The 115,343-nt window shown below is 47.5% G+C and carries 68 protein-coding genes and 1 tRNA gene (2 of these 69 running past the window's edge); 45 read left to right on the forward strand and 24 right to left on the reverse strand.

The features are described from left to right. Both ACMXI2_RS10200 and ACMXI2_RS10205 read left to right on the forward strand, forming a co-directional pair. Nucleotides 1–243 carry the 3' end of a PorP/SprF family type IX secretion system membrane protein gene (locus ACMXI2_RS10200; RefSeq protein WP_483781491.1) on the forward strand. Its footprint begins 684 nt before the window's first position, so 243 of the gene's 927 nt are visible here — the last part of the coding sequence; the start codon falls outside the window, past its left edge; its stop codon occupies nucleotides 241–243. An 11-nt stretch (nucleotides 244–254) separates the two neighbouring features. Further along, entirely contained in the window at nucleotides 255–1,712 is a 1,458-nt protein-coding gene (locus ACMXI2_RS10205; RefSeq protein WP_483781492.1) for a tetratricopeptide repeat protein, read from the forward strand. Here the strand turns inward: ACMXI2_RS10205 and ACMXI2_RS10210 are convergent. Beyond that, nucleotides 1,648–2,733 (reverse strand): AI-2E family transporter, encoded by a 1,086-nt coding sequence (locus ACMXI2_RS10210; RefSeq protein ID WP_483781493.1) that lies wholly within the window; start codon nucleotides 2,731–2,733, stop codon nucleotides 1,648–1,650. The two genes, ACMXI2_RS10205 and ACMXI2_RS10210, sit on opposite strands and share 65 nt — an antisense overlap. Nucleotides 2,734–2,874: 141 nt before the next feature. Between ACMXI2_RS10210 and ACMXI2_RS10215 the strand changes: the two genes are divergently transcribed. Further along, on the forward strand, nucleotides 2,875–3,960 hold the full coding sequence (locus ACMXI2_RS10215) for a family 20 glycosylhydrolase (protein WP_483781494.1): 1,086 nt from the start codon (nucleotides 2,875–2,877) through the stop codon (nucleotides 3,958–3,960). 45 nt (nucleotides 3,961–4,005) lie between these two features. On the opposite strand, the gene ACMXI2_RS10220 is transcribed toward ACMXI2_RS10215, so the two are convergent. Continuing rightward, nucleotides 4,006–4,926 (reverse strand): helix-turn-helix transcriptional regulator, encoded by a 921-nt coding sequence (locus tag ACMXI2_RS10220; RefSeq protein WP_483781495.1) that lies wholly within the window; start codon nucleotides 4,924–4,926, stop codon nucleotides 4,006–4,008. Between the two features lie 456 nt (nucleotides 4,927–5,382). Between ACMXI2_RS10220 and ACMXI2_RS10225 the strand changes: the two genes are divergently transcribed. The 3 genes from ACMXI2_RS10225 (at nucleotide 5,383) to porG (ending at nucleotide 7,071) form a co-directional block, all read left to right on the forward strand. Then, nucleotides 5,383–5,619 (forward strand): hypothetical protein, encoded by a 237-nt coding sequence (locus tag ACMXI2_RS10225; protein WP_483781496.1) that lies wholly within the window; start codon nucleotides 5,383–5,385, stop codon nucleotides 5,617–5,619. A 68-nt stretch (nucleotides 5,620–5,687) separates the two neighbouring features. Next, complete coding sequence (locus ACMXI2_RS10230) at nucleotides 5,688–6,035, forward strand: DsrE family protein (protein WP_483781497.1); 348 nt, start codon at nucleotides 5,688–5,690, stop codon at nucleotides 6,033–6,035. A 208-nt stretch (nucleotides 6,036–6,243) separates the two neighbouring features. Further along, complete coding sequence (gene porG, locus ACMXI2_RS10235) at nucleotides 6,244–7,071, forward strand: type IX secretion system protein PorG (protein ID WP_483781498.1); 828 nt, start codon at nucleotides 6,244–6,246, stop codon at nucleotides 7,069–7,071. A gap of 211 nt (nucleotides 7,072–7,282) precedes the next feature. Here the strand turns inward: porG and ACMXI2_RS10240 are convergent, their stop codons facing one another. Then, complete coding sequence (locus ACMXI2_RS10240) at nucleotides 7,283–7,498, reverse strand: hypothetical protein (RefSeq protein ID WP_483781499.1); 216 nt, start codon at nucleotides 7,496–7,498, stop codon at nucleotides 7,283–7,285. Nucleotides 7,499–7,545: 47 nt separating this feature from the next. On the opposite strand from ACMXI2_RS10240, the gene ACMXI2_RS10245 reads away from it, so the two are divergent. The 3 genes from ACMXI2_RS10245 to ACMXI2_RS10255 all read left to right on the forward strand — a co-directional run bounded on the left by ACMXI2_RS10245 (nucleotide 7,546) and on the right by ACMXI2_RS10255 (nucleotide 10,374). Continuing rightward, nucleotides 7,546–7,878 carry a hypothetical protein gene (locus tag ACMXI2_RS10245; RefSeq protein WP_483781500.1) on the forward strand — a complete coding sequence of 111 codons (333 nt, stop codon included), beginning with the start codon at nucleotides 7,546–7,548 and terminating at the stop codon, nucleotides 7,876–7,878. A 104-nt stretch (nucleotides 7,879–7,982) separates the two neighbouring features. Continuing rightward, on the forward strand, nucleotides 7,983–9,905 hold the full coding sequence (locus tag ACMXI2_RS10250; RefSeq protein ID WP_483781501.1) for a menaquinone biosynthesis decarboxylase: 1,923 nt from the start codon (nucleotides 7,983–7,985) through the stop codon (nucleotides 9,903–9,905). Next, a complete protein-coding gene (locus ACMXI2_RS10255) occupies nucleotides 9,877–10,374 on the forward strand; it encodes a DUF6265 family protein (protein WP_483781502.1) in 498 nt (165 codons plus the stop codon). The genes ACMXI2_RS10250 and ACMXI2_RS10255 overlap by 29 nt, the downstream gene beginning before the upstream one ends. Before the next feature lie 218 nt (nucleotides 10,375–10,592). Here ACMXI2_RS10255 and ACMXI2_RS10260 read toward each other — a convergent pair whose 3' ends face one another. Further along, the gene (locus ACMXI2_RS10260) at nucleotides 10,593–12,176 is read right to left on the reverse strand and encodes a peptide chain release factor 3 (RefSeq protein ID WP_483781503.1); all 1,584 of its coding nucleotides are present in this window, start codon (nucleotides 12,174–12,176) and stop codon (nucleotides 10,593–10,595) included. Between the two features lie 102 nt (nucleotides 12,177–12,278). Between ACMXI2_RS10260 and ACMXI2_RS10265 the strand changes: the two genes are divergently transcribed. From ACMXI2_RS10265 to ACMXI2_RS10285, 5 genes are all read left to right on the forward strand, one after another. Next, entirely contained in the window at nucleotides 12,279–13,532 is a 1,254-nt protein-coding gene (locus tag ACMXI2_RS10265; protein WP_483781504.1) for an ABC transporter permease, read from the forward strand. A gap of 80 nt (nucleotides 13,533–13,612) precedes the next feature. Then, entirely contained in the window at nucleotides 13,613–14,617 is a 1,005-nt protein-coding gene (gene tsaD, locus ACMXI2_RS10270; protein ID WP_483781505.1) for a tRNA (adenosine(37)-N6)-threonylcarbamoyltransferase complex transferase subunit TsaD, read from the forward strand. 108 nt (nucleotides 14,618–14,725) lie between these two features. Then, on the forward strand, nucleotides 14,726–16,861 hold the full coding sequence (locus ACMXI2_RS10275; RefSeq protein WP_483781506.1) for an alpha-L-fucosidase: 2,136 nt from the start codon (nucleotides 14,726–14,728) through the stop codon (nucleotides 16,859–16,861). Between the two features lie 2 nt (nucleotides 16,862–16,863). Next, nucleotides 16,864–17,586: a tRNA1(Val) (adenine(37)-N6)-methyltransferase gene (locus ACMXI2_RS10280; RefSeq protein ID WP_483781507.1), complete on the forward strand. Its 723-nt coding sequence runs from the start codon at nucleotides 16,864–16,866 to the stop codon at nucleotides 17,584–17,586. A gap of 35 nt (nucleotides 17,587–17,621) precedes the next feature. Further along, nucleotides 17,622–20,420 (forward strand): T9SS type B sorting domain-containing protein, encoded by a 2,799-nt coding sequence (locus ACMXI2_RS10285; protein ID WP_483781508.1) that lies wholly within the window; start codon nucleotides 17,622–17,624, stop codon nucleotides 20,418–20,420. Here the strand turns inward: ACMXI2_RS10285 and ACMXI2_RS10290 are convergent. Next, nucleotides 20,412–21,629, reverse strand: a complete 1,218-nt coding sequence (locus ACMXI2_RS10290; protein ID WP_483781509.1) for an NAD(P)-dependent oxidoreductase — start codon at nucleotides 21,627–21,629, stop codon at nucleotides 20,412–20,414. The genes ACMXI2_RS10285 and ACMXI2_RS10290 overlap by 9 nt on opposite strands. 164 nt (nucleotides 21,630–21,793) lie before the next feature. On the opposite strand from ACMXI2_RS10290, the gene ACMXI2_RS10295 reads away from it, so the two are divergent. Then, nucleotides 21,794–21,877 (forward strand) — tRNA-Leu (locus ACMXI2_RS10295). A 109-nt stretch (nucleotides 21,878–21,986) separates the two neighbouring features. Here the strand turns inward: ACMXI2_RS10295 and ACMXI2_RS10300 are convergent. Next, nucleotides 21,987–22,706, reverse strand: coding sequence for an ISAon1 family transposase (locus tag ACMXI2_RS10300; protein ID WP_483782395.1), 720 nt, complete (start codon nucleotides 22,704–22,706; stop codon nucleotides 21,987–21,989). Nucleotides 22,707–22,936: 230 nt separating this feature from the next. Here ACMXI2_RS10300 and istA point away from each other — a divergent pair, with 230 nt between their 5' ends. Together istA and istB are read left to right on the forward strand one after the other, a co-directional pair. Beyond that, on the forward strand, nucleotides 22,937–24,484 hold the full coding sequence (istA, locus tag ACMXI2_RS10305) for an IS21 family transposase (protein WP_483777378.1): 1,548 nt from the start codon (nucleotides 22,937–22,939) through the stop codon (nucleotides 24,482–24,484). 32 nt (nucleotides 24,485–24,516) lie between these two features. After that, complete coding sequence (gene istB / locus ACMXI2_RS10310; protein ID WP_483777917.1) at nucleotides 24,517–25,248, forward strand: IS21-like element helper ATPase IstB; 732 nt, start codon at nucleotides 24,517–24,519, stop codon at nucleotides 25,246–25,248. Between the two features lie 348 nt (nucleotides 25,249–25,596). Here istB and ACMXI2_RS10315 read toward each other — a convergent pair whose 3' ends face one another. From ACMXI2_RS10315 to ACMXI2_RS10335, 5 genes are all read right to left on the reverse strand, one after another. After that, a complete protein-coding gene (locus ACMXI2_RS10315; RefSeq protein ID WP_483777571.1) occupies nucleotides 25,597–25,920 on the reverse strand; it encodes an ISAon1 family transposase N-terminal region protein in 324 nt (107 codons plus the stop codon). Nucleotides 25,921–26,541: 621 nt separating this feature from the next. After that, nucleotides 26,542–27,378 carry a hypothetical protein gene (locus ACMXI2_RS10320; RefSeq protein ID WP_483781510.1) on the reverse strand — a complete coding sequence of 279 codons (837 nt, stop codon included), beginning with the start codon at nucleotides 27,376–27,378 and terminating at the stop codon, nucleotides 26,542–26,544. A 310-nt stretch (nucleotides 27,379–27,688) separates the two neighbouring features. Continuing rightward, nucleotides 27,689–28,156 carry a MarR family winged helix-turn-helix transcriptional regulator gene (locus tag ACMXI2_RS10325; protein WP_483781511.1) on the reverse strand — a complete coding sequence of 156 codons (468 nt, stop codon included), beginning with the start codon at nucleotides 28,154–28,156 and terminating at the stop codon, nucleotides 27,689–27,691. Between the two features lie 166 nt (nucleotides 28,157–28,322). Continuing rightward, nucleotides 28,323–28,685, reverse strand: a complete 363-nt coding sequence (locus tag ACMXI2_RS10330; protein WP_483781512.1) for a VOC family protein — start codon at nucleotides 28,683–28,685, stop codon at nucleotides 28,323–28,325. Nucleotides 28,686–28,895: 210 nt separating this feature from the next. Continuing rightward, complete coding sequence (locus ACMXI2_RS10335) at nucleotides 28,896–29,249, reverse strand: hypothetical protein (RefSeq protein ID WP_483781513.1); 354 nt, start codon at nucleotides 29,247–29,249, stop codon at nucleotides 28,896–28,898. Nucleotides 29,250–29,459: 210 nt separating this feature from the next. Here ACMXI2_RS10335 and ACMXI2_RS10340 point away from each other — a divergent pair, with 210 nt between their 5' ends. The 3 genes from ACMXI2_RS10340 (at nucleotide 29,460) to ACMXI2_RS10350 (ending at nucleotide 33,843) form a co-directional block, all read left to right on the forward strand. Next, entirely contained in the window at nucleotides 29,460–29,957 is a 498-nt protein-coding gene (locus ACMXI2_RS10340) for a hypothetical protein (RefSeq protein WP_483781514.1), read from the forward strand. A gap of 47 nt (nucleotides 29,958–30,004) precedes the next feature. Beyond that, entirely contained in the window at nucleotides 30,005–30,610 is a 606-nt protein-coding gene (locus tag ACMXI2_RS10345) for a Crp/Fnr family transcriptional regulator (RefSeq protein ID WP_483781515.1), read from the forward strand. A 179-nt stretch (nucleotides 30,611–30,789) separates the two neighbouring features. Next, entirely contained in the window at nucleotides 30,790–33,843 is a 3,054-nt protein-coding gene (locus tag ACMXI2_RS10350; protein ID WP_483781516.1) for a sensor histidine kinase, read from the forward strand. Here the strand turns inward: ACMXI2_RS10350 and ACMXI2_RS10355 are convergent. Further along, the gene (locus ACMXI2_RS10355) at nucleotides 33,833–34,474 is read right to left on the reverse strand and encodes a response regulator (RefSeq protein WP_483781517.1); all 642 of its coding nucleotides are present in this window, start codon (nucleotides 34,472–34,474) and stop codon (nucleotides 33,833–33,835) included. The genes ACMXI2_RS10350 and ACMXI2_RS10355 overlap by 11 nt on opposite strands. 856 nt (nucleotides 34,475–35,330) lie before the next feature. Between ACMXI2_RS10355 and ACMXI2_RS10360 the strand changes: the two genes are divergently transcribed. The 4 genes from ACMXI2_RS10360 (at nucleotide 35,331) to ACMXI2_RS10375 (ending at nucleotide 65,524) form a co-directional block, all read left to right on the forward strand. Further along, the gene (locus ACMXI2_RS10360) at nucleotides 35,331–61,448 is read left to right on the forward strand and encodes a DUF8202 domain-containing protein (protein WP_483781518.1); all 26,118 of its coding nucleotides are present in this window, start codon (nucleotides 35,331–35,333) and stop codon (nucleotides 61,446–61,448) included. Between the two features lie 37 nt (nucleotides 61,449–61,485). After that, nucleotides 61,486–62,487, forward strand: a complete 1,002-nt coding sequence (locus ACMXI2_RS10365; protein ID WP_483781519.1) for a PorP/SprF family type IX secretion system membrane protein — start codon at nucleotides 61,486–61,488, stop codon at nucleotides 62,485–62,487. A gap of 18 nt (nucleotides 62,488–62,505) precedes the next feature. After that, nucleotides 62,506–64,323 carry an OmpA family protein gene (locus ACMXI2_RS10370; protein WP_483781520.1) on the forward strand — a complete coding sequence of 606 codons (1,818 nt, stop codon included), beginning with the start codon at nucleotides 62,506–62,508 and terminating at the stop codon, nucleotides 64,321–64,323. Nucleotides 64,324–64,762: 439 nt separating this feature from the next. Next, on the forward strand, nucleotides 64,763–65,524 hold the full coding sequence (locus tag ACMXI2_RS10375; protein ID WP_483781521.1) for a hypothetical protein: 762 nt from the start codon (nucleotides 64,763–64,765) through the stop codon (nucleotides 65,522–65,524). Here the strand turns inward: ACMXI2_RS10375 and ACMXI2_RS10380 are convergent. After that, nucleotides 65,510–70,390 (reverse strand): PKD domain-containing protein, encoded by a 4,881-nt coding sequence (locus ACMXI2_RS10380; RefSeq protein ID WP_483781522.1) that lies wholly within the window; start codon nucleotides 70,388–70,390, stop codon nucleotides 65,510–65,512. The two genes, ACMXI2_RS10375 and ACMXI2_RS10380, sit on opposite strands and share 15 nt — an antisense overlap. Nucleotides 70,391–70,464: 74 nt before the next feature. Here ACMXI2_RS10380 and pxpB point away from each other — a divergent pair, with 74 nt between their 5' ends. The 6 genes from pxpB to ACMXI2_RS10410 all read left to right on the forward strand — a co-directional run bounded on the left by pxpB (nucleotide 70,465) and on the right by ACMXI2_RS10410 (nucleotide 75,976). Further along, entirely contained in the window at nucleotides 70,465–71,175 is a 711-nt protein-coding gene (pxpB, locus tag ACMXI2_RS10385; protein WP_483781523.1) for a 5-oxoprolinase subunit PxpB, read from the forward strand. 20 nt (nucleotides 71,176–71,195) lie between these two features. Beyond that, nucleotides 71,196–72,191 carry a 5-oxoprolinase subunit C family protein gene (locus ACMXI2_RS10390; RefSeq protein WP_483781524.1) on the forward strand — a complete coding sequence of 332 codons (996 nt, stop codon included), beginning with the start codon at nucleotides 71,196–71,198 and terminating at the stop codon, nucleotides 72,189–72,191. Next, on the forward strand, nucleotides 72,167–72,943 hold the full coding sequence (gene pxpA / locus ACMXI2_RS10395; protein WP_483781525.1) for a 5-oxoprolinase subunit PxpA: 777 nt from the start codon (nucleotides 72,167–72,169) through the stop codon (nucleotides 72,941–72,943). The genes ACMXI2_RS10390 and pxpA overlap by 25 nt, the downstream gene beginning before the upstream one ends. After that, entirely contained in the window at nucleotides 72,940–74,115 is a 1,176-nt protein-coding gene (locus ACMXI2_RS10400) for an NRAMP family divalent metal transporter (protein WP_483781526.1), read from the forward strand. Before pxpA ends, ACMXI2_RS10400 begins: the two co-directional genes overlap by 4 nt. Before the next feature lie 266 nt (nucleotides 74,116–74,381). Beyond that, a complete protein-coding gene (locus ACMXI2_RS10405) occupies nucleotides 74,382–75,398 on the forward strand; it encodes a hypothetical protein (RefSeq protein ID WP_483781527.1) in 1,017 nt (338 codons plus the stop codon). Nucleotides 75,399–75,559: 161 nt separating this feature from the next. Then, on the forward strand, nucleotides 75,560–75,976 hold the full coding sequence (locus tag ACMXI2_RS10410; protein WP_483781528.1) for a DoxX family protein: 417 nt from the start codon (nucleotides 75,560–75,562) through the stop codon (nucleotides 75,974–75,976). 80 nt (nucleotides 75,977–76,056) lie between these two features. Here ACMXI2_RS10410 and ACMXI2_RS10415 read toward each other — a convergent pair whose 3' ends face one another. Continuing rightward, on the reverse strand, nucleotides 76,057–76,626 hold the full coding sequence (locus tag ACMXI2_RS10415) for an RNA polymerase sigma factor (protein WP_483781529.1): 570 nt from the start codon (nucleotides 76,624–76,626) through the stop codon (nucleotides 76,057–76,059). A 174-nt stretch (nucleotides 76,627–76,800) separates the two neighbouring features. On the opposite strand from ACMXI2_RS10415, the gene ACMXI2_RS10420 reads away from it, so the two are divergent. The 5 genes from ACMXI2_RS10420 (at nucleotide 76,801) to ACMXI2_RS10440 (ending at nucleotide 88,536) form a co-directional block, all read left to right on the forward strand. Next, nucleotides 76,801–77,943 (forward strand): FecR family protein, encoded by a 1,143-nt coding sequence (locus ACMXI2_RS10420; protein ID WP_483781530.1) that lies wholly within the window; start codon nucleotides 76,801–76,803, stop codon nucleotides 77,941–77,943. A gap of 68 nt (nucleotides 77,944–78,011) precedes the next feature. Continuing rightward, nucleotides 78,012–81,566 (forward strand): SusC/RagA family TonB-linked outer membrane protein, encoded by a 3,555-nt coding sequence (locus ACMXI2_RS10425; RefSeq protein WP_483781531.1) that lies wholly within the window; start codon nucleotides 78,012–78,014, stop codon nucleotides 81,564–81,566. Nucleotides 81,567–81,583: 17 nt separating this feature from the next. Further along, nucleotides 81,584–83,131, forward strand: a complete 1,548-nt coding sequence (locus ACMXI2_RS10430; protein WP_483781532.1) for a RagB/SusD family nutrient uptake outer membrane protein — start codon at nucleotides 81,584–81,586, stop codon at nucleotides 83,129–83,131. Nucleotides 83,132–83,174: 43 nt separating this feature from the next. Continuing rightward, nucleotides 83,175–85,586 (forward strand): redoxin domain-containing protein, encoded by a 2,412-nt coding sequence (locus ACMXI2_RS10435; RefSeq protein ID WP_483781533.1) that lies wholly within the window; start codon nucleotides 83,175–83,177, stop codon nucleotides 85,584–85,586. A 13-nt stretch (nucleotides 85,587–85,599) separates the two neighbouring features. Continuing rightward, nucleotides 85,600–88,536 (forward strand): M16 family metallopeptidase, encoded by a 2,937-nt coding sequence (locus ACMXI2_RS10440; RefSeq protein WP_483781534.1) that lies wholly within the window; start codon nucleotides 85,600–85,602, stop codon nucleotides 88,534–88,536. A 99-nt stretch (nucleotides 88,537–88,635) separates the two neighbouring features. On the opposite strand, the gene ACMXI2_RS10445 is transcribed toward ACMXI2_RS10440, so the two are convergent. From ACMXI2_RS10445 to ACMXI2_RS10465, 5 genes are all read right to left on the reverse strand, one after another. Further along, the gene (locus ACMXI2_RS10445; protein WP_483781535.1) at nucleotides 88,636–89,400 is read right to left on the reverse strand and encodes a DUF1223 domain-containing protein; all 765 of its coding nucleotides are present in this window, start codon (nucleotides 89,398–89,400) and stop codon (nucleotides 88,636–88,638) included. A 104-nt stretch (nucleotides 89,401–89,504) separates the two neighbouring features. Next, a complete protein-coding gene (locus ACMXI2_RS10450; RefSeq protein ID WP_483781536.1) occupies nucleotides 89,505–90,266 on the reverse strand; it encodes a LytR/AlgR family response regulator transcription factor in 762 nt (253 codons plus the stop codon). Next, the gene (locus ACMXI2_RS10455; protein ID WP_483781537.1) at nucleotides 90,247–91,266 is read right to left on the reverse strand and encodes a sensor histidine kinase; all 1,020 of its coding nucleotides are present in this window, start codon (nucleotides 91,264–91,266) and stop codon (nucleotides 90,247–90,249) included. Before ACMXI2_RS10455 ends, ACMXI2_RS10450 begins: the two co-directional genes overlap by 20 nt. A 69-nt stretch (nucleotides 91,267–91,335) precedes the next feature. Beyond that, entirely contained in the window at nucleotides 91,336–92,673 is a 1,338-nt protein-coding gene (locus ACMXI2_RS10460) for a heme-binding domain-containing protein (protein WP_483781538.1), read from the reverse strand. 21 nt (nucleotides 92,674–92,694) lie between these two features. Continuing rightward, complete coding sequence (locus ACMXI2_RS10465) at nucleotides 92,695–93,447, reverse strand: alpha/beta fold hydrolase (protein ID WP_483781539.1); 753 nt, start codon at nucleotides 93,445–93,447, stop codon at nucleotides 92,695–92,697. Between the two features lie 197 nt (nucleotides 93,448–93,644). Between ACMXI2_RS10465 and ACMXI2_RS10470 the strand changes: the two genes are divergently transcribed. From ACMXI2_RS10470 to ACMXI2_RS10485, 4 genes are all read left to right on the forward strand, one after another. Beyond that, on the forward strand, nucleotides 93,645–94,241 hold the full coding sequence (locus ACMXI2_RS10470; protein WP_483781540.1) for a Crp/Fnr family transcriptional regulator: 597 nt from the start codon (nucleotides 93,645–93,647) through the stop codon (nucleotides 94,239–94,241). A gap of 90 nt (nucleotides 94,242–94,331) precedes the next feature. Continuing rightward, nucleotides 94,332–95,117 carry a sterol desaturase family protein gene (locus tag ACMXI2_RS10475; RefSeq protein WP_483781541.1) on the forward strand — a complete coding sequence of 262 codons (786 nt, stop codon included), beginning with the start codon at nucleotides 94,332–94,334 and terminating at the stop codon, nucleotides 95,115–95,117. Nucleotides 95,118–95,343: 226 nt separating this feature from the next. Next, nucleotides 95,344–98,451 (forward strand): non-ribosomal peptide synthetase family protein, encoded by a 3,108-nt coding sequence (locus tag ACMXI2_RS10480; RefSeq protein ID WP_483781542.1) that lies wholly within the window; start codon nucleotides 95,344–95,346, stop codon nucleotides 98,449–98,451. A gap of 21 nt (nucleotides 98,452–98,472) precedes the next feature. Beyond that, nucleotides 98,473–98,625: a DUF3995 domain-containing protein gene (locus ACMXI2_RS10485; RefSeq protein WP_483781543.1), complete on the forward strand. Its 153-nt coding sequence runs from the start codon at nucleotides 98,473–98,475 to the stop codon at nucleotides 98,623–98,625. Nucleotides 98,626–98,680: 55 nt separating this feature from the next. Here the strand turns inward: ACMXI2_RS10485 and ACMXI2_RS10490 are convergent, their stop codons facing one another. The 5 genes from ACMXI2_RS10490 to ACMXI2_RS10510 all read right to left on the reverse strand — a co-directional run bounded on the left by ACMXI2_RS10490 (nucleotide 98,681) and on the right by ACMXI2_RS10510 (nucleotide 105,640). Continuing rightward, nucleotides 98,681–99,763, reverse strand: a complete 1,083-nt coding sequence (locus ACMXI2_RS10490) for an efflux RND transporter periplasmic adaptor subunit (protein ID WP_483781544.1) — start codon at nucleotides 99,761–99,763, stop codon at nucleotides 98,681–98,683. Nucleotides 99,764–99,782: 19 nt separating this feature from the next. Beyond that, nucleotides 99,783–102,920, reverse strand: coding sequence for an efflux RND transporter permease subunit (locus tag ACMXI2_RS10495; protein WP_483781545.1), 3,138 nt, complete (start codon nucleotides 102,918–102,920; stop codon nucleotides 99,783–99,785). A 13-nt stretch (nucleotides 102,921–102,933) separates the two neighbouring features. Then, complete coding sequence (locus ACMXI2_RS10500; RefSeq protein WP_483781546.1) at nucleotides 102,934–104,310, reverse strand: TolC family protein; 1,377 nt, start codon at nucleotides 104,308–104,310, stop codon at nucleotides 102,934–102,936. Between the two features lie 80 nt (nucleotides 104,311–104,390). Next, the gene (locus tag ACMXI2_RS10505; protein ID WP_483781547.1) at nucleotides 104,391–104,780 is read right to left on the reverse strand and encodes a chromate transporter; all 390 of its coding nucleotides are present in this window, start codon (nucleotides 104,778–104,780) and stop codon (nucleotides 104,391–104,393) included. Between the two features lie 215 nt (nucleotides 104,781–104,995). Further along, nucleotides 104,996–105,640, reverse strand: coding sequence for a hypothetical protein (locus ACMXI2_RS10510; RefSeq protein WP_483781548.1), 645 nt, complete (start codon nucleotides 105,638–105,640; stop codon nucleotides 104,996–104,998). A 991-nt stretch (nucleotides 105,641–106,631) separates the two neighbouring features. On the opposite strand from ACMXI2_RS10510, the gene ACMXI2_RS10515 reads away from it, so the two are divergent. The 6 genes from ACMXI2_RS10515 to ACMXI2_RS10540 form a co-directional block, all read left to right on the forward strand. Beyond that, on the forward strand, nucleotides 106,632–107,213 hold the full coding sequence (locus tag ACMXI2_RS10515; protein WP_483781549.1) for an RNA polymerase sigma factor: 582 nt from the start codon (nucleotides 106,632–106,634) through the stop codon (nucleotides 107,211–107,213). Between the two features lie 129 nt (nucleotides 107,214–107,342). Next, nucleotides 107,343–108,350 carry a FecR family protein gene (locus tag ACMXI2_RS10520; RefSeq protein WP_483781550.1) on the forward strand — a complete coding sequence of 336 codons (1,008 nt, stop codon included), beginning with the start codon at nucleotides 107,343–107,345 and terminating at the stop codon, nucleotides 108,348–108,350. A 407-nt stretch (nucleotides 108,351–108,757) separates the two neighbouring features. Beyond that, the gene (locus tag ACMXI2_RS10525; RefSeq protein ID WP_483781551.1) at nucleotides 108,758–112,399 is read left to right on the forward strand and encodes a SusC/RagA family TonB-linked outer membrane protein; all 3,642 of its coding nucleotides are present in this window, start codon (nucleotides 108,758–108,760) and stop codon (nucleotides 112,397–112,399) included. 11 nt (nucleotides 112,400–112,410) lie between these two features. Then, entirely contained in the window at nucleotides 112,411–113,898 is a 1,488-nt protein-coding gene (locus ACMXI2_RS10530; protein ID WP_483781552.1) for a RagB/SusD family nutrient uptake outer membrane protein, read from the forward strand. A gap of 37 nt (nucleotides 113,899–113,935) precedes the next feature. Continuing rightward, the gene (locus ACMXI2_RS10535; RefSeq protein ID WP_483781553.1) at nucleotides 113,936–114,835 is read left to right on the forward strand and encodes a zinc-binding metallopeptidase; all 900 of its coding nucleotides are present in this window, start codon (nucleotides 113,936–113,938) and stop codon (nucleotides 114,833–114,835) included. A 33-nt stretch (nucleotides 114,836–114,868) separates the two neighbouring features. Further along, nucleotides 114,869–115,343: the start of a DUF4302 domain-containing protein gene (locus tag ACMXI2_RS10540; protein ID WP_483781554.1), read on the forward strand. 827 nt of this gene lie beyond the right edge of the window; only the first 475 of its 1,302 coding nucleotides appear in the window; its start codon is at nucleotides 114,869–114,871; the stop codon falls past the right edge of the window.

Genomic DNA, 115,343 nt, shown 5'->3' on the forward strand with positions numbered 1-115,343 from the left:
CAGGTAGATATCAATGCCAATCTCTGGATAAAGGATCTTGTTTCCTTTGGTGCTTCCTATCGCACAGGAGATGCGGTGGCAGGGATGTTTGAAGTACAGGTAACAAATCAGCTGCGTATTGGCTATGCCTATGATTACTCTATTTCCAACCTGGTTAAGTATAACCAGGGAACACACGAAGTGATGCTGAGATATGAATTCGGATGGGAGAAAGGCAGGATTTTATCTCCCCGTTATTTTTAAACTCTACGATGATGATGAAGTGTTTTTACTATCTCTGTATATTATTTTTACTGCCGGTTATTACGTATAGCCAGCAGCGTTACCCTTTGAGTGCCGCCGGAAAATCCTATGCAGCGATGAAGTATGCGGATGCTATTTTCTATTATAAGAAAGCGCTTAAAAAAGACTCATTGAATGCGGAGGCAATAGTGCATCTGGCAGAAAGTTACTATAAAACCCAGCAGTATACGGCTGCCCTGAAATGGTATGAAAAGGCGCTGCAATTGCCTGCTGCTGATACGCTCAGTTATTACCGCTATGCGCAGTTACTGGCTATGGACGGGCGTTACCCGGAAGCTGCCGCTGCTTACCGTAAATGCAGGGATAAAGGTTTGGGAGATGAAAACCTGTCTGCCACCATCGCTTTATACGAACAGGGCGCCACTGCATTGTACAGGGATACTGCTTCAGTGAAAATAGGATTGCTGAATATTAACAGCGGGTATGCCGATTGCTGCCCCGTATTTCACCGGTATGGATTATTGTTTCTTTCTGACCGCCCGGTAACAAAGACATTTAAAACTGTTTCGGCGTGGAACGGCAGCAGTTTTCTCACTTTGTACCAGGTAACAGATACGGCTTCTGTAAGGGATGCAGGGTTGCATACACCGGAGCTGGCAGCAAGATTGAGTTATGCTCCCGGCGATGTACACAATACCGACAACAGCCGGAACAGCAGCAACGATAGCCGGAAGATCGCGGTGAATCCGCAGTTTAACTTTGTACCCGTTCCGCACCAATTATCTGTAAAAGTGGTGACCCGTTATGACCGCCGGCTTGGGAACCGTTATCATACCGGCCCGGTGGCATTTAACGCGAAACAGGATACGTTGTTTCTTACGCGTAACCAGCAGAAGGGAAGTGGTTCCACGGTTAACCGGCTGCGGTTGGATGTGTTGGTGGCGCGGCATGATCACTGGGAATTGTTGCCGTCATTTCCGTTTAACAGTGCGGACTATAGTACTGGTCAGCCTGCGCTGCACCCGGATGGACATGTGTTGTTTTTTACTTCCGATATGCCGGGAGGTTTCGGTGGGAAAGATATTTATTACGTGATGAGAACCGATAGTGGCTGGAGCATGCCCGTAAATGCAGGTCCACATGTAAACACCGCCGGTGATGAAATGTTCCCTTATGTGGCGGCTACGGGGCATTTATACTTTTCATCCGACCGCTGGCCGGGTTTAGGCGGACTGGATATTTTCAGCGTACAACTGGATGAACAGTATAAGGCTGTTGGAACGCCGGAAAACGCAGGTGCGCCGGTGAACAGTTCTCGCAACGACTTTGGCATTTTATTGTATGACCAGGGTCGTAAAGGGTTTATCAGTTCTGACCGGCGCGGCAATGATGATATTTATGGATTTAGTCTTTCTTCACCACTTTCACCTTCTTTACTTTCGGTTTGGCTTCATCGCCAAGCAAAATAGCCCAGGGGGTCATCTCTTCTATATTCTGACAAATAATTTTAATAATAGCGATGGTCGGAATAGCGAGGAACATACCAGGGATGCCCCATAACATATTCCCGAGCACCACACCGATGATGGTGACCAATGCATTGATCTTTACTTTGGCACCCACAATGCTGGGGAAAAGCACGTTACTGTCGAGTACGTGGATGAGGAACAGGGCAACACCTGCCTGTAATGCCTGTATAGGCGTGCCCGTAGCCAGTGTTACCAGGATGATGAGAATAGCTGCCGTTAAGATCCCTACATAAGGAATGATATTGAATATGGCCGCCATTACGCCCAGCAGGATAGCATATTTAATTCCCAGGATAAAGAACAGCACGGTATTGAGAATAGCTACAATTACCATTTCTATCATCAGTCCGCCTACATAGCTTTTAATAATGGTGCGTGTGCTGGTGATTACGGTGAGTAATTTCTCGCGGTGTTGTTCCTGGAAGATCTTTATCAGGAAAGATACCAGTAACCTGCGGTAGAAGAGGATAAAGAAAGCATACAGGAATACAAATACCACGAACACCAGCAAGGAGGAAAGCGACAGGAATGTTTGGCTGATAAAGCTGGTGGCAGTTCCGAGAGTGCCCATCATGGTTTTTTCCACGTAGCTCATTTGTGTGCTGGAGTTGATATGAAATTTGGTGTTGATCCAATCCTGGGTGGAATCGATCACCAGCATGAGTTTTTGTTGCAGTTGCGGGAAGTCGGAGATGAAGGCTTCCATTTGTTTGGCGAGGAGGAGCATCAGTAACAGTATCCCGATGATAAACAGGAGCACCGCTATGATGGCCGCGAGCCCGCGCGGGATGCGCCATTTTTCCAGCTGGTGAACAACGGGCAGCAGCATGATGGCGATAAGCATGGCAAACATCAACGGAACAATGATACCGCTGCCAACATGGGCTATATATATGATGAGAATAATCGAAAACAGGGTAAAAGTGAGACGGGCAGTAAACGGTAGTTTGATCTCGTTCATAGAGGTAATGCTTTTATCAAAGATATTAAAAATCAAAGTGTATAACATTAGAATGCTCATTATACATTTGTTCCGGCGAAAAGGTTGCAGTTGCGCACTGCTTTTATTATTTTACGGCATGCCTGTAAAAAATTAAGTGTTATGAAAAAACTGTTTGCCCTTTTACTGCTTGTTTGCGGCAGTAGATCTATTTCCTTTGCCAAACCCCTGCCGGTTGATACCTTACCTGTTCGTGGTTTTTGTATAGCTGCGCCCAGAGCGGAAGGACTGGCCCCATTCCTGAAATTTATTGACACAGAACTGGCGCCGCGGCATATCAACACATTGGTGCTGCGTGTTGATTTTAATTACCAGTTTAAGTCGCACCCGGAATTGCGCGATGCCGGCGGATTAACCGAACAACAGGTAAAGCAGCTGGTGCAAACCTGCCGTAAGCATAACATCCGGCTGATTCCGCAGATCAACCTGCTGGGGCATCAGTCGTGGGCGGGTACTACCAGCAATTTACTGAAGGTATATCCGGATTTTGATGAAACGCCCTGGGTGAAAATGCCCGCGAAATATGTATGGCCAAATGCAGATGGGTTGTATTGCAAGAGTTATTGCCCGTTGCATCCGGGTGTACATAAAATAGTATTTGAGTTAGTGGATGAGATCTGTGAGGTATTTGAGAGTACCGCCTTTCATGCAGGTATGGATGAAGTGTTTTATATCGGGGAAGACGAATGCCCGCGTTGCGGTGGCCGTGACAAAGCCGAATTATTTGCCGGGGAGGTATGGACAATCCGGAATCACCTGGCGCAGAAGGGGCGTGAGTTGTGGATGTGGGGCGACAGGCTGCTGGATGGCAAGCTAACGGGTTTAGGCGCCTGGGAGGCGAGCATGAACAATACGCACCGTGCGGTGGACCTGGTTCCAAAAGATGTGGTGATCTGCGACTGGCATTACGAGCGTCCGGATAAAACGCCGGTATACCTGGCAATGAAAGGATTGTCGGTGATCACCTGTCCGTGGAGGATGCCGGCCAATGCAAAGCTGCAGCTGAAAGATATGTATGATTACCGGGCAAGTGCCACTAAGGAGATGAAGCCGCGTTTCCAGGGAATGATGCAAACGGTTTGGTCGGATGCAGCGGGGTTCCTGGATGAGTTTTACGGAACGGGCAAGCCGCAGAAGGATACGGTGAATACGAGCGCCAATTGCTTCCGGACTGTATTTACCAAATAAATAAAGGAACAAACGGAATGATCAGGAGATCATTCCGTTTTCTTTTTAATAGTGTTTTTTGAGCAGCGGGATAAATATTTCAGAGTATGTTGGTCCGTCCAGCGAGATGAAGAAGTGGTTCCCGCTCATTTTGAATACGCCTTCCTTACAGTTCATGCTGATAAAATTATACATCGGCATACCAGCAGTGGCAAAGTCCATTGGCACCGGCAGTTTGAGGTAGTTGCCGCCTGCTATCCGTTTTGTGGCGAGATAGGAGTGGTTTTTCTGCAACTGGATATGTGCAGTTATGGCGGAAGCCGGAATCAGCAATCCCGCGAACATGGATAGTTTTTCATAGTTGGTTACCGGCACGGCATCGAGGGTACCCGTAATGATCCTGCTTTGTGGCAGATCGTATAATATCTGCATCTTTTTAAACAGGTTGTGATGGGTGTTCATGCGGGCGATCATTTCTGCGACCGGGTCCTGGCCGCGTGAGATGAAGGAGTAGTACAAAATACTATCCGGCATTCTGAGTTTTTCACAGCGGTCGTAATTGAACAGTTCCTGGAATGCTTCACTGCCTAACGCTGCCGTGATGGTTTTAGTGATCTGCAGCGTCCTGTTTTCATTGGGTAGGATAATGATGCGGCGGAAATCTTTCGGACTTTCTTTAAAATGTAGTTTAAATGCTTTGCTGAAAGCAGCGGTAGTGGCGTATCCGCAATACTCGCTTATTTCGCCGATATTATAGCCACTGTGCCGGAGCAGGCCAGCGCCAAGTTCCAGGCGGTGACGTTTAACATAGTGCCAGAATGGTTCTCCCATGTAATTCACAAAGTTGTGATAGAAGTAGGAGTAGGAGATGCCGAGGCGTTCTGCCACATCTCTGATATTAAAGGGATCACTGACATGATCATCTGCATAAGATAACCCCTGTAAAGCAAAATTTTCAAGTTGTTCTTTAGTCAGAAGGGCGGCCATACAATATGAGGGATTTAGTTGATTTTCATTGGATCCGGTACATGCTGATTTACGTCCTGATTAAGAAGATAAGTACATGAACATTATCCCTAATTTAATTTTTTTTATGATCACCGGAGACGTAAATTTCTGGATCATTTTATATGGTTGACTTTCAATATGATATATTTTTTATTCAGTATAAATATTTATAATATATAGAAAATTTGTTGCCGGAGAAGAGATTCCCGGGAGAAATAAAACTGAAAAAAGCTAAAATGGACAAAGTGTTAATGACGGGAATCAATATCTTTAGCTGTCGTGTCGTGTTTACATCGTCAGCCGAGCTATTCATACAGTTTTTATAGCCTGAATTATTTTGTCCTATCGATCCTGTTATGGAGTTGCGGCCTTCGCAACACCATTTCCCGGTGGTTTAGCATAGTTGATTGATATGATCGTATAACCTTTTATCTTATGGTAGCCGTCATCATTGTTTTATCATTATTGTTGTTACTGGGGTGGGCAATCCTGTACCACCATTTCAGGGCTTTGCGGGTAGCCAATGTTAATCTTGTAAAACAGGCGCAAAAAGAGGCCTCATTACAGTACCAGCTGCGTGAGGCCAGGGAAAAACACAGCAAGCTGGAAGAGAAGCTGAGAAAGATACAGTATGAGTTACATCATGAAAAACGAAAAGAGAATCATCTCTGAAAATAACATCCACCTTATGTTGATGCCATGACTTCCGGATTTGCCAATATTTAGTTAGGTTTGTCAGCATGCAGGTAGTTTTTCAAATCACATCCGGTGAGCGGGATGCCCAGCTGTCTATGCTCGGGCAGCTTAATAATCTTCTTAATTACACCAACGAACGTAAAGCACGTATAGCCATAGAGGTGGTAGTACATGGTCATGCCTGGAATTTATTGCTGCCCGACGGTCATCCTTTCCCTGAAAAAGTATCGGGCTTGCATGGGCAGGCCGTCCGTTTCCTCATCTGCCAAAATACCCTGAACAGCCGTCAGCTGGCAACAGACCGGCTGTTTCCCTTTGCAGAGGTGGTGCCTGCGGCAATAGCACACCTGGTGGAAAGGCAACAAGCCGGATGGGCTTATATAAGATGCTAGTTTAATTGTTTATTAGTTAATTGGTTTATTAGTTTATTTTTACATTTTTAAAGTAATGTGCCGGGAAATGGCGGTAGAAAGTTTGGGAGGGGGCACCAAATAAAAATTGTGATAATAACGTTAAATGGTTGCACGAATAATAAGGACTAACCTCTTAAACTTAAATACATTGAAATTCTCCAAATCTACCGGAATACTGTTGTTATTCATGGCAGTTCCCTTTTTCACCTTTGCGCAGGACTGGCATGTCGGCGCTTTTGCAGGTATCAGCAATTACAGCGGGGATCTTACCCAGCAACGGGTGGATATGAAATATACCAGGCCTGCACTCGGGCTGCTGGTGAGAAAGGATATTAACCGTTACCTCACTATCCGCGGATCCTTTACCTGGGGTATTGCTGCCGGTGCCGACAGCACCAATGCGGCCAAAGAGCTGGTGGCCCGTAACCTTAGCTTCCGGACCAATATTTTTGAAGGTAGCCTGATTGGCGAAATCAACTTTTTCGACCTTGATGAAAAAGGGTTTACGCCTTATGTGTTCGTTGGTGTGGGCGGTTTTGGTTTTGATCCTACGGCCAAAGACCAGTCGGGTAACCGGGTGCGGCTTCGTCCCCTGGGTACGGAAGGGCAGGGATTACCGCAGTATCCTACCCGTCAGCCTTACGACCTGTTTTCCTTCTCTTTTCCGTTTGGAGCGGGTGTAAAAGCGATTATTAATGATAACTGGACACTTGGATTTGAAATAGGGCTTCGTGCCACTACTACGGATTATATGGATGATGTGAGCACCAACTATGTAGACCAGAATACATTGCTGACGTATCGTGGTCAGAAGGCCGTGGACATGGCTTACCGGGGCGATGAGGTAACCGGGAAAGTGACGCCGGGAACGTATCCGGCAGATGGCGCTATACGTGGTTCTGATAAGCATAACGACTGGTATGCGTTTTCCGGGTTTACCATTACTTACCGCTTAGGTGGTGGTAGTGGCTGGGGCAAACAAAAAGCTACCCGTTGCCCGATACTCAGACCGTAATATATTGATAACCAAACTGTTTAATACTTTATTTATCTTTTCAATCCCGGCATGCCGCCGGGATTTTTTTATTGGCATAGTTGTTGAATTTATGAGTTCAAACAGGTACTAATGCAGCCACCAGCTTATGGCGGATCGCAGAATCAGAAATCGCGGAGAGAGTAATGAAACAACAGCCGCTAAAAAATAAGTTGGTGTGCAACTGCCTGTTTTAACTAACGAAAAAGAAGTGCCATGAGGAAGTTTTTAAATATAGCTTCAGTGATGTTGATAACAGGTTCAATGAGCCTTTCCGCACAGCAAAGGCCGCCTGCACCACCATTACCGCCAGGATTGCCCCGGCCACCAGCTCCGCCAACACCACCGCATCATCATAAAAAACCGTATAAAAAGCATTCCCGTATGCGGGTTGAGAAGAATAACACACCACAATTTTTATTTGCCAACCGATCTTGAACTAAACACCAAAGAAACATGAAAAAAGTACTGCTGTTGATGCTGCTTATTGGCGGCACTGTGCTCACCACTTATGCACAAAGGGGATATGACAGGGGACATGGACGTGGTCACGGATACGGACATGGACGCGGACATGACCGTTATGATGATGACCGATGGGAAAGACGCGAGCGTCCCAGAAGAGTGTATGTACGCGACAGGTATGACTGCTACCGCCCTGAAAGAGTGGTATACGCCAGACCGGCTTACTACCCGGCCGTAATACCTGTTCCGGTACCAGCTCCGGTACGCTATTACCCGTCAAGGCCAAGAGCCGTATTCCACGCGGGTGTTACCATCGTGAACTGATAACTGAAAATGGAATAAATGAGATGCCTCCCATATTTAATGGGGGGCATTTTTTATTGCGGTGCGGGATGGTTACTTTTGTTGATTGGTAATAAGATTCAAACATGGCATATAAAAATCTCAGACACTTTATAGACACGCTGGAACAGGCAGGAGAACTGGTGCGCATAAAGACTTATGTGGACCCTAAACTGGAAATCGCTGAAATAACAGACAGGGTCAGCAAATCGCCGGATGGCGGCAAAGCCCTGTTGTTTGAAAATACCGGTACTGACTTCCCCGTGCTGATCAACTCTATGGGTAGTTACAAGCGTATGTGCCTGGCGCTGGGCGTGAGTGAACTGGACGATGTAGCCGGTGAAATTGAAAATCTCTTTAAATTATTATCCAAACCAAAGGAAAGTATACTTGATAAACTGGCCCTGCTGCCAAAGCTCGGACAGTTTGCTTCCTGGATGCCAAAGGTAGTGAGCGGAAAAGGCAGCTGCCAGGAAGTAGTAATGACTAACCCGGATCTCAGCAAGCTGCCGGTGCTTACGTGCTGGCCTAAAGACGGCGGCCCTTTTATCACCCTGCCCGTGATCCATACCAAAGACCCGCTTACCGGCACCCGCAACGTTGGGATGTACCGCATGCAGGTATTTGAAAAAGATATGACCGGCATGCATTGGCATAAACACAAAGTATCCGCAAAACACTTCATGGAATACAAGAAGCTGAATAAGCGTATGCCCGTTGCCGTAGTATTGGGCGGAGATCCTGTTTATACTTACTCCGCTACCGCCCCGCTTCCGGAAAACGTGGATGAATATATGCTGGCCGGCTTTCTCCGTAAGAAGAAAGTGGAGCTGGTGAAGTGTATCACCCAACCGGAAATAGAAGTACCCGCCGATGCTGATTTTGTGATTGAAGGTTATGTAGAACCTTCTGAAGACCTCATCTGGGAAGGCCCTTTCGGGGATCATACCGGGTATTATTCATTGGCCGACTGGTATCCTAAATTTCATGTAACGGCTATTACGCATCGCAAAGATGCCGTATATCCGTCAACGATAGTAGGCATTCCACCGCAGGAAGATGCCTGGATAGGTAAAGCCACCGAACGTATTTTCCTGGCGCCTATCAAAATGACGCTGGTGCCTGAAATCATTAATATGGAAATGCCTGTGGAAGGCGTGTTTCATAACCTGGTGATTGCGCAGATCAAAAAAGACTATGCCGGGCAGGCGCAGAAGGTGATGAATGCCATGTGGGGCGCAGGCCAGATGATGTTTAACAAGATCCTGGTGGTAACAGACGACGGCACAAAGATCACCGATTATAAGCAACTGGCCCGGTATGTCTTCCAACATCTGAACCCCGCTGCCGACATATACCTGAGCCAGGGACCGATGGATGTACTGGACCACTCCTGCTCCAAAATGGGCTTTGGCGGTAAAATGTGTATCGATGGTACCCGTAAATATGAGGAAGAGCAGGATACTACTTTTATATCTGTTCCGGCTCCACGCCAACTGGATACTGCTGCTATCATGCAGCAGTTCCCGGAAATCAAAGGCATCAACGCTTCGTTGCTGCCGCTGGATATTTCGGGTATCCTGGTAGCGGTGGAAAAGGCGCGTCCTTCGCATATCCGGGAGCTGAATGAACAGCTGTATACCCTGCCTGCGCTGGCAGGCGTTAAGATGATCCTCTTTGTGGAGCACACCGTAGATGTAAGTGATCTGGCATCTGCATTATGGCGTTTCTGCAATAACCTGGACCCTAAGCGCGACAGCTTTATTGTCCGGGTACCTTCCGGCGAACCCGGTAAATATATTGGCGGCATTGGTATGGACGGTACGCTGAAAACCAGACTGCTGGACAATTTTGAGCGCGACTGGCCTAATATCATTGTAGCGGACGACGCTACTATCCGGAAAGTGGATACCAAATGGCCTGAGCTGGGTATCGGGCCTTTACTGACTTCTCCTTCTCTCAAATACAAACAACAGATCTATGGCGAAGAAGCGGTGGTACAGCAGTAGTTACCTGTTGCTGATCCTGTTACTGGCTGGCAGCCTGCGGGCAGCCGGCCAGGTAAGTCCTGCCGATTTCCGTTTCCTGGACAAGCTGGAGGGTACCTGGAAGATGAACACCCGCAAAAGTACCATCGTGGAAACCTGGAGCCGGATCAACGATTCTACCTGGAAGGGGAAAACCTGGCGGGTAGTGGGGGCGGACAGCGCCTTACAACAGTCCATGCAACTGGTGAGAAGAGGAGCCGATATCTTTTATATTCCTGCCTATGAAGGGCAGGACAAGCCGCCTGCCATACACCTGAAACTGCGGGTTTTGAAAGCCATTGGCTTTGTGGCGGAAGACCTGAACAACGATTTTCCAAGGAAAATTACTTACCGTTTTAAAGATGCCAGGCACCTGGATGCCCGCGTAGAAGGCGTGCGGGACGGTACTACAGAGGAATACATTTTCCAGTATTCTATCTCTCCCGAATAAAGATTCCCGATTGCGTAAATCATTTTCCCACTTCGAGAAAGCGGAGTGCATGGCTGTGCCTATTTTTGTATAACACAAACGATACACAGCACCTAAATCAAAATATTCTCAATAAAGCAATAATTTGAGTTGGTCGTACAAGTAATGCCGCGCCTGTTCACAGGAAGCGGCTTTTTTGCCGTTAGCTTCTGAGGAAGCCAACGGCAAAAGCAGTATGCCTATTTATGAATTTCTGATGTAAAGTTGAACTGGATATCCGGGTTGTTGGTGCGTTCGGTATTCAGGTACCATTCCGACTGGGCCAGGTACACGATATGACCGTCTTTATCCTCCACCACGTTGGAAGATTTAAAGCGGATGAATTCTTCGATCTTATCTTTCGGACCGGTGAGCCAGCAGGCCTTGTAGAAAGGCAGGGTATTGAACTGACAGGCGGCGCCATACTCCTGGAGCAGGCGGTACTGGATTACTTCAAACTGCAGGTCGCCCACGCAGCCAATGATTTTGCGGTTGCCGCCGTGCTGGGTGAACAGCTGTGCCACGCCTTCATCTGTAAGCTGGCGGATACCTTTTTCCAGCTGCTTTGTTTTCAGCGGATCTTTGTTCACCAGTTCCTTAAACAGTTCAGGAGAGAAGCTTGGGATGCCGGTGATATAAAAGTTTTCCCCTTCCGTGAGGGTATCGCCGATCTTGAAGTTACCGGTATCGAACAAACCTACCACGTCGCCGGGATAGGCGTCGTCTACCACGTTCTTTTCGCGGGCGAGGAAGCTGTAAGGGTTGCTGAACCTAACGTCTTTGTCTAAACGAACATGGTGATAGAATTTATTTCTTTCAAACTTACCGGAGCAAACGCGGAGGAAGGCGATACGGTCGCGGTGGCGCGGATCGAGGTTGGCATGGATCTTAAAAATGAATCCACTGAATTTATCCTCGTTTACGTCTACTTCGCGGGTGGTGGCGGTGCGGTTACGCGGAATGGGCGCGATGTCTACAAACGTGTCCAGCAGGTCTTTCACCCCGAAGTTGTTTACGGCGCTGCCAAAGAAAACGGGCGCCAGTTTACCGGCGAGGTACTCTTCCCTGTTGAAGGCATCGTACACGCCTTCGATCAGTTCCACATCGCCACGGAGTTGTGCGGCGTCTTTTGCATTAAAGTGTTCGTCGACGTAGCTGCTGCTGAGATCAGTGAGCGGCACCACGTCTTCATCAGTGGCTTTCTTATTGGGGAGGAAAGCTACGAGGCTTTTATCGTACAGGTTGTAAACGCCTTTAAAGTCGCTGCCCATATTAATGGGCCAGCTGAGGGGGCGTACGCGGATGTTGAGTTTTTCTTCCAGTTCATCCAGGAGGTCGAACGGATATTTACCATCACGGTCCATTTTATTTACGAAGATGATCACGGGCGTATCGCGCATGCGACATACTTCCATGAGTCTTTCCGTTTGTTCTTCCACCCCTTTTACGCAGTCGATCACCAGTACCACGCTGTCTACGGCAGTCAGCGTACGGTAGGTATCTTCCGCAAAGTCCTTGTGACCGGGAGTATCCAGGAGGTTAACGAGGATATCGCGGTATTCGAAGGTCATAACGGAAGTGGCTACGGAGATACCTCTCTGCCTTTCAATTTCCATGAAATCCGAAGTGGTATGCTTCTTTATTTTATTGGACTTCACCGCACCGGCTGTTTGAATAGCGCCGCCAAACAGGAGGAATTTCTCTGTCAGCGTAGTTTTACCGGCATCCGGGTGAGCGATGATAGCAAAGGATTTTCTTTTACTGATTTCGTTAGCGTACTTCATAAATATCCGAAAAATGGCAGCAAAGGTAACTAAATTTTTTGTCCGGCTATATTTCGTGTTTATTGGCGCTGCCCGTGCCGATAAATCCGCTAAATTTGGAATATGATAGCAACCCTTAAAATATTATGGAATAGTTTCAAAATGGCGATGCAGGAGCTGCGGGTGAATAAGCTGCGCACTTTTTTATCGTTGTTTGGAATTACCATTGGCATCTTCTGTATCATCGCGGTATTTACGCTCACTGGTAGCCTGGAACACAATATCAGAAAGGATCTGGCCGATTTGGGCGATGATGTGGTATATATGCAGAAGTGGCCCTGGGGCGGCAACGGGGAATATCCGTGGTGGAAATATATGAACCGCCCGGAGCCGGAATATAAGGATCTCAAACCCATACAGGATAAGGTGCAGAGTGCCAGTTTTGCTTCTTTCAATTTTGAATCGGGCAATAAGAAGGTGGAATATGGAGATGATTATATGGATGGGGTGACGATGATGGCGGTGACGAACGACTTTGACCAGATACAAACCTTACAGATCCTCGACGGCCGTTTCTTTGCCAACAGTGAAAGTAACAGCGGCGCCAACGTGGCGATCATGGGTTTTACCATCTGGGACGGGCTTTTCCCTTCGCCGGAAGCGGCTATGGGCAAGGTGGTGAAAGTGGCAGGCAGGGATGTAAAGATCATTGGGGTGCTGAAGAAGAAGGGAGAGAGCATGATTGGCGGCATCGGCTACGACAATGCCATTATACTGCCTTACCGGTTTGCCCGTACGGTAGTGGATGAGCGCCGTTTTGCGGACCCGTATATCCTGATAAAGGCCAAACCCAATGTGAGTATGGCTCAACTGAAAGATGAGCTGAGAGGAGTAGTGCGTGCGTCTCACCGGTTAAGGCCGAAAGAAGAGGATGATTTTTCCCTGAATGAAATCAGTACGGCGAACGACAGTCTGAATGCGATGTTTGCGGCGATCAATATGGGTGGAGGAATGATTGCCATCTTTGCGTTGATAGTAGGGGCTTTTGGTATTGCGAATATTATGTTTGTAACGGTAAAGGAGCGGACCAATATCATTGGTTTGAAAAAGGCCATAGGAGCGCGCCGGGGCATTATCCTGATGGAGTTTTTGCTGGAGGCGGTGAGCTTGTGTTTACTGGGAGGAACTTTTGGTTTGCTGCTGGTTTATCTTCTTACATTAATTATTAATCTGTCTGGTACATTTGAGATGGTGCTGTCTGCGGGTTCTGTGATATTCGGGTTGGGCATATCTGCCCTGGTAGGGCTGCTGGCGGGCTTTATCCCGGCCTATACAGCCAGTAAGCTGGATCCGGTGGTGGCCATCCGTAGTAACTAAGAGGTGTAATACATAACGGGCAACAGCGTGACTGTTGTACAGGCGGGGTTTTCCCGCCTTTTTTATTAATTTTGCGCCTTATGTCGGTTAAAATATTAGCTATAGAGTCGTCCTGTGATGATACAGGAGCAGCGGTAATCGTAGACGGGCAGGTGTTATCCAATCATATTGCCGGTCAGAAGGTACATGAGCAATACGGCGGCGTGGTGCCGGAGCTGGCTTCCCGCGCGCACCAGGAGAATATAGTGCCGGTGGTGGACATAGCGCTGAAAACGGCGGGGGTAAAGCGGGAAGAGCTGAGTGCGATTGCCTTTACCCAATCGCCAGGATTGATCGGTTCCCTGCTGGTGGGCAGTTGCTTCGCCAAATCGATGGCGATGGCGCTGGATATCCCCCTGATAGGCGTGCATCATATGCAGGCGCATGTACTGGCTAACTTTATTGATGATCCCAAACCCGACTTCCCCTTTTTATGCTTAACCGTGTCTGGTGGTCATACCCAGATCGTTTTGTGTGAAAGTCCGCTTAGCATGCGGGTGATTGGTGAAACGCTGGATGATGCTGCCGGAGAAGCTTTTGATAAAAGTGCCAAGATATTGGGTTTGCCATATCCCGGCGGCCCGTTGATAGATAAATACGCCCAAACCGGTAATCCTGCGCGGTTTAAATTCCCCGAGCCGCGGATCCCCGACCTGAATTTCAGTTTCAGCGGATTGAAAACGGCGATCCTTTATTTCCTCCAGGAGAACCAGCAGAAAGATCCTGCATTTATTGCGCAAAACCTGCCTGATATCTGTGCGTCTATCCAGCACCGTATTGTAAGTATATTGCTGAATAAGGTGGTAAAGGCATCTGAGGAAACAGGTATCCGTGATATTGCCATTGCCGGCGGCGTGAGTGCCAACAGCGGATTGCGGACTGCTTTAATGGAATATGGCCGGAAGCACCACTGGCGTACGTTTATTCCTAAGTTCGAGTACTGTACTGATAATGCGGGTATGATTGCTATTACCGCCTATTATAAATACCTGGCGGGTGATTTTGCGTCGCTGGATGTAGTGCCTACAGCGAGAGCTGCTTTTTAATTTCATTAACAAGCCAGGCTAAAAACGAACTGCTAATTGCTAAAATCCTATTCTAAACCAACAGTATAACGATTTAGCTTTATGTTGGCATATAACCGCTTATTATCTATGAAGAAAATCTTTGTCGTTTTACTGGGGCTTATTATCACAGGTCAGTTTGTGCAGGCGCAGGAGCCTGTGGCACAAACGGAGTGGAAGAATCAGAAGTATTCCATGTTTATACACTGGGGCGCTATTTATTCCACGCTGGGAGGCGTTTGGGAAGGCAAGCCCGTTACAAAGGGATACAGTGAGCAGATACAGGCGCACGCCGGTATTTACAGCGATACCTATGGCGATATTGCCAAACAGTTTCACCCGGAATACTGGAATGCCGACTCTATTGTACTGCTGGCAAAGGCTGCGGGCATGAAATCGGTAGTGATGACCTCCAAGCATCATGATGGTTTTTGCATGTTTCATACTGCTTACACCGATTACAATGTGGTAGATGCAACGCCTTTCAAAAGGGATGTGCTGAAAGAATTATCGGATGCATGCCGCAGGCATGGGTTGAAGTTTGGGATGTACTTTTCTTTGATCGACTGGCACTTTCCGCAGGCATATCCTATTTCCAGCAGTAACAGTGATCCTATTACGCCGGAGCATCATGAATTTAACAAGAAGCAGGTAACGGAGCTGATGACCAACTACGGCCCGGTATCCGAGATATGGTTTGATATGGGATCGCTAACCGCGCAGCAGAGCAGGGACCTGGCGGATATTGTGCATCGTTTGCAGCCAGGTTGTATGGTGAGTGGCCGTTTGGGTAATGACGCCGGTGATTTTTGTGTAATGGGAGATAACCAGTATCCTGATTATAAGATTGCTTCCGCATGGCAAACGCCTGCTTCAGTGTATGATGAAACCTGGGGCTATCGCAGCTGGCAGGAGCATGGCAAGGCGGAAGACAAAGCGCATGAAAAACTGGAAGGGCTGATTAAAGTGGTAAGTCGTGGCGGAAACTACCTGTTGAATATTGGTCCGCGTGGCGATGGTTCGGTGGTAGACTTTGAAAAAGAAGTGCTGCTGTTAAACGGCGCCTGGCTGAAACTCAACGGTGAAGCCATTTATAGCGCATCTGCCAATCCCTTTGATACAACCTTTGCCTGGGGGGAAGTAACAACAAAGCCAGGAAAATTATACCTGCATTTATTGCAGCATCCGGAACACGGCACTATCATTTTACCGGGACTGAACAGTAAGATCAGCCAGGTAACCTTATTGAGCAATGGAAAGAAAGTACCCGTTAAAATATCTTCCAAAGAGGGTAACACACAACTTCAGTTACCCGCAGATTTTAAGCTGGCAGATAAAGACATTGCCGTGCTGGCAGTTGCCTGCAAAGGTGCGATAGATATTACACCGGTTCACTTATTGCGCCATGCTACCCGTTTGAGCAGGGATAATACCACGCCGTTATTCAGCTTCTCCGGCATTGATTATGAAAGTTATTACCGAAGTGAAGTAGGCGAGTCGTGGACATTTACTACGCAGCACCCCGCCGCATTGCAACTGGTATACAGTGATGCAGAGAAAGGCAGACGCATTTTGCTCACACTGAATGGCAGCACCAAAGAAGTATTGCTGGATGGTGGCGTTACCAGTTTGCTGAAAAATGACCCGGCTTCCCTGCAGTGGGGACCGATGTATAGTGCAGGTCCTTTCTGGTCCGGTATTGATGGTACGCATGGAAGCGTAAAAGATATTGATCCTTCCAAATCCTGGCCCAATAAGGATAATGCCGCATGGACACTACACAGCGACTGGAAGAATGATGCCCCCATTACGTTAACTGCGGATAAAAGCGTGGCCAGTTATATTTTACAGGAGATCACGGCGCTGAAGGCAGGTGATTACCTGGTAGGGTTTAATAGTGGAGATGGTATTGCGGTATACCTGAACGGAGAAGAGCAACTATTGCACAATAACCCGGAGAGGGGAGGTACACAATCGGAAGTATTATTGTTATCTCTGAAAGAAGGAAAAAATCAGCTGGTAGCCAAATTCTACAGTCGCTTTGCGAAGCAGGCAGTAGTGGGCATCAACCGCAATGTACCGCAGGTATTATATGTACAGCAGTTGCCGGAACGTGTAAGTGGCAGTGGTAAGGCAGCGCACTGTGTAATCAGGCAGGCCAACCCGGTATCTGTACACCGTAACCTACGGATGCCTAACCTCGCCGTGGTGTTAGATTCAAAATAAAGATGGCAAATACATTTTTTAAATTCAAGCAGTTTACCGTTCACCAGGAGCACTGCGCCATGAAAGTTTGTACAGACGCCTGTATACAAGGAGCTTTCACGGCGCAGTACCTGGCGGACAACGAGATAACGGCGCCGGCTATACTGGATTTAGGCGCCGGTACCGGGTTGCTGAGCCTTATGCTGGCGCAACAGGTAGACGCCGTTATTACAGCGGTAGAACTGGACGCCGGCGCCGCCCACCAGGCCATACAAAACTTTGATGAATCGCCCTGGGCGCACCGTTTAACCCTAACGCGCCAGGATATACGAAAAATGGATGGCGCCGTGAAGTATGATTTTATTATCAGCAATCCACCGTTCTACGAGCGTGCGTTGAAAAGTGGTCAGGCAGCGAAGGACCAGGCCATGCACGCCACCAACCTGAGCTACCAGGAGTTGCTGACGGCGGTTGACCAGCAGCTGGCCGTGTCTGGAGAGTTGTCGGTGTTACTGCCTTATTCCGCCTTTGAAGGTTTCCGGGTATTGGCGCTGGCAGCGGGGCTTCATTTGAAGCAGGTGTTGTATATCCGGCAGAGCGTGAAGCACGGCTTTTTCCGGACGGTGGGTATTTTTTCGCGGAAGCCGGTGAATACGGTGATCAGCGAACTTTCCGTGTATGATGAGGAGCGGGTGTATACGCCTGGATTTGTAGAATTATTGCGGCCATATTATTTATACCTGTAGATTTTTTGTATTTTTGGCGCTCTATTTATCCTGATATGCTTCGAGTAGCCAGAATTTGTTTGTTGCTTTTATTGTTGCCCGTTATCGTGCATGCCCAGAAAGAGATCAATATCTGGTATTTCGGATATAATGCAGGGCTTGATTTTAACACCACCCCAGCCACAGTTCTTACGGATGGACAAACATACACCCGCGAAGGGGTAGCCACTATTTGTGATGGCGCCACCGGCAAATTGCTTTTTTATACTGAAGGATCTACGGTCTGGAATGCCCAACATGGTATCATGCCTAATGGAACGGCTCTTATGGGCGATCCATCCAGTGTACAGTCGGGTATTGCAGTGCCTTTTCCAGGGCATCCGGGGCAGTATTACCTGTTTACCACGATGACCGGTAAGGGATTCCGTTATAATATACTGGATATGGCACTGGATAACGGGAACGGTGATATTATTCCTTCGACAAAGAATACATTGTTACTGAGTAATAATCAGAGCACGGAAAAAATGGCGGCTACCCGGCACTGTAACGGAAGGGATTATTGGATAGTGACGCATTCGGCCAATAGCGCTACCTTTCACGTATACCTGCTTTCTCCCGCTGGATTATCTGCTGCCACTACTTATACAACAGGCGCCGTTATTCATCCGGGAGGATGGGAGGAAACCGGTTACATCAAGTTTTCACCTGATGGCGCAACACTGGTGCATTCCCTGGGATCTATAAGTCAGGGTGCAATGAGTGTGGTAGACCTGCTGAAGTTTAATAACAGCACGGGCGTGATCAGTCCTCCTTTTGCCTCGCTGAGTGTTATTTTCCCACTTGGCATTGAGTTCACCATCAGCGGCAAACTGTTGTATGTAGTGAGCATGAATTATCTGCATTGGGGTAAATTATTTCAGTATGATTTGACCGCAGCCAACATCAATGCTTCCCAGCAAACGATTGTAACCAATACCGATGATATCCAGATGGGTGGGCTTCAGATGGGGCCCGACGGACACATTTATATGGGATATGAGCAGGTGTATAATGGGGGCTACCGGTATGTAGGTATGATTCATAATCCCGAGGTGCGAGGACCAGGTTGTAATTTTGAGCGGGATGCAATAGATATGGACCCTACCGGTATAGGGTGGCACAGAACATCCTTGTCTTTCCCCACATTTGTGAATAGCTTTCTTTATTTTCCTGCCGACTTTATCGTTTCGGATATATGCGGTGGCAGCCCTGTTTTTAAGTTGAATAATGAAGTGGGCGTAACCAGTATATTATGGGATTTTGGAGATGGAACTACTTCCACTGATCTGTCGCCGCGACATACATACGCTACCGAAAAAAAATATACGGTGAAAGTAAAAGTGACGCGTCAATGCAGCACAGATGAAAAAACGCAGGATATCATTATTGGTAGCAATAGTGAAGAAAGTGTTACAAAGAGTATTTGCAGCAAGGATACCTACACTTTGCCGGATGGCACGAAAGTAAATACAGCCGGCGTTTACACCAGTACCCTGAAGAGATTAAGCAACAGTTGCGATAGTATTATTACCACTACCTTAAAAATATTGCCGGTGTATCAGCTCACCGAAAACGTAACTATCTGCAGCGGGCAGGAGTACCAGTTGCCGGATGGAAGAAAGGTAAACAGTTCCGGTAGCTATACATCTTCCCTAAAAACTTACGAGGGCTGCGATAGTATTATTACCACCGAGTTGCACGTACCGGAGAGGGATTATCCGCAGGAGGCAGTTATTTGCCAGGGAGATAATTATCAGTTGCCGGATGGGAGGATAGTGACCGATGCAGGTACCTACAACAGTACGCTTATTTCCTCGGTGGGCTGCGACAGTATTATCATTACAACGTTGGTGGTGTATCCTGTTTATGCTACACGGGAATCTGTTAATATTTGCGACGGCAATACTTACCGTTTGCCGGATGGCCACGTAGTAAATGTTACCGGGCGGTATACTTCCCGTTTCAAGAGCAGTAAGGGATGCGACAGTATTATTGTTACGGATCTGCAGATGCAGCCCCGTTATAACATTGCAAAGACCGCCATTACCTGCGACGGGGAGCCTTATATATTGCCGGATGGCCGGTCTGTGAAGGTTTCCGGTACGTATGTGTCTTCTTTTACTTCTTATTATGGTTGCGATAGTATTATTACCACGCGGCTTACCGTGATGCCTGTTTACAGCCTGGAAAAATATGATACCATTTGCAATGGAGAACGCTATACGCTGCCTGACGGCAGAAGTGTGACCACCGCTGCGCGTTATGTGAGCACGCTGTTTACCACAAGTGGCTGCGATAGTACCATTATTGTGCATCTGGCTTTAAAAGAGAAGCCGCAGGTAAGTATTGTCCCTGAAGTATGCTTATTTTCCGGTCGGCCAACCACCATAACATTAGCTCCAGGTTACGACAGGTATGAGTGGCAGAGCGGTTTTACCGGGAGCGTTTATGCCATCCGCTACCCGGGTATTTACCGCGTGGCTGTTTCCAATGAATGTGGTACGGTTACCCTGCAAACAGTGGCAAAGGAATGTGCGGTGGATATGTATGTACCTAATGCATTTACTCCCAATGGTGATGGACTGAATGACGTGTTCCGGCTCCGGCAGCCGAATGGGCAGGTATTGCTGGAGTTCAGCGTCTTTGACCGTTGGGGGATGGAAATATTTTCTACCACCAATGTGATGCAGGGATGGGATGGTACTTACAAAGGGCAGTTACAACCCGTGGGAGCTTACGTATATTTCATCCGTTACAGGAACATCGATGGAATAGAAAAGCAACTGAAAGGGGCTGTTAACCTGCTACGATAGTTTACCCTTTGCATAATCTTCCAGATACGCATACCTTTCTGTTAGCTGGCCATTCGCAACGATTGTTGCATTGCTGATCATTTCGCTGTTTGTTTTCAGCAATTCATCAAATACATATTTCATCAGCTGGTCTCCGAAGTACTGGGAAGCATCCCGTGGCAGTTCGTTCGGGAGATTGCTTACGCACATCATGTCTACCGTTCCGGGAAGATAGGGTGCTGTTTGTTCCATCGTATCTTTTGTAACGCCGTACACAGGGTCTTCAATGGTGCTGTCGCCCAGGTTGCAGGGGATAGAGCCGTTGGTATCGTCTGTGATATCGGCGATGACCTGTATGCGGAAGTTTTCTTTTTTGAGGTCATCCGCCTGGAAGAGTGGTGGGATTTTTTCGTCCCAGTAGATACCGTTCATGAGGATATCGCTTACGGTAACATAGGGGAGGAAGCGGCATTCGTATGCTTCCGGATGCGCGTGGAAGTCGGCCCGGCTGTATGTTTTATCTTCTTTCCGCAGGTAGAGTTCACCTGCTTTCAGCTGGGTATATACCGGGTAGGAATAGGTGTTGATGAGGTATTCTTCCGGTGGAAGATATTTGATGCCGAGCAGGCCCATTATTTCCAGTGCGCCGGCTGCCACGCGTCCGGAGCCGGTGATCACTATTTTCAGCGGAGGCAGTTTGATTCCGAAGTAATGATTGATCAGTTCCTGGAAGTCGTGACAGGTATGTACCCTTTTAAAATGAAAGGACCGTGTTTTTTCTCCGTATGCCATGAGGCCGTTATGTGCACCTACGATGCCTGCAAAGAAGCCGAAGCCCAGGATGCGCTGTCCGTCGGGGTGCACGAGGCATTCATAATCGATGAGCGTGATATTTTTTTCCAGGATGGTTTGCAGCATGTGTTGGTTATGCGGCTGTTTCTTTTTGGTGTGGCTGAAGAAGAGGTATGTTTTTCCTGCGATCAGTTTATCGGTGGGTACTTCTTTGATGCCCAGCAGGATGGTGCAGTGGGAGAGGTCTTCCTGTAGTGGAACGCCTGCTTTTTCATATTCATCGTTTTTGAAGCATCGTAACGGAGATGGCTGTACGTAAATTTGTACCTGTGGAAAATGCTGCATGATCCATTGGCATTGTTTAGGTGTAAAGGCTACCCTGTTATCATGCGGGTGTTTTTCTTCCCTGATAAGTCCGATGTGTATCTTGTTTTCCATCTTTGAATTTAGGGTATTTTGGTCATTTGTGAACTCCTGAAACGCCCTGTTTATGCGGGGGATGGAAATTTTTTATACAAAATTGTAAAATTTATTTGCAGATTAAATAAGAGTTTCTATATTTGCATCCCGCAATTGACGCGGCGAAGTTCATTAGTAAGATTGCCCAGATGGCGGAATTGGTAGACGCGCTAGACTCAAAATCTTGTTTTCGAAAGGGAGTGCAGGTTCGATTCCTGTTCTGGGCACCTGGTTATCAGTTATTTATAAAGGTTCACGAAAGTGGACCTTTTTTATTTGCACAAAATCCCAATGTGGTAAGGGATCAAGTTGAAAAGTTGGGGGATAGTGTAAATTTTAAGCATACAGTTTAGTTAATCTATAAAGAAAGAATTCCACATCCCGTACCCCTCTTAGGGCGTTTCTAAAGGACTTTATTTTTGCATTAAAAGATTCGGCAGCGGCGTTAGTAGCCCTGTTATTGAAGAAGTTGAGGATGCCCAGATAATGAGTTCTGATAGTCCTGGCAACGGTTTTGAAGGATAATATCCCCGCTTCCTCTACGTCATTATACCACAAAGCCAGTTTCTTAAATGCTTCTTCTTTACACTTGCAGTGCTTATAAACCTCACCCAATCGAAGGGATAGCTGGTAAGATTTATGAATAAGAGGATAGTTACTAAACAAGAGCTCCGCTCTCTGCCGCTGCTCCCTGGTCCATAGCCTGGGATGTTTAAATAGCAAATATCTGCTTCTGGCTAACAGCTGCTTAGCGGTGTCGCCATTGGGTAGCTTGACAGGCTCATATTTTACTGCTGTTCGTTTTGCCTGTTCATATTCCAGGTTCTCCTGTTCCAGAGCCTCCCAACGATGTTTTATTCTTATTTCCTGTACCGCTTCAAAAGCCAGGTGTTGTACGTGGAAACGATCTATTACCCGGTGAGCATTAGGGAAACAGGCTTTTACTGCCTTATTCAAACTGCCGGACATATCAACAGTGACTTCGTGTACTTTCCCGCGAAGACGCTTAGGAATTTTAAATAGAATTTCTTTCAGAAATTCAGACTGAGTGGATATTACGGCCTATAGTGTACCACTCGTTTCAGTCCAAAGTTTACCAGCGATTTCAGTGCAAAGTGTACCAGTTTTAACTGTTCTAATTATGGTATTTCAGTGCAAAGTGTACCACTCGACTAGGGAATAAACTGACATTACGGCGCAAAGTGTACCACTTCTCAAAGACTTGTTGATAGCATTTTTTCACGGCCTTTCTTTGTAATAAAAGCATGGCCAATAAAGTGATTCAAATGCAACATATTCGTGCGCTCATGCAGTTGATTGAGAAGGGATACTCTTTAAGGTCTATCACTGCTCAATTAAAATTATCCCGACAGGCTGTAACCCTATATAGTATCAGGCTTAAGAATGCCACCACTGCCTTTGAATCTCTTCGACAGTTGCCGGATGCGGAGTTGGCCAAAATTGTTTACCCGGTAGAGGGACCAGCTGACTTTGACGATAATGTTCGAAGGCTGGAGTTCAATAAACAGATACCTTATTTTCAAGCGGAACTTAAGCGCACGGGAGTTACCCGCTTATTGCTGTGGGAAGAATACAGTAAGGAATTTGCATCCCATTATCGGTATACCCAATTTTGTATTCTGCTGAAAGAATCCAGTAAGATCTCGCAGGCTACTATGCACCTGGTGCATAAACCCGGAGAGATGGTGATGGTTGATTTTGCCGGAGACAAAATGAGCTATATTGATAAATCTACCGGTGAGATTGTTGATTGCCCAGTCCTGGTAGCTGTGCTACCGTTTAGTAATTATTCATTTGCTATGGCATTGCCTAATGCAACCATTCCCCAGGTAATCAAAGCTTTGAATGCCTGTCTTCAATATTATGATGGGGTTCCGTTAAGCCTGAAAACAGATAACATGAAACAGGTGGTCACCAAGCCATCCCGATATGAACCCCTTTTTAGTGAGGCCTTGCAACAATGGGCACTTCATTACAACATCACGTTGTTGGCAACCAGGCCCGTGAAGCCCAAAGACAAAGCGGCGGTAGAGAACCTTGTAAAGATTGCCTACCAGCGCATCTATGCACCCCTAAGAGATCAAACATTCTTCCATATCAATGAGATGAATACCGCCATTGCAGTGCAGTTGGAGATCCATAACCAGAAGCTATTCCAGTTAAAAGATCACAGCCGGGTTCAATTATACGCCAGCCAGGAAAAAGATTTGCTGCAGCAGCTACCAACAGATGTCTTTGTAATAAAGCACCGGGTGCTGGCTAAGGTCCAGAAGAACTATCATATTACCCTGGGGGAGAACTATCATCATTACAGCGTTCCATATCAGTTCATTGGAAAGAAAGTGAGTGCCGTTTACGACACTGATGTGGTAGAGATCTATTATCAGCATCAGCGCATTGCCATGCACATCCGGAGTTATAAGAAACATGGGTTCACGACAACAGGAATACATATGCCAGCTGGCCATCAGAACTATGCACAGCAACAAGGATGGACGCCCTCGTACTTTTTAAAACAGGCAATAGCCATCGGCCCCTCAGTCCAGTCTTACGTGGATGAGGTATTAAAAAGCAAGGCCTATACAGAACAAACCTATAACGCCTGTCGGGGCATCCTGCGGTTAAACCATGAATATGGACCGATAAGGTTACAAGCAGCTTGCAGCCGTGCTTTGAACGGCATCACTTTTAATTACAGAACCTTGCAAAATATCCTGATCAACAACCTGGATCAGTTAGATATCACAGAACCTCCGGATCTGTTCAAGCTTCCGGACCATGAAAACCTCCGTGGGGCAGGAACCTATCAATAAATATCTTCAATAATTAACTAAATAATCACCACATGAATCAGCAAAGCACACTAGATCAATTACAGGAACTCAAACTATCAGGTATGGCAAAAAGGTATGCAGCCATTTTAATGCAGCCCGTGCATCAACAACCAGAACCACATATGTTGATCGCTTCGCTGGCAGAAGCGGAAGCTGGTTACCGGGTACATCAGAGAACCCAACTTTACCTACGGCTTGCCAAACTCCGTTACAATGCAACACCTGAAGAAATTAATTGCACCCCGGCAAGGGGAATAACCAAAGAAGTGCTGATCACGTTATCTGATGGCATGTTCATTGAAAAATCAGAAAATCTATTGATCACAGGGGCGACCGGATGTGGTAAAAGTTATCTGGCCTGCGCTATGGGAAGGAATGCTTGTCTACTTGGCCATAGAACTTTGTATTACTCGATGAACAGGTTCGTTGAAGCACTGGCGGCTGCAAGGCTTGATGGAACTTACATACGGTGGCTAAATATGATTGCTAAAACACCATTGTTAATAATCGATGACTTTGGGTTGATGCCATTGAGTAATGATATGAAATTAACCCTACTCCAAATCCTGGAAGATCGCTTCGCTAAAGGCGCGACCATTATTACCTCTCAATTACCTGTCAATAAGTGGTATGAATATATCAATGAACCTACACTGGCTGATGCAATCTGTGACAGGCTGACAGCAAACGCCCATAAAGTGGAACTGAAAGGTGAATCCTTAAGAAAGAAGAAAAACAACTAAATTACATCAGCTACCACGAGTCTTTAAATGTGGTACACTTTGCGGTGAAATACTGGTACACTTTAACCGTAATATCCAGACTGAGTACCCTTGATCATAGCCACTATTGAGCCTTTACGTCCTTTAGCTAGCTTATTAGTAACGATGGTATACAGTTCTCCACTTGAAAAGGCTGTTTCGTCTATGCTTAAAGTGGTGCCGATATTTTGCTCGAATAGCATCCATTCACAAGCGTGTTCCTTTTGATCCCAGGTTGTAAAATCACTAAGATGATGCTTGTATTGCTGGCCTAACTGTTTTCCGTCTATCTGATAGAAATGGCCTAATTGTACTGGGCTTACAGGATATTTATCTAAGTAATCCTTTTAAAAAAGCACCGAACTCTGGAGTCATTCGCGTGCCTTTTTTTACTATTTCCCAATCTCTTGTTATTATTTCTCCATCCTCTAAAACCTCCCACCGCCGCCGCTTGGCATGTAGGGTGACCCTTTGACCACGTATAGGAAAATCTTGAATTGCAATTTCTGAGAAGAAGCCTTTGGAGTGTGCTTTTTTATGCTGATGTTCTACTGGAATCTTATTCTTTTCCTCCAGATATATATTTATACCCTCTTGGTCCTGGCTTGAATCTATTAAGTCAAAATACTCTAAAACCCCTGCGGGTAATAGCATCTCTACAAGTTTACGAAAGTTCTGATCCATGTGCGTCGTTGGCTAATCTGCTGCAAAACAACTATTTTCTACGCTATCCCCCAACTTTTCAACTTGATCCGTGGTAAGGCGTTAAAGAACTTTGATTACAAAAATACTAAAAATTCCTGCAACCATTGCTAGTAAAGGATTTCCCTTTTTTACCATTATTTACTCTATACTTTAAAGTAGGTATAATAAATTTCATCTGATTTAAGAAACCGTTCGGAAACTGCAAGTGCCAATGATCCAGTAGAGAAAGAGCTATTTGATTTAGGCGACCTGATAGCTGTAAGAGGAGATATAGTTGTTGAGTATATTGAAATAACCGTCACATTTCAAAAAGAATATTCTGCAACATAGGGACTTACAAATTCAAAGTCGATAAACCAGTTATAGTTAAGCAGGAAAATCAGGACAAATAATGAAAGCTTGTTGACAATCATAGCTAACACAGTTTGATTTGACTGGGCCAAATGTATGTTCTCCTGGAGAAATACCTGTTAGTATTTCGCGTTTAAATATGAGCCTCAATCTTAAGTTGGAGGTTAGGTCAATTGAGGGCTATAGTTTATCCATAGCCCGCAATTGCTATTACACGTACTAGTTACAGCTATACCTTATGCGGATAAACTGATAGGTACCAAGTTCAATGAAATCTGCAAGGGAACCACCGGGATCCAGCATCCGGCCATTTTTGAGTGAGGTGCTTACACCGAAGGCAAGGGGAAGTCCATACCTGTTGTAGCTTTCTGCTTTTATAGGATTATTTACGCTGTACATCCTGTCGAGAAATTGCCAAACAGGGTGTGTCTGATGCATATTGACTTTATTGTCATAGCCGGTGATGATGATACTATCTTTTATTCCGGGATAGTTGCCCGGTACAAACACCACCTTTACAAGATTACCTTCCGGATTATAAGTATAATATTTAGTAAGCCTGCCATAGATCCAGCCTATTGAATCTACACTTTTGTTAATCCTTCCCATTTCGTCATATTCGAAACTTGCAAAACCACGAATAAAAAGACCAGGCACAATTGGAGAAGGTGTTGGGGTTTCCCCCAGCAGGCCAAACTGGAAAATGCTGTCGAACACAATTTTATTGCCACGATAATAATACCTGTGCCAGGTTTCAAACTCATTGCTGTTTGGGTATAACGTGATGTAGTCCGTAAGCCGGTTGGCCTTATCATACCTGAACTGGTAATTAGGGGAACCGGTGCTGGTATGGGTCCTTGTGACACTCACAGGGTTTCCTGCAGCATTATAGGCAAACAATATACTATCGCTGGGATACACATGGAAATTTCCGGTGATACTTAAAATATCGCAATGTGATACCGGAAAGTTACCGTGGTCTTTTTTGCAGCCCGCATTGATGGAAAGGATGATAGCTAAACATGAAAACAGTTGTTGGGGAGAGATTTTTTTCATAAAATGAAATTTAATTTTGAGGTTATTAAATTAACATGACGTTGCCGGAGCGGCTAGCCCCGGCATCCGTAAACTACCAAAACGGTTATAACACAATAGGCCATAGACAGTTCGGCATCCTGTGTGATTCACAGGAATTCATTCTCCCAATAAAATTATAATAGTATACACAGCTAATGCATGATAATGGTCATACCTGTTCTTGATTGAGGTCATAGCCCAGCGGGATAGACGACTTGCCCCCCAAACAACTATCATCTCCAAAAAAAATTATGGTGAGCCAGCGGTCTCAAAGTTTATTCCCAATATTCTATCTGAATTCTGTTTTGTTATCTTTAATCAGATTGGCCATATTAGCATTGAATGCTACCAGATCATTACCCAATTTTGTAAAAAATTCTATGTCGGCATTTTCTACCCTGATAATAGCTTTTTGTAAAACCTTTTCTCCTGCAGCCGTAAGCCTGATCGTTTTGGCCCTCGTATCCGTCGGATGCTCGTGACGGGTAATAAAATTTTTATCTTCCAGTGTTCTTAACACCTTCGATACCATCATCCTGTCCGCATTCCCCTGATTTGCAATATCAACCTGTGTTACGGCATCGCTCTCCCTGGAAAGCCAGGCTAATGCGCAGAGCAGTATGAACTGGGTATGCGTCAGGTCCAAAGGATCCAGGACGCGCTTTTGTTTTCTCTGCCATAACATGGTCAGCTGTCCCAGAAGATAACCCGGACTGTCTTCGGGCTTTTTAAAATGAAATTCAATTTTCCTGGGCATAGTCTTTTTGTAGCATCTGTGAAGAAATCAGTTCAAACGCATCCTTTTCAACGGCAAGGACTTTCCATGACAGGCTGGGTCAATCCCTTCTGCGATTCCGGTTTTGACATGGTCCTCCGATGCCACGATAATCCGGTATTTTGTATCCCCGTTCATATCGATATGGTTAGTTTGACTTTAGAAAGGTGATGTTGTATCCGTCAGGGTCTTTAGCAACAAGGATTTTCCCGAAAGGCGTTACCTGGATCGGTCCCAATAGTGTCACATTCTTTGCTAATAACCGGGCCTGCAGGTCCTCTATTTCCTCATCGATGGCGAACCAGAGTGAGGCGCCGATGCCCAGCTCCTTTCCATCCAGGTTACCGATGGGAGTTCTAATGGCAAAACTTGCCTCACCCTTGTTATATCTAAAAATACAGGCCCCTGGATTGGTTATTCCTGCTTCCTCAAACCCCAGGTTGGTGGTGTAAAATTCTTTCGAGGTTTCAAGATCCCTAACTTGAAGGGATACAAATTCTAATTTTCTCATCGAGTATGTTTTTTGTAGTCGCAAATATAGTATATGCGACTACAATAAGCAAATCTTTTTATTGCACCGCAGTGAAGGCTCCGTTAATTTGGTTATCCGGGAAAGCTATCAGATCTTTTTGCTTAAGGCTTCAGATTGCCCCGATTATGCTACCCCGGCATTTGCGAAAAAACTGTCTCATAAATAAATGAGCCAGTTTTTTCTTTTTAATCAGTATTCCTGGAAATCATAGTACGAAGGGCTACCGCTGCCATTTACAGCAACCTCTACATAGGTGTTTGCATTGTCCGCAGCATTACAGTAAACGGGAGTAGATGGTGTAAGGAATCCGTATCCGTTCGCGGAGTATACCACGTAATTGCCGGAAGAAACATACAAATAATTGCCTGACCAGCTTAAGCCAGGTATGGGGCCATTGCCGAAGGCATAGATAAAATTCCAGGCGAAAGCTGGTGCGTGCAGGCCAGATAGGGAACCTGGCTGTTTGAATGCAGAAGTCGCTTTCATGCTAAAACCGCAGCTAAGCATGATGGCAGCGGCCAAAAGTAGCGTCCTTTTTGTCATAAAATAACTTTTAGAAGGTTAATGTGATGAAACTTTCCAGAAGTTAATGAGACTTTTTTTAATCGGTTCATCAATTTGTATCATATTGTTGCCAATTTGTATCATTATAGCTACTGCAATCAGGTTGTATCGGAATTATTTTTCTGAAATTAACTTAAGTGAAAAAAAACGTGCTGATATTACTTCAGCTTTGCCTAAAAATATTCAATTATGGGAATATCACCTTTAGGCATCTTTCATACCATTATTGGTGTCATAGCCATTGTCGCAGGACTGACGTCCTTTTTTAAATTTGGAAAAATCAATCTGGCTCACCAGTCAGGCAAGGTTTACTTTCTCGGAACACTGGTTACGTCCCTGACCGCGCTGGGTATCTCCAGGCATGGAGGATTCAATCCCGGACATGGACTTAGTTTGTTAGTTATAGTATTGATTGGCGTTTCTTTTTTCCTGTTTAAAAGAAAACAAGAAAGCAAAAAAGCACGCTATTGGGAGAACTTTTGTTTTTCATTCAGCTTTTTCCTTTCTATGATCCCAACTGTCAACGAAACTTTAACAAGAATTCCGCTGCATCACCCATTGGCAAGCGGGCCAGGAGACCCTGTGGTGGGCAGAACCTTGTCGGTGGTATTGATATTATTTATTGCCGGTGCTGTTTATCAATTTATCAAACAAAGAAAAATCAACAAATCTACAGGGATACTGTAACTTATTAAACAGGCTTTCTTACATTAGTATGAAATTGATGCAGATAAATGATTGCTACCGATGAGACTTATTACTTATTAAGACAGGTAATAAAAGAATTTTCAGGACTGACAGATGAGGATCTCTCTGTTAGTCTTTCTTTTTGGCATAAACGGAAAATATCAAAAGGAGATTTCTATAACAAACAGAATGTTGTTTGTAAAGATTTAGGAATTGTAGTCAAAGGTATGTTCAGAGTCTATTATTATGATCATAAAACTGATGAGGAAAGAAATATTTTTTTCTTTTCTGAGCATCAATTTATCGTTTCTTTCAGAAGTTTTATTTTTCAATATCCTTGTGTCTACTATATAGAGGCATTGGAAGACGCAGAGATCTTATACCTGAATTACCAGGATCTCCAGGATTTATATGCATCCTATAAAGGATGGGAGAAATTTGGGAGAATTCTTGCGGAGCATTTTTTTAATCATTCTCAGGGAAGGACAGAGGAACTGCTTTTTTTAACACATGAACAAAGGTATTTGAATTTACTAAAAGAACATCCAAGCATTGTACAGCGTGTACCTTCGTTTCACATTGCTTCTTATTTGGGTGTCAAAAATCAATCTCTGAGCCGCATAAAGAAGAGGATTTCAGAAAAAAAGAATTAAGACATCTTCTGGTCAGGCATAAAATTATAAATAAAATAAATGTATTCCCCGGCAGGCTTCCGGGGCAACAACTAAATATTTTATATCTTTATCGGGCTATAAATAAAGAAAAATATTAAGGATGTTGTTGTATTGTTGTGATATCGTATTGTCGTGTTGATAGTGTTTTTATTTCCAAGATGAACCTTATTTTTTGTCTCAACCTGTTTTTATTGAACTTCATGCCAGCGGAGCCCGTTGTTTTAATGGACACATCTGTGCATTATTTTGTCAGGCGCCTTACTGACGAAGATGGGCTGCCGCAAAACAGCGTCAAATTTATTGTGCCCGACAAGAATGGTTTTTTGTGGCTGGCCACGGAAAATGGGTTTACAAGGTTTGATGGCAACTACTTTCTCAATTTTAACAGCGATAATGTACCTGGTTTGAAAAGCAGCAGGATGGCCAGGGTTCATCCCAATGATACTGCTATAACGGTAGAAACAGACCTGGGGGAAGTATTAACAGTTACGGAGAGTAAGGCAAAGCACATCGGAAAGGAGCTGCCTGGATATAAATATCAGCGGTATGCCGCAGCCAATAACGACTATTATCCCATCAGGGGATGGCCCGATGACTATGCCGCGCATTTTGCAAAAGAGCGTCCGGTTGTGATGCCGTTGAATACAGAAAGTTATTTTGCAGTGTATCATGATACCATTTCGCTTATAAAGCAGGGGAAGATAGCGCACCGCATCATACAACCTCAGCTCGACCTGTTGCGTTTGTTTGTTTGCAGCGGGAGGCTTTTCTACCTTAACAGGGACGGACACATCACGGGGTGGGAGAAGGGAGAGGCCGTAAAAGTACCGCTTATAGGAGATGTATTGTCTGACCCTGCTTTTACTAAATGTAAGATGGAATTGTTCTGGAACCTGGCGGCGCACCAGGTTTTTATTTATACCGATAAAAATTGTTACCAGTTACAGATAGAACCGGGCGTGGGTATACGTAGTTCGGTTGTGCTGCGTGATTTCGATTTACACCGGAACTACGTTTCTTCGATTTATTATGATCAGCTTAACAGCCGGGTTTTCCTGGGGAGTTCCACAAAGGGCCTCTATATTGCTACCAGGCAACAATTTATAGTGCGTAAATCCGAGACTTCAGAAGCGGAAGTATTTTACGCACAGGCGCCTTTCCCAGGCAATGCGGTGGTAACATCTTCCGGGCTCGTATTTAATCAAAAAGGAAAATATAGCTGGCTGCCGTCGTCGTTCAACAGGGAAAAGACGATGGAGAAATATACACTGATCCGTGATAGCCAGGGAAGATACTGGGGGAGAGGTGGAATAACGTTAGTGGCGTTATCACCGGAATTCAGCCAGGTGTTGCACAAAATTGAATTGCCATACCTCATTGGCCAGATCTGCGTCGACCAGGATGAAAATTTATGGGTGGGCGGGAAATATCCAGGGTTGTACTATATAAAAACGGCTGATCCAAACCAGAAATTATATTTTCTTCCTGCTGCCGTTGATGACGTTACCTACCTGACAGAAGGAAAACCAGGAACAGGAATCTTATGGGTCGGTACGGGTAAGGGGCTATACAGGGTACATTTGCCATCAGGACGTACGGATACTATCAGGGGGCTGGAACAGGCGCATGTACGGAGTATCTATGTTCCCAAACGAGGAGAAGTTTGGATCACTACATATAACCGGGGCGTTTTTCTTTACCAGAATGAACGGCTGGTGGCCCTGCCGCAGGACCGGCAGCGGTATATGTCTACCACCCACTGCATTACGGAAGACGACCAGGGCTATTTCTGGCTCACTACAAATAAAGGATTATTCAGGATCAGGAGGCAGGATGCACTTGATTTTGCAGGCGGAAGGCAGCGTGATATATACTATTATTATTTCGGGAAAGACCAGGGCTTTAATACAAACGAGTTTAACGGTGGCTGTGAACCCTGTGCCTTAAAATACGACGACGGCGATATTTCTTTACCGTCGCTGGATGGACTGGTGCAGTTTACGCCGTCTGCTATCCGGATGGAGATGCCGGATAAAGGAATATATGTAGACTGGGTGGAGCATAACCTGAAAGTAACAGAAGCCTCAACGCAATTTGATCTGCCCAATAATTTTCAAACTTTCCGGCTACACATCAGCTCTCCCTATTTTGGCGACCCCAGGAACCTGCAGTTTTATTATTCCCTGGAGAAAGAGGACCGGCGGGAAGAACAGATATGGTTACCTGTGAACAGCGATAAAACCATTACTTTCTCTTCTCTGTCATCAGGGGATTATCGTATCCGTATCCGGAAGCTGAAGGGATTTGGGAGAGATCAGTATATCGAAAAGGTATTCGTCATCAGTGTACAGAAAGCTTTTTATGAAAGACTATGGTTCGGACTGGCAGTATTAGTCACGCTGATCTGCCTGATCATCTTGCTATACAAAATATATATCAGGAGTATCCGGCGGAAGAACCGGCTATTGGAGCTAAAGGTAACAAGTCGCACGAGGGAACTGGAAAAAACAATGACCATACTCCAGGACTCCGATGAACAGCTGCGCAAACAGAGTTTTATGCATAAGCGGCTTCTCGCTGCTATCACTCATGATATTAAAACGCCGCTGAGGTTCTTGCTCAGGGTTAATAAAGATGAACCATCATCCGGTGTATTAAAAGAGAAGGAAATAAAAACGGTTACTTACGACAGTCTTTATCGCATGCATCACCTGGTGGATAACCTGATCCATTACATGCGGATCTCTTTCCTGACAGGCGAATTTGCTGAAGATACCGTAGATATCTGCCAGCTAATAGAAGAGAAGATAGAGATCTTCAGACCGGTATCCGGCTCAAAAGGGATACAGGTCGTCAATCATATTCCGCCGGGAGTCACGGTTGTGGTAAACAAGCTGTTACTGGCGGTTGTTTTACATAACCTGTTGGATAATGCCATAAAATATACCGCCAGAGGGGTGGTGGAATTAATCGCTGAAAGGGGTGAGCATGTTTTAACCATACATTTATCCGATACCGGCTATGGTATGTCGCCGGTAATAAGAGACTGGATCAATCACGTAGAGAAGGACGGCAACGGGCATTATGACAGCGCCGGAATAGGGCTGATCCTTGTAAAGGAGTTGCTTACAATGATCAACGGCAGAATGTTTGCCTATCCGGGTGTTAACGGAGGCACTAAAGTATCCCTGCAGCTCCACGTTAATGGGTAGCTACCTGGTACATCTGCGCTTTTTCGATTAAAGCAATCACATTTTTTACGCCTACTTTTTCAAAGATACGTGTCTTGTAGGTGCTGACGGTGGTTAGCTGCAAGTGGAGTATTTCCGCAATTTTTATCAGGGGGAGTCCTTTTGTAAGCAGGTTCATTACTTCGATTTCCCGTGGAGAAAGTACCGTGAAAGGGTTATTGTGATGCTCCTGTTGCCCCGTAAATTTGCCAATCAGCAACTCCCTGACTGCCCTGCTGATATACTTTTCCCCCATAAGAACGGCGTTGATGGCTATTCTGAATTCTTCATCCGGAGAATTTTTTTCGATATAACCATCTGCGCCTGCCTGGATATAGTTAAGGGCATATAGTATCTCATCATACGCAGAGAAAACCAGTATCCTGATACCCGGTTGCCGTAGTTTTACGGCATCGATCATTTGGCGGTTGTTTCCACCGGGCATATTAATATCCAGTATCAGCAGGTCGAAGTTTTGGGCTTCCATAAGGAAAATGGCTTCATCAAATGTTCTGGCTTCAGTAACAAGCATGGCGCCGGGCAAGGAGCAGATAATTTGTTTCATACCAAGTCTTACTATCGAGTGGTCATCTGCTATCAGTATATTTATCATTTTAGATTCAGGTTAGGGAGCACAGGTAGCATAGTGGTTTGTCGGCCACTAAATTAACATTTTTTTCTTCGTATATATATTACAGTATTGTAATTTTTTTACTATATACTATTAAAAGAACTACTACCTCAAAACCGCCAGGCATCCGTTACTTTTATAAAGTTGAACTAAGCCGGCAACAGATAAGAATGCAATCATATTTTCATGTCGATATGACACTAAAATGTTACGCTCAGCAACCATCTTGTTTCTACGGAACTCCGGCAGCCCTGGAAGAATAACGGTAAAATCACTTTGTATTGTTCAACAAATTTTCATAGGATAGGGATGAATAAAATGAGTGCAATACACTCTAATGGACAGTCGGTTACCCCAGGGACGCAATAGGACAGCGTTCCTGGGATTTTTTTTTAGAAATGTTCAGATAGATTTGAAAGAAATGTAGTGTAAATACTACACGCGCATTGAATGATAACGACAACCGGGCAGATATAGTTTATCTACTTTCGCCTAGTAGATTTGTTCCGTTGAGTCATGTGAGCAATTCTGAGATTTTTTTAGGACGAATGAATGATACCCGTATCCTTTTTTGTAATCTTAATATTTTCCTATGGAAAGCTTTACACAATCGCCGCAACATGCGGCATTTACAGTGCTGTACCGTTACAAATCCCGTCAATTATGAAGCCTGTAATGCTACCTGTGTTGGATCGTTACCGGATGAAAAGAGCAGTTTACCGGTTTTAACAAGCAACCATATCTGAATACAAGCATATAAAGGTTCCTTAAAGAATCTTTCCCGTTTGCTATGTCCAACATAGCTGACCGGGCCCTCATTACCCAAAGTTATTGCATTATGTCCCTCTTTAATGTTATGAATCCTGATTCAAGATTTTTCAGCAAAGGCTGCAAGCATTTGTTGCTGGCGCTGTTTGGCCTGATGACAACTGTTGCCGCAACGGCCAACAGTTTTCCCGTCACCAACACCAATGACGCGGGGCCTGGTTCATTCAGACAGGCAATCCTGGACGCAAACGCAGCGGGCGCGGGGCCGCACGACATCGTGTTCAATGTGCACGGGCAGATTACGCTGGCCTCTTCCATGCCTACTATTACGGCAAAGAAGCTGACTATCGACGGGCAGAACAGGATCACGCTGTATTCCACGGGTACCAATTCTATCATCAATCCTTTTGTGATTAATGCAGATAGTGTAACCATCCGGAATTTTGCGATACAGAATAACGGGGACATTAATGTGGACATTTTTCCGAACAGGACAGGTGTTACGATTGAAAATATACGGTCTTCCAGTACGGTAGGCAATTTCCTGAATTCGTTTATGCGGGTCCAGGGAGCATCCACCAATCTGACGGTGAGAAATATTTATTCCACGGACGTAGAACCTGCAGGTTCCTCATCCCTGCCGCCACATATCGGGCGGGCTTTTTATTTTACCAACGGTATGCAAACCAACCTGGTGATGGATAATATCCAACTCAGCACGGCAGGGAATGTGCGCGGTGGTGAAGGGCTTGTGTTCAGGGATGCAGCGGTGAACGGCCTTACGATCACCAATAGTAATATCAGCGGCTTTCAGAATGCGATTATACTCGATAATACTGCCGGCGCTGTGGAAACAGCGAATAATGTGCTGTTCAGAAATGTAACCATAGATAGTTTGTGGAGTGGGGTATCGCTGGGCATCTATTGTGATTATGCCGCCACCAATTTTGAAATTAACAGGACTACAATAGATATGGACGTGATAGGAGCGGATGATGATGGGGACTATGCCATCCGCTTCGATAATACTGCAAGCAACATCACGCTGGACACTATCGATATAAATGAAAACGACATTTATAATGTATGGTTCAATGGCGCTGCCAGCAATGTTACGATCAATAAGGCCGGGATGGAAAACCGGGTCCCCGGACTTTACCCGACGAATGCCTTTATCAGGTTTGAAAGCACCGTAAACGGCTTTAATTTTAGTAATTCTGTGCTGAATGGGGATAAACTTGCCAATACAGTTCATTCCACTTTGGGCGTTTTACTGATGGCTGCTGCTACCGGAGTAGTGGTGGACAATGTCACTTTTGATAAATTTGAGTCGGACGGTATTAGTGTAAACGGGGCAGCCACCAATTTCCAGGTGAATAATTCAAAATTCACCAATAACAATGATGGAATTGAGTTTTACTATGATGTTGCAAGAAGTAATGTAGATATCGTTAATTCATCTTTCTATAATCAGCGCCGGTCGGGCATAGTGGTAAACGGCGCCAATGCGGTAACGGATGTGGACCTGAAGGGTGATACCGTGGTGAACAACATCAGTCATGGCATCTGGTTTTATGGCGGAGCAGGCATAACGGATGCACAGGTGACCGGTTGCGTGGTACATGATAACGGTGGCGCAGGTATTATGAATGCTGCGCCAAACAAGGTTGTCATCACCGATAACTCCATTTATAATAATACCGGTTTGGGTATCGCGTTGCCCGCCGGTAACTGTACTTATACGGCCGCAGCCGGCAAAACGCCGGTACTGGTTTCATCCACCGCGCAAGGAGGGGGGCAGTACCAGTTACAGCTCACTATACCGAATATAACAGCCGGTGCGCAATACACGGTAGATATTTATGCCAATGATCCCGCTACGAACAAAACGAGCGGGCAATATTATGTTACCACCTTAACAGGACTGGCGGCCGGCGCCTCTACACAAACGATCACTTACAACGCCGGCCCCGGCGCCACGGGCCTCGGTTTCTGGACAGCCACCCTTCGTATACCCGCCAATAATTGCGGTACATCTGAGTTTGGCAACAGCATCCCTATGACCTTCCAGGGACCTGCCTGTGTAAACAGCGGTATCCTGGCATGGTACCGGGCAGACCAGGCAGTGAACGGCACTAACTGGGGCGATATTTCCGGGAATGCCAACCACATGATTGTGACAGGCGATCCCGACAATACCACCGGTATGGTGAACTTCAACCCCGCTATTTATTACGACGGCAACGATGCGCATTTGGTACCCGCTTCGGCAGGTGTAACGGGCGCATATACCATGATGGGTATGGGGCTGCCGGAAGGTTCACAAACTGGTCGCGTATTCACCAGTTCCACCGGCAATAAATTATTCGGCTGGCACGCTTCGATGGAAAACCGCCTGTACGTGGAAGCCTGGTTGAATACCGGTAACGCGGTCACTGCAAAGGGCAAGCTCTATTCCTTTGAAAGGGGAGCAACCGGCGCCTATGAATTTAAAGGCAACGGGGCCCTGCTGAAAAACGGGGCTACTTCCGATGCCACTGTATGGACATTGGATGTGGGCGGCGCTACGTATGGAGAGTTCTCAAAAGTGCTGATCCCTGAAGTATTTATCTACAACCGCGATCTTACCCCAGCGGAAATTCAGCGCATCGAATCATATATGTCGCTGAAATATGGCATCACGCTTAATGCAGGTGCAACGGATTATATTACCAGCGACGGCGCGGTGCAAATATGGACCGCAGCTTCCAACACAGGTTACGGCACGCGCATCACGGGTATTGGCCGCGATGATTGCAGTATGTTGAATCAGAAACAATCGCTGAGTCAGGATACCGGTATTGTGACCATTGCATTGGGAAATGCCCTGGCCGTTTCCAATGCTGCCAATACAAATACTTTTACACAGGACAAATCATTCCTGGTGTTCAGCGATAACAATGGCACTACCAATTACTTTACTGCGGTAACCAGCACAAACGCAACACAGCGTATGGGCCGCGTTTGGAAAGTGCAGAAAACTGCCAGCTGGGGTAACAGTCAGCAGGTAACCCTGAAACTGGACGGCGGTACAGAAAATAATTACCTCCTCATTAGTTCAGATGCAGCTTTCGGTACCATTACCCGTGAATTGAAACTGAGCAGCACGGGAACGGTAACACTTTCCAGCGCCGACCTGGCCAACGGTGCTTTCTTTACTTTTGGTCAGCAGCAGCGTTCTCCCGGTGGAGTAGCCACTAACCTGCAAACATGGGTGAAAGCAGATGCCGGCGCTACGGTTGTTGATGGCAACATCATCAAATGGGCCGATCAGGCGGTACAGCGTGAATGGACTTTAGCCCTTACCGCGCCCATTAACTGGCAAAAGAATACTATTAACTATAACCCCGGTATCAATTTCCTGGCGAATAATTATTTCAGCGTCCCGAAATTCACCGAAAGCTATACAGCAGGAGAAATATTTTCTGTACAGCTGTCTAACCTGCCAGCTACTTCTACAGCCGCCAGCTTCCCGTTTGAATTTGGCGGCGACCCTACCGCGGCGGGTAGCTATCCGCACTACGTGTATAACGGGAGCCACTATACGCACTTCGGTACTTCCACCCGCCCCGGTTACGCGTTAACAGGCATCAATATACAGCAGCCCCATTTATTAAATAACTGGAGCGCTCCCGGCAGCTGGTCGCTGAATTTTGATGGCAAAACGATAGGCAGCAGCACAACCTTCCCGGTTAACTTCTCAAGGGGAACTGCGTTGAATACGGCCATCGGTGCAGGGCATTTCGCCAATTTCAATGGCCGCATTTCTGAAGTGATTTTCTACAACAGGCAGCTGAGCGCCACCGAGCGCGCGCAGGTAAACAGTTACCTGGCCCTGAAATACGGACTCACCTTGAAAACCGCTGCCGGCGCCATGACCGATTACCTCGGCAGTAATGGCACTACCCGGATGTGGACCGCTTCCAAAAATACCGGCTATGGCGAACGTATCACCGGCATAGGCAGGGATGATAACGGCACTTTGCTTCAGAAGCAAAGCTTGTCGCAGCTCGACGGAGCCAATGTAACCATCGCCGCAGGCAGTGATCTGACAGCCTCCAATGCAGAGAATGTTACTAATATCGCCAACGATCTTTCCTTCTTTACTTTCAGCGATAACGGTCAGGCAGCTACGTATACCCAGGCTGTTAATGGTTTGGGCAATATCACCCTGCGCATGGCACGGATCTATAAAACAGATCGTACCAACTGGGCAAAGAGTCCCATCACGCTGTCGCTGGCAGGCGCTAACAACAGCAACTACCTGCTGGTAAGTAACGATGAAACTTTCGGAGCAGGAGATAACGCATACGTACTGGATGCAAACGGGAACGTAACGCTCGACAGCGATCTGCTGCCGGACGGCGCGTATTTCACCTTCGCTAATACACAGGTTGCTCCGGCAGGTATTGGCGCCGGCCTGGTTGTATGGGCCAGGGCTGATAGCGGTATCGTTGGTGGAACCAACGTTACACAATGGAAAGAACTAAGCCCGTCCGGACGTATATGGCCTAAAGTAAATGGAAATGCGGCGACATGGCGTCCTGCATCTTTCAACTTTAACCCTGGCGTAGGTTTCGCCGGCGCTACTTATTTCTCAGTGCCGCAATTTGCAAATGCTTTTACCGCAGGTGAAATATTCTCTGTACAGACATCAAATCTCGATAACATTACTGCTACTACACAATATCCTTTTGAGTTTGGAGGCACTTATGCCAGCAACCAGGCCCTGTATACCTGGACTAATAATAGTCACAATACTTATTTTGGTTCTGCCACCGCACGCAGGGGCTTTTTCTACCCGGCGTCCGTAAATGTGCGTAATGCACATATGGTGAATATATGGAGTGCCACTAATGACTGGGCCGCCGGTATGGACGGCAAAGTGTTGTTGACAGCCAATGTTAACGCAGTGAGTTTTGCTTCAGTGCCTCTCACGGATTATATAGGAGCCGGTCACAATTCCGTCTTTAATGGCGATATCCCTGAAGTGATCATGTATTCCCGCAAGCTGAGCGCTGTGGAACGTCAGCAGGTGCAGTCCTATATGGCGCTGCGATACGGCCTGACGCTGGGAATAGATACACCGGTGGATTACCTGGCCAGTGATGGCGCCACTAAAATGTGGCAAGCCTCCGCAGGCAGCGGCTTCACCAAACATATCACGGGTATAGGCCGCGACGACAGGGGCATGCTGTATCAGAAACAATCTGTGAGTGCAGACACCGGTATCGTTACCATTGCTGCCGGCGCCACCATTGCGGCTTCCAATAAAGATAATGCAACGGCTATCACCAACGATCTTTCCTTCTTCACCTTTGGCGACAACGCCGGCGCTACCACTTACCTGACACCGGTTACCGGTATCAGCAGTGTTAACAACCGCATGGCCCGCATCTTCAAAGTCCAGAAAAATAACTGGTCCGATCAGAACATTACCTTCAGATTATCCGGCGGTAATGCGCGGACTTACTTACTCATAAGCACCGATGCTACTTTTGGTGCAGGTGATGCTACCTACGCATTGGATGCCGACGGCGCCGCTACTGTTAACAGTAATGTGCTGCCTGATGGCGCATACTTTACCTTCGCCAGGATGATCACCGGGCCGAATGGTGTAACGGATGGTATCAGTTTCTGGTTACGTGCAGATGATGGCATGTCCGGTGGCAACCAATGGAATGACTACAGCAACTACGGCAATGATGCTTTACAAAGCGTAGTGGGTAGTCAGCCTATTACAGATGCGAAGGCGCTCAACTTCAACTACGGCCTTACGTTTGATGGTACGGACGACTTTTTGGATATCACCACTACACGTATAAATCCGGCTACTGCCACTGTTTTTGCGGTTGCCAGCGGTTCTGCGGGAGATGTTTTTAGTAGTGGAGCAGTAGGCGCAGCTCATGGAATGGAATTCCGGCTGGTGAGTGGAAACAAATTACAGTACCTGGAGAACGCCTCAGCAGTTGTAGCGGTAACTGGTGTTAACACAATCCAGCTTAATAAGCCTCATATTTTCAGCGCCACCCAGATAAACAATACCCCCAACGGTGTACGCGTGTTTGAAAACTACACGCTGGATAACCAGGGTACCATCAATTTAACGCCGCTCACAGCCAATCTTATTTCAATAGGTGCCCGTAGTATGGCCGCCAGGGCCCTTTACTGGAATGGCAATATGGGAGAGGTGATCGCTTATAACCGCGTATTATCAGATGTTGAGCGCCAGTCGGTAGAATCTTACCTCGGTATTAAATACGGTATTACAATAGGTAAAGGCGCCACTGATTACCTGGCCACCGATGGCTCGAAATACTGGACAGCCGATGCCATTTATAAATCCCGCATTACCGGTATAGGAAGAGATAATGGTACAGCGCTGAATACCAAACAATCGCTCAGTGTAGACACTGGTTTTGTAACGCTCTCCCTGGGCAACAGCATTGCTATTACCAATGAACAGAATACCAACACCATTACCAACGATAAATCTTTCTTTGTTTTTGGAGATAACGGGCAGTCTGCTGCTTCTTATGGAAATATTGTAAGCGGTTCAAACGTTACCCGCCGCCTGCCACGCATATGGAAAGTGGATAAAACCAACTGGGCAGATCAGCCGATCACCCTGAAAGCTAATGCGCCCGGCACGAAAGTATACCTGTTGATCAGTACTGATCCTACTTTTGCTACGATTAACCAGGAACTGCCGCTGAATGCAGATAAAACAATTACGCTTAACTCCAGCCTGATGACCGACGGTGTTTACTTCACCTTCGGCGCCGCGGTAAAATATCCGGGCGGTGTAAACAGTGGTAACCTCATTTGGCTGCGGGCGGATTTGGGTACTTCTGCTGCGGCAGACAGTACGCCGATCAGCAGCTGGAACGACTATAGCCCTAACGGGAATAACCTGTCACAGGCAACGCCTGCCAGTCGGCCATTGTATTTCAACAATGCTGCCAGCAACATGAACTTTAACCCCGTGGTGAGGTTTAATGGCGCTCCTCATTCAATGACAGGTAACTCGTTCCTGAAGACAGGCAGCTATACCGCTGCTAACGCCTTCTTTGCAGCCAGTCAGACAACTGCTGTTAACACCGTTATTTTTACGGAACAAGTTGGCACAGGTACACAATTTACACTGCATGCCACCTGGGGCGATAATATTGTTTACTGGGATGCTCCTTATATCAGTAACCGTCTTACCTACAACGCAGGAGATATCAGCAACCAGGTTATTCTCTGGACTGCTACCGACGATATCAGTCTTGCAGCCAACAAGCAGGCCATTTACAGAAATGGCTTAAGTGTGGCTACCGGTAACAACACAAGTACCTTTACCGGTAACAACAGCATCTTCCAGTTGGGCGCTAACACCAACTCTTACAACGGCCGCATGGGCGACCTGATCGTTTATTCAAATGCGCTCACGCCAACAGAGCAGCAGCGTGTCAATACCTATATGGCCATCAAGTACGGTATTACATTGAATAATGGCAACTCCAATTACCTGGCCACCAATGCCAGTACAATATGGGATGCTACAGTAAACAGCGCATATAAAAATTATATCACCGGTATTGGCCGCGACGACGCGGAAGATCTTAATCAGAAACAATCCCGGAATACAGCAGACGGCATACAGCTGGCAATCGGCTTAAACAGCCTGTCTGAAACGAACCTGGAAAATGCCAACGCATTTGCAGCGGACAAATCCTATATGGTATGGGGCGACAATGCCGGCAGCAGCCTCTTTAAAACTCCGCTCACAGGTCACCCTGTGGCTAACTACCGCATGGCGAGGGTGTGGAGAGTGCAGGAAACCGGTACTGTTGGAAGTGTGCAGGTGGCGGTGCCATACAATGCGCTGCCCAATGCCGCACAAACTTATCTCATCATTAGTAATGATGCTACCTTCGACGGAACAGACCAATTTATCCCTGTTACCGCAACAACCCTCAACGGTGTGAAACAGTATGCAGCTAATGTGGACCTGACCAATGGCCAGTACTTCACCTACGGCGCATCTATCAAAACGCCGGGCGGCGTGGTAGGTACCAGCTTATGGCTGCGCGCCGATGCGGGTACTTCCAGCACCACAGACAACACTGCTATCAATGGCTGGACGGATTACGCATCAGAGCTGAACAACGCTACACAAACAACTGCAGCCAACCAGCCGCTGTATCTGAATAACACGGCAAACAATGCAAACTTTAACCCGGTAGTGAAATTTGATGGTGCAGATTTACTGAACCTGGATATCACCAAGTTGCCGTTAGGCGCCAGCCCCAGAACATTCTTTGGTACCGGTAGCTTATCTTCCATTGCCGGTAACGGATATATGCTCGGGTACGGCGCTGCGGGTACCAGCACGGCAATCGGTATTGCAACGATAGGCGGAAACGGTACAGCCGATTTTGTAGGATATTCTAACGACGTGGTAAGCCCTGCCGGCAACTGGCAGCAAGGCGTGTTTAATGAAATGGTGGGCGTATGGGCAGGTAACGGCGGCAATGCCACCCTGTACAGCAAGATGAAGGTAATAGGCGGACCACTGGCAAAAGCATGGAATACCGGCACTGGCGCGGCCCAGATAGGTAGCGCTCCGTGGGATATTGCCCAGTCGTGGAAAGGTACTTTGGGAGATATTATCGTATATCCCACCGCGTTATCCGCCAATGAACGGCAACGTGTATCCACTTACCTGGCTATCAAGTACGGCTATACGATAGATCAGACTGCAGCTACTGATTACCTGGCTACCGACGGCACCACCAAAGTATGGGATGCCACCGCGAACGCCACTTATAAAAATAACATCGCCGGTATCAGCCGCGATGATGTGGAAGGATTGGTGCAGAAGCAGAGCAGGAGCATCAATGCAGGCTTCCAGCCCATAGTGGGCCTGGGCAGCATTGCTACCGACAATCTTTCCAATACCAATACCTTCACAACAGATAAATCATACCTGGTTTGGGGCGATGATGGCGCCAGTACTTCATTCACTACCGCCATCACCGGCAACCCTGCTGTAAGCACCCGCATGGCGAGGATATGGAAAGTGCAGGAAACCGGTACCGTTGGTTCGGTTGCGCTTTCGATTCCGAAAGATCAATTGCCGTTAAGCGCCAACAGGCCTTACCTGGTAATAAGCAGTGATGCTACTTTTGACGGAGCGGATCAGTTTATCCAGCTGTCTCAGGCTGATGTGAATGGTGTTCCGAGCTATTCAACTACTATCGACCTTACTAATAATCAATACTTCACTTTCGCCAGTTTCGTCACTTCACCGGGCGGCGTGCCGGGTGAAATGCTGTGGGTAAAAGCAGATAAGGATGTGCAGGTGAACGGAGGCAACCAGGTGGAACAATGGCTCAACCAGAGCGGTTCTATGGTGACCGAGTTGCGTGCTGCACAGCCTTCACATACAGGCGCTATTACTCCGTCTGCAGATATCGCCCATGTTCCTAACGGTATTAACTTCAACCCGGCGATCGACTTCAGTGGTGCAGTGGGTAAGTCCCTTAAAGGAAATGCCGGCATTAACTGGAATACAACGGCTAATCTATCTATCTTCTCTGTAAATAAACCTGAAGGCGCTATCGCGGCCGGTTTGGCTGGCGTTTTCTCTACCAACGGAAGCTGGGTTACAACAGGATTTACAGGAAGGGGGCTTCTTCTGCAAGCCGCCGGTACTTATGGACTTGACGGCGCAGGATGCATTGTCGCACAATCCACTCCTTCTTATACCGGGCCGATCATTGCCAGGGGCATTTATGTAAATGCTGCCAATGCGCTGAATGGAAGTACCTGGCTGAACGGCAAACAGGGCGCCCTCGGCACAAACTGTGCACCGCAGGCAGACGGTTCTTTCTTTGAATTAGGCGGCCGTACAGGAGATGACAACTCATATGATGGCCGGATCTTCAACGGTAAGATCCCCGAAGTGATCGTATACAAATCCGCACTCACGCCAACACAGTCGCAGCAGGTGGAATCCTACCTCGGTGTCAAATATGGTATCACGCTCGACCAATCAGCGGCGCAGAATTACCTGGCCACCGATGGCTCCGTGATCTGGAATGCTACTGCCAACAGCACTTATAAAAACAACATCTTTGGTATTGGTCGTGATGACGCGGAAGCGCTTGTACAGAAACAGTCCCGCAGCATACATACCGGCTCCATTCTCACTGCCGGTATCCGCTCCATTGCCGCTACCAATGCAGATAATACCAATACTTTTGGTGCAGATAAAAGCTATCTCCTGCTCGGCAGCAACAGCCAGGCCCTTACCGTAACAGGTACCGACCTGCCGGTGGGAAGCTGTATTGCTGAACGCCTCACCCAGGAATGGAAAACGCAGTTCACCAATTACGATATCAGCACGCAACCGCTCAGTTTGCAGTTCGATCTTAACGGCATTACCGTAGGAGGTACAGCGGCAGATGATTTCACCATCATGATTGATCAGGATGGCGATGGTAACTTTGCTACCGGTACGGTTACTGAAATACCCGCCACCGCCTTTAACGGAGGTGTTGTGAGTTTTGAGAATGTAAGCGCACTCACAGATGGGGTGGTGTTTACGCTCATTACCAGTCACCCTGAACGCACTGCCAACCTGGTGCCGGATGCTACCGTGAGAACAGTAGCAGCCACCTGTATTAACAACGGCACACTTTATTTCATTGATCCTTCTGATCCGAACAAATACATTGCCTCCATTGCCCTGAACGGCAACACTATGGACGTTACCAAACTGTCTGCTGTTGTTGATGTAAACAGGGATATGAACACAGCGCTGGGCAAAAACAGCGGAACCGACTACGGTACGCAGTTAATGCGCAGGCTGGTACATATTAATTACACCGGCGCCAACCTCACACAGAACGGTGGTATTACACTCCGTCTCTTCTGGAATCCTGCGGAAAGAACCAATGCAGAAAATATGCTCTCTGGTACCCGCGGCGTAACAGGTACGCAACGGTGGACATGGTTTAAGCATACCGGTGATATTACCGCCACCCTGGCCGACCTGGCTCCTCAGGGATTGGCTAATATTACAGAGATTACCCCATCCGGTACCGGTCAGCAGGATGGTGTGGAATACGTTGAATTCAGCGGTATTCAGAACTTCTCCACCTTTGGCGGTTTAACTGCTGTCAAAGAGGTGCTGGCCATCACCAAAGTACAGGACGGCACAGAAGGAACACAGAACGGTTCCTTTAGTATCAGCCTGCCTGCATCTATAATGGCCACGGAAGATATTACCGTGAACTATACCGTAACAGGAACTGCTGCTAACGGTACCGACTATACGGCACTGAACGGCACTGTTACCTTCCCCGCAGGAAGTAGTAGTGTAGCCCTGCCCGTAGTAGTTACCGATGATAACATACTCGAAATAACAGAAGGGGTGACTGTTACGCTGAACGCCGCCACCGGCGCTACCAGCGGCAGCGCTTATAATATCAGCAGCACACAGGCGGCTGCTTCTCTGAATATTGCCGATAATGATAGTAATAATCCTGCTAAAACAACGGTAGGCGTAACCTGGAGCAGCGATGCCAAAGAGCCGGCTACCAATGGCGCCTTCAACGTAAACCTGCCGGCCGGTGTTACCGCATCGGAAGATATAACCGTAAGTTACAGCACTGGTGGTACTGCCACACCCGGCGCGGATTATGGCGCATTGGGCGGATCAGTCATCATCCCTGCAGGCCAGAACGGTGTAGCCGTGCCGGTTACCGTAAGTGATGACCAGCTCGTGGAAAGCGCGGAAACGGTATTGTTGACCGTAACAGGTGGCGCTTCTACCAACTTCACACTCACGCCAAATACTTCTGCCGGCAGTGCCACGGTGAATGTAATAGACGATGAAAACATACCGGCCAACCTGGTACTGAGTATCGCCAAAACGGCCGACGCATCAGAACCGGCAGCAAATGGCGGCTTTACCATCAGTTTGCCGGCAGGTATTATCCCAACTGAAGACATTACCGTCAGCTACAACATCGGCGGTACAGCCACAGGTGGGTCTGATTACATCACCCTTACAGGTACGGCTACTATACCAGCTGGTCAACCCGGTGTAGCCCTGCCCGTTAGTGTAACTGATGACCAGGTAATTGAGAATGCAGAAACTGTGCTTGTAACGCTTACCGGCGGTGCCAGCACCAGCTTTACCTACGCAGCCAGCACTACCAACGGCAGCGCTGCTGTTACTATCGCTGATAATGATAACATCGCCATCAACCGTGTACTGAGCATTGCTAAAACAACGGATGCCGCCGAACCGGCTACCAATGGCGCTTTCACTATCAGTCTGCCTGCAGGTATCACCGCATCAGAAGATATTACCATAGCCTATATACCTTCCGGTACTGCCGCCAGTGGCACAGATTACACCGCCCTGGGAACGACTGTTCTGCTGCCTGCAGGACAGAATAGTGTGCCCTTACCGCTCACCGTTGCAGACGACCAGATCATAGAAAATATAGAAACCGTTATTGCAACGGTGACCGGCGGTACCAGCACCAGCTTTACCTTTACTGTCAGCAGCACCAACGGCAACGCTTCGGCAAACATCGCTGATGATGACAATACCGCGGCTAACCGCGTTTTAGGCGTACGCAATGCAGGCAATGCTTCCGAGCCAGCCACCAATGGCGCCTTTAAGATTGGCCTGCCAACAGGCGTTACTTCTTCAGAACCTATTACCGTAACTTATACTGTAAGCGGTACCGCTACTAACGGTACCGACTATACTACGATCACCAATACGGTGGTATTACCCGCCGGTCAGGATAGCGTATCTGTGCCTGTAACTGTTATTGATGATCAGCTGATGGAAAGTGCCGAAACGGTTATTATGACGCTTTCCGGCGGTACCAGCACCAGCTTTACTTTCACCGCCAGCGCTACCAACGGTAATGCTACAGTGAATATTAACGACGACGATAACACACCGGCCAATCGTGTACTGAGCATCACTAAAACAACTGATGCGGCTGAACCGGCTACCAACGGCGGCTTTAACATCAGCCTGCCTGCGGGCATTTTGCCTTCGGAAGATATTACTGTGAATTATACCATAGGCGGTACTGCTACCAGCGGTACGGACTATACTGCATTAAGCAGTACGGTAACCATCCCGGCAGGGCAGAACAGTGTTGCACTGCCTGTAAATGTGATTAACGACCAGGAGATAGAAAGTACCGAAACAGTGGTAGTAACGCTCACCGGTGGTACTTCTGCCAACTTTAACTATACCGCCAGCACCACAAATGGCAATGCTTCTGCAAATATCACCGATGATGATAACACCGCAGCTAACCGTGTGCTGAGCATCAGCAATAATGGCAATGCAGCAGAACCAGCCACAGCCGGCAGCTTTACAGTAAGCCTGCCTGCGGGATTCACTTCTTCCGTGCCTGTTACGGTGAGTTATTCTGTAGCAGGAACGGCTACAGCCGGCACCGATTATAACACGCTTGCCACTGTAACCATACCAGCTGGCCAGAATAGCGTGGCCGTACCGGTTACCGTTATCGATGATAATATCATTGAACCGGCCGAAACAGTAATCATGACTATCAACGGTGGAACCGGCGGCGGCTCCAGCTATACGGTATCCGCAACGGCTAAAACGGCTACAGTAAATATTGCAGATGATGACAATACGGCGACCAACCGAGTAATAAGAGTAACAACACAACGTGACGGGGCAGAAGGTGGTTCTACTTTCAGGTTTAACTTCCAGCTTCCAACAGGAATCAGCTCTTCGGAAACAATTACCGTAAATTATACAATAGGTGGTACCGCAGTATTTAATACCGATTATACAAATAGCGTAGCCGGACCAAAATTCACGGGAACAATAACACTTTCACCTGGATCAAGTGCTGCTATCATTGGTACTGTGGTGGATGACCAGATTATAGAAGGTACGGAAAATGTAGTGCTCTCCATCACCAGTGCCTCTTCCGCCAGCTATACCTTTGCACCTGATCCTGTTGAAGGCAGTGCTACTGCAAACATTATTGATAACGATGATACTCCGGCCAACCGTGTGCTCAGCATCACCAAAGCCGGCGACGCAGGTGAACCGTCAACAAACAACGTTTTCAATATTAAACTGCCAACGGGAGTGACGATCGCCCAGCCTGTTACCGTGAATTATACAGTGGGCGGCACGGCCACGGGGGGGACAGACTACGCTAACCTTAGTGGTACTGCTATCATTCCTGCCGGTGCAACCGGTGTAACATTGCCTGTAAATGTGATCGATGATAAACTCATTGAGAACGCGGAAACAGTTGTAGTAACCATTACAGGGGGCACTGCCGGCAGTCTTGTTTTCACTGCCAGCCCTACCAATGGCCAGGAAACGATGAATATCGCAGATGACGAAAACACTGCAACCAACCGTGTGCTCAGCATTGTGAAACAGTCAGATCTTGAAGAACCTTCTACAAACGGCGGCTTCAAGGTTAGTCTGCCTTCAACTATACTTTCATCAGAACCGGTAACGGTTAGCTATACGGTTACCGGTACCGGTACTAACGGTACGGACTATACGACCTTGAGTGGCAGCGTAACCCTGCCTGCCGGTCAGAACAGTGTGGTGATTCCCGCAAACGTATCAGATGACCAGATTATAGAAGGGACAGAAACGATCATAGCTACCATTACCAGTGGCGCAAGTACCAGCTTCGCCTTTACCGCCAGCACTACCAACGGCAGTGCTACGGCTAATATCCTGGACGACGATAACATAGCCGCGAACCAGGTATTGAGTGTGGTGAACGACGGCGATGCGTCAGAACCCGGCACCAACGGCGCCTTTATGATCAGTTTGCCTACAGGTTATACATCAGCGTTACCAATTACCGTAAGCTATACAGTAGGAGGTACCGCTGGAAGTGGTGCGGACTATACCGCGCTTACCGGCACGGTAATCCTGCCTGCGGGACAAAACAGTGTGTCCGTACCAGTTAGTGTGATCAACGACCAGCTCGTGGAAAACACCGAAACAGTGATACTCACGCTGACCGGCGGCGCCAGCACCGGCTTCACGTATACCGCCAGCACTACCAATGGTAATGCTACTGTAAATATTACCGATGATGAAAACTCAGCGGCTAACCGTGTACTGAGTGTTACCAATACCGGCAACGCGGCAGAACCAGGTACCAATGGTGAGTTTACTATTAGTTTGCCTGCCGGTATTTTGCCATCAGAAGATATCAACATCACCTATACAATTGGTGGTACAGCCACAGGTGGCACCGATTACACTGCCCTTACAGGTACCGCTGTGATCCCTGCCGGCCAGAATAGTGTAGCCGTTCCCGTAACCGTTACCAACGATCAGATCATAGAAGGTACAGAAACCGTGATCCTTACTGTTAGCGGTGGCACAAGCGGCGGTTTCGCATATACAGCCAGCACTACCAATGGCAACGCAACGGTGAATGTAACAGACGATGATAATATCGCTGCCAACCAGGTACTGGCTGTTACGAAAACAACCGATGCGGCAGAACCATCTACTAACGGTAGCTTTAAAGTGAGCCTGCCAACAGGTATCACTGCGGCTAACGATATCCAGGTAACTTATACCATTGCCGGCGGTACCGCAACCCCTGGCACAGATTACCAGGCGATTACCGGCACCATTACAATACCTGCCGGCCAGAACGGGGTATCCGTTCCCGTGAATGTGATAGACAATACTGTGATTGAGCCGGATGAAACCGTGATCATGAATATCACAGGAGGTAGCGACGCACTGTTTACTTACACCGTTGCAGGTGGCGGCGGTTCCGCTACGGTGAATATCACCGACAATGATCATGCTGCCAACAGCAACATCGTGCTGCTCACCAAAGTATCCGACGCCATAGAAGGCGGTACTAACGGTCAGTACAGGATTTCCCTGCCACCGGGTGTTACCAGCTCTGAAGATGTGGTGGTGACCTTTGCTAATAGCCCGATAGGAGGAACAGCCGATAATACAATTGACTACAATTTGTTGGGACTGTCGGGTGGTAATATTGTGATCCCGGCAGGAGCCAATGAAGTGTTCATAGATGTTGACGCCGGTAATGACGGCGCCGTTGAAGGACCGGAAACCGTGGTACTGACGCTCATCAGCGCAGCCTCCAGCAGTTATCCGTTTACCATAGACCCTTCAGGTAATGGAGCGGTAGTAAATATCATAGATGCCAATGCTGCCAGCACCACGCCGGTGCAGGTAATTTCCGGCGCCAATGCCTCAGAACCAGCCACCAACGGAAGCTTCACCGTGAAACTGGCAGGTGTGGCTACCTCTGCATGGCCTGTTACGGTAGGGTACCGCGTATCCGGCACCGGCGTATCCGGTGTGGACTACCAGGCACTGGGCACTATTGTGATCCCGGCTAATACCAACAACGTAACAGTAGATCTTAATGTATTGGACGACCAGATCATTGAGCCTACCGAAACAATGGTATTTACGCTCTTGTCAGGTAGCGCTACAGATGGTGGTGGTAACGCCTTTATCTTCCCGCCTGATCCGGCCAATGATGATGTTACTGTGAACATCGCAGATAATGACGCCACTGCTGTGAACCAGGTGTTGAAAGTGGTGAAGACCAACGACGCCGCAGAACCATCTACCGGTGGCGCCTATACGATAAGCCTGCCTACCGGTTATACTTCCGCTGCCAATATCACGCTGAACTATAACATGACTGGTACCGCCATAAGTAACACCGATTACTCGGTTAGTACCATTACCCTGCCGGCTAACAGCAACAGCGTTACCATCCCGCTGGCGGTAGTAGATGACAAGATTATTGAGAATACGGAAACGGCTATACTAAACCTTACAGGTGGTACAGACGGCAACTCATTCACCTACAGCGCAGATGCCGCCGGCAACACTGCCAGCCTGAATATCGCTGATGATGATAATACCAACGCGAATAAAGTATTGCTGGTAACCAACAGCGCAGATGGTGCAGAGCCGTCAACAGATGGGGAATTCACTATCAGCCTGCCTGCAGGTTACACCTCATCGGAAGACATTGACGTAAGCTATACCGTAGCCGGTACAGCCACAGGTGGCGACGACTACACCAGCCTGTCCGGCACCGTAAAGATACTTGCCGGTCAGAACGAGGTTAAAATACCTGTTGATGTAAAAGATGACGATATCATAGAAGGTCCGGAAGCAGTAGCGCTTACCCTTACCGGTGGTACCAGCACCAGCTTTAACTTTACGCCTGCAAGCGGTAACAGCACTGCTACGGTGAACATCGCTGATAACGACAATACAGCGGCTAACCAGGTAATCAGCATTAGCAAAACAACCGATGCTGCTGAACCGGCTACTAACGGCGCGTTCGCTGTAAGTTTGCCTACCGGTGTTAAATCGGCCCTGCCAATAACAGTAAATTATACCATCGCAGGTACTGCCGTTAACGGAACAGATTACACTACACTCACCAGCTCCGTTGTAATACCTGCCGGCCAGAATAGTGTACCTGTACCGCTGACCGTAACAGACGATAAGATTATAGAAGGAACAGAAACAGTAATAGCTACTGTTACAGGAGGCGCCTCTCCGGCCTATGTCTTCACTGCAAGTACTACCAATGGTAATGCTACTGCAAATATTACAGACGATGATGGAGTAGCGGCTAACCTTGTACTCAGCGTGGCTAAATCAGCAGATGCTGCTGAACCGGGCACCAACGGCTCATTCCGTATCACCCTGCCTGCCGGTTATACTTCATCTGTGCCCATCACAGTGAATTATAACGTTACAGGTACCGCCACTACCGGCGACGACTATACGGCATTGAGCGCTACGGCGATCATACCTGCTGGTCAAAATGGGGTATCTGTACCAGTGAATGTAAAAGATGACCAGATCATAGAAAACTTGGAAACTGTGATGATGAGTCTCACCGGCGGTACTTCTTCCGGCTTTACTTTCACCGCCAGCACTACCAATGGTGATGCTACCGTGAATATTGGGGATGATGACAATACACCGGATAACCTGGTGCTGAGCGTGATCAGGACCACTGATGCCGCAGAACCATCTGCTAATGGTGAATTCAGGATCAGCCTGCCCACAGGTGTTACCGTTGCAGAAAATGTAACCGTAAATTATACCATCACAGGTACTGCCGTGAATGGTACTGATTATGCAAACCTCAATGGTACGGTAGTGATCCCGGCCAACCAGAACATGGTGGTGGTACCGGTAACAGTAACCAACGACCAGATCATTGAAGGTACCGAAACCGTGATCATGACCCTGAACAGCGGCGCCAGCACCAACTTCAACTTCACGGCCAGCACTACCAGCGGTAATGCTTCTATGGATATTGAAGATGATGATAATACGCCGACTGGTCTTGTACTGAGCATTGCGAAAAATACAGATGGTGCAGAACCGTCTACCAACGCAACGTTCACTATCAGCCTGCCTGCAGGATACACCGCCTCTCAGGATATCACAGTTAATTATACCGTAGCCGGTACTGCTACCAGCGGTGATGACTACACAGCTCTCACTGGCTCCATAGTGCTGCCTGCGGGCCAGCCAGGTGTGAGCCTGCCGGTTGCTGTAAAAGATGACCAGATCATTGAGAATACAGAAACAGTGATTGTAACCTTAACAGGTGGTAACAGTACAAGCTTCAACCTGGTGGCAAGCAGCACCAATGGCAGCGCTTCTGCAGATATCACAGATAATGAGGCCACTAACCCGGCCAACCTGGTACTGGGTATCGCTCAAAAATCAGATGGCGCTGAACCGTCTACAGATGGCGCCTACACCGTAAGTCTGCCTGCAGGTATCACCGCGGCAGAAGACATTACCGTGAATTATACCGTAGCAGGTACAGCTACCGCCAATGCTGATTACACCGCTTTAAGCGCCACAGTAGTGATCCCGGCAGGTCAGAATAGTGTAGATCTTCCCGTTGTTGTAACAGACGACAAGATCATTGAGAATACAGAGACAGTGATTACCACCCTCGCGGGCGGTGCATCCACCAGCTTTACCTTCACAGGTACCGGTAATGCTACCGTAAATATCACTGACAATGATAACGTGGCCGCTAACCTGGTATTGAGCGTTGCTAATGCAGGAGATGCTGCAGAACCATCTACCAATGGTTCCTTCAGTATCAGTCTGCCTGCGGGATACACAGCAGCTGAAGACATCACCGTTACTTATACCACAACGGGTACTGCCATCAGTGGCACAGACTATACCGCACTTGCAGGTACAGCAGTGATCCTGGCAGGACAGAATAGTGTGGCCGTTTCAGTACCGGTGCAGGATGATCAGCTGATAGAAAATACCGAAACCGTAATCATGACATTGAACGGCGGTACGTCCACCAGCTTCACGCTCACCGCCAGCACTACCGATGGCAGCGCTACCGTGAATATTACAGATAATGATAACACGGCCGCTAACCGCGTACTCTCTGTAGTGAAAACCACCGATGCCGCAGAACCAGGCACCAATGGCGTATTTACGATCAGTTTGCCGGCAGGTGTCGCCGCAGATGAAGACATTACCGTGAACTATACCACCGGCGGTACTGCTACCAGCGCAACTGATTATACCGCGCTGAGTGGCTCGGTGATCATCCCTGCCGGTCAGAATAGCGTAACGGTAACGGTGCCGGTGATCGACGAAAAGGTTATTGAAACTACCGAAACCGTGATCCTCACGCTTACAAACGGTGTAAGCACCAGCTTCAGCTTCACTGCCAGCTCCACCGGTGGTAATGCTACGGTGAACATTGCAGATGACGACAATGTGGCGGCTAACCTGGTGATCAATGTGACCAATCCTGTAAACGGTGCAGAACCAGCTACCAATGGCACATTCACAGTAGGACTGCCGGCAGGATATACTGCATCTGAAGATATCACTGTCAGCTACACCATAGGCGGCACCGCTACAGGTGGCACTGACTACGCTGCCCTGGGCGGAACCGTAGTGATCCCTGCTGGTCAGAACAGCGTGCCGGTAACTGTAAACGTAACCGACGATAAGATTATAGAAAATACAGAAACAGTAATATTAACGGCTACGGGGGCTACTTCTACCAGCTTTACACTCGTGGCAAGCAGCACCAGCGGAAATGCTACCGTGAATATCGCAGATGACGATAACACGACGGCTAACCTGGTACTGGGCGTAAGTAATGCAGGCGATGCAACAGAGCCGTCTACAAACGGCAGCTTTAAGATCGGCTTGCCTGGCGGAGTAACCTCGGCCGAAGATATTACCGTGAATTATACCATAAGTGGTACAGCTACCAGCGGCGCCGACTACAATACCCTTAGCGGTACAGTAGTGATCCCTGCCGGACAGGATAGTGTAAGCGTACCCGTGAGTGTGATAAATGACCAGATCATTGAAAACAATGAAACCGTCATCCTTACGCTTACAGGTGGTACAAGCACCAGCTTTACCTTTACTGCCAGCACTACCAACGGTAATGCTACCGTGAATATTAATGATGACGATAACACCGCTGCAAACCGTGTGCTGCTGGTAACCAGAACCGCAGACGGCGCAGAACCAGGCGCCAATGGCAACTTCAATGTAAGTTTGCCTGCCGGTATCACTGCAGCAGAAGATATCACCGTGAATTACGCCATCACCGGTACCGCGGCGAATGGCACGGACTACGCCAACCTTACCGGTTCAGTACTCATACCTGCCGGTCAGAATAGTGTAGCCGTACCAGTTACCGTAACAGATGACCAGATTATTGAAGGCGCCGAAACCGTGATCATGACGCTGACCAACGGTACATCTGCCAGCTTTGCATTCACTGCCAGCACTACCAGCGGTAATGCTACCGTAAATATTGCAGATGATGATAACACGGCTGTTAACCGCGTACTGGTGGTAACCAACACCAGCGATGGCGCAGAACCGGCTACCAACGGCAGCTTTAGTATCGGTCTGCCTGCCGGATTTACTTCTTCAGAAGACATCACTGTTAACTACACCATAGCAGGCACTGCTACGGCTGGTACAGATTACGCCGCTATCACAGGAGTAATCACCATCCCTGCCGGTCAGAACAGTGTAGCCGTACCCGTGACAGTGACAGATGACCAGGTGATTGAACAAACGGAAACCGTGATCCTGACGCTGAATGGCGGTACGTCCACCAGCTTTACCTTCACCGGCGCCGGTAATGCTACGGTAAATATTACCGATAATGATAACATTCCTGCTAACCGGATACTCAGCGTGGCAAAAGGCACTGACGCCTCAGAACCATCTACAGACGGCTTATTCACCATCAGCCTGCCTGCCGGTATTACCGCATCTGAGAACGTAACGGTAAATTATACTATCGGCGGCACCGCTACCGCAGGTACTGATTACAACACACTGAGCACCTCGGTAGTAATACCTGCGGGTCAGAACAGTGTTACCGTTTCCGTACCGGTGATCGACGACAAGCTGATAGAAAATACAGAAACAGTGGTGATGACGCTGAGCGGCGGATCTTCTGCCAGCTTTACTTTCACCGGCACCACCAGCGCCACTGTGAACATACTGGATGATGACAACATCGCGGCTAACCGTGTACTCACGGTAACTGCCACTAAAGATGCTGCGGAACCAAATACAGATGGCGAATTTACCATCGGCCTGCCTTCAGGCATTACTTCATCCGAAGCCATCACAGTGGCCTATACTATCAATGGTACTGCCACCAGCGGATCAGATTATACAGCCCTCAGCGGCGCCGTGGTAATCCCTGCTGGTCAGAATAATGTTACCATACCGGTACCGGTGATCAACGATCTGATCCTGGAAAATACCGAGACGGTGGCTATGACCATCACAGGTGGTACCTCCACCAGCTTCGCCTTCACAGGTGGCGGCGCCGCAACTGTGAACATCATAGATGATGAGAACACAGCAGTTAACCGTACACTCCGCATTGTGAAAACAGCTGATGGAGCAGAACCATCTACCAACGGCAGCTTCACGATCAGTCTCCCGGCGGGCATTATTACATCCGAAGCCATTAATGTAAACTATACCATAGGCGGCGGCGCCACCACCGGTACAGATTATGCGGCCATCACCGGAACCATCACCATCCCTGCCGGTCAGAATAGCGTGAACGTACCGGTAACCGTGATAGACGACAAGCTGATTGAGAACACTGAAACTGTGCAGATGACATTGAACGGCGGCACTTCTTCCAGCTTCATCTTCACCGGTACTGGTGATGCCACCGTGAATATTACGGACGACGAAAACACAGCGGGTAACCGTGTGCTGACAGTTACCAAAGTAACAGATGCGGCAGAACCAGCTACCAACGGCGGCTTTAACATCAGCCTGCCTGCCGGTATCGCTTCATCTGAAGCTATCACCGTTAACTACACGATCGGTGGTACCGCTACCAGTGGCGCAGATTATAACGCCATCACCGGAACGATCATCGTCCCTGCCGGTCAGAACAGCGTGAATGTACCGGTTACCGTAATGAACGACCAGGTAATAGAGAATACAGAAACAGTGATCCTGACATTGAACGGTGGTAACGCAGCCAGCTTTGTATTCACTGGTACAGGTAATGCTACCGTGAATATTACAGATGATGAGAACATACCGGCTAACCTGGTGCTCACGGCAACAAAAGCAACAGACGGATCAGAACCAGCTACCAACGGCGGCTTTAACATCAGTTTACCAAACGGTATCACTTCTTCTGAAGATATCACCGTTAACTATACCATTAGTGGTACCGCAACTGCGGGTACAGACTATACGGCCATCACCGGCGCCATCATCATCCCTGCCGGTCAGAATAGCGTGAGCGTACCGGTAACAGTAATAGATGATCAGCTGATAGAAAATACAGAAACGGTGATCATGACGCTGAACGGCGGAACATCTACCAGCTTCACCTTCACCGGCAGCAGCAATGCTACGGTAAATATCACCGATGATGAAAGCGATCCTGCCAACAAGGTGCTGAACGTGGTTAAAACTACAGATGCAGCTGAGCCGGGAACCAATGGCGCGTTTACCATCAGCCTGCCTGCAGGTATTGCTTCTTCTGAAGATGTTACTGTGAGCTACACCATCACCGGCACTGCCGCCAGCGGAACAGATTACACAGCCCTCACCGGCACGGTAGTGATCCCGGCAGGCCAGAACAGCGTGAATGTACCGGTAACAGTAATAGACGATCAGCTGATAGAACACACCGAAACCGTGATCATGACACTGAACGGCGGTACTTCCACCAGCTTCACCTTTACAGGTACTGGTAATGCTACCGTGAATATTACGGATGATGAGGATACGCCGGCTAACCGCGTACTTACTGTAACCAAAGTAACAGATGCTTCAGAACCGGCTACCAACGGCGGATTTAATATCAGCCTGCCTTCAGGCATCGCTTCTTCTGAAGACATCACCGTAAACTATACAATAGGCGGTACCGCTACCAGCGGTGCAGATTATACCGCCATCACAGGAACCATCACCATCCCTGCAGGCCAGAATAGTGTAGCCGTTCCCGTAACCGTGGTAAATGACCAGGTAATTGAAGTAACTGAAACCGTGACCATGACGCTCAACGGCGGAACATCTACCGGCTTCGTCTTCACCGGCAACGGTAATGCTACTGTAAACATCACCGATGATGAAAGCAGCACGCCGGCCAGCCTGGCACTGACCATCGCCAAAGGCGCAGATGGTGCGGAACCGTCCACTAACGGCAACTTTAATGTGAGCCTGCCTGCAGGTATCACTTCATCTGAAGACATCACGGTGAATTATACCGTAACTGGTACCGCTACCGCGAACGCCGATTACACCGCCCTTACTGGTACGGTAGTGATCCCTGCGGGTCAGAATAGTGTATCCGTTCCCGTAACCGTAACAGATGACCAGATCATAGAAGTAACAGAAACAGTAATTGGTACGCTTAACGGTGGTACTTCTGCCAACTTCACCTTTACCGGCAATGGTAATGCTACCGTAAATATCACCGATAATGAAAGCAGCACGCCGGCCAGTCTGGCGCTGACCGTCGCCAAAGGGGCAGATGGCGCAGAACCGGCTACTAACGGCAACTTTGTCATCGGTCTGCCGGCAGGCATTACTTCCTCAGAAGCTATCACGGTGACCTATACCATTACCGGTACCGCTACTGCCAACGCAGATTACACCGCCCTTACAGGTACGGTAGTGATCCCTGCAGGTCAGAATAGTGTATCCGTTCCCGTAACCGTAACAGACGACCAGGTGATAGAAGGTACAGAAACCGTGATCCTGACATTGAACGGCGGTACTTCCACCAGCTTTACCCTCACCGGTACCGGTAATGCTACCGTGAATATCACCGATGATGAAAGCAACCTGGTGCTGAACGTCACCAAAAACGCCGACGGTGCAGAGCCGGCTGCTAATGGAAGCTTCAATATTAGTTTGCCAGCGGGTGTTACCGCTGCTGTGGATATCACCGCCAGTTACACCATAGCAGGTACCGCTACAGGTGGCGCCGATTACACCGCCCTCACCGGTACGGTAGTGATCCCGGCAGGTCAGAACAGCGTTACCATACCGGTAACCGTAACCGACGACCAGCTGATTGAAGGAAATGAAACAGTGATCATCACAGGAACCGGCGGTACCGCCACCGGCCTCACCTTCGCAGCAGGCGCCGGCAATACCGTTACGGTGAACATAGCAGATGATGACAACACCAACCTGGACCTGACTGTGAGCGCTACAACGCCAAATGCAGCAGAACCATCTACACCGGGAGCGTTCACCATCAGCCTGGCCAGCGGCAAAATACCTGTTGAAGACATTACCGTTACTTATACAGTAGCTGGTACTGCTACAGGTGGAGCCGACTACACATCCCTCACAGGTACCGTAGTGATCCCGGCCGGTCAGAATAGTGTAACCGTTCCCGTTACCGTAACAGACGACGACCTGATAGAACCAGCGGAAACAGTAGTACTCAGCCTTACAGGTGGTAAGTCGGCCAGCATTAACTACACAGCAGGTACTAACAGCTCCGCTACTGTAAACATTGCCGACGACGATAACACTAACCTGAACCTGCTTGTTACCGCCAGCAAACCGGATGCTACTGAACCCAATGTAAACGGTGAATTCACCATCAGCCTGGCCAGCGGCAAGCGCACAGCAGACGCTGTCACCATACAATACATGACAGGAGGTACTGCCACACCGGATGCTGATTACACCGCCATTACCGGTACGATTACTATCCCGGCAGGCGCAAGTAGTGTAACCGTTCCCGTGAGTGTGCTGAACGACAGTGAAGTAGAATCACCGGAAACAGTGGTGTTCATGCTCACCGGCGGACAGTCGGCCAGCTACACCTTCACAAAAGGCGCTGCGAGCGACGCTACGGTTACGATCACCGACACCGATAAACTGGCCGGCGACCTGGTTGTAACCAAAGAGATCGTGACACCGGCAGTTGGACCTTACCGCATGGGTCAGAACCTGACCTACCGCATCACCGTAAGGAATGCAGGTAATATCCCGGTAACCGCTGTGAAAGCAGAAGACCGCTTACCGGTACAGCTGGATGTGCCTGGTCATATCTCCGGAGAAAGAGGAGAGGTAGTAGTAACGCCAGCCACTAAACTGATAGAATGGAACATCGGCGACCTGGCAGTGGGAGCTTCGGTACAAATGACGCTGACAGCCCGTGTAATAGAAGGCGGACAGCTGATCAATGAAGCTACCGCTTACAGTACAAACATGCCGGACGCCGACAGTACCAATAACGTAGGGGTATCCGCAGTAGGAATAGAAGGTTCAGACTTATCCTTCCCGAATGTGATCACGCCAAACGGCGATAGTAAGAACGAAAGGTTCATCATCGGCGGGCTGGAGAAATATCCGGGTTCATCGCTGTACATCTTCAACCGCTGGGGCGGACAGGTGTACCAGTCGAAGGATTACCGTAACGACTGGAACGGTGCTAACCTGAACGAAAGTACCTACTACTATATCCTGGAAGTGAAGAAGGAGGGTGGAATCAAAAAGTATAAAGGCTGGATAACAATACTGCGGTAAAAGACAAAAATATTATCTGCTACAAAAAAAGTAAAAGATGCAAACAGTACTCAGAGCAGGAATAATGGTGATGCTGCTGGCGATAGGAATGCGTGGAGCAGCGCAACAGAACATACAGTTCAGCCAATACGTGTTCAATGGGTTAAGCATTAACCCTGCCTATGCAGGCTATAAGGAAGACCTGTATGTGAACACCGTATACCGCCATCAGTGGGCCGGATTTCCCGGCGCGCCCCGTACAGGCGGCGTGTCGATAGATGGAGTAACGCCTGCCAGTGATAATAAGGTGGGGTTGGGGCTGCAAATGTTGTTTGACAAGCTTGGTCCGCAGGATGCTTTGTCGCTGTATGGTTCGTATTCCTACCGGATTCCGCTGGACGACGAGGATACGCGCCGGCTTTGCATCGGGTTAGGCGGTGGCGTTACCCAGTATTCTATTGACGGTAATGCGCTGCAATACACTGATAACGACGATTCCGCCATACCACTGGGTAAAAAGAGTGTGTGGGTACCAGATGCCCGCTTCGGGGTTTACTACTATACTCCCCGCTTTTATGCAGGGGCTTCCATTATGGACCTGTTTTCGCTCTATACCGATGCTACGCGTTACAGCTGGAAAGGGAACAACTATTCTACCATCCGTAAAACACAGCACCTGTATATTACTACAGGCGCTATGTTCCCGCTGGGAGATAATTTACAGCTGAAGCCTTCTATTCTTATTAAAGAAGATTTTAAAGGACCTACTAACGTAGACATCAATGCCTTTCTGCTGATCGGTGAAAAGCTGTGGACAGGAGCATCCTATCGCACGGGTGTGGGGCTGTGGAACAAAACCGGTTTGCAGAAAGATCTGAGTGAACTGGATGCGGCCAGCCTGATGGTGGAATTCTATGCTACAGAAAATCTCCGCATCGGGTATTCCTACGATCTGAGTATTAATAAAATGGCAGGTTACCAGGGAGGATCGCATGAAATATCCTTAGGCTTCTTAATCCCTTCGAAAAATTTCACTGTAAGGAATCCCAGGTATTTTTAACTCTTAGTTACTACCCGTATGATACGTTGCACTATAATTATTATTCCGCTGTTTTTGATTGCCTCCAACCTGTACAGCCAGGAGCAGAAAAGCTTGTCGCAGTTGGCTGATGCAGCTTATGCAAGACAGGAGTATGCGGAGGCAGGAGCGCTTTATAACAGGATTGCCCGTAACAAGGGAAGTAAGATGCCGGTAGATGAGCTGATGAAGATGGCCCATAGTTACCAGGAGATCGGTTACTTTAAGGAAGCTTCGGATGTTTACCGGGAGATCACCGGTCGTCCCGACCGCCCTGCATCCGCTTATTTCGCGTATGGAGAAGCGCTCCGGCAACTGGAGCAATATGATGAAGCAAAGCAGCAGTATGCATTGTTCACTACCTCCAATGCGGACAGTCTTAAATTAAAAGACATCGCGCTGCAGGGCTGCGATAGCGCCGTTGTATGGCGTAAGCAGGGCGTTCCTGTGCAGTTAAAACCGGTTAAGGAGCTAAACACCCAGGGCTCCGACCTGGTAAGCGGGGTAGTACAGAAAGGTTTGCTGCTGATGTCAAACGGATACCGTACAATGGCGCTTAATAATGGCTCGCAGTCGAAACCTCCTATCGATAAACGCACCGAACAACCTTATTATAAATCATACGTTTACCAGCAATACACCGGTAGCAATACCGATATGTACCTGGAAGAACTGGCGCCCGCATTGTTGGGTAAATATGATTATCATATTGGCCCGGTATGTCTTAACAGCACAGAAGATACCCTTTATGCCACTATCAACATACAGGGCAAGGGTGTGCCTGTTACGGGCAAAGGACTTGTAAATGGTGTCCGCCAGTTGCAGATCTATCAGTCCGTAAAAAAAGACGGTAAATGGCAAACGCCGGTACTGATGCCCGGCATCAATATGGAAGGATATTCTTCCAGTCATGCAGTGCTAAGCACCGGTGGCGATGTACTGTATTTTGTATCTGACCGCCCGGGCGGTCTGGGGCAAACAGATCTCTGGTATTCGGAAAAGCAGGCTGACGGCTCCTGGGGAGCGCCGCTTAACTGTGGCAGCCAGGTAAACACGGTAGCCGCAGAAACCTTCCCCACCGTTAACGAAGACGGCATCCTTTACTTCTCCAGCAGGGGCTATGCAGGGATGGGTGGCTACGATATTTACCGCGTGAAAGGAGGGAAATCCGGCTGGGAAACACCCGAGAACATGAAAGTGCCGTTCAATTCCGGCGCCGACGACATAGGACTAATCCTGAAACGTAATGGCTATGAAGGTTACCTGGCATCCAACAAACCGGGTGGCATGGGTAAAGATGATGTCTATTACTTCTCTGATCCCGATTACTTTAGCCGGATTAACCGCAGGGAGAACCCAGCGCCGGTGATAACGGATCCTACTACCACACCACAGCCACCTGTAACAAGCGGGCAGCCGGGTTTGGTAACGAGAAAGCATACTGCGGAAGAAGAAACAGATAAACAGCAGCTGGAAGAACTGAAGTTCCTCTATGATTATAACAGCGCCTCCCTGCTCACCGAATCCCGCAGGATCCTGGACCAGGTGGCAGCGGTGCTGAAGCGTCATCCCGACTGGAAGATCGTGATTGCATCCTTTACCGATAACCGTGGCTCTGATCAGTATAACACCGATCTGTCGGCGTTACGTTGCTATGCGGTAATAGATTACCTCGCTAATAAGGGCATTGATCCGAAACGCCTCTACTATAGCAATAAAGGGGAAAGTAACCCTGTGAACGGCTGTAAGGATGGTGTGCCATGTAAGGAAGAGGATTACAAACAGAACAGGCGTTCTGAACTGAAAGTAAAATGGTAAGCATAGGGTTATAATACAGAAAGAGAACAGGAGGCGCCTAAAGAGGGCGCCTCTCAAATTTATATTTCCCGGGAAGTCTTTCCTGTGATTTTCCAAATCATTATAAAACATCCTGATATTCCGGAAATATTTTAATAAAGCTACCTGTTACTTGCTTCAGCCATGCCTGGGACCTGCGTATCCCATGCACTATCTATACTGTTACTATGAACTCCTAATGAACTATTCATGCACTCCCCATGCACTATGAATGCACTATGCATAAACCGATGTGACGTATTCCGGCAAAAAGCGGTAAAAAGCGGTAAAAGCGGCGGATTTGTTTTTACGCATGCAGGGTAGTAGATACTTTCGCATGGTACGTCTGTGTAATCAACAGCCGGAGCTTAACAGGCATAGCTATCTAAACTGCCTATCTTTTAACGAAAACATTTTAACGATGAGTAAACAGGACGGATTGCTGCAATTCAATGGCGCAATCGAAAATTTATCTTTTTATAAAACTAAACGTGGTTATGTAGTCAGAAAGCGATCCGGGGTATCCGGCGCGCGGATAGCCACTGATCCTGCATTCCAGCGTAGCAGGGAAAACAGTATGGAATTTGGCAGAGCTGGCAGTGCAGGGAAATTGCTTCGTTCCGCTTTCCGTTATATGATCAGGCATGCTGCCGACAGTGGAATTACGCCCCGCCTCCTCAGAGAGTTCCTGAAAGTGATAAAAGCAGATACAACCAGTGAGCGGGGATATCGCAATGTGATGAACGGCGACATAAAGATCATGGAAAAATTTGAGTTCAATACAAAGAGCGTGATGAGCACTTCTTTTTATGCGCCTTTAACGGCAACCATTGATCGTGCAGCCGGGGAAGGAACTATTGTAATACCGCCATTCTATCCGGCAAGGGAAGTGCAGTCGCCCGGCGGCGCCACGCATGTAGTTATCACCTGCGGCTTTTGTGCGATTGATTTTGAGGAAGCGCAATATGAAAGCGATGAAGTAAGCAGTGAGGCATTGATACTGGATAGCCACATTACCGAACCACTCACGCTTACCGCCAGCGTTTCACCGGGCAGTCCTTTTCCTCTGTTCCTGGCGTTTAGTGTTGAGTTTGTGCAGATGGTAAACGAACGGCCGTACCGGCTGTCGGACGGGGCATACAATGCTATGAAGATGCTGGTGGCCGACTCACTTTATCAGTAGAATGCTTCCTTTGAATTCAAATTTCTCCCCGTTTTCGCAGATGGTTTGCATGTAATAAATATAGCTTCCAAAAGCGGCTTCTTTATTGTTGATGCGGCCATCCCAGCCGGCGGCAGGGGTATTGATCTGGAAATGAATATTTTCAAAGATAAGTTTTCCCCAGCGGTCATAAATACGCAGGTACCCGATTTCCTTTACGCCTTTTCCCTTAGGATAAATGCGGTCGTTTTGTCCATCCTGATTAGGCGTAAATGCGTTAGGCATATAAATGGCAGACTGGTTGCACAGGATGTGTATGATAACGTCGTCTTTTGCTTTGCAGCCATAGCGGTTTTCCACTTCTACTGCGTAGGTAGTGGTGAGATTGGGAATCACCTGTATGCTGGCGCAGCCTGGGCAGTTGAGATCCTGTGCCGGCGACCATTTGTAGCTGACCACATCATTGCTTGCGGAAGCCGTGAGCTGCACAGGTGTGCCGGCGGGAACATTCCGGTCGGGTCCTGTATTTACTAACGGATACGGTGCTACGATTACCTGCAGGGATGTTTTATCAGAGAAGCATCCTTTGCTGTCGTAGCCTGTTACTGCGTAGGTATAGTTACCTGTATTGGTTAATGTAGCCGTGGTAACGCCTTCGTTTGGATTTGCCAGCCCGCTGCCTTCCCATTTGTAATAGTCTGCACCGGAGGCATATAGCGGCAGCACTGCGCCCTGGCACAGGGAGGTATCCGGTGTAGCCGTTACCTTAAATGGTTGGATTACCTGCAGCGTTAACTGGTCTGTATTGATACATCCGTTACTGTCTGTTACTTTCACGAGGTAGGTGGTATTGGTATCAGGACTAGCCGACGGGTTTGCGATCAGCGGGTTGCTGAGTCCTGCAACCGGCGTCCATTCATAACTGGCGCCGCCGGTGGCCTGTAACAGGGTAGTATTGTGCAAACAGATAAATTCACTCATAGCAGTGGCTTTTGCATCAGGCAAAGGCAGTACGTTTAAGAGGTGATGGGCCGTATCAGTACATCCGTCTTTATTGGTAACAACAAGGGATATATCTGCCGGACCTGGCTGGGAGAATACCTGTTGCGGAGGCTTACTGACAGCCGGAGTTTGCCCGTTAGGGAAGTTCCATTCCCAGGTAAGACCATTGTCGTTCGTAGCGCTGCCGCTGAAACCGGCCGGAGATGCTACACATACTTTATCGGGACCTGCAATAATGGCTTCCGGTTTAGTATATACGTTCACGTTAGTAGTTACTGTTTGTTTACAACCATAGGCGGTAGTGGTAGTAAAATTAAAATCATACCTGCCCGGTGCAGGAATATAAAAAGAAGGAGTAGCTGTTGTTTCGTTGGCTGGTACCAGTGAGGGATTGAAGTCCCATTTATAGGTAGCTGGTTTAGCTAACTGGTCAATAGAAAAACTGTTGAATACAGGATTGAACGTAACCGTTCCTTTACCGCAAAGGATAGCCGGCATTGGCGTTAATTGTACATCCAGTTTATCAATAACGATCGGATTGCGAAGAAGGGCGCTGCCTCTGCAACCGGAGGCGTCAGTCAGCAAGAGCCTCGGCTGATAAATGCCAGGCGTTTTAAAAACGTGTTTCACAACGTTGTCGGTAGTATGAAGAATAATGCCGTCAGTAAAATCCCAGCTGAAATCCTGCGAACCCTTGCTGATAACATTAAACTGAATTTCCTTTTCCAGGCATCCGCCGTCGGAACTGGCTATTATAGCGGCATAGGGGCCTTTTACCTCTATGGTATCAATGTATTTGTCTGTTACGCCTGCTTCTCCCTGTGCGGTTAGGATCACCTCGTAAAGTCCGGGTTCCGTATAGGTATGTATAGGATTGGCTTCAATGGAAGTAGTGCCGTCGCCAAAACTCCAATAGCTGGAAATATAGCTGAGAGAAGTATTGGTAAAGAAGAAGATCATTGGTGCGCAACTGCCTCCGTTTGCAAAGCGGGAGGTATAGCTAAAGTCGGCGCCAACACTGGATACCCTTACCTGTTTTTTTGCACTGTCTTCACAACCATTATTGTCCTTCACGCGCAGTACTACCTGGTGGGCGCCCGGCAGGGTGTAGTTGTTTGTGACTGTTCCGGTGGCAGTAGAAGTATGACCATCTCCAAAACTCCAGTTCACACTGGTGATAGCGCCACCGGTTTCGCTGGAATTGTTATAGAAGTATACATCTGTGCCTGGTTTAACAAGATAGCTGCTGGCGTCGAATGCGGCGTGGGGGCCTTTTACCTGGAGGGTATTATTATAGCCATAGCTTACACAACCTTCCTTGTCAGTCACCTTCATCATAGGGTTATAATTTCCCGGTTGTTTGTAGGTATGCCGGAAAGGTCCTTTGGTAAAGGTTTCTACAGGAGTGCCATCTCCGAAATCCCATTGCCACTCACTAATACCTGCACTATATGTGGTACTGGTCATGTCTGTGAAACTCAGTTCGCTGCCGGCGCATTTGGCGGCCGGTAGTTTAAACGCGGCAACAGGCCCCCGTACATTAACCGGTATTACGTTACTGAGATCTATGCATCCCTGCAGGTTTTCGGCCGATAGTTGTATGAGTTGTTTGCCGGGAGAAAGATTTTTGTAGATGAATGTTTGCTGGTCGTCCGGGTCGCTCTGATCGATGCCGCCAGCCAGCCATTTGTAGCCCGAAGATTTATAGATAGCCGGGTTGTAGCTGGTGATGGCAGCGCCGAGCAAATCGTTGCTGCATAAAGTACTTTTATCGGTACTGATCACTACAGGAGAAGGAGCGATCACCGTTACCTTTAGCCCTTCATGTGTGGTACAGTGGCTGCCTTTCGTGGTAAGCACCACCTGGTAGGTACCGCTGCCGGGAAAAACGTGCGTTAAAGTTGCGGCAGGTGTGCTATAGGCAGTATCGGTACCATCGCCCCAGGACCATTGCCAGGATTCCGCCCCTATGGAATGATCTTCAAAAACAATGGTAGTGCGTTTGTTACAGTCCACCGGCCGGATCGAATACCGGGGGAATGGATTGGTGGCGGTAATGTATTTCTTTTTAACAATGGTATCATAACAGGTATGATTACCTACTATCAGCTGTACGGTATACGTTCCCGGTAGCTGGTAGCTATAAGTAGTGTTTTTACCGGAACCGGTGGCCCCATCTCCGAAATCCCACCGCCAGCTGTCGCCAATATCCGACTGGTCTATGAATGCAGCCGGGTTATTACCGCAGATTTCCGGGGCGTCTGGTGAAAAGAATTCAGGAACGGGCTTTTTATATACTTCTACTTTATTTACTGTTTCTACCTTTCCCGTACAGCCGTTGACGGTAGTATAGGTCAGGTAAACGGTGTAGATGCCTGCATTATTATATTGATGTACAGGAGCTGCTAACGCAGATACAGGGCTGCCGTCGCCGAAGTTCCATTCGTAGGTTTTAATAACGTCTGCATTGTTAACCACGGCGCCGAAGGTGGTTGTTAATCCTTCGCAGCCGCTCCTGTTTTTTCCCTCTGCTGTTATTTTTACCGGGGCTATATCAAAGCTGCTGTTGGTAGTAGCCGCACAACCATCTTTGCTGGTGGTAACCAGGGTAGCGGTATAGTTACCGGCTGCGGTATAGGTATGCGCGGGATGTTGCGCGGTGGAGGTTTGCCCGTCGCCAAAGTCCCATTGCCAGGTAGCGGCAGCAGGAGCATTGTCCGTGAACGTGGCGGTAGCGGGCATGTTACAGAAAGGAGGTATCATCACGTTGATACTGGCGTTGGGAGACGGTTTTATATCCAGTTTTTTTTCTACTACCTCCACGCATTTGCCATAGGTAGCGGTTAGTTTAACATTTAACGAACCGGTAGCGGGAGGGGTGTAGGTAGTGGTATTGTCCGCGTTGTTCAAAGCTGGTTGCCCGTTTATTTCCCAGGCCACATTGAGCTGATCTGTGGTAGCAAATACGCCGCCGTAAATGCCTGGTGTATTGGTACAAACAGGTGATGGAAAAGTAAAGTTGGTAGTATAGGCGGCCACGTTAATATCGGCTGCTTTTTTGATCGACGTACAGTGTAGTTCATTGGTCACCGTCAGCGTAATAGCGTGAAGTCCCTTGCTGGTAAAGGTATGCGTACCGGGATCTTTTAAGGAAGAAGTGCTGCCGTCATCAAAAGCCCAGTTATAAACAAGGGTACCTGGTCCGGTGGAAGTATTGGTAAGCTGCACAGTGGCGGGTGCGCTGCAGAATATTTTTTCGGGTACGGAAAAACCGGCCACAATGGGAGGGGCCACCTTTATCATGGTATCCACTAATTTAAAGCTGGTGCATTGATAGCTGTTGGTAACGATGAGCGTTACCGGGTATTTTCCGGCCTGCTGATAAGTATGCGTACTGCTGCTGCCGCTGCCGGTGGTGCCGTCTCCATAATCCCAGGTATAGGTAAGGAGGGTACCGCTTACCGGGTCTGATTTATCTGTGAAAGTGGTTTGTAAAGGTGCGCAGCCGGTTACGTTGGTGGCCGTGAAATCCACTTTAGGTCTGGATCTTACGGTAATAAATCCTGTTTTGGTGATGGTAGCTGATTGTCCGGCAGCATCTTTTACCGTGAGGGATACGGTATAAACGCCAGGTTTGACATAGGTAGCCCCGGGGTGCTGTTCAGTAGAGGTATACCCGTTACCGAAGTCCCATTGCCAGGATACAGGCTGGCCTGTTGATTGATCACTAAATGTTGTTAGTAGCAGTTCACAATCGCTCGTTGATGATGCATTGAAGTCTGCTTTGATTTGTGCCTTTGCTCCCGAGAAAATAAAACAATCCGCTAATAGCAAAATAAGTAGTGATGGACCCAATTTAAGCTTTACCAGGTTAAAAAGGTTCATTCATAGATATGTTATATACCTGAATTTACGCTATTAACAGCAATGTGCAATAGTTATTTTATCTTCATAAACAGATGCGTAAAAACTACACTATATCTCCGTTGGGCGACCGGGCTGTTATCATAGAATGGGAACAGCAGATCGGTAAGGATATCCACGGCCGGGTAATGCAGGCATTCCGGCAGTTGGAGGACCTGCATAAGCCATACATCCTGGATCTTATTCCGGCCTATGCTTCCTTAACAGTTGTATACGATGCGGTGGTGTTGTACCGGGAGCTGCATGGCTACGCCGGTGAGAAGATCAGGGAACTCATCGCGGCCACGCTGGAGGACACAGCAGTAACCACCGCCGCTCCGCCCCGCCGGTTGCAGATACCCGTATGCTATCACCCTTCCCTGGGGCCGGACCTGCCTGCGATGGCGGAACGCAAAAACGTTTCCCCGGAGCATATCATAGCACTGCATACAGAACAAACGTACACTGTATACATGCTGGGCTTTCTGCCCGGCTTTCCCTATATGGGCAAAGTACATGACGTGCTGGTAACGCCCCGGTTAAAGCAACCCCGGCTCAGGGTACCCGGGGGAAGTGTGGGTATTGCCGGCGCGCAAACCGGTATTTATCCGCAGGAATCGCCGGGGGGCTGGAATATTATTGGCCGCACCCCCCTGCGGTTATTTGATGCCGGTGCGAAAATTCCCTGCTATTGTGGCCCCGGCGACGAGGTAAGATTTATACCGGTATCGCTGGGAGATTTCCGGGAGATGACCCATTATATTTGACATTTTAAGATCCAAAAACATTGATACAGGTAGTACAACAAGGATTGCTGGATACCATCCAGGATGCAGGACGATACGGTTACCAACACCTGGGTATTAATCCCGGTGGCGCTATGGATCGTGTAGCGCTTGCGGTAGCCAACAGCCTGGTAGGCAACGACCTCACCGAAGCGGCTATTGAACTGCATTTTCCCGCGTCGGCTTTCCTGTTTGATACAGATGCCATGATCGCATTATCCGGCGCTGATTTTGGCGCCATTGTTAATGGCCAGCCGCTGGACATTAACAGGCCGGTACTGGTGAATAAGCAAACAGTGTTGCGTTTTAGCAAGCCTGTTTCCGGCGCACGGTGTTACCTGGCTATACGGGGCGGGCTTGTACTTACGCCCTGGCTGGGAAGCTACAGTACCCATTTAAAGGCCGGCGCCGGCGGTTTGGATGGCCGCCCGCTGAAAAAGAATGATCACCTTCAGCTCCGGCAGGGCAACATTTCCCCTTTATGGTTCCGGGGCAGGGAAGTGGTACCGTTACCGTGGACCGCCGATGTAAGTCACCTGTACACCACAAAAGATATCATACGTACGCTCCCTGGCAGTCAATGGAGCCTGTTACCGGAAGAGGCCCGCCAACAATTTACCAGCGCTGCATTTTCGTTAACGGAACAAAGCGACCGGATGGGATTCCGCCTGATCGGTCCGCCGCTGGCCACACAGCCACGGGAGGAACAGCTATCTGCCGGCATCACCAGGGGTACCATACAGCTGTTACCCAACGGCCAACTCATCATACTCATGGCAGACCATCAAACCACCGGAGGGTATGCCCGGCTGGCACATGTGATTACCGCGGATATGCCTTCTCTTTCGCAACGTATGCCGTACCAGGAGGTTCATTTTAGTATGACGGATGAAAAAACGGCATCCGCCCTGTTGTGGAAACAGGAGCAGGACTTGCTCTTTCTTCAAAATGCCTGTAAATTACGACTGGAGGAATGGCTGCAACAACAGCCTGTTTAATCATCATCATTATGCATTATATAGATCTTAACTGCGACATGGGAGAGGGCCTGGACAACGATGCCGCCATTATGCCTTTTATCAGCAGCGCCAATATTGCCTGCGGCTATCATGCCGGCAATCATGATACGATGCTGCGTACGGCCACGCTGGCACTCGAAAATAAGGTAGCCATCGGCGCTCATCCCGGCTTTGCAGATAAAGAGAATTTTGGCAGAACAGAACAGCAGCTTTCAGATCATGCATTATATGAATTGATCACCACACAACTATATGCCATCCAACTGGTTTGCAAATCGCTGCATACCACGATGAGGCATGTAAAGCCTCACGGCGCATTATATAATATGGCCGCTAAATCGCCGGCTATGGCCCGCGTGATTGTTAAAGCCGTGAAAGATGTGGATCCCCGGCTTTGCTTTTTCGGACTCAGTAACAGCTGGCTTATTACGGCTGCCAGGGAAGCCGGGCTAAAAACAGCCAGCGAAGTATTTGCCGACAGAACCTACCAGGATGATGGTGCACTTACTCCCCGCACACAACCCAACGCACTCATTGAAAAAGAAGAGCAGGCGATAGCACAGGTGCTGCAGATGGTTACGGAACAAAAGGTAACTACCGTTAACGGGCATACGATTCCGATGACGGCTGAAACGATCTGTCTTCACGGCGATGGCGCACACGCCGTAACATTTGCGCGCGCCATTAATACTGCATTACATCATCACCAGTTAACCATACAACGGCCTTGAGCAAACAAAAAACTTCCGTGCTGCTGGGTGCAGCTTTCCTCATGGCTACTTCCGCCATCGGTCCCGGTTTCCTTACACAAACAACAGTATTCACGCAGCAACTGGGGGCGTCTTTTGGTTTTGTAATATTAATATCAGTGTTACTGGATATTGGCGCACAGCTGAATATCTGGCGCGTACTTACCGTTTCCGGGTATCGCGCACAGGATCTCGCCAATGCGCTGTTACCGGGCCTGGGTTATGTGCTGGCCGCTTTGGTGGTGATAGGCGGACTCGCCTTTAACATCGCCAACATCGGTGGCTGTGGACTGGGCATACAGGTGCTCACCGGTATGGACACTGTTTATGGCGCGTTGCTGAGTTGTGGTATCGCGCTGTTTATTTTCTGGATGAAAGAGGCCGGCCATGTACTGGATCAGTTTACACGATGGCTGGGCATCCTGATGGTGCTGCTTACCTTGTATGTTGCCGTGAGTTCACATCCACCGGTATTGCAGGCAGTACAGCAAAGCGTATGGCCTGCAGTGATTGATACAAAGGCCATTGTAACGCTTGTTGGCGGAACCGTTGGCGGTTACATCAGTTTTGCCGGTGCGCACCGCCTGCTGGACGCTGGTATCAGCGGAACAACGCAGATAGGCTTTGTTAACCGCAGTGCAGTAAGCGGTATTGTTATCACCGCTATCATGCGTGTGCTGCTATTCCTGGCAGCATTGGGCATTATCACACAGGGCGCGGTACTCGACAGTGGTAATCCGCCTGCGGCTATATTCCGGATAGCAGCAGGGGAAATTGGTTACCGTTTCTTTGGTATTGTGATGTGGAGCGCTGCCATTACTTCTGTAGTAGGAGCAGCTTATACATCCGTTTCCTTCCTGAAAACATTTCATCCTTTTATTGCGGCCAACGAGCGTTGGTTTATCAGTGTTTTTATACTTTTTTCCACCGTTGTTTTTGTAATCGCCGGCAACCCCGTACAGTTGTTGCTGATGGCGGGGGCGCTCAATGGACTCATACTACCGGTAGCCCTGGCAGTGGTGCTGGTGGCCGCTGGCAGCGTACGGCTGCTGCAGCACTACCGGCATCCTGTATGGATGCAGCTGGCCGGGTGGTTAGTGGTGCTTATAATGGGATATCTTGGCGGGGTTACGATTGCGGCGTGGGTGAAGTGAGGAGCTGATGAAATTATCAGGGAGATATCAAAATGGGAATTTGGGCCTTCGCAAAAATATATTATTTTGCACCGCAGTTAATGCCAGAAAGTTATTTTAACAGTTATAAAAATTCATTCCTTTGCCTTCATAACTATACCTGGAAAAGTAATGTGTTGCCCATAAGAGTTATAACCCTAACTGGCTATACTGTTTTGTTTGAGAAGTTGCTGTGCGATGTAATACCCGCCCCTGTAACGGTTTTTCTATAATATAATTCAATCCCTATGATTAAAGTTATCCTCAGATTTTCAGTTTTGTTATGTATATGGTTGCCAGTAAAGGCTCAAACAGGTACATATAGTACATTAAATTTCCCAAACACTTATACCAATACAATTACTACAGGGCTCTATAGTGCCAACTTCAGGTCTGGTTTTATTTACCAGAGCAGTGGCTCCATTAACTTTGGCCTGACCGGTTTAAAGGCCAGCAATTTCAGATTCCGCTGGCTGGCTCATGATAACGGGGCAATAGACTATTCAGCCGATACAGACCAGTTAATGTTGTTGGAAGGAAATGGCAACCTGAATCTGAAAGGAGCGCTCACCACTAATGGCAACATTGGTATAGGTATGGCGCCTGCTGCCGACAAGCTGGCAATAGATATGGGCGCCACGAGGGGAAGCGTAAACTTTTTGAGCGATGGGGACGCCAACGCTTACATGGATTTAAAATTCAGCATAAAAACGACAACCGGTATTGCATCCGGTAAACCCATACTCTGGGAAGCATCATTAAGGAAGGATGGTTTTTTTAGTGCAGATGTCACCGGGCCCACACTGGAATTTTATGCGCTCAGACAAGGTTCGGGATATTATGCACCGTTATTGTTCAAATCCAATGGAGATATCATCCTGGCCGGCGCTCAGAACGCCACCAACGGAAATGTAGGTATTGGTACCACCGATACAAAGGGATACAAATTAGCTGTGAATGGCGATGCAATTTTCACCAGGATAAAGGTAAAAGCCTATACCGCCTGGCCCGACTTTGTGTTTGCACCTGGTTATGATTTACCTGCTTTGTCTGAAGTAAACGCCTTTATTAAGGAACATAAACACTTGCCGGATATGCCTTCGGAAAAAGAGGTGAAAGCGGAGGGGCTGGATTTGGGAGAGATGAATAAAAAGTTATTGCAGAAGGTGGAGGAGTTGACATTGTATATTCTTAAACAGGATGCGCAATTAAAACGGCATGAACAGGAAATACAGCAACTGAAATCATCCATTAAAAAGCGTTAACCGGAGTATTCATTCTATTGATAGTTGACTCACTGAAGTGATGACCGCACTATATATTGTCTAACCAACCTTTCTATTTGTCTGCTTCACCTCGAAATACCTGGACTATCCCATCATCCTGCAACAATTTTGTGTCATTAATAACATAAACCCAAAAGATCATGACACAGAAAACAGTAACAACAATTTATTGGATAGGGACCGTACTCACTTCTATGTGGTTTGGCGCAAGCGGTTTTTTTGAGATCACCGGAAACCCGGTTGTGTGGGGAATAACACAGCAACTGGGGTATCCATCGCATTTCATTTACCTGCTTGGTATTTTTAAACTCTCCGGAGTGGCGGTTCTTTTAACGCCTGGTAAGCTGCTGCGGTTAAAGGAATGGGTGTTCGCCGGGATTTTCTTTGATATCATTTTTGCCTTTGCTTCAAAGCTGAGTGTACTTGGTTTACCGGCCACCGTAGACGCTGTTGTTGCATTTATAATGGTGAGCGTAACGTACGGGATGTTCCGGAAAATGTACCCGGGTTTAAACGGAGTGTTTCCCCGGCGTACTGGTTTTGCCAATGAGCTATAAAAACAGGATCAGGGTGTCTCGAAAATAGTGAGATACCCTCTTGTTCCGGTATCTGTTATGAACCATTAATACAATACACGTCAAAGCAACACCTGAATCATCATCATGGCTACAGCCGGTTGATAACCGTGGGCTATCAGGTAGTCCCTGATGTCGTTCAGGGCTTTCTGCAAATGATTTTTTACTGTATTACGCGATAACCCCAGGGTTATCGATATTTCATCATAATCCATTTGTTCCCGCCGGCTTAGAAGATAAACCCTGCGGGGTTGGGGAGGTAGTTGCATTACCGCTTTGTCGATAAGCGCCTGTACTCCTTTTTGCTGCACTGTTTCCGATACCCCGTCATGTTGCGTTTGTGTGCGTTTGTAGATGTCGGCCGCCAGTTTCTCATTTTCAGCGGTTTTCTTCAGCAGATTGATGGCCAGGTTTCTCGCAATCCGGAACACGTACTGGTCCATATGCTGGATGTCATGCAAGTCTTCACGCTTACGCCAGAGGATCAGGAAAAGTTCCTGCACTACCTCTTCCGCAATATAACCCGACCTGCTGAGCGCCATGATGTAATCATGCACCCGCACCAGGTATGTGTCATATAGCCGCCGGAACCGGCCGGTGTCATCTGTATTGGGTACCCCTTTTTTAATCATAATAACATATTCCGGATGGCGGCATAACAGCATCCGGATGAGGATTTTAACCTTTTTCCACTATTTAGAGTCTCTAACAGCCCATTTGGTACTAATTAAAAAAAAGTTTTTTTTCAGTTAGTACCTGATCCATTTTCCCGCCCTCTTATGTAACATGAGCCAATCTTGTATTTTATGAATCAATCAAAGCGAATCGATTATCTTTTCCGGCTTTATCTCAATGGAGAGCTTTCCCCGGTGGAATGGGAGGAATTGCGTATCCTGGTTGCTGATATCAAAGCCGATGATACGGAAACTTTGAGAACCCCTTTATCCGGTTTATGGGAGCAGGCCCGCAGGGGCGAATTACCTTCCCAGGCTCACACGTTGAACAGAGAGCAGCTTTACCAGCGGATCATACATGATAAAGGCGAAAAGAAAAAAATAATCAGAATAGCGAGCTGGCGGAACATCGCCGCTGTTGCCGCCATTGCAGGGCTTATCTTTACCGCCGGATGGCAATACTATGCGCAGCCGCTTCCGCAGCGTTCCAATCCCAGCCCGGAAGAAATTCATCCTGCATCTGCCAAAGCAATCCTTACCTTATCCGATGGTTCACAGATTATACTCGACAGCACCGCCACCGGAAAAATTGCCCAACAGGGCGCTGCCACTATTACTAATGTTAACGCGCAGCTCAGATATCAAACCGGCATTGCCGGTACTCAAACAACCAGCTACAACACTGTTACCACCGCGAGGGCAGGTCAGTACCAGCTTATTTTACCGGATGGCTCCCATGTGTGGCTGAACGCCCTTTCGTCCATCCGTTTCCCTACTTCCTTTGCCGGGAGCGAAAGAATTGTAGACATCACCGGTGAAGTATATTTTGAAGTTACAAAAGATAAATCAAAACCATTTATTGTAAGAACGAACAGGGATAAAGTAATGGTGCTCGGAACATCTTTTAATGTAAAGGATTATACAGGTGAACCGGTAAAAATCTCCCTGTTAGAGGGCGCCGTGAAAGTCAACGGAAGTACATTAAAGCCGGGAGAGGCGTACCAGAACGGACATATAACCACGACTGACCTGCTCCGTGACCTGGCCTGGAAAAACGGGCTGTTTGATTTCCAGGATAAAAAGCTGGAAGAAGTGATGCGGGAGTTATCCAGGTGGTATGACATCGAGATTGTTTATGAAAAATCCGTTCCGGATATTGAATTTGGCGGTAAGCTGGGCCGGGATCTGAACCTGGAAGAAGTATTGAGGGCATTGCAGCATTCCGGTGTGAATTTCAGCTGGAAAGGAAACCGCAGGTTGGTTGTCCGGCCCTGATACCAGTCTATGCCTATGAATGGCATTTGATGATCAATTACCAATATGAACCAAAAATCAACCAAAGTATGCAAAGAGTTGCACATCGCAGCCAGGAAGGCTATTCCCTTACCTGTGACCAGGGGCGTATTTCAAAACCAATATCAGCCAGGAAATTAGTCGTACCAGTGCTGGTATTACTTTGCCTGCTTTTTTCGGGCAAGGCTGTTTCACAAACCATCACCCATTCGGCCAAAAACCTGGAACTTACAAAGATCTTCCTGGTAATTGAAAAGCAAACGGGGTATACTTTCTTTTACAATAAGGAATTGTTGCTGAATGCCCGGCCAGTGACAGTGGATGCCGAAAATATGCCTTTAAAAGAATTTCTTGCCCTGGTCCTGGCCAACCAGCCCATTGAATTTTACATAGAGAAGAAGAGTATCATTCTGCGACGGAAAGCCGTTGAAAAGGCACAGCCGGCGCCCTCATCCGCCGTTCGTCCGATAGGAGGAAGAATAAATGACGATTCGGGAAATCCGCTGGAAGGAGCGACAGTGCTAATAAAAGGAAAAAACATAGCGGTAAGGACGGATGCCGCCGGTCATTTCACCGTCAACGCAACGGCGGGTGAACAGCTGGTCGTTTCGTTTGTAGGATACCAGGTTCGGGAACAGCCCATCACTAACGTGGATGAATATATGGACATTGTATTAACGAGATCCATTCAGCAACTGAGCGCAGTGGCTGTTAATGTTCAGACCGGGTACCAGAGTATCGCCAAAGAAAGGACCCCCGGCTCTTTTGCCGTCATTAATGGCAGGAAACTGGAAAATAAACTTCGCCCCGATCTCAAAACGGCACTGGAAGGACAGGCTGCCGGAATGGTACTTACCAAAGACGGAGAAATAGAGATCAGGGGTGTTTCCACCTTTCAACAAACCACCTCACCCCTGATTGTAGTAGATGGTTACCCTATTTCGGGAGGACTTGAATCTATTAATGTTGACAATATCGAAAGCATCACGGTACTCAAAGATGCTGTTGCTGCATCCATATATGGTTCAAGATCCTCTAATGGCGTTATTGTTGTGACCACCAAACAAGGGCAAAAAGGAACCGTACAGGTTACTTACAAAGCTAGTGGCGGTCTTACCCTGAAGCCGGACCTTTCCAAACTGAACCGCTCCGGCAGTGCCGATTACGTGGATGCGGAAATGGAACTTTATAATCAGAATCCTGTATTTTACCGCAACAACTATAACAGTAACAGGTACCTCTCGCAGGTGCAGTACCTGATGGTGGCTAAAAGTTTAAACCTCTTGTCTGCAACGGAAGCAGACGAACAGATCTCCCGCCTGAAAAACAATGATGGACTGGGCCAGCTGCAGAAATATCTTTTCCGGAGCCAGGTAACCCACCAGCACAATATTGCCCTTTCCGGTGGAAACGATAAAAGCCTTGTTTATGCCTCCGCAAAATATATTGCTAACCGTGGTAACACATTGCATACACGTGATGAAAGATTGATCATAGATATTAAGAATGACTGGAAACCATCGAAAATTATTTCAGTGCGGTTACTCTCCAATATAAATTATTCGACTTCTGAAAACCCTGTCAGAACACCCGCATCAATACTCGCCTATAATAATATTTCTACCTATGGTTTACTTCATCCCTATGACCTGGTGGTGGACCCACTCACCGGCCAGCCGCAGGATATTTTTGTTGCCACTCCCAAAAAAAGTGCCCTTTACCAACAGGAGGGGATGAAATCTATTCATTACAACCCGCTGGAAGATCTTGGGAAAGAGATGAAAAAAGTGCAAAATATAGCGTTCAGAATAGGGGGAACAATGACAGCAGCACTTGGCCGGGGATTAAGTTTAGAAGGCGGGGGAACCTGGTCGAGGGGAAATGCCATCAGCAGGGAAATTTACCGGAAGGACTCTTACCGCATGCGGCTTGGGTATAATGATGGCTTCTCCAAAACAGATCCCAGCTTACGTTATATACCGTATGGAGATGCATTGATAGAGTCGAGGGCACTTTATACTTCCTATATTTTACGTGGCCAGCTAAACTACAACCGTACTTTCGGTAAACATAATATCATTGCTATTGCAGGCACCGAAGTGATAAGAAATACGACCGATAATAATGTGTCGCCAACCCGGTTTGGGTATGATGAGCAGTCAGGTACATTTGCCCCCTTCAATTATAAGGAGTACAACGAAGGCCTTAAAAACTCAGATATGTTTGGCTCGTCACGGCCTGTATCGGCCTCCGTGGGTTCTTTATTCTTCGATGACAGCCGTTTTGCCTCCTGGTATAGCAATGCATCATACCAATATGACGACAGGTTCCTCCTGAGCGGAAGTATCCGGCTTGATCAAACCAACTTTTTTGGTACCAATCCTAAGTACCGCTATAAACCATTATGGTCCGTTGGAGGCACTTACAAACTATCAAACGAGGCATTCTTTGATGCGCAGTGGATCAGCAAACTATTTGTAAGGGGTTCCTACGGCATTAACGGATTTATTACGCTAAACTCCGGTCCGTTTCTGATCATAGAACCACAGGGCAACAGTGTGTCGCCGCTTACAGGGGATGTTCCTTACGGGATTTCTTCTCCACCCAACAACTCGCTCAGGTGGGAGAAAACGGCCACCACGAATATCGGTGCGGATGTTTCATTCCTGGAATCAAGACTGAATGTAACATTGGACTATTACCTGAGAAAAAGTACAGACCTGCTTTCACCAAATAATACTGATCCTACTTCCGGCTATACAGAACTGATGTCTAATGTAGGCGCCATAAATAATACCGGGCTGGAATTAACGCTTGAAGGAGATGTGCTGAGAAACAACCATTTCAGGTGGAACGTAATGGCAACAATGAGTCATAACCGCAATAAGGTAAAGGAGTATCATGCTAATTTTCTCAATCCCACAGATCTGGCAGCTCCGAAAGTAATTAACCGGGAAGGGTATCCGGGGCAGGCAGTATTCAGTTACAGGTATGCAGGCATAGATAACAGCGGGAATGCGCTTTACTATAATGCAGCAGGACATAAAACAGGCGCCGGAAACCTGTTGCTCGCAGACCCTGTATACAGTGGTACGCTGCGTCCCACTTTTGCATACAGCCTCATTAATACCCTCACCTTCAGAAATTTTGGGTTTTCATTTATGCTGATCGCCAAAACGGGGAACGTTATGCGCAAAGATGCATTTACAACAGGTAACTACCAGAATAAAAATGTTGCAAACCGCTGGAAGGCGCCGGGCGATGAAAAAACAGCCATCTATCCGAAGCTGAGCGCAGTTTCACTGGATGCCTATTATTTCCCCTTTACGGATATACTGATTGAACGCGCGGATTATATGAAATTAAGAGATGCCTCCGTGTCTTATACTTTCAATAAAGACAAACTGAAAAGCATGGGCATTAACAATTTAAAACTTACTGTACAAGGGCGTAATCTTTTCTTATGGGCAGCCAACAGTGATAAACTTGATCCGGAAACCGCCGGGTATAACACCAATAATGTTATCGGTGGAACACAGGAACAGGGATTTCGTACGCTTCCGTTAAGACCGGAATGCTACGTTGGACTGACTGTTATTTTTTGACCACAATGCCTTACATTATGAAGCTATCTGCTATATCTGTTATTACACTTGCCTGCTTTATGCTGTCCACCTCCTGCAATAAGTTCCTGGACGTAAAGCCCAAAGGTAAAATGATCCCCTCTGAAATCACCGGCTTTGATCATCTGCTGGATAATGAACAGATTGTTTTACAGGCCTTCCTGGATAACAACCGGGGTTCAATGCCTGGATATATGACGGACAATATTTTGTTGTCTGAAGGAATCGGTAAAATTGAGTATAAAGCAAGAAATCATCCGAACCTTGAGCGGTATTACGGTTATACATTCCGGTCTCCCTTCATTAATCCTGAGTCTGGTGATCCGTTCTGGGATATGTCTGTCTATGGCACGGTGAAATACTTCAATAATGTAATAGAAGGGATCAATGACATTATAAATGATGATAATGCTGACGAAGCCCGGAAAGTGCTGGCACAGGCTTATACCGCACGAGCCTGGGCATACTTTAATGCCACACTTATTTATGGCCCGGTGTATAAGCCAGCGGGAAATAATAGTGCAAAAACAATCCCGTATCTCACTACTACGGATGTGGGTGATGAGATGACCATGCCTGGGCTCTCTACACAAGAGGAGGTGTTTGCGAGGGTACTTGCAGATCTTCACAGCGCGCTGCCATATGCTCCCGCGGTAACAAAGCATCCTTCCCGCGCCGGTTTGCAAACGACCCAGGCGATGCTGGCATATTTTCACCTGTTCACGCAGCAATATGACAGCGTTGTTTATTATGCCAATCTTGCCTGGACGGCTGCTATTGCTTCAGGTGGGCCTGATAAAGTGTTATATGATTACAATACGCTGTCCTACGCCGACCCTTTTCTGCCACCCATGTATAGTGGTATCAGTAGTCCGGATAACCGCATAAACCTGCCCACAAGCAGGGAAATACTGTTTTTCAGAACCACGGATGAAACAGTGGGAACATCCCCCTATTCTTATCCATCTCCCGATTTCATAGCCTTGTTTGATCAGTCAACAGATCTGCGGTTCAGATATTTCCTGGCCACAGATATGGGGTACCAGACTTCGTTCAACAATGTTTCCTATAATGATGGAGAACAGCTGCAATACTACCGGGGACTTCAGGTAATCGCGGGTACCCCGAAATTTCAGATGACATCAGGATTCAGTTATCCTGAGCTGCTGCTGATGAGGGCAGAAGGATATGCAAGAACAGGCCGGCTGGTTGCCGCCTTGGAAGATTTGAATCTTTTGCGGAGGCGCCGGTTTGTAACCGGAACTCCCGATCTGGCTATGCCTGTATCCCAGGACGAAGTGATCGGCCTGGTATTGGATGAGCGCCGGCGTGAACTGCCTTTAGGACATCTTAAGCGTTTCCTGGATCTGAAAAGGTTTTCCCTGGAACCCGGTAAACCCTGGGCAAAAACGAAGGTCGTTCACCAGGTAGGTAATGAGCGATTCGAGGGAATCATTGATTCTCCTGCATTTATATTTCCCATTGTGAACCCGGTGCTCAGGTTTAATAAACAGTGGAACATTCCGCTTGATAACAGGCCCTATTAAACCAGTTCCTATTCCGTCAATTAATTTTTTAAATGATAAAAAAATGAGAGTCTTCAGCAACAGAATGATCAGTATTACGGTGTTTTTTTCTATATGCTTCCTGGCCGGCGTCCATGCGCAGGAAATGGTAACAATAAAAGGTAACATAAAGGGGGATACAAAAGGATATAATAAGATTTATTCCTTCGGAAAAGATACGAACAGTGATTCTGCCACCATAGCGGATGGCATGTTTAAATTCAGCATGCCTTTCAGTAAACCTTTTTATCAGCAATTCCATTTGGAATACAGCGCCAGGTCCCGGCGTGGTTATGCCATGTTTGGCCTGCTGATAGACAGGCCCGGCACCATCTACATTAAAGATGTTGATATTGAAAAAGGGATGGGCAGCGGGAAAGTATCCGGTATGGTTTCCGCAACAGATTACCTGAAATTTCACAAGGAACTGGCGGAGGCTACGGAGGCCTTTAACAAAACGAAAGCCGAAAAAGAACCAGGTGCAGCCACCGCAGCGGCAGCCCCGGCGATGGCCCCCGCTAGTGGCGCCACTGCCGCCGCCGCTCCCGCTGTTACAGCCGCTGCGGCTATGCCGCCAGGCAAAGCCTCTTCCGCAGGTACATCCAGTGCTCCACCGTCTTCCGGCGGATTCAAACCCGCTCCCGGTACTAAATTTGACAAAAACGATGCAGTGGCTCCGGTTAAATCGGGGTACACAAGAAATGCAGATCCGGAGTATAAAAAGATGCTGGCGGAATTTTTTGAGCGGTTCGTTAAAGCCCATGCAGATAGTTATGTATCAGCTTACGTGCTTGATATTTTCCGGGAAGAACTGAATCCCGGAGATCTGAACAGGATCCATGCCCTGCTCTCCAATAATATGCAGCGGTCGGTTGCCGGTAAAGGAGTAACCGATTACCTTGCCGGGTTAAATAATTCCAAGGAAGGACAGTTTGTAGAGGACTTCACACTGGAAACGCCGGACGCCAAAAATATACGTTTCAGCGATCTTAAAGGAAAGTATGTATTAATTGATTTCTGGGCAAGCTGGTGTGGTCCATGTAAGGCATCTTTTCCTCACCTGAAGGAAGTATACCAGAAATATAAAGGAGATAAATTCGAAATCTATAGTATTTCGATCGACAAGAACAAGGAAGCATGGCTGAAAGAATCAGGAAAGCAACAGCTGCCCTGGTTGCAAACGCTTGACACCAAGAACGTTGCTGGAAAGAGTTTTGCTGTTACAGCCGTACCTATGACCTATCTTATAGGCCCGGATGGAAGGATCATAATGAAAGCAGTGGGTTTCGATCCCACAGGTAAAAGCCCGATAGAAAAACAGCTGGATGAACTTTTCGGGAAGAGCACCAGCGCAGTTTCCTTTAACATCAGCGGTGAAATTGATGACCTGAAAGAACCCGCAAAAGTAGTGCTCCGGTTTAGGAAAGGTGATAAAGCCTATTCTGATACAGTACCATTGCTGGGCGGAAAATTTTCCCTGAAAGGCACCTGCGAAAAGCCGGATGTCAGTATGTTGTATATCGTTAAGGAAAGTGATGATCCAAGGATACGGATAGCTATGGGATATGACGGCGGTATTAAGGGAAGAGATGGTATTGCCCTTTATCTCGATCAGGGAAATATCAAAATAAAGGGAACCACGTTAAAAAATGCCACCATAACAGGTTCTGCTTCGCACAATGATTTTCTTGCCCTGCAACAGACGTTACAGCCGGTGTATGCCAGGCTTAATGCTATTGAGGAAGAAATGGGCAAGCTTCCTGCCGATCAGAGGAACGGCCCCGAATTTATTAAATTAAGAGATCAGATCAGGGCTATTTTCCCGGAAATGCAGCCGCTTGAAACAGCCTTCATCAGGTCACACAGGAATTCCTATGTCAGCTGGAACCTGGTTGCAGACAGGAACGTAGTAGGCAACGCTGCTGAATACAAACAATTGGTGTATAGTTTTGGCCCGGAATTTCTTAATACAGCTGATGGCAAAAGAGTTATTGAACGGATGAATATCTCCGTCAGAACTGCCGTTGGACAACCAGCGCCGGATTTTGCGCAGCATAACACGGATGGTAAACCGGTAACCTTATCTTCCTTTAAAGGAAAATATTTATTGCTTGATTTCTGGGCAAGCTGGTGTGGTCCCTGCCGGGCGGAAAACCCGAACCTCGTGAAGTCATACCATAAATTCAGGGATAAAGGTTTTGAAATACTGGCAGTATCTATCGATGACAAAAAAGAAGCCTGGCTCAAAGCCATTACGGAAGATCAGCTTCCATGGGTGCATGTAAGCGACCTGAAAGGACAACAGAACGAAGCCGGCCTGTTATATAACATACTGGCGGTGCCGCAGAATTTCCTGCTGGATAAAAACGGTGTCATCATCGCAAGAAATCTGCGTGGTGAGGAACTGGAAAAGAAGCTTTCTGAAATATTGAATTAAAAGCCTTTTATTTATGCTGTTACGATTGATAGCAGGGAGCCTCCTTTGCCTGCAGGCTTCCTGCGTTTTTGCACAAGTGGATTTTCGATGGAAAGAAAGTTCCGCTGCGGGACACAAGTACCGGTATGTTACCGGCGATCCGCTGAGGGCCCGGTTCTATACTCTCAAGAATGGGCTTACCGTTATTCTTAGCGTAAATAATAAACAACCAAGGATTCAGACTCTGATGGGAGTGAGGTCAGGAAGCAATAGCGATCCCAAAGAACATACGGGCCTGGCCCACTATCTGGAACACCTGTTGTTTAAAGGAACGGATTCATATGGATCCCTTGATCCGGCTAAGGAAAAAGTATATATAGACAGAATTGAACAGTTGTATGAGCAATATGGTAAAACAACCGATCCTTTACTGCGTACCGCTATATATCATGAAATAGACAGCGTTTCCGGGATTGCAGCGAAATACGCCATTCCAAACGAATATAGTAAAATGATGAGCATGATTGGTTCAAAAGGAACCAATGCCTATACTACCGTGGAGGAAACCGTATATAAGGAAGATATTCCTGCCCACGCATTGGATAGGTACCTGGCTATACAGGCGGAGCGCTTCAGGAACCCGGTATTCCGGTTATTTCATACGGAACTGGAAGCTGTGTACGAAGAGAAAAATATTGCATTGGGAAAGGATCAGAACCGGGTGTGGGAAACGATGATGTCTGCAGTATTTCCAACTCATAACTACGGTCAGCAAACCACACTTGGCACAACGGCGCATCTCAAAAATCCTTCGTTGACAGCGATCCGCGAATTTTATAATACGCATTATGTGCCCAATAATATGGTGTTGGTAATGACGGGGGATTTAGATCCGGATGAAGCGATCCTGAAAATAGCGCGCGCTTTCGGCTATATGGTTCCCAAACCCTTAAAGGAATATAAGGGGCCCGTGGAATTGCCGATCCAGGCGCCGGTGGAAAAGGAAGTAACAGGTCCGGATCCTGAATCCGTAATGCTCACTTTCCGGTTGCCAGGGGCGGCAGACATTACCTCTGGCGCTATCCGGCAGGTGATTTTACAGCTGCTGTCTAACGGAAAAACCGGCCTGATAGATGTTAACCTGCTTAAGCAGCAAAAGGTATTGCACGCCGGGGCCTTCGAGTATCCGCTAAGGGATTATTCTTTATTGATGCTTTTTGGAGTAGGGCGGGGGCAATCACCCGGACAACTAAAAGACATATTACTGTCCCAGATTGATCTGCTCCGTAAGGGAGCGTTTGATGATCTGATGATAAAATCCATCGTGAGTAATTATAAGCTATCTCTATTGAATAGTTTCGATGATAATATGGAACGTGCTTCTGTATTGCTGAAATCCTTCATGGCAGACAGATGCAGCGGGTGGGACAAAACAGTTGGTATCACTGCGCACATGTCTGTACTCACCAGGTCGGATATCATGAAGTATATGAATCAGTATGCCGGTGAAAACAATTACGTGGCAGTATATAAAAAGCAGGGATACGCCGGTGACCTGGTAAAGGTGGAAAAACCGGTAATCACGCCTGTTTCCATTAACCGCGACACCAGTTCTTTATTCCTTAGGAGGATTGCAGGGATGCCGGCGCCAACGGGCAAACCACACTGGACGGATTATCATAAACAAATCAGTAAAGCGAACATTGGGCCGGCAGAGGTGCTGTATGTTCAAAACAAGGATAACGATCTGTTCCGGTTGCATTACCAGTTTGATATGGGGAAATGGAATAAAAAAGAACTGGAAATTGCGGCTGCATATCTTGGGTTTTTAGGAACAGATTCGCTTACCGGGCAACAGATCAGTCAATCTTTTTATAACCTGGCCTGCAACTTTGAGATCAATACCGGAACAGATAATATGACGATCACCATTACTGGTTTGGAAGAGAACTTTACCAGAGCTGTGTCATTATTTGAAGACCTGATCAGGAATTGCAGAGGAAATAAAGTGGCACTGGAAAATATGAAGACGGGATTACTAAAAGCAAGGACAGACAAGCGGTCCAGTAAACAGTCAATTGCCGAAGGATTGAGACAGTATGCCATATACGGATCCAGGAACCCGTTTAATACCCAGCTTTCTGCATCATCTATCCAGGCGCTTGACAGCGGGCAGTTGGTTAGTTTTCTGCACGAACTGTTTGGCTATGAACACCGCGTTATTTATTATGGTCCGCAACCATTACCGTCATTTTTGGCGCGTATCAAGCCACTGCATCCATTGCCGGCTTCCCTGAAACCTGTTCCGGCGCCGGCGCTTTTTGAAAAGCAAACCATCAAAAATAATATAGTCTTATTCTTTCCATACGAAATGGCACAGGCAGAAATTTCATGGATCAACAATGGTAATAAGTACAACGTTGACAACAGCGCCCTGATTGATCTGTTCAACAATTATTTCGGGAGAGGCATGGAATCCCTGGTGTTTCAAACAATACGTGAATCCAAAGCGCTGGCCTATTCAGCAAATGCTGTTTATGAGTCGCCTGCTACAAGGGATGGCCGTTATAGCCTGTTGGCTTATGTGGGTACCCAGGTGGATAAACTGAAGGATGCTGCGGCCGCAATGGATCAATTACTGGAAAGTCTGCCCGAATCGGAAACTGCATTGACGGCAATCAAGGAAAATATGCGGAAATCCCTGGCCAGTTCCCGTCTTTCGCAAGATGCCGTGGTTTTTGATTACCTGAGAGCAAAAAAACTCGGTATCAATGAAGACATACGGAAGGTGGTGTATAACAAAATTGACGATGTAACGTTTAACGAGCTGGAGAAATTTCACCGGCAAAATATTTCCGGAAAGCCATACATATATACAGTTTTAGGGCCTTCGGGGAAAATTGATCCCGGTGATCTGAAACGGTTAGGCGATGTAAAGCAGTTGACGCCTGAAGAGCTTTTTGGTTACTGAACAGCCGGATTAATCAAATGTCATATTAGTAAAAGAAATGAAGACGCCTCAGTTATTTTTGAGACGCCTTTATTTCTTTTTGACGGGCTACCGGCCGTATTACAAGATAGCCCGCGTTGCCGCTTTAATAGCTCCTGTCTTCGAATTTTGCATCATACCAATCAGTTCCCACGCCTGCGTATTAAAGTCGCAGGGTAAACTGATCTGCGCCGTGCCCTGGCTACTGGTTCCCAGGTCAAACGTGCGGAGATCGCGCACAATCTGTACATGTGAAAGCATGCGTCCTTCGTTCTCACCTCTCTCTATTTTACTCACGGCATTTTTTTGTACTACGGCTATAAGCAGTTTGCTTTTACTCGCATCGCCTGTAACCTCATACGCAATATTGGCTTTACCGGATTGCAGCTGCGCCTTGATGTTCAGGGTTTCTTCAGCGGGGCCGGCCAGTGCGTTTGCCATTGCATTGGTTACAGCTGCTTCATCTGATCCTATGCAGGATGATTTACCATTAATCACCAGCTGCGGGGTATATACCTGGCTGTTTAACTGTTGACTGTACTGATATTGGCGCTTTGAGTACCGGGGATCGCTGAAGATATCTTTCCAGCCCAGCCGGTTCCAGTAATCCACATGGTACGCCAGTATGTAAATGGGTTTATTCCCGGCTTCCTGTTGAATACGGGCCAGCAGCGCATCAGCGGGTGGGCAACTGGAGCATCCTTCCGAGGTAAACAATTCCAGCACAGCAAATCCATTGCCGGTATGAACGGGTTGCGCTGAAGTGGCACGCTGGTTTGCAAATACCGCAGAAAATAATGTGAGTGCAATTACGGCGCCTATCGCCGTTATCAGTATTAGTTTCATCTTTTGAATTTTAGTTAATTCAAAAGTACCGGCAGGTGGCGGCATACGTAAGCAAAAAAGCCGCCAGGTAGACATTTTCAGCTTTCAACCGGGAGAGAATAACGCTAACGTTCCTCCATCCAGCTAAGAAAGCTGTGAGATTTTTCTTTATTTACAAGCAGTTTATCCGGTGTTTCAATCACCAGCCTGACGTATAGTTTACGGAGAAAATAAGGTTCCACTTCTTTGATGGCCTTGAAATTAATGAGGTACTGGCGGTTAAGCCGGAAAAACTGCAGGGAAGACACCGACTGGGTTATCTGATCAAGCGACTGGCTGATCACATACTGCTGTTTATCAAAACACATTATCCAGGTGGCATCATGGCGTATATAGAAGAAGGCAATGTCTTCCACATTAATAGTCCTGTACTTCTGGTTTTGAAAGATGAGGAAACTGGTTTTACCGCCGGAAGGAGCCAGTTTTGAAAGCAGATCACCAAGATCAGGAATTGTTTTCTGCTGAAAGAAATTTTTCAGTTCATCCACCTTCCTGAGCGCCTCCTGTATATCCTGTTTGGAAAAGGGTTTCAGTACATAATCTACGCCATTATTTTTAAAAGCATCGAGGGTATATTCATCATAAGCCGTGCAAAAGATTACCGGGCAGGTGATCTTTACCGATTTAAATATTTCAAAACAAAGTCCGTCGGCGAGCTGGATATCCATAAAGATCAGGTCGGGCATTACGCCTTCAGACAGGGCACTGACGGAACTTGCCACGCTTTGGTACTGCCCCATGATTTTAGCGCCGGGTTTTAATCCCAGTATAATATTTGCGAGCGACTTGGCTGTTTTAAGTTCGTCTTCAACGATGATGATGTTCATGAATAAGCGGAAGTTTGATTTGAAAAACTTTTTCGTTTCCAATAATATCGATATGCCGGTTCAGCAGATGCTGATATCTCAGGTCAATATTTTTAAGACCCACACCCAGCGAATTTTGTTCCCCCGTTTTCTGCTGGACCTGGTTCTCCACCACTATCCGGTCATCTTCTTCATATATCCTGATATGTAACGGCTTTTCCAGGGAAACGATATTGTGTTTGATACAATTTTCAACGAGCAGCTGCAGCGTGAAAGGAGGAATAAGCGTTTTCAGTGTGTTGGAGCTAAGCGTATTCTCAAAAGTAAAGCCATCCTCAAACCTTGCTTTTTGAAGAAAGAGATAAGCGTTGAGAATGTCCATTTCTTCACTGACATGAATAAGATCGAGTTTACGGCTTTCGAGCGTAAACCGGTAGAAATTGGATAGCTTGATGATGAAGTCGACCGCGTCCTGTTCCCCGCTTTCCACCATCGCCTTCAGGGTATTCAGGCTGTTGAAGAGGAAATGGGGATTAACCTGCTGCTTCAGTAGTTCATACTGCGCACTGAGATTATCACTTTTGATACGTTCCAGTTCCATCGTCACGTGCTGGTTTTCATAATTCTGCTGCAGCAGGTGCAGGAACATATAAAATACCAGGTTGATCAGGATACCTCTTACTTCCACCATCAGCATAACCGGTCCAAAATTGATGTGAGACAGGATCAGTTGCTGAATATAGGCAAGGCCCAGCATTACTACCAGGCCAAATAACAGGCTGCTTATCAGTTTTGCATACGAAATGCTTTGCTTTCGCGGGCTATCATCCTGCCGGGACAGCATGAAAATATTGAAGTACCACATCAGCACGGCGAAGGTGGCTGTAATACCGGCATTAACAGCTGCTTCCGCCAAATGAAAATGATGCTCGGCAATTTGTGGCACGGAAGACAACAGCCCTAGAACAATGGAGCTGACCCATATGGTTGCCTGAGATATTTTAAACCCTGGTTTTTTCATCTGTTGGAAGTCAATCTAATGGCAATAAAAATATTGATTTTTAATTTATCATCAGGAAAAGTTAAAGTATCAGGGGAAAACAGATGGTTTGTGAGAAAATATAGAGTTGATCCGGGCTGCCGGACTTACTTTATCACCAGCATTACCGGTTGGCCACCGGCCGCGTTCCAGCTTATAGGTCAGGTTGTCTGCTACGCCCGGATGCGAGGCTGTGACCACCGTTTCAACGTTTTGCACATCGCCATTGATATAACTGCCAAACCAGTATTTATTATCGGCCTGTTTGTAAGTAACGAGCTGGAATATCTCGCCGGGAACATGCGTTTTGTAACCGGTAAGCGCACTTTGTTGCGCGGAGGTGTTGCCGTACAATACAGACATGCTTTGTTGCTGCCTGTTAGCAAACGATGTGATCACGTGCAGGTTTCCTGCATCAAACATCTCCCGCTTACGTTCCTTGTCAGCTAACGGCAGGTTGAATATATAATCATTTCCGCTGGCTATTTTATGGCAATTGAAACAGGTGGTATTAAACAGGGGTGTGGCGCCCTGGGGTTTAAGCGCTGTTCCGTTAAATTTTGCAAAACCCCAGCCTTTACTATCGGCGAAGCGCTCGTTGTTTTTGGTCATGATCTGCACGCTGTTTAAAGACCCGGCAGCGATGTCGCCATTCCTTTCCTCAATGCTGTTCCAGACCACTTTTACAATGGTGCTGCCTTCCGGAAAAGGATTGATCTGATTTTCCCTGAGGGCTTTTGCCGCAATGGCGTTGCCATACACCACCCGTATACTGTGGTTGTCAAACCGGTTGGTGGTGCTGATCACCTGCCACTCCCGGTAACCGGGTATATACGCTACTCCATTCGCAGCAACGGGGTTTCCGGCTGCCGGGAGTGACTGTTGTTGGAATTGCCGGAATTCCTGTGCGGCTTCATTGATAATTGTGGAGTCGTGATAGGTTGAAGGGCTGATATTCGTCACATATTCTTTTAAAACAGTGATATCCTTTGCAGAAAGCCTGGACCGGGGATGCACGGCCGCATAAGTGGCTAATGGCATTTTTCCTGTCAGCACCATATTCACCATTTCCCACAGGCGTCCCTGCTGGTCGGCAGGGGAGAGCGTGTCCCAGGTCGACAAATTAAACCGGGACCTTGCTGCTGTAACATCTGCGGATACCAGCCATGAAACCGGTGCAATGTGATCATACCAGCTGAATTTTGTTTCATTGGAATGGCAATCGTAACAGGCGCGTTGAAGGATTGCCAGTACTTCATCCGGCGCTTTTATGGGGGCTGTTACCGGGTGGTTTTGAACCGGCTGCCCGATGAATTGTATGCCGGTTACCATCAAAATAAACAGGGCTGTTACCAGGACTGATTTCTTTTTTAGGGTAGCCAATTTCATAAATTATTTTTTTTCTGAGAATTAATAACTATTCGCTTCCATGATGGCCTTTGAAAACGCTTCCGGCGCTTCCTGCGGAAGATTATGGCCTGCTCCTTTGATGATATGGTGTACATGTTTGCCTGTAAACATGCGGGCATACGCGGAACCATCACCGGCAGGAACCACGCCATCTGAGTCGCCATCCAAAGTAACCGATGGAACAGTAATGACAGGCGTTGCGGCCAGTTGTTTTTCAATGGCATCGTATTGTTTTTCACCGGGTTCTATGCCCAACCGCCAGTGGTAGTTGTGGATTACAATGGAAACGTAATCCGGGTTGTTAAAGGAGGCTGCGGACAGGTTATAAGTAGTATCGTCAAAATCCCATTCCGGAGAAACATTTTTCCAGATCAGTTTGTTGAAGTCGTGCCAATTGGCGGCAGCCAGGAACTGCGTGGTTCCATGACCACGTAAGTGGGGCACAATCACCCGGTAGCCCTCAGCAGCCAGTATAGCAGCTACCTTTGCGTAGCTGTGAATATCATAAGGCCATCCGTGCAGGAGGATAACCGGTTGGCCATTTGCGGGGCCGGCTTCAGCATAGCCAACATCAAGTAGTCCGGCCCAGATCTGTTTGATCTCCTGACAGGATGCGGGAGTTTGGCAGCTCTTTTTATCCCTGCGTCCTGTTGCGGCCAATGCCTGCAGGGGTGATAGTTTGGTGGCTGCAAAAGTTAAGGCAGCTGCGCTTAAAAAATGTCTGCGGTTAAATTTTTTTGTCGGTTCCATCATGCTTTCCTGCAGGTGCTTTTGTGCTCCCGGGAGAAACAAAAATAGCCGGCCGGCTAAATAACGGGAACGGGTTTTAGGGTGAGTTGGACAAAATATGGGTTCATTTAGACATATGGTTAACTGGATTTCTTTACCGCGCAGTTGTGATGGATAGGTTAATTGATAAATAACCTTACATTAGCACTCTGACGAACCATATGAGTGCATCCATCACCACATTGCAGCAATTACTATTTGATCTGGCCGGCATACTTCCGGCCGGCACGGCGCCATTATTTGCCATGACGCGGCAGGTAAAACTGGCCGCTAATGAAACGTATATCCGTGAGGGTGATACAGAACGCCGTCTTGCTTTTATTGAACAGGGCATCATGCGGGCGTATATCATTAAAGACAATGGCGATGAAGCTACTTTGTTTCTGCGTTGGGAGAAGCAATTTATCGCTTCTCATGATACGATCATTCACCGGCAGCCTTCCCGCTTTATTTACCGCGCGCTGGAACCCACCACATTACTGGAAATAGATTACGATGTACTGGAAGAAGTACTGAAAACGCACCCGGAGTATGAACCGCTGCGTAACTTCTTCCTGATGCGCATGTTATCGGAATCATTAAATATCATGGAATCCTTTGTAACATTGTCGCCGGAAGAGCGGTACCGCAACCTGCTGACGGAGCGTTTCGACCTGGTGAACCGGGTACCCGATAAATATATTGCTTCCATGCTGGGCATTACGCCTGTGTCGTTAAGCCGTATCCGTAAGCGGATGCTTGATAAGGGGAAGGGATAAATTATCCTTTGTTAATCTGCGAAATTATCTTTTGTTAACTGCATCTGCCGCACCGGTATTCTAATTTTGGGAGATAAATTTCTCAGGGTTATGGAACCGATCATTGAAGCTACAGTTAAGATCTTTAGCATGTCTGCCCTCCGGTATTTCCTGTTGGCGGGTATTCCTTTCATTTTATTTTACCTGCTGTTGCCAGTCAGGTTTAAACATTTTAAGATCCAGCAGAAGCTGGCATCGAAGAAGGATTTTCTCCGGGAGATCTGGTATTCCATGCAAAGCACGCTGGTGTTTACAGGAATTTCTGTTGTGCTGCTGGTTACGCCCGTGCGGCAGTATACCATGATCTATACCGGTATTCATGATTTCCCGGTGTGGTATATCGGTGTGAGCCTGGTGCTAAGTCTTGTGATACACGATACTTATTTCTACTGGATGCATCGCCTGTTGCATCATAAGCAATTATTTAAGCGTACACACCTGGTACATCACCAGAGTATCAATCCTTCTCCCTGGACTTCCTACAGCTTTCATGTCCTGGAAGCGGTGGCGGAAGGAGGAGTGCTGGTGGTTATTACTTGTATGATGCCTATGCACCCGCTTACGGTACTGTTGTTTACGGTGTCGGGATTTATCATTAATGTGTATGGCCACCTGGGGTATGAAGTGATGCCACGCGGGTTCCGGTATACCTGGATGTTTGAGGTATTCAATACATCTGTTCATCACAACCTGCATCATAAAAAGTTCAGGGGAAATTATGGATTGTATTTCCGGGTGTGGGACAGAACAATGGGAACTGAGCACCCGGATTATGTGAAGGAGTACGATCAGCTCCAGGAGCGAAGGTTTGGGCATAAGGCGGTTGTGAGCAGCTGAATATTCTTTAGAAGGCGGATGGATTTACCATCCGCTTTTTTTTACCGAAATTTATTCCCACTGTAGAAATATAGCAGTGGAACAAGATAGTTTTGCCCCTGCGCGAAAATAACCATATCACGAAATAACCATATCAAAACAAAATAACCATACCACGATTTTTTATTGAAAACCATTAACCCAGGGGAAGCTATAGGCCCTTTTTTTAAATTTTAATTATTATTCTATGAAGTCCAAACACGCTGCCGTGGAGCAAACCCACGCGTATGAAAATCCGGGACACTTTATGTTACAGGGAGAGCAATGGCACTATGACCCATCTGCCACTGTTATTGCTCTTTTCAATCAGCAGGCGGCGCTCAGCCCGGACCGCACTGCAGTTGTATTCAAATCAGATGCAATCAGCTACGACATTCTAAACAGGCGATCCAACCAGATGGCGCATTACCTGCTGGAGCAGGGTGTAAAGCCCGGCGACATTATACCGGTATGGATAGACAGGTCCATTGAATGGCTGGTAGCGGTAATAGGGATCTTAAAAACGGGCGCAGCATATGTTCCCATTGATCCTTCGTATCCGCTGAAAAGGATCCGGGTGATCCTGGAAGACACCGGGACCAGCTGCGTGGTTACTACCAGTAAACATACCTTACCGGATGCAGGCAAGTACAACTATGTGAAACTGGATAATGTGGACAGTCTTGATAAATGGTCTGCTATCACGCCGGAGGTGCAGGTAACAGCAAACGACCGGGCGTATATCATCTATACCTCCGGTTCTACCGGTACGCCTAAAGGTGTAATGGTGGCGCACCGGTCTTTACAGCACCTGGTATCGTGGCACAGGCAACGGTTTGAGGTAACCGCAAACGACCGGGTTACCCTCGTAGCGGGGATTGCTTTCGATATTTCTGTTTGGGAAATATGGACTGCCCTTACCTCCGGCGCCACGCTGGTGATAGCTACCAATGAAGAAAGAACGGATGCAGCGGCGTTGTTGCAGTTCTATACCAGGAACGGGATCACGCATGCATTTGTGCCTACGGTGCTGGCGCCTGAACTGGTAGCACTTAGCCGCACTGCTCCGCCTCTTCACCTGCGCTACCTGTTTACGGGCGGCGAAAAACTAAAGCCGGTACTTACACACGGGCTGAGTTATCAACTGGTAGATTATTATGGACCTACTGAGTACAGCATTTTTGCTACCTGCAGGGTAGTGCGCGATGAAAACGGGGAATATGTATCAGCTATCGGACAACCCGTTGCCAATACCCAGGCGTATATTTTAAACCAGTACCTGCAGCCTGTTCCCGCCGGCAGCACCGGTGAACTCTACCTCGGTGGCGAAGGACTGGCGCTGGGATACTGGAACAGACCTGCACAAACCGCTGCCTCCTTTATAGATCATCCGTTTATACCAGGCGCCCGCCTGTACAGAACCGGTGATCTCGCCTCCATACTACCTTCCGGTGAATTAACTTTTTCAGGAAGGACAGACAACCAGGTGAAGATCCGGGGCTTCAGGATAGAACTGGAGGAGATAGAAAAAGCGCTGCTACCTATCGATGGTATCAAAGCCGCTGCCGTTATTACCCGCGACGATGAAAAACATAATAAGTATATCGTTGCTTTTCTGGTGAAGAACTGGGAGGCGGAAGAGCCGGAGATTGCGGCTGTCAGGGCGGTGCTGAAAGATTCACTGCCGGGTTATATGATCCCTTCGCAATTCATCTACCTGGATAAATTACCGGTAACCGCAAATGGAAAAACGGACCAGGCAAGGTTATCACAGCTCGCCGCTGCATATGAAGAAGACAGCGCCGTATATGAACCGCCGGTAACAGCAATGGAAACAACTATTGCAGCCATCTGGGAAAGCGTATTGGGCCGGAAAGCGATTAATAACTCCGACAATTTCTTTGATATCGGAGGCAACTCCGTTCGTGTGGCTCCCGTGGTTACGGCATTGGGAAGAACGTTGTCGTTAAAAGTATATATGAGAGATGTATACCAGTTCCCGGTGCTGAAAGACCTGGCACAAACCCTGGAAGCGCGGCAGGCCCAGGCGGATACTATTGTGCTGGAAGAAGACGTGGAACCTTATGTAGCACTGCAGCAGGATGTGTACTTAAAGCCGGGAACCGTTATCCGCCGCGATTTTGAGGCCATCAGGCTGCAAAACCCCGAAGCCGTACTACTCACCGGTGTAACCGGATTTGTAGGCATCCACCTGCTGAAAGATTTGCTGCTGGCTTCCAACGCAACCGTGTACTGCCTCATCAGGGCCGGTAATGAATATTATGCGATGGAACGGATCAACGGCTGCCTGAACAACTATAACATTCACATCGATGAATCGCTGCGCCAGCGCATTGTGCCGGTAACGGGAGATTTTTCCAAACCGGATCTGGGGTTAACGGAAGCAGGGTTTAAAGAACTGGCGGATACCATCGATGTTATTTATCATTCCGGTAGTTCTGTTAATTTTATTGAGCCGTACTCCTATATGAAATCTGCCAACGTGGAAGGGCTCAGGGAAATCGTGGCCTTTGCAGCCGCCGGCAAAACAAAATGCCTGGTGTTGCTGTCCACTATTTCGGTATATAGCTGGGGACATGTATTCACGCATAAAACCGTCATGAAGGAAACAGATGATATCGGCCAGAACCTGCTGGCGGTGAGTAAGGATATCGGCTATGTAAGAAGCAAGTGGGTGATGGAAGGTATTGCAGACCTCGCGGCAGCGCAGGGATTGCCGGTAATTACCTACCGGCTTGGCTATGCCATGTGCAACAGTGAAACCGGCGCCAGCGCACCTTACCAGTGGTGGGCAGGATTGGTGAAAAACTGTATTGAGTTCAAGGCATACCCTGCATTAAGGGAGTTACGGGAAGGATTGATTACGGTAGACTACATGACAAAAGCCGTCGCTTATATTTCAAAAAAGGAGACGGCCCTGGGTCTTAAATTTAACCTGATTGCGAGCCCGGAAACGAACCTTACGTTGCTGCAGTTTTTTGACCTGCTGAACAGGTATTATTCCTTTGATCTGCGCAGCTTGCCGTATAAAGAATGGAGAAAGATCTGGGAAGATGATCCTGCCAACAGGTTGTATGCACTCACCAGTTTGTTCAAAGACAATATGCACGAAGGACTGTCTACCGTTGAGCTGTACCAGGATACTTACGTTTGGAATAACACCCACGTGGCTACTTTCCTGGAAGGCAGCGGTATAGAAGAACCCGTTTTTGACAAGGCATTGCTGGACCGTTACCTGAGATACCTGGGGGTATTGCCGGTACACCAATCAGCGCAGGTGGCTTATCCTTCGTAGTTCATCATTACCTTTGCAGCGATGAGTGATATTATTGTTGCTGTATTTAAGTATGTAGGTTTTTTAAAAAAGATAAGATCTACAAAATTTGCCCGGATGGATACAAAGCTGTTTTCACCACTGTGTTTCCTGATAGCAGTTTTGTTATTGCTTGTATTGGTTTTGGAAAGATAACCGGGATAAAAGATGCCCGTCGCAGATTCTATGTGACGGGCATCTTTTTATTATATTATTTCAATATCCAGATACCGGCGCTGCCGGGTTTTCTTTCATCGGTTGCTTTTTTCAGCAAGGTATCACCGGCAGAAAGGTTGCCGAATATTTCAATGCCAGCGTCTACCGTTATGCCCTGGCGTACATCTACCCACTCTGCCTGACCCTGGTGTACTCTTATCACAAATTTCCTTTCCTGCGTAGTGGCTACGGCTGCAAACGGTACAATGAACGAGGTAGTGCCGCGTTCCAGTGGCAGCTTTACATACGCAAAAGCGCCTGCTTTGAGTAAGTGATCGCTGTTGTCAACCTGGAACTCCCACAATTCGGTGCGGGTGCCGGGATCGATGGTCTCGGATTTACGGGTGAGCGTGGCTTTAAAGCGTTGGGTGGGATAGGCATCAACGCGGAAGTCGATATTTTTTGAAGGACTTGCCGCTGCGGTATATATCTCGGGAACGGCTGCACGAAGACGCAATGTGCGGTTATTCTGAACGGTAAGCAGCATGGCGTTGGTACCTACAAGTGCACCGGGATCTGCTTTACGCGCGGTAACTACGCCGTCGAAAGGAGCAGTGATATACAGGTAGCCGGAAACTTCCTTATAGGACTGTGATTGTTTGCTGGCGGCTATATAGGAGGAGCTGTCGGCCAGCATTAAATTGCGGCTGCGCTCCAGGTCAACCGGCGCAACGATGCCCGGTGTTTTCGCCTGCGACGCCCTGTAAAGACGTTCATAGTTATCCCTGCTGGAAGCCCATTTCGCTTTGGCCGATTGTAACGTAGCTTCGGATTCCGCCAGCCGGCTGTTAATTTCCGGGGCTTCAATTACCGCCAGTGTTTGCCCTTTTTTTACACGGTCGCCCAGGTCCACTTTCATACTGCGTACAAAGCCCTGTACTTTGGCAAACAATTCGGCCGTTTCGTAGGGGATGAGTTCTGCCGGTAACTCTATTGTTTTTTTAACGGTGTCCTGCTTCAAAATGAATACCGGCACGCTATCCGGTGCGGGGCTGTCATTTTTATGCTCCGGTTGCTTCGGTGCATTGCCGCAGGCTGTCCATGTTATAACCAAACTTATAAACGCGATGGATCGCATATGATTAAATTTATTTTTTTTAAGATTGTTTGTCGTGATGAATACTGTTTACATCATCCGGATCTAAAGAAACAGCTACAAATTTCCTTCTTCCAATGATCAGTTGATATACGGGTGGCAGGAAAAATAGTACGCTGATGGCTGAAAACAAAAGGCCGCCAATCACCGCAATGCCTAACGGGGCGGTTTGATCGCCTCCTTCGGAAAGGCCTGCTGCCATTGGGATCATGCCGGCTATCATGGCGGCGCTGGTCATCAGGATAGGACGCAGCCGAGTTTCCGCTGCGCGGAGATGGCCTGATTGAATGCCTTCTTTCCGGTTATACTCGGCGCTGGTGATGAACAGTACAGCATTTGCAATGGCTACGCCAACAGCCATAATAGCGCCCATATACGACTGGATATTCAACGTGTTGCCGGTAATAAAAAGAAACAGCAGCGAACCCGCTATTACTGCAGGTATAATGGACAAGGTAGCCAGTGCCACACGAAACGACTGGAAGTAAACGGTCATCAGCAGGAAGATCACGATGATAGCGATCAGCAATCCAAACTGGAGGCTGGTAAGCGTTTGCTGTAACAGCTGTGGTTGTCCGCGCAGCAGGATCTTTGCGCCATTGGGTAGTTTACCCATGCCGGAAATGATGTTGTTTACTTTATTGAAAACGGTTCCGGCATCCTGCCGGTGAATGTTTGCGGTGATGGTGATGTAGCGTTGCTGGTTGAGGCGATCGTATTCTCCGGCAACAACCGTGCGTTTCCAGGTGGCTATTTCGCTGAGGTAGTGGGTATTGCCAATGCCGCCGGATATGGGAATAGCTTCCAGTTGCGCGGTGCTGTTCATCCGGTATTCGGGGTATTGCACCTGTACCTGGTAGGCGGTTCCGGTTGTTTTATCGAGCCAGTAATTAGGCGAGGTAAAACGGCTGGAGGAAGTAGCGGTTACGATGGAACGGGCAGCCTGCTCGCCGGAAATGCCGAGCTGCCCTGCTTTTACACGGTCTACTTCCAGCCTGATGGCGGGATAATCCAAGGGGGTGGCAATTTGCAGATCACGTAAGGAAGGGATGGCAGACAGTTGTTGTACCAGTTGCTGCGCTGTTTTGCGACCTTCTGCGAGGTTGCGGTTTACCACAGCTATTTCAATAGGGTTAGTGCTTCCGAGGTTCAGCACCTGTTCCACGATGTCGCCCGGTTCAAAAGAAACCGTGGCTGTTGGAATTTCTTTGGCAACAGCGGTGCGTAATTTCTCTCTGAAAACAGCTATCGGAATCACCTCTTTCTTCAGCTTTATTTTTGTTACTGATTCATGCGGACCACCGGTCCATAGGTGGATATAGTTTACGGGGAAACTGGATGGCTGTGTGCCAATGAAGGCGGAGGTGATGTCGGTGTTGCCTTTGCCGGCAATACTATCAGAAAGATGCAGCAGTTTCCTGGTGGCGTCTTCTGTCCGTTCAAAGCGGGTACCTACGGGCAGGCGTAAACGAATTTGTGTTTGGCCGCTGTCGGTTTGCGGGAACAGTTCTGTGCCGGTAAAAGAGAACAACAGCACTACGAGCAGCAATGATATGGCAAGGAACAGAGCGGTGAGCCATCCGAAACGGGTATGGAAACGTTGCCCGGAGCGGATATATTGCTGTTTCAGTTTATAATAAAAGCCGGTGTCCTGTTGCGTTTGATGGTCCTTTAGTAACCAGTTGGCTGCTACCGGTACAAAAGTTTGCGATAACAGGAAAGAGGCGATCATGGCAAAACCTACGGCCAGTGATAAAGGCAGGAACATGGCTTTGGGCACGCCATTCATAAACAGGGAGGGTACAAATACCGCGAGGATACTCAGGAGGATCAGCAGTTTTGGCGCCGCTATTTCCCGGCAGGCGTCTGCGATGGCGCGCGCTTTATTTTTGCCCGATTCCTGGTGGCGGTGAATATTCTCAATAGTAACAGTAGCTTCATCTACCAGTATCCCTACGGACAGCGCCAGCCCTCCCAGCGTCATGATATTGATGGTTTGGCCGGCGAGGTATAAGAGCGTAGCTGCGGATAACAATGCCAGCGGGATGGTCATGATCACGATGAGTGCGCTGCGTTTGTCGCCCAGGAAAAACCATACCATCAGGCCGGTGAGGAGGGCTCCCAGTCCGCCTTCAAACAACAGGCTTTTCAGGGAGTTGATCACGTACCCCGACTGGTCAAATTCGTAGGTTACTTTTATATCCTCAGGGATGGCCGCCTGCATGTCGGGCAGTGCAGCCTTTACTCTTTGTACCACATCCCAGGTGGAGGCATCGGCGCGTTTTGTTACCGGGATATAAACAGAGCGTTTGCCGTTTACCAGTGCATAGCTGGTAGTTACATCAGCGCCCAGCGTAACGTTGGCAATATCTTTTACGTATACTGCCGGTCCGGCGCCGGATTGCAGCGGTGTATTCTGTAAATCCTGCAATGTTTCAATGACGCTGTTTTGCGGGGTGATGTAAGTGGTATCGCCAATGCGCACATTGCCGGCAGGAGAAATCGTGTTGAACTTAGCAATGGTTTGTACCACCTGGTCCGGTGAAAGATTATGCCCGCGCAGTTTTTCCGGATCTACGGTGATCAGCACTGTTTTCTGGTTACCACCAAAAGGCGGAGGGGCAGACACGCCCGGTAGCGTTGAAAACATAGGCCGTACGCGGAACAGTGCCAGATCTGATATTTCTCCCAGTGATCTGCTGTCGGAGCTGAATACGAGTTGTCCTACCGGCACGCTGCCGGCGTCGAAGCGGGTAATAAACGGCGGCACGGTACCGGGCGGCATAAACGCCCTGGCCCTGTTCACATAACCGACTACTTCCGCCATTGCCTGGCTCATATCGGTGCCTTCATTAAATTCTATTTTGATGAGAGCAGCCCCCTGTATGCTTTTCGACTCTACATATTTAACACCGGTGATGTATAGAAAGTGGTATTCATAATAAGAAGTAACAAAACCTTCTACCTGCTCGGGCGACAAGCCACCGTAAGGCTGGGCAACATATACAACCGGCAGTCCCAGACGCGGGAATATGTCCACCTTTGCGTTGCGGATGGAGAGGAAAGAAAAAAAGAGGATGGCAATAGCAGCTACCAGTATGGTGACGGGATGCCTTAATGCCGAAATGATTAGTTTCATAAAGAATGATTCGTTATTTCAGTTTATCTGTAAAAACATGCAGGTTGCCATTTGCTGCAGCCAGCTCCAGTAATGCATGCCATGCCTGCAGGAATGCGCCGGCTTCGCCTGTTTCCGCTTTCAACAGTTCATATTGTCCCTGCATCAGGCGGGTAAAGTCTACCAGCCCGCTTTCATAGCTGAGTTTCAATCCATCGAAAGCATATCGCGCTGCCTGCGATTGTATTAATGCCTGGCGTGCAATCAGCAGGTTCTGGTCGTAATTAAACTGTGCTGTTTCCTGTTGCTTTTGCAGATTCAGTGTTACCTGGTCCAGTTGTGCTTCGTCAGATTTCAACAGTAGCCGGTATTGTTTTTTCTGAAGATTTACCTGTGAAAACTGCAGGATGGGGAAGCTCAGCTGGATACCGGCGCCATAGTTTTTCCGGGAAAGCGACCAGCCGTCTGCTTTATTGATGTTGCCGGCGGCATCCACGCCGGAACCGCGGGCATAGGCATTTGCCCAGAGATCCAGTTTCGGGCGCCAGGCGCGGCCGGCTTCCTTTAGCGCGGCTTCACTTACTTCTTTTTTTGTTTGATAATATTGGAAAGAAGGATGTGCCGCAACATTTGTAGTGGTATCCGCGCCGGAAGGGAACTGGCTTGTCAGCGAAGTATCTGCCAGTAAAATATCGTCCGGTTTACCCGGCAGATCCGCAAGACGGGCGAGTTCTGTAACCTGTGCATAGTATTGCCGTTGCGCGGTCAGGAGGTCCATCCGGGCCTGCGCCAGCACCGACTGGAACTGTGTGGTGTCAATACCGGGCCGTAACCCCTGTTGTGCCAGTACCAATGATTGCTGCAAACCGGCTTGTGTGCGTTCGATATTTGCCTGGTAGCTCAACAATAATTTTTGCAGGTACACGGCATCGAGGTAAGTGTATATGGCTAAGTACTGCTGGCGGAAGAGCGCTTCATTGTAATAGCTGCCTGCCAGTTTATATTGGGCGGTAGCTTTTTCTACCGCAGCCTGGCGTTGCCCGAAGGTGAGCGGATTCCATTTTACCAGGGCCGTTAAAGCAGTACCCGGAACCGGGTCGTAGGTATTTCCTGTGGATGGCGGGCCGCTGATAGGTAAAAGTAAACCGGGATAGCTCATGCCCGTGATATTGTTGTAGGTGGCGTATCCTGCCTGATACCCCGCGGTAAGCTCCGGTATCAGTGAATTCCGGGCCATACGTATATTATATTCTGCTGCCCGGGACTGTTGTTCAGAAGCCTTTACCTGCGGCTGCGATTGTACCAGTGATAGTAATTCTTTGATGCGGATGGTTCTTTGCTGTGCTATACCAGATAATGATAGCGTGACAAAACAACCGCAGATCAGCATCTTCTTATGGTAAACGTTCATTTATCAAACTGTTTAGAAGTATGGTCCGGTTTTTCTGGTGGGAAATGTTCCGTTAAGGTATTACAATCATTGGATATTTTTCAGTAAAAACCCGATACCTGCTGCTGTGGCCCCGGTACTTTTTTAAACCGCCATAAAATGGCCACCGTAACAATGGCGATAGCGATGGGGAAAGAAGGGCCCCAAGCCGCCGCACAGGCGCCGGCAAAGCCAGCTACCATGAAGCGAATGAAGGCCACTGTTATTACCACAGAGCCGGGAGTGATCATGGCTACGGCAACTGCATCTGTAAACTGTTGTTCATTTAACCACGCACGTTCCTTTACTACGCCACTGCCGAAAACCAGTGCGCCGGCTTCTTTTTCGGGAGAGATTTTTTTTCGCGGAGATTTCAGCCAGCAGTAAGAGGAGTTGAATAGCTTTGTCGATCCGTAGTTTACGGATATAATTTCCGGAGGAAAGGTTATCAAAATATTTAGAGAACTCCCGTGATAAATAGGCGGGTGCACCTGCAGGGTTTCTGACACTCCCGTGCACTTTCCACGAGGATTTCGAGGTAAAATGTACGCATTTGCGTACATTTTACGGTTTGGGTAGAATTCAAAATTGAAATAGACATAATTATCCTTGACATATTCAGATCGATGGACGATTATGTAAAAGAACTTTGGGACATAGAATGATCTTATATCTGGCAAACCATCTTACAAGGGAAGTTCTGATTCACTATTAATCGTTGTTTTTTACCCAATTCGATTTGCATCCGAAAATAATGTTTATTGGGTATCGCTCCCGCTAAAACCTCATTGGGTGCAAAACCGTATAATTGACAATTAGGTATTTGGTTATAACTTTTTACAGCATGCTCCAGTATGGCGGTTAATTCGTGGGTGTCAGCAATAGATTTTGTAAATAGAAATCGATACTTAAATATTTTGTTAGCCGCTTCGACCATGCTATTGCTTTGTATGATATCAAGTTGGGCTATCAGTTTCTTCCATAGCAGCCCCGGTTTATTAAGCCAACCTTCCAGATTTCCCTTATTTTCCATACCATCATCAGTAACGAGCGTACCTTCCTGGTGCATCAGACCGAATTTTTGCAACACTTCTTCCAATGTTTGCCTGGCCACTTCGCTATTATATTCAGTAGCTACCTTGCAGGCAAGAATAGCCCTGCTAAGATTGTCACGGATGACATAAATATAGTGCTTCACCCCATTCATGGTTTTAAATAGTGTAATGTCCTGATGCAAGACTTTCAATGCTTCATCTGTACGAAAGGGAGTATACTTCTTTGTTTTTCTGATACATTTCTTCGTAATATTCAATAGTCTGCAATATTTGTAGAATGTGCTAAGGCTGCAATGAATCTTCTGATCTCTTAGCCTTGTAAAGAATTAAAACAATGTTTCTGTCTGCTCCAGGCTTTCCATTGTTTGAATGAAAAAGGAAGGCGCCTCCATATTGCCTTGCTTAATTCATTTTCACTGCTGAAACGTAGGAGTATTTCTATGCTTCTTCTGACTCTTAATACCTGAGTAGATTTGACGGGTGATAAAGCTGTCAATTCCTTATATATCGAAACCAGATAAAATAGGGATTTCACAAGAACCTTCAACCTGGCATTTTCTCTTTTTAAGCGAAGAAGCTGAGTTTCATCTGACCTATCCTCATTTGGAGGATAAGGTGTCCAGAAGGATTGAATATTTTTTCCTTTCCATCTTTGTTTGGTGGATCGTGGAATTGAATTAGTTACATCGTACTGCAGTTTATTACTGGCATATTGGAGCTTTAAGTCCGAATGATAATTACGATAAGCAGAAGGCATGAGGGTTTAAAAGGATTATGTTTGGGCAGCAAAATTAGATAATCTTTAGTTATAGTTTTGATATACGAATATGCGTATATCGGACGTTCGGAGAGATTCCGGAATAGCGTGTACGCATTTGCGTACATCTTAGCTCGTAATATCTGTAAGATATGTATAATGGAAACACTATGAGATGAACCAGCCTTCATAAAGCCAACATATTAGTAATTATCACCCTGTTTTCCCTTCCCGCAGAAGCCGCCTGTACCAGAAATTTCAATTCCCATCTTTCCCATAAGGTGGTAAACTCGCCACCAACAAACGTTTTCCCCGCTCTTTCCGGGTGTGTAATAATTTATAATTATAGCTAATACGAATTTATTTATAAAATAATAATATTTGTTACTAATTTATACAGCAAAATAGATGGCCATTGCCTTTGGGAGACCTGGCTTTTTTCTAGCCATATAAATTGTATTCCACGATATGATTTATATAAAAGAAGAGATATGAATATACCAGATGCTGAATTAGTAGTGCGGTTACAAAACCACGAAGTAAGCGCCTTTGATAGTTTGTATTGGAAGTATCACGGGGCTGTATACCGGAATATTTTCAAGTTTGTGAAAGATGATGTGGTTACAGAAGATATTCTCCAGGATGTTTTCGCACGCCTGTGGGAAAAGCGACAGGATATCGAACCAGACCAGTCTGTAAGTGGTTGGTTGTTTGTGATCAGTTTTAATATGTGTGTATCTTTTGTAAGAAAAAAGCTGCGTGAACAGGCTTTCCACAAAAACATCTTCCAAACCGACGCCGATGATGCAGTAGCCATCGAGCGTAAAAACATCGACGAAGAACAATATCATTTACTGGAGCAGGCGATTTCAAAACTATCTCCTAAAAAAAGAACAATAGTAACAAGATGTAAGCTGGAAGGTAAAACCTATGAAGAAGTGGCGAATGAACTGAACATCTCCCGTAATACTGTAAAAGAACATCTTTCTGCCGCCATGATCAAGCTAAACGACTATATGCAACGCAACGGCGACCGTAAGTATATTGTGCTGCTGATGCTGTTCCTGAACTAACATGATTCATAAGCAAACGAATCCATTTCATATTATCTTTTAATTAATATTTTGTTTTTTCAAAAAAAGTTCAAAAAGGACCCACCCGTTTTTATTAACTGCGCGTATTTAGATTAAACTATCACGCTAGTGCCCAACAGAAAGGAATATCTCAAACAGCTGTTAAGTAAAGATCAATGGACTGCCACAGAGCAGGAGTGGATGGTAGAATACCTCGATACCAATGATTTTTCCGAATTGGAAACAGTAGCCGCCGAATATTTTGAGGCCGACCTCCTAACGGCAAAGCATATATTAGATAAACGCCTGTCAGGCAGGATGTTGAATAACATTCACCAGCGTATAGGCGTTGCAGATAGTTCTTTCAAAGGTATTTTCCGGTTGTTCAAACACAAAGCCGCAGCGGCAGCCGCCGTATTACTGCTGGCGGGAGCCGCCTGGTATATGTTGCTCCACGACCGCGTAAAACAAAAGATATTTGCCACCACCTCAGAACGGCAAACCGTGAAATTACCCGACGGTTCAGTGGTACATCTGGAGAAAGGCTCCAGTATCACCTACCCGGAAATATTTGATAAGAAAAATCGTGAAGTAATATTAAAAGGAGAAGCTTTCTTTGAAATCAACCATGATGCGAAACATCCTTTCATCATCTCCTCTTCGCTGATCAACACTACCGTACTGGGTACCTCCTTTAACATGGAAGTGCACGAAGGTAACACCGCCAGGGTAGTAGTGGTATCAGGAATGGTACAGGTGAACACCCGTGAAGGCAAACCGCATAAAAATGGCCAGCTGGTATTAACAGCCAACAAAAGCGCGGTATATAACCCGGCCTCGCAAGACCTGCTGTTACAGGATGGAACAGAAGATGCCAGATTCTTTGCCCAGAAAATGAGCGGCAAATTCATTTATAAGGGAGAGCCTTTGTCCAAAGTGGCAACAGACCTGCAGCGATATTATAATGTGCCGGTAATAACCGACCAAAGATCGGCACGGTGCAGGTTCTATGGATCTTTTAACACAGTGGACGATTTAGATAAAGCACTTGCATTAATTGCTTTTTCATTAGATGCCAGAGTCAGAAAAGATAATATCAATAAAGGATATATCATCGTTGGTGGGAACTGTAAGTAATAAATAACGACCGCTATATCGTTAACCAAACTATATTTCAACATGAGAAACTGCTATCAACAAAGCTGAACCAAAATTTAAGAAGTAGAAAGATTTAAGTCTGGTATACTATCCTGGTGGCCTTTAGCCTGAAAGAACTTCATGCTGGTTAGTCAACTAAGTGATCACGAAAATTGATCACAGGGCTGTCTATTGCCAATACTTACCGTAAATAAACCGTAGAATTATTTTCAACCAAACTAAACAGTACATGATACAAGTAATACCCTTACCGCCCGGCTAACATATTGCCATGATATAGTTGATTGAAAAATACCCTGCTTATGCAGAAGGCCTTCTATTGCCCGGTTTTGTCCAAAAATCGGAACGGGAAACCTATGGCCCAACGAAACCAATAAAAAACAATTATGTTCAGAAGAAAACTATCATTCATCTATTGCTTACTGCTCCTGCTGGCAGTGACGCAAGCCCATGCCGGCACCGGTTTGCAGGACGCGCTCGATAAGAAAATTACGATCGAATTAAAGAATGTCATTTTAAAAGATGCACTGGAAAAGATAGGCAGCCTCGCAGAAGTATCCTTTGTATACGTGGGCAATGAAGCACTGGATGTTAATAAGGTAAGCGTGAATGCTCACAACGAAAAAGTAGGCGATCTCCTTAATAAACTGCTTACTCCTTACTCGCTTTCCTATAGCGTGATGTACGACCGCGTAGTGATTAAACATGACAGTGGTAAAAAACTGAACCCACTAACGGTAACGAATACACTGCTAAAGATCAATGTTCCCGTTACAGATGTAAAAGGAGTGGTGACCAATGAAAAGAAAGAACTCCTGCCAGGTGTAAGCATCATTATCAAAGGTACCTCCCGTGGGGTAACCACCAACGATAAAGGCGTATTTGAACTGAAGAAGATCGCCAACGATGCTATCCTCGTATTTAATTTTACCGGGTATAAAACAGAAGAAATCAGTGTCGCAGAATTCAGAAGCGGCGCACTTACCATCGTACTGAAAGAAAAACCTACCCGCCTCCAGGAAGTAGTGGTAACCGGTTTCCAGAGCATCGATAAAACCAAATTCTCCGGCGCCGCTACCCGGCTGAAAGGAGAAGATGTAAGAATCGATGGGATGACAGACGTAAGCCGCATGCTGGAAGGAAAAGTAGCCGGTGTAGCCATTCAGAACGTATCCGGGACCTTCGGTACCGCCCCCAAAGTACGCATCCGCGGCGCTACCTCTATTAATGGCGACAACAAGCCATTATGGGTGGTAGACGGTGTCGTACTGGAAGACGTGGTAAATATCTCCAACGATCAGCTCTCCAGTGGTGATCCCACTACCTTGCTGGGTTCCGCAGTAGCCGGCCTCAACTCCAACGATATCGAAAGCTTCGACATCCTGAAAGATGCCGCAGCAGCGGCGTTATATGGCGCCCGCGCCATGAACGGAGTAGTAGTGATCACCACAAAAAAAGGTCGTGCAGGCAAGCCCGTTATTAACTATAGCGGCAACTTCAGCACACAGCTGAAACCGAACTACAACAACTTTAATATCATGAACTCCGGCCAGCAAATGTCGGTACTGGCCGAACTGGAAAGAAAAGGTATCCTCAACTCCGATATCCTTTCACAGGGAGATATCGGCGTATTCGGTAAATTATATGAACAACTGGATGCAGACGCAGATGGCAACTTCCCGGTGGAAAACGATCCCGAACATAGAAAGGAATTTTTACTGCGTTATGCCAAAGCCAATACCGACTGGTTTGGACTGCTCTTCCGCAACAACTTTGTACAGGAACATTCCCTCAGCATCTCTTCCGGTACGGATAAATCACAATCCTATTTCTCTACCAGCTTTTATAGCGATAACGGCTGGACCCTCGCAGACAAAGTAACCCGCTACACACTGAACTATCGTAACACCTATAAACTTTCCGACAGGTTATCCGCCGGGTTCTCTTCACTGGCCTCTGTACGCCGTCAGAAAGCGCCCGGCGCCCTCACCCGCAGCAGTAACCCTGTGGAAGGACAATACGACCGCGATTTCGATATCAACCCATTCAGCTACTCACTGAATACAAGCCGCACACTTACTGCCTATGACCAAAATGGACAATTGGAATACTTCAGAAGAAACTACGCTCCCTTCAATATCATCAACGAACTGGAAAATAATTACCTCGATCTGAACATGATGGATTTACGCCTGCAAGGCGACCTGTCTTTTAAACTCACCAAAAACATCCGCTACGAATTTACCGGTGCTATCAGGTATGTAAAATCTTCCCGTGAACACCAGATCACAGAGAACGCCAATATGGCCAACGCTTACCGCGCTGCCGGTAACGCTACCATCGCTGAAAGGAATAAATTCCTCTACCGCGATCCGGAAAACCCCGACGCACAACCGGTAATAGTATTGCCCGCCGGTGGTTTCTATAACCGCACGGAAGACCAGCTGCTGAACTACGATTTCCGCAATGGCCTCAACTACTCCGATACCTTCGCCCAGAAACATAATATCAACGTACTGGTAGGTCAGCAGGTAAAGTATGCCGATCGCCAGAACGCTTCCAATACCGGCTACGGTTATCAGTATGAAAATGGCGGCGCCACTTTCACCGACTACCGCATCCTGAAACAAACCATTGAAAGCAATTTTCCTTACTTCGGCATGAGCCGGGACTATGATCGCTTCGCCGCTTTCTATGCCACCGGTACCTATGCCTATAACAACAAGTATAACTTTACGGCTACCGGCCGCTACGACGGTTCGAATCGCCTCGGACAATCCCGTAAAGCAAGATGGCTGCCCACCTGGAGCGTGGCCGGTTCCTGGAATATAGACCGGGAGGCTTTCGCCGCTAACATCCGCCAGCTGGACTATCTCACGCTGCGCGCCAGCTACGGCTTAACCGCGAGCATGGGCCCCGCCACCAATTCAAACATCGTATACCAAACCGTTAACACCAACAGACCACACCTCACAGAAGTAGAGTCGGTGATCCGCTTGTCGCACCTGCAAAATGATGAACTTACCTGGGAAAAATTATACACCACCAACATCGGTATCGATGGAGGGTTTTTCAACGGCCGCCTCAACTTTAGTATAGATGCTTACACACGCAAAAGCTTTGACCTGATCAGCCGCATCAAAACTTCCGGCATCGGCGGGGAAATGTTTAAAGCCGCCAACTATGCAGATATGGATTCAAGAGGAGTGGAAGTAATGATAGGCGGTGATGTGTTCCGTAGCAAAGACTGGGGCTGGAAATCCAATGTTACACTCGGATACAGCGTAAATAAAATCACCAACGCAAAAAATATTCCCGGCATCTTCGACCTGGTAGTGGCAGAAGGTGGTAACACCGAAGGTTACCCGGTACACAGCCTTTTCTCGCTGCAATACACCGGCCTTGATCCCAAATCAGGTTCCCCGGCCTTTATTAACCAGGATGGCGTTATCAGCGGCGATGTAAACCTGCAATCATTAAATACGGCTCACCTGGTATACGAAGGTCCGGTTGACCCACCGGTTACCGGCGGGTTTTCCAATACATTCCGCTACAAAGCTTTATCACTGAATATATTTTTTACTTACCAGTTTGGCAACAAGATCCGTTTATATCCGGCCTTCAAAACTTCTTATTCAGATCTCGATGCCATGCCCAAGGAATTTTATGACCGCTGGATAATGCCGGGAGATGAAAGTAAAACCGGTGTTCCTTCAATGCTGGATGCTTTTGAACAGATCTTGCTGAGAGGCGCTCACCCCTACAACAACTATAACTACTCCACCGAAAGAGTGGCAAAAGGCGATTTCATCCGCCTGAAAACAATTTCACTTACCTACCAGCTGCCGGGTGAACTCATCAGGCGCGCAGGAATAAGCAATGTAGCGGTAAGTGCCGCCGCCATTAATCCCTGGCTGATCTATGCAGATGAAAAACTGCAGGGACAGGATCCCGAGTTTTTCAATGCTGGTGGCGTGGCACAGCCTATCCAGAAACAATTCACTTTTTCATTAAAAGTAGGTATTTAAAAAGAAGAGCTATGTCAATCTGCTATATAACGTCTGAGAATAAACGAAAAATAAGACCTGTCATTGCAGGGGCATTTGCACTGATGACCCTCGTAGCAGGCGGCTGTAAAAAATACCTGGAACAGGTACCGGACAGTACCTGGACTGACCTCAGCACACCGGTAAAGGTGAGCAAGCTGCTGGGAACCGCCTATCCGCAGGCCAGCTACATCACTATGTGCGAAGCCATGTCGGACAATGTGGGCGACAAAGGAGTAGGGGAGTACTACCGGCCTAACGGTGACGCCTATCGGTTTAATGACATCCAATGGATAGAGGAAGACTCCCCGGAAGCCTACTGGAGGGCCTGCTATACCGCAATTGCCGCCGCCAACCAGGCGTTGGAAGCCTGTGAAAAGGCTGCCGATCCTGCCGCTTACACACGTCAGCGGGGGGAAGCGCTGCTGGCCAGAGCCTATGCCCACTTTATGCTGGTAAACATTTTTGCCAAAACCTACGACGCTGCTACCGCTGCTAATGATCCCGGCATACCATACGTAACAGTGCCGGAAACTGTGGTAATGAAACAGTACGACCGTAAAACAGTAGCATACGTGTATGACATGGTAGAAATGGATCTGCTCTCCGGATTGCCACTGATCAGCGACGACGCATACAGCGTACCCCGTTTCCATTTTAACCGCAGCGCTGCATATGCCTTCGCCACCCGGTTCTACCTGTATAAAAAAGATTACGCAAAAGTAGTAGCCTATGCCGACAATACCTTTTCAAACAATGATGTAGCCTCCAACATGCGCCTGTGGAATACCACTTATGGCAGTATGTCGCCGGCGCAGATCTTTGACATTTATGCCAATGCCAATGAAAAAGCCAACCTGCTGATCGTGGAAGCGCCTTCCCTGTGGGGGCGCAATGCAGGCCGGCTCCGGTACGATCTCGACTTCCAGCACGAAGCGCTTATCCTCGGTAGGAACGTTACGGGCGGCGTTTGGTCGTACCCGTTATACTACTACGGTTCACAGGATTATTTTGTGCCAAAGCTTTCTGAGTATTTTGTGAAGAACTCTGTGAACGCCACCATCGGCCAGCCCTATGTAATGACGCCCCTGTTCACTACGGAAGAAGTATTGTTTAACCGCGCAGAAGCTAATGTGTATCTCAACAACACCAGCGCAGTATTGAAAGATCTCAACCTGTTTGCCAGCAAACGTATCCGGAATTATAATGCCTCGCAGCATAATATTTCCCTGCCGGCAATGCAGGGTTTCTACGGCATCAGCGATGTAAAAACCGTTTGTATCCGCACCATCCTTGATTTCAAACGCGCGGAATATGTGCAGGAAGGTCAGCGTTGGTTTGATCTGCAACGATATAAGATACCCGTGGTACACACCACCCGCGAAGGACAGGTACTGGAATTAAAGGCCGATGATAACCGCCGCCTGTTCCAGATCCCGGCTTCCGCCACTACTTCTGGAATAGCATTGAATCCACGATAATAACACAGCGATAGTACCAAAATTAATACATACACAAATGAAAGCATTCTTACTCATCATCCCCCTGTGCTTGCTGATGTCCTGCAGCAAGAAAGAAGACCTGGGCAATGTGGAAGATATTCCCGGCCTCGGCGGAGACACCTGGGCCGCTTCTCCATTGGATAAATGGCTGCACGATACCCTTACCGTGCCTTTTAATATTGCCGTGAAATATAAATGGGACCAGTTCGAGTTTGAACTGAACAAAACATTGGTACCTCCCAGAGAAGAAAAAATAATTCCGGTGATGTCGGCCATTCAGAAAGTATGGATGGACACCTACATCGCGGAAGCAGGCGCACTCTTCTTCAAAAGATATTGCCCCAAGTATTTTATTCTCTCCGGCAGCGCCAGCTGGAACGAAAACGGCACCATCACCCTGGGCACAGCAGAAGGCGGCCGCAAAGTAGTGCTGTACCTGGTAAACGACTTCCTCACAAAGTCAATGGAAGGATACAAACCTTCCGACTCCGCCAATGTGAAACAGATGTTCCATGTAATAGAACATGAGTTCGGCCACATCCTGCATCAAACAGTAATGTACCCGGTAGAGTTCAAACGGATCTGCGCCGGTTTTTACACCGGTAACTGGAACAACATTTCCGATATGAATGCCCGCCGAGATGGCTTTGTAACGCCTTACGCGATGTCGGCCTTTGATGAAGATTTTGTGGAAATGGTATCTACCATGCTGGTAGAAGGAAAGCAGGGCTTTGATGCCATCGTAAACAGTATCCCGGAAGGAACCAGCATCAACGGCGTAACCAAAGCAGAAGCACAGTCGAGGCTGCGGCAGAAGGAAGCAATGGTGGTCAGCTATTTCCTTACAGTATGGCATATCAATTTTTATAGCCTTCAAACCCGTACCAGGAAAGAAATTAACCAGTTACTCTATTAAAACGAAAGACTCCGGAGGAGTAAAAATAATAGTATGAGAAATAATCTGATCTGCTTATTCTTCATCATCACCGGGATGTTTGCCTGTAAAAAGGAAACAGACCCTTTGTTTGATAAATCACCGGACGAACGTATCAATGATACGTTGGCGCGTTACCAGCAGGTGCTCACAACCGCGCCTTATGGCTGGAAAGCGTTCGTATATCCCGCGGGCGTTCCGGGCAGTGTATTTGGTTTTTATTTTAATTTCTCGGATGCTAACCGTGTGCAGATGTTTTCTGACTTTGATGCCGCCAGCACCGGAACAATGCGCGAAAGCAGCTGGCGCCTGAAAGCATTGCAGCAACCCTGCCTGTTGTTTGATACCTATTCCTACCTGCATGTACTTTCCGATCCGGATGCCGGTCAGAACGGCGGGCAATATGGCCAGGGCCTTGGGTCCGATTTTGAATTCGCTATAAATGGCGCCGTGGGCGATACCGTTTGGCTGACTGGCCGTTTCCACGGCA

It is taken from the genome of Chitinophaga sp. G7 BAM 1005 (assembly GCF_057126945.1).

What these genes read in the sequence shown, in the direction of transcription:
- ACMXI2_RS10475 (WP_483781541.1), top strand. Translation starts at nt 94,332, where the DNA reads ATGGAACCGATCATTGAAGCTACAGTTAAGATCTTTAGCATGTCTGCC.
- ACMXI2_RS10535 (WP_483781553.1), top strand. Translation starts at nt 113,936, where the DNA reads ATGAAAGCATTCTTACTCATCATCCCCCTGTGCTTGCTGATGTCCTGC.
- ACMXI2_RS10250 (WP_483781501.1), top strand. Translation starts at nt 7,983, where the DNA reads ATGGCATATAAAAATCTCAGACACTTTATAGACACGCTGGAACAGGCA.
- ACMXI2_RS10445 (WP_483781535.1), bottom strand. Translation starts at nt 89,400, where the DNA reads ATGAAACTAATACTGATAACGGCGATAGGCGCCGTAATTGCACTCACA.
- ACMXI2_RS10490 (WP_483781544.1), bottom strand. Translation starts at nt 99,763, where the DNA reads ATGCGATCCATCGCGTTTATAAGTTTGGTTATAACATGGACAGCCTGC.
- ACMXI2_RS10230 (WP_483781497.1), top strand. Translation starts at nt 5,688, where the DNA reads ATGCAGGTAGTTTTTCAAATCACATCCGGTGAGCGGGATGCCCAGCTG.
- ACMXI2_RS10215 (WP_483781494.1), top strand. Translation starts at nt 2,875, where the DNA reads ATGAAAAAACTGTTTGCCCTTTTACTGCTTGTTTGCGGCAGTAGATCT.
- ACMXI2_RS10405 (WP_483781527.1), top strand. Translation starts at nt 74,382, where the DNA reads ATGATTAAAGTTATCCTCAGATTTTCAGTTTTGTTATGTATATGGTTG.
- ACMXI2_RS10470 (WP_483781540.1), top strand. Translation starts at nt 93,645, where the DNA reads ATGAGTGCATCCATCACCACATTGCAGCAATTACTATTTGATCTGGCC.
- istA (WP_483777378.1), top strand. Translation starts at nt 22,937, where the DNA reads ATGCAACATATTCGTGCGCTCATGCAGTTGATTGAGAAGGGATACTCT.
- ACMXI2_RS10440 (WP_483781534.1), top strand. Translation starts at nt 85,600, where the DNA reads ATGCTGTTACGATTGATAGCAGGGAGCCTCCTTTGCCTGCAGGCTTCC.
- ACMXI2_RS10420 (WP_483781530.1), top strand. Translation starts at nt 76,801, where the DNA reads ATGAATCAATCAAAGCGAATCGATTATCTTTTCCGGCTTTATCTCAAT.
- ACMXI2_RS10415 (WP_483781529.1), bottom strand. Translation starts at nt 76,626, where the DNA reads ATGATTAAAAAAGGGGTACCCAATACAGATGACACCGGCCGGTTCCGG.
- ACMXI2_RS10340 (WP_483781514.1), top strand. Translation starts at nt 29,460, where the DNA reads ATGGGAATATCACCTTTAGGCATCTTTCATACCATTATTGGTGTCATA.
- ACMXI2_RS10425 (WP_483781531.1), top strand. Translation starts at nt 78,012, where the DNA reads ATGCAAAGAGTTGCACATCGCAGCCAGGAAGGCTATTCCCTTACCTGT.
- ACMXI2_RS10410 (WP_483781528.1), top strand. Translation starts at nt 75,560, where the DNA reads ATGACACAGAAAACAGTAACAACAATTTATTGGATAGGGACCGTACTC.
- ACMXI2_RS10225 (WP_483781496.1), top strand. Translation starts at nt 5,383, where the DNA reads ATGGTAGCCGTCATCATTGTTTTATCATTATTGTTGTTACTGGGGTGG.
- ACMXI2_RS10290 (WP_483781509.1), bottom strand. Translation starts at nt 21,629, where the DNA reads ATGGAAAACAAGATACACATCGGACTTATCAGGGAAGAAAAACACCCG.
- ACMXI2_RS10265 (WP_483781504.1), top strand. Translation starts at nt 12,279, where the DNA reads ATGATAGCAACCCTTAAAATATTATGGAATAGTTTCAAAATGGCGATG.
- ACMXI2_RS10330 (WP_483781512.1), bottom strand. Translation starts at nt 28,685, where the DNA reads ATGAGAAAATTAGAATTTGTATCCCTTCAAGTTAGGGATCTTGAAACC.
- ACMXI2_RS10460 (WP_483781538.1), bottom strand. Translation starts at nt 92,673, where the DNA reads ATGAAATTGGCTACCCTAAAAAAGAAATCAGTCCTGGTAACAGCCCTG.
- ACMXI2_RS10375 (WP_483781521.1), top strand. Translation starts at nt 64,763, where the DNA reads ATGAGTAAACAGGACGGATTGCTGCAATTCAATGGCGCAATCGAAAAT.
- tsaD (WP_483781505.1), top strand. Translation starts at nt 13,613, where the DNA reads ATGTCGGTTAAAATATTAGCTATAGAGTCGTCCTGTGATGATACAGGA.
- ACMXI2_RS10485 (WP_483781543.1), top strand. Translation starts at nt 98,473, where the DNA reads ATGAGTGATATTATTGTTGCTGTATTTAAGTATGTAGGTTTTTTAAAA.
- ACMXI2_RS10255 (WP_483781502.1), top strand. Translation starts at nt 9,877, where the DNA reads ATGGCGAAGAAGCGGTGGTACAGCAGTAGTTACCTGTTGCTGATCCTG.
- ACMXI2_RS10455 (WP_483781537.1), bottom strand. Translation starts at nt 91,266, where the DNA reads ATGAAAAAACCAGGGTTTAAAATATCTCAGGCAACCATATGGGTCAGC.
- ACMXI2_RS10280 (WP_483781507.1), top strand. Translation starts at nt 16,864, where the DNA reads ATGGCAAATACATTTTTTAAATTCAAGCAGTTTACCGTTCACCAGGAG.
- pxpA (WP_483781525.1), top strand. Translation starts at nt 72,167, where the DNA reads ATGGCTGCAACAACAGCCTGTTTAATCATCATCATTATGCATTATATA.
- ACMXI2_RS10350 (WP_483781516.1), top strand. Translation starts at nt 30,790, where the DNA reads ATGAACCTTATTTTTTGTCTCAACCTGTTTTTATTGAACTTCATGCCA.
- ACMXI2_RS10525 (WP_483781551.1), top strand. Translation starts at nt 108,758, where the DNA reads ATGTTCAGAAGAAAACTATCATTCATCTATTGCTTACTGCTCCTGCTG.
- ACMXI2_RS10210 (WP_483781493.1), bottom strand. Translation starts at nt 2,733, where the DNA reads ATGAACGAGATCAAACTACCGTTTACTGCCCGTCTCACTTTTACCCTG.
- ACMXI2_RS10495 (WP_483781545.1), bottom strand. Translation starts at nt 102,920, where the DNA reads ATGAAACTAATCATTTCGGCATTAAGGCATCCCGTCACCATACTGGTA.
- ACMXI2_RS10530 (WP_483781552.1), top strand. Translation starts at nt 112,411, where the DNA reads ATGTCAATCTGCTATATAACGTCTGAGAATAAACGAAAAATAAGACCT.
- ACMXI2_RS10450 (WP_483781536.1), bottom strand. Translation starts at nt 90,266, where the DNA reads ATGAACATCATCATCGTTGAAGACGAACTTAAAACAGCCAAGTCGCTC.
- ACMXI2_RS10260 (WP_483781503.1), bottom strand. Translation starts at nt 12,176, where the DNA reads ATGAAGTACGCTAACGAAATCAGTAAAAGAAAATCCTTTGCTATCATC.
- ACMXI2_RS10465 (WP_483781539.1), bottom strand. Translation starts at nt 93,447, where the DNA reads ATGATGGAACCGACAAAAAAATTTAACCGCAGACATTTTTTAAGCGCA.
- ACMXI2_RS10515 (WP_483781549.1), top strand. Translation starts at nt 106,632, where the DNA reads ATGAATATACCAGATGCTGAATTAGTAGTGCGGTTACAAAACCACGAA.
- ACMXI2_RS10355 (WP_483781517.1), bottom strand. Translation starts at nt 34,474, where the DNA reads ATGATAAATATACTGATAGCAGATGACCACTCGATAGTAAGACTTGGT.
- ACMXI2_RS10245 (WP_483781500.1), top strand. Translation starts at nt 7,546, where the DNA reads ATGAAAAAAGTACTGCTGTTGATGCTGCTTATTGGCGGCACTGTGCTC.
- ACMXI2_RS10345 (WP_483781515.1), top strand. Translation starts at nt 30,005, where the DNA reads ATGATTGCTACCGATGAGACTTATTACTTATTAAGACAGGTAATAAAA.
- ACMXI2_RS10370 (WP_483781520.1), top strand. Translation starts at nt 62,506, where the DNA reads ATGATACGTTGCACTATAATTATTATTCCGCTGTTTTTGATTGCCTCC.
- ACMXI2_RS10315 (WP_483777571.1), bottom strand. Translation starts at nt 25,920, where the DNA reads ATGCTATTACCCGCAGGGGTTTTAGAGTATTTTGACTTAATAGATTCA.
- ACMXI2_RS10480 (WP_483781542.1), top strand. Translation starts at nt 95,344, where the DNA reads ATGAAGTCCAAACACGCTGCCGTGGAGCAAACCCACGCGTATGAAAAT.
- ACMXI2_RS10320 (WP_483781510.1), bottom strand. Translation starts at nt 27,378, where the DNA reads ATGAAAAAAATCTCTCCCCAACAACTGTTTTCATGTTTAGCTATCATC.
- ACMXI2_RS10430 (WP_483781532.1), top strand. Translation starts at nt 81,584, where the DNA reads ATGAAGCTATCTGCTATATCTGTTATTACACTTGCCTGCTTTATGCTG.
- ACMXI2_RS10205 (WP_483781492.1), top strand. Translation starts at nt 255, where the DNA reads ATGATGAAGTGTTTTTACTATCTCTGTATATTATTTTTACTGCCGGTT.
- ACMXI2_RS10335 (WP_483781513.1), bottom strand. Translation starts at nt 29,249, where the DNA reads ATGACAAAAAGGACGCTACTTTTGGCCGCTGCCATCATGCTTAGCTGC.
- porG (WP_483781498.1), top strand. Translation starts at nt 6,244, where the DNA reads ATGGCAGTTCCCTTTTTCACCTTTGCGCAGGACTGGCATGTCGGCGCT.
- ACMXI2_RS10365 (WP_483781519.1), top strand. Translation starts at nt 61,486, where the DNA reads ATGCAAACAGTACTCAGAGCAGGAATAATGGTGATGCTGCTGGCGATA.
- ACMXI2_RS10500 (WP_483781546.1), bottom strand. Translation starts at nt 104,310, where the DNA reads ATGAACGTTTACCATAAGAAGATGCTGATCTGCGGTTGTTTTGTCACG.
- ACMXI2_RS10360 (WP_483781518.1), top strand. Translation starts at nt 35,331, where the DNA reads ATGTCCCTCTTTAATGTTATGAATCCTGATTCAAGATTTTTCAGCAAA.
- ACMXI2_RS10325 (WP_483781511.1), bottom strand. Translation starts at nt 28,156, where the DNA reads ATGCCCAGGAAAATTGAATTTCATTTTAAAAAGCCCGAAGACAGTCCG.
- ACMXI2_RS10220 (WP_483781495.1), bottom strand. Translation starts at nt 4,926, where the DNA reads ATGGCCGCCCTTCTGACTAAAGAACAACTTGAAAATTTTGCTTTACAG.
- pxpB (WP_483781523.1), top strand. Translation starts at nt 70,465, where the DNA reads ATGCGTAAAAACTACACTATATCTCCGTTGGGCGACCGGGCTGTTATC.
- ACMXI2_RS10435 (WP_483781533.1), top strand. Translation starts at nt 83,175, where the DNA reads ATGAGAGTCTTCAGCAACAGAATGATCAGTATTACGGTGTTTTTTTCT.
- ACMXI2_RS10275 (WP_483781506.1), top strand. Translation starts at nt 14,726, where the DNA reads ATGAAGAAAATCTTTGTCGTTTTACTGGGGCTTATTATCACAGGTCAG.
- istB (WP_483777917.1), top strand. Translation starts at nt 24,517, where the DNA reads ATGAATCAGCAAAGCACACTAGATCAATTACAGGAACTCAAACTATCA.
- ACMXI2_RS10285 (WP_483781508.1), top strand. Translation starts at nt 17,622, where the DNA reads ATGCTTCGAGTAGCCAGAATTTGTTTGTTGCTTTTATTGTTGCCCGTT.
- ACMXI2_RS10380 (WP_483781522.1), bottom strand. Translation starts at nt 70,390, where the DNA reads ATGAACCTTTTTAACCTGGTAAAGCTTAAATTGGGTCCATCACTACTT.